The organism is Singulisphaera rosea, assembly GCF_054877945.1.
On sequence record NZ_JBTYIP020000004.1, the window covers coordinates 230,687 to 346,029 of the forward strand.

Below are 115,343 nucleotides of genomic sequence, written 5' to 3' on the forward strand. Positions count from 1 at the left end.
GCAGCCGACCGCGACCCCGTTCACGGCCCCGATGGCCCTCAACGGGGTGATCGGCAAGCCCGGGGATGTCGACAACTTCGTCTTCAAGGCGACCAAGGGGCAAACGTTCGACGTCAAGGTCTTCGCGAGGAGCCTGCGGTCGCCGCTCGACTCGGTCATGTATCTTGGGCCGAGGAATGGCGGAGCCCTGCTCGGGAGCGACGACAGCACCGGGCCCGACAGCTACTTCCGGTTCTCGGCGCCGAATGACGGCGAGTACGCGATCTGGATCGTCGACCAGCTCTCCAAAGGGGGGCCTGACTACGCCTATAGGATCGAGGTCAGCCCGGTCGAACCCCGACTGGCGTTGAGCGTCCCGCCGGAGTCGGTGGCCCGCGGGACGGGGATCATGGCCATCGCCGTTCCGAAGGGGAACCGCCAGGCGATCCTCGTGAACGCCAGCCGCGCCGACTTCGGCGGCGAGTTGAACTTCACCCCCTCGAATCTCCCCGCCGGGGTTACGATGGAGGCCGACACGATGTCGGCGAGCATCGCCACCTTCCCGGTCCTCTTCTCGGCAAAGGCCGACGCCCCCCTCGCCGGGACCCTGATGGGCCTCCAGGGAAAGCCGGTCGACCCGAACGTCAAGGTAACATCGGAATTCGCGAACAACATCGAATATGTGCTGAACCCGCAGAACGCCGGGCTTTCGCTCTGGACCCGGACCGTCGACACGCTCCCTGTCGTCGTGACCGACGAAGCCCCCTACTCCATCGAGATCGTCGAGCCCAAGGTTCCGATGGTCCGAGGCGGCTCGATGAACCTGAAGGTCGTCGCTACCCGCAAACCCGGGTTCACCGCGGCGATCTCGGTCTCCCTGCCCTGGAATCCTCCAGGCGTCGGCTCTTCGGGAAGCATCGCGATCCCTGAGAAGCAGAACGAGGCCCTGATCCCGATGAACGCGGACGGAGGCGCCGAGCTGCGGACCTGGAAGATCGTGGTCAACGGCTACTCGGGCGGACCGACGGGACCGATCATGGTCTCGTCCCAGCTCGCCAAGCTCACCATCGCCGCACCCTACGTCGGCTTCGCCTACCAGGCCGCGAGCGTCGAGCAAGGGAAAGAGGTCGACATGGCGGTCACGGTCGCCAAGGCCGTCGACTTCCCCGGTGAGGCGACCGTGACCTTGCTCGGCCTGCCCAACAAGGTCACGACCGACGTGCTGAAGATCACGAAGGACTCCACGAACCTCCTCTTCAAGATCAAGACCGACAAGGTCTCCCCCGCCGGCAACCACGCGAGCCTGTTCTGCCAGGTCATCGTGACCCAGAACGGCGAACCGATCGTCCACAACATCGGGACGGGCCAGTTGCGGATCGACGTGCCGCTCCCGCCCAAGGCCAACGCGCCCGCCCCTGCGCCGATGCCGGTGGCCGCCGCCGCACCTCCGCCGACCGCGGCCCCAGCCAAGCCGCTCAGCCGGCTTGAGAAGCTCCGGCTCGAGGCGAAAGAACGGGCCCAAGCCCAGGCTCAGGCCGGCAAATGAACCACATAGAGAAAACGTTTCGACCCCCAGCCCGCGTGCGTCCCACGCCCCTTGAAGGATCGAACTCGATGACCGCGAGACTCGTTCGATATTCCCTCGCCGTGGTCGCCCTGCTCGGCCTGGCGCAGTCCGGGAAGGCCGACGGGCCGGCTTTGGCGAAGGTCGAAGTCTTCCCCGCCGACATCAACTTGACCACGGCGGCCGATCGCCAGTCGGTGGTCGTCCAGGCCACTTACGCCGACGGCATCACTCGCGACGTGACCAAGGATGCGACGCTGACCGTCACCAACCCGGCGCTAGTCAAGCGCGAGGGTTCGACCTTCTACCCGGCCGCAGACGGTGAGTCGACGGTTGCGGTCGCCTTCGGCGGTCAGACACTGACCATGCCGTTGAAGGTCGCCCAGGCGACCGCCCGGCCTCCGTTCAGTTTCCGGCTCGACATCATGCCCGTCTTCATGAAGGCCGGCTGCAACACGGGGAGCTGCCACGGGGCCGCTCGAGGCAAGGACGGCTTCCGGCTCTCGCTCTTCGGCTTCGACCCCGACGGCGACCACTTCCGCCTCACCCGCGAGATGGTCGGCCGCCGAGTCAACCTCGCCGTGCCCGCCGACAGCACGCTCCTCGAGAAGTCGATCGGTGCGGTGCAGCACACGGGCGGCAAGCGGTTCGAGGCCGACAGCGAGATGTACAAGACGATCCAGACCTGGATCGAATCCGGCGCCCCGAACGACGACGCCAGCAAGCTCCCGAAGGTCGTCGGCGTCGACCTCTATCCGAAGCAAGGCGTGCTCGACGGCCAAGGGGCCACCCAGCAGATGACCGCCCGCGCCCGATACTCCGACGGTAGCGACCGCGACGTGACCCGGCTCTGCGTCTTCCTCACGAACAACGAAGGGTCGGCCGCGGTCAACTCCGATGGCCTCGTGACGGCCGGGAGCCGAGGCGAGGCCTTCGTCATGGCCCGCTTCGAGACGTTCACCGTCGGCTCGCAGATGATCGTGCTCCCCAAGGGCCTCAAATTCGAGTATCCGCAGGAGCCCGAGGCCAGCTTCGTCGACAAGCTCGTCGCGGATAAACTCCGCAAACTCCGAATCGGACCTTCCGGTATCTGCGACGACACGACGTTCCTCCGTCGCGCCTACTTCGACGTGATCGGCCTGCCACCGACCATCGAGGACTACCAACGCTTCATGTCGTCGACGGCCCCCGACAAGCGGGCGAAGCTGATCGACGAGTTGCTCGGCCGCAAGGAGTTCTCCGAGCTCTGGGTCAACAAGTGGGCCGAGCTGCTCCAGGTGCGGACCGACGCCACGAAGAACGTCAGCCAGAAGGCGATGTTCCTGTACTACAACTGGCTCGTCGAGAAGCTCTCTAAGAACACGCCGATGGACGAGATGGTCCAGGAGATCCTCGGCGCCAACGGCGGCTCGTTCAAGAACCCGGCGACCAACTTCTACCTCGGGGCCCCCGAGACCCTCGCCCTCTCCGAGAACGTCGCCCAGGTCTTCATGGGCATGCGGATCCAGTGCGCCCAGTGCCACAACCACCCATTCGACCGCTGGACCCAGAACGACTACTACGGGTTCGCGGCGTTCTTCTCGCAGATCGGCCGGAAGCAAGGGGAGGATTATCGCGAGATCATCTTCTTCAACTCGGGCGGCGGCGAGATGAACCACCCGGTTGGTGGCGCCGTGATGAAGCCCAAATTCCTGGGCGGTGACGCCCCCGACGTCGCGGGCAAGGACCGCCGCGTCGTCCTCGGCAAGTGGCTCGCCTCGCCGCAGAACCCCTGGTTCGCGACCTCGTTCGCCAACCGAGTCTGGGCCCACTTCATGGGCGCCGGGATCGTCGAGCCGATCGACGACTTCCGAGTCAGCAACCCCGCCTCGAACCCCGAGCTGCTCGAGGAGCTCGGCAAACGGTTCACGGCCTCGAAGTATGACCTGAAGGCCCTCGTCCGCGACATCTGCAACTCGAAGACCTACCAGCGATCGACGCAGCGGAACGAGAGTAACCAGGAAGACGAGCGGAACTTCGCCCACGCGAACCTGCGGCGGATCAAGGCCGAGAACCTCCTCGATGCCATCAGCACGGTGACCGACACCAAGGACAAGTTCCAGGGGCTCCCGCTCGGCGCCCGCGCGGTGCAGATCGCCGACGGGACGAGCTCGACCTACTTCCTCACGACCTTCGGTCGGGCGACTCGCGAGACCGTCTGCTCATGCGAGGTGAAGATGGAGCCGACCCTCTCCCAGGCCCTCCACCTGCTCAACGGCGACACCGTGAACGCCAAGATCCAGCAAGGGGGGCTGATCCCCAAGCTGATCGCGAACAAGAAGTTCCCCGAAGAACGGATCATCGAGCTTTACATTCGCACTCTCTCACGCGAACCGACCAAGTCGGAGATCGAGAAGCTCGCCCCGGCCCTCGCCGAAGGGTCGAACCAGAAGCAGGCCCTCGACGACATCTTCTGGGCCTTGCTCAATAGTCGTGAATTCCTGTTCAACCATTGATCTCCCCTCGGGGCTGCGTGACGACGACTGTCGCGCGGCCCCGCTCCACGGCCCTTCCTGAACCGCGTTCGACCAGACCACCCCGACACACCTGCCCGTCCGGACGGGGCTAACCGCCTCGGCCGCGATCCCTCGCGAGGCCTGCGTATATGCGTGCGAAACTGATCGGCGTGATCGCTTCGGGTATCCTGGCCTGGACCTTGGGCGTCGACCGCGCGTCCCTGGCCGCAGACGCCAAGGCGAAGGTCACGTTCCAGGACCAGGTCTCGGCGGTCTTCAAGAGCCGCTGCAACTCGTGCCACAACGCCGACAAGCAGAAGGGGGGCCTCAACCTCGAGACCTTCGGCGGCACGATGCAAGGCGGAGGCTCGGGCAAGGTCGTCGAGCCGGGCGACGTCGACGGGAGCACGCTCTTCAGCCTGATCACGCACAAAGAAGAGCCGAAGATGCCCCCGAACTCGCCGAGGATCCCCGACGCGGAGATCGAGGTCATCAAGCAGTGGATCGAAGGCGGAGCGCTCGAGGCGGCCGGCAGCCTGGCCATGGTCAAGGCGAAGCCGAAGTTCGAGTTCAAGCTGGACCCGAACGCCGCGGGCAAGCCGGTCGGCCCGCCCGCGATGCCCGAGAACCTCTCGACCGAGCCCGTCGTCGTCGCCCCCCGGCCGAACGCGGTGCTTGCGATCGCGAGCAGTCCCTGGGCTCCCCTCGTCGCGGTCGCCGGACATAAGCAGGTCCTGCTCTATAACACCACGAACAATCACCTGGCCGGCGTCTTGCCGTTCCCCGAGGGGACGATCAACGTCCTCAAGTTCAGCCGCAACGGCGGACTCCTCCTCGCGGGGGGCGGGCGAGGGGGCCAGTCGGGCCTCGCCGTCGTCTGGGACGTCAAAACGGGCAAGCGGGCCTTCGAGATCGGCAAGGAGTATGACGCGGTCCTCGCGGCCGACATCAGCCCCGACCACGGCCTCGTCGCCCTCGGCGGTCCGAGCAAGATCCTCCGCGTCTACAGCACGGCCGACGGCCAGCTCGTGTACGAGTCGAAGAAGCATACCGAGTGGGTCACGGCCATCGAGTTCAGCCCGGACGGCGTCCTCCTCGCGTCGGGCGACCGGAACAACGGCCTCGTCGTCTGGGAAGCCCACACGGGTCGCGAGTACTTCGACCTCCGCGGGCACACCCTGGCGATCACCGACCTCAGTTGGCGGCTCGACTCGAACGTCCTTGCCTCCTCGAGCGAAGACGGGACCGTCCGCCTCTGGGAGATGGAGAACGGCTCGCAGATCAAGAACTGGGGAGCCCACGGCGGCGGCACCGCCTCGGTCCGATTCGCGCAGGACGGCCGGCTCGTCACGACCGGTCGCGACCGCGTCGCCCGACTTTGGGACCAGAACGGCGGCAAGCAGCGCGATTTTGAGCCCTTCAACGACCTGGCCCTCGATGCCGTGTTCACCCACGACGCCGCCGAGGTGATCGCGGGCGACTGGTCGGGCGAAGTCCGGGCGTTCGGGCTCGCCCAGGGGAATCGGCTGGCGAACCTCTCCGCCAACCCCGCGCCGATCGCCACGAGGCTCGCGCAGACGACCCAGGCCCTGGCCGCCGCCGAGGCCGAGTCGACGAAGTTTGCCCCGCTGATCGCCGCGGGCGCCGAGAAAGCGGCCGCACTCGCCTCTGCCCAGGCGGCCCTGACCGCCGCCCAGGCCGCGGTCACTCAGCGGACGACGGAGAGCCAGAACGCCGCCGCGACCTTGAAGCGGATAGAGGCCGCCGAGCAGGCGGTCCCCCCGGCTATCGCCCAGGCAAACCAGGCCGCCGTGGCGAAGACCGCCGCCGAAACGGCCGCGATCGAGAAGACGTCCGCCGAGAAAGGTGCGGTCGACGCCACGACCGCCCTCAAGGCCAACCTGACCACGCTCCAGGCCGACAAGGCCTCCGAGGACAAGCTCGTCGTCGAGGCTTCGAATGCCGCCAAGTCGGCCGACAAGGCCACCGCAGAGAAGGGTGCCGCCGACCTCGCAGCCCACACAACTCGCGCGGCCGAGCTCAAGGGTCTGATCGAATCCGCGACCGCCTTGCAACTCGCCGCCCAGATGATCGTGGACAGGACGAAGGCCGAAAAGGGAGTGGCCCTCAAGGCCGTGGAGACCGCCCAAGCCCAGGTCGTCGCATCAACCACCGCCCTCGCTGCGGCCCAGGCCGCGGCCCAGAAAGCGGCCGCGGACAAGGGTGTTGCCACAAAGGCACTCAACGACCTCGACGCCGCGCTCAAGGCCGCGACGGCTCTGGCCACGACCCGCAAAACCGAGGCCGACCAGGCCACCGCGGCCAAGGCGGCCGCGGACAAGGCCCTCGCCGACAACAAGCCCGCCATCGACGCTGCCACCGCCAAGGTCCAGTCGTTGAAGGCCGAGGCCGACGCTCTCGCCCTCGAGAAAAAAGCGAACGACGCCGCCAAGACCGCCGCGACGACAACCGCCTCTCAAGGGGGTTGAGCGCGGGTTCCGAAACCCGGTGTTCAAGAAAACACCGGGTTTCTGGCCCACTCAACGCCGACAAGCGGAAGGGATCCCGAGGTCTCGCCGACAACCTTGCCCGGGGGTTGTCGTGGTCAACTGGCACAGGAACCCGGTTTTAAGAAAACACCGGGTTTCGAAACAGGCTCCAATCCTCCTCGTCGCCTGGCACTGTTCTTGGAATCCGGTTTGCCGACGCGGCCGGCCTGGCTGTCCAGCCCCTCAATCGAGGATCCGAAGGGACGGTGTCTCTCGATGGGACCTCGCCCTCGATCCTCTTCGTATCCGTCGCTACGACCCGAAGATCAGGACAGGCGGCAAGGCGCGGGCCATTGACCGTCCTGGTTTCGAGCATTAAACTTCGGTGAGGTTTGAGGTAACTAACCCGCCCCGCACCGAGGACCGAACGAGGCTCGTTTATGAGTTTTGGCGAGGCTGGTGGGAGCGAGGTCGACTTCGAAACGATGCACGGCCGCAACTGGCCGTCGATCGCCCAGTTCTCCGTGTTCCTGGAGAACCGGGTCGGTCAACTGCGCGAAGTCACTCGGGCCTTTCATGGATCGAAGGTCAAGATCGTCGGCTTGATGATCTCCGATTCCGCCGACTGCTCGATCATTCGCCTCATCCTAAGCCACCCCGAGCAGGGCCGGGAAATCCTCGCCCTCCACAAGCTCGCGTTCGCCGAGAACGAGCTCCTCGTCGCGGAGCTCGCCGCCGGACCGAACTCCCTGGCCGACCTCTGCACGGCCTTGCTCCAGGCCGAGATCAACATTTATTACGCCTACCCGCTCATCATCCATCCCCACGGCCGTTGCGCGGTCGCCATGCACGTCGACAACATCGAGCAGGCCGGCACGGCCCTCCACGCGATGGGCTTCGAGATCGTCTGCGAGGCCGACCTCTCAGCCTGATCCGCTGCTTTACAAGCCCGAAGCGCAAGCGAGTGAATTGTCTTACAGCGAATCAAAGAAGATTCACTCGTTTACGCTTCGGGCTTGTGATTGTTCGCTCGCAACGCCGCATTAGAGCGACGATAGCAGGGCGTGATCGGCTCGAGTTTCAGGAGAGTTTCGAGCGATAGCGTTTGCCATCCCCGGCATCGACGAGGATCTGCCCGGCCTTGAGACGCCGGTCTCGCCAGATGTAGGCGAGGCGGGTCGGCTTGCCCAGGCTCCGAAAGAGGCGTTTGACGTCCTCGTCGCCGAACTCGAGCGGGAGAAGCGCCAGGCCGATCGGCCCTTCCTCGACGGCCTTCGAAACCCACTCGAGCGCCTTGGCGAGGATCTCGTCGTGATCGAAGGCCAGGGGCGGGACTTCTTTGGGATCGATCCAGGAGGCATGAGAGGCGTCGTCGCCACCGAGCACGGAGGGTAAAGGGCCTCGAACGGCTGCGCCGAAGACGAAACTGATCGTGCGGCCCCTCGGGTCGCGGCCGGGAGTGCCGAAGACTCCGAGGAAGGTGATCGGACCCGAGGCGTCGAATCCGGTTTCTTCTCGGAGCTCGCGACGTGCCCCGTCTTCGATCGGCTCGTCGATCTCGAGGAACCCGCCGGGAAACGCCCAAAGCCCGGCGAACGGGTCGTGCTTGCGTTGGATCAGGAGGACGCGGAGTTGATCGTCCACCAGCGCGAAGACGGCGAGATCGACCGTCGCGGCCGGCCGGGGATAGTCGTAGCAGTACGGAGCGGGCATGCGGCGTGTACCTTCGCGTCGATCCTATTGCCGAGGTCCCGTGATTGAGTCAGACTACCATGATGAGCATGACTCCTCCGAGTTTTTTCCCGTGGCCCGCGACGGGGAGCGATGAGCGGTTGGCACGTCTGGTCGAGCGCCTGGCGGAGGCCGACGGGGCGGCCGACGAGGCTGGCGGTTGGCCGTCGGGACTCTGGTCGATCCTCGTCGAGGCCCGTGCGACCCACTGGGTGCTGCCTCGGGAACTCGGCGGCCTGGGACTCGCCCGGTCGGCCTTGCTCGAGTATTACGCCCGGGTGGCCTCGGGCAGCCTGACGGCCGCGTTCATCCTCTCCCAGCACGACGCTGGAGTCCGCCGTCTCCTCGTGAACGCCCCTCGCCCCTGCGCCGATCATTGGCTCGCCGAGATCACCGCCGGCCGAGCCTTCACCACGGTCGGGCTCTCCCAACTGACGACCTCGCGCCGGCATGGAGCCCAGGCCCTCCTCGCCGTCGAGGCCGGCCTGGGGCAGTACCGTCTCGACGGGGCCATCCCCTGGGTCACCGGCGCGATCAAGGCCGACGTCGTCGTGGTCGGGGCTGTCCTCGAGGATGGCCGGCAACTCCTGATCGCCTTGCCGAAGGACAGGCCGGGATTCTCCGTCCAGCCCCCTTTCGAGCTCGCCGCCCTCCAGGCCTCGTGTACGTCGGAGATCACCTGCGACGGTGTTTTGATCTCCGACACCGACCTCCTGGCCGGGCCGTCCGCCGACGTCCTCACGACCCCGGGCTCGGCCGGAACCGGGGGCCTCGAGACTTCGGCCCTGGCCCTCGGGCAGGCACGTGCCGCCCTCGACATGCTCACCGCGGAGCTCCCTCGCCGCGAGGACCTCGGAGAGCCGGTTGAAGCCATGACAGAGGCCTGGACCCAGCTCTGGCAGGATCTGACGGCCACCGCCGAAGGGCTCCCCGGCGCCCACTCGCCGGGCCACGTCCGAGGCCAGGCCAACGCCCTTGCCTTGCGGACCACTCAGGCCTACCTCACGGCTCGCAAAGGGAGTGGCTTCCTTCGCTCCGACCCTGCCCAGCGCTGGGCGAGACAGGCCCTCTTCTTCCTCGTCTGGTCCTGCCCGAGCCCCGTCGCCCAGGCCGCCATCCGCGACCTCGCCGGGCTCTGCTCCCTCTAACCCCATCGGTGGATCGACATCGGCCTCGGGGGCGTCGCGGATGAAAGACAACGCCCCTGGGGTGAGCTCCTTACTCACGGCTGTCCATGCGAACGGACATGCGCGGGCGATCGATATCGATCAACTGGCCGGGTCAATATCCGTGCAACGTTTCGAATCGACGGGGGCCCTCGCGAACGGTCTGCCACGGCCTGGCTTCGCTTCGGCCCTGGGGTTCTGGTTCACGACGGCTCATCCCCTCTCCCCAGAGCCCGTCGTGGCCTTCGCCATCGACTTTGCCCCGACCCAAGAATCGTTCAAGAACAGGTCGACCCCAGTTCTGGAGACGTTACTTCCCCAACGCCCCGAGCAAACCGTGAGGCTCAAGTCCCCCAGTCCCGAGGTCGGCGAGTTGCTCCTAAAGGTGAGTGCGGCCGGAGCGTTGATCTCTGCATCGGACTCGGCCTGGGCCGCGCAGGGCGAAGCCGTCCTCCTGGCACTCGGCGTCTACTGGAGGTTCCTCGCCATCGATCGAGAGCTCGACCGATTGACCGAACAAGCACGAGACGACCTTAGACACGCCGTGATGCCCGGCCTGAGAACGCTCCAGGTTCGCCGACAGCTCGTCGACAACGCGGCCGCGATCCGACGACTCCACCTCAACCTACCCCACTACGCCGGGCCGCTCACCGACAGCCTTTCCTTTAGTTCCACGGTCGGCTCCGCCCAGACCTTCGAAGTCCTGGCCGAGAAACTCCGTCTCGACGCCTGGTGCGAACGAATCGACGAACGTGCCGAGGCCGTCGAAGCGAGCTACGAATCGATGGTAGATCGGTTACTAGGATTTCAAAGCCTGGTGGGCGAAGTGCTGATCATCATTATCCTGCTGGGGGAGCTTGGATTAACGATTTGGGGATTGTTGGGGTAGCGGGAGAAGGAGGGATTCACCACAAAGGCACAAAGGACACAAAGTAGAAACAGCAAGCAAGTAATTTGAAACAATGTGCTCGAGTTAGCTTTTCTCAGAAAACCTAACATCATCAAATCAACAATCAAAGACAATTTGACACAAAGAAAGAAGAGCGAGTTGAACTTCAACCCGCTCACTTTCTTTGTGTCCTTTGTGGTGAATCCTCTTTATTCCACGATCCGAATCCGCAAATCTCGGAGTTGTCGGGCATCCACCGTCCCCGGCGCACCGGTCATCAGGTCACTGCCCTTGGCGGTCTTGGGGAAGGCGATGCAGTCGCGGATGTTGGTCAGGCCGGCGTAGAGCATGACCAGGCGGTCGACGCCGAGGGCGATTCCGCCGTGGGGCGGGGCACCGTTCTTGAGGGCACCGAGCAAGAACCCGAACTTTTCTTCGGCCTGCTCGGGGGACAGTCCGAGGAGCCCGAAGATCTCGGCCTGGACGATCGGGTCGTGGCACCGGATCGTCCCGCCGCCGCACTCTTCGCCGTTGACGACCAGGTCATAGGCCTGGGCGCGGACCTTGGCCGGGTCGGTCTTCAGCAGGTGGAGATCTTCGGGCAAAGGCATGGTGAAGGGGTGGTGTTCGGCGACGTAGCGCTGTTCCTCGGCGTCCCAGGCGAGGAGGGGGAAGCGGATCACCCAGGAGTAGTGATACGACTTCGGGTCGTAGAGCTTCAGCTCGGCCGCGAGCCGGGATCGGAGGTTCGTCAGGGCCTGGCTCGTCACCGCCTGGCTGTCGGCGACGACCAGGATCAGGTCTCCCGCGACGGCGGAGAACCGCTCGCGGAGGCTGGCCTGGACGGCCGGCGGGAAGAACTTGGCGGTCGGGCCGGTCATGGTGTCGGCCTCGACCTTGAGCCACACAAGGCCCTTGGCGCCGAAGGTCCCGGCGAACTCAGTCAGGCCGTCGAGGTCTTTCCGGCTGTACTTCAGCCCGCCGCCGGGGGCGCAGAGCCCTCGGATCCGAAGGCCGAGCTCCTTGGCCTGGTGGAAGACCTTGAACTCGGTCTCGGGGGCGAGGTCGGCGAGGTCCTTGAGCTCGACGCCGTACCGGAGGTCGGGCCGGTCGTTGCCGTACCGCTCCATCACGTCGTGGTAGTCGAGCCTGGGGAACGGCTGGGAGAGGGTCTCGCCCGTGAACTCCTTGGCCAGGGCGGCGACCAGGGGTTCCATGGTCGTCATCACGTCCTGATCCTCGACGAACGACATCTCGACGTCGAGCTGCGTGAACTCGGGCTGGCGGTTGGCGCGAAGGTCCTCGTCGCGGAAGCAGCGAGCGATCTGGTAGTACCGATCGAAGCCCGCAACCATAAGCACTTGCTTATAAAGCTGCGGCGACTGGGGCAAGGCGTAGAAGTGGCCGTCGTGGACGCGGCTCGGGACGAGGAAGTCGCGGGCCCCTTCGGGGGTGCTTCGTCCCAGGATCGGCGTCTCAACCTCGAGGAAACCCTGCCCCGACAGCGACATCCTCATCAATTGTGCCATGCGGTCGCGAAGGATGAAGATCGACTGCATCGCCGGCCGACGGAGGTCCAGGTAGCGATATTTGAGGCGGAGCTCTTCGTTGGCCTCGGCCCCCTGGATCTCGAACGGCGGCGTCGGGGTCGCGTTGAAGACCTCGAGCTCCTTGGCTCGGACCTCGATCGCGCCGGTCTTGAGCTTCGGGTTTTCCTTACCGGGGAGGCGCTTGGCCACCTCACCTCGAATGGCAACAACATACTCGCTGCGCAACTCGCGGGCCGCGGCCTGAAGGGCCTCGCCGACCTCAGGCTCGAAGACGCATTGCGTCAGGCCGTAGCGGTCGCGGATATCGATGAAGACGAGGCCGCCGAAGTCGCGCCAGGCGTCGACCCAGCCGTTCAAGGTGACGGTTTGCCCGACGTGGTCTTGAGTCAATACGCCGCAGGTATGTGTCCGTTTCAGCATGGTCGTCGCGTCTTCGGCCGCCGTCGGGGAAAGGGGTAAGAACGTATCTTGAAACCCGGTCTTCTCTTAAACACCAGGTTGGCTCATGTCGCGAGATCGTTGCCAGGTCATCAAGTAGGGTGGGCACCGCCCACCAGCCTTTCCTGATGACGGTGGGCGGTGCCCACACTAGGGAATACGACGGATCACACGTTGCTGGCTTTCCTGACCCTCCAACGTGAGCACCGATTTCGCGACATGAGCCACGAGGATCTTTGTTCGCGGGTTCACCTTAACGCCCCTCACGGGAAAGCGTCAAGGATCCGCAAGAGATGACCCGCAACCGGGCCGAAGAGTTCACTCCGACCTGGCGAGAGGTCGCCCGACAGGCCCTCGCGGCAAGGGGCATCAAGGGGCGAGCTTGCCGAGGTCGTCCCAGAATCCAGGGTAGGTCTTGGCCACGCAACCGGGGTCGAGGATGGTGACCCCTTCGGCCTTCACCCCGGCGAGGGCGAATGACATCGCCATGCGATGGTCGTCGTAGGTTGCGATGCGAGCGGGGGTGATCGTCCCGCTAGGGAAGATGATCAGGCCGTCGGGATGCTCCTCGACCGTCGCCCCGAACTTCCGGAGTTCCGTCGCCAGGGCGGCGATGCGGTCGGTCTCCTTGTGACGGATGTGGGCGACGTTGCGGATCCGGGTGATTCCCTGGGCGAAGAGGGCGACGACGGCCAGGGTCATGACCGTGTCACTGATCGCGTTCATGTCGACGTCCACGCCCCGGAGCGGGCCGCCGGTCACGGTCGTCGCGTTCCGCTCGCGGACGACCGTGCAGCCCATGTGCTCGAGGATGTCGACGAAGCCGACGTCCCCCTGCACGCTGTCGGTCCCGAGCCCTTCGACCGTGATCGTCCCCCCGGTGACGGCGGCGAGGGCGAACATGTAGCTCGCCGCCGAGGCATCCGGCTCGATCGCGTAGGGGCGACCGACGTAGCGGGCGGGCCGGATGTCGAACCGCCGATTCTTTCGGTTCGAGATCCGCACCCCGAACGCTTCCATAACCGCCGTCGTCATCGTGACATACGGGACTGAGACGAGGGTCCCTTGCACCTCGACCGTCGTCGTGTCGCGCGAGTAGGGCAACGCCATGAGCAGCCCGCTGAGGAACTGGCTCGAGACGTCCCCCTTGACGAACGCATAGCCGCCGTCGAGGTAGCTGGCCTTCACGGTCACCGGCGGACAGCCCGTCCCGAGGTCGCTCTTGGCTTCGGCCCCGAGCCCGTTGAGGGCCGAGAGGAGGTCCTGGACGGGCCGCTGCCGCATCCGAGCCGTGCCGTCGAGTCGGTAGGTCCCCTGCCCCGTCGCCACCATCGCCGTCAGGAATCGGAGGCTCGTGCCGGAATTGGCCACGAACAACTCGGCCTCTGGGGCTGGGACCTTCCCCGTACACCCCCGGATCCGGATCGTGGCCGACTCGACGTCGTGCTCGACCTCGATCCCCAGTCGCTTCAAGGAGTCGACCATGACGCGGGTGTCGTCGCTGTCGAGTGCCCCCGTGAGCGTACTCGAGCCTTCCGACATCGCGGCCACGATCAAGGCGCGGTTGGTCAGGCTCTTCGAGCCCGGGACCTTCACCCGAGACGAGGCGGGCGGGCCCGACCAGGGGACCATCGTCAACTCTTCTGGATAGTTCGCCATATCTCGATTTTCTTGACAAACCGCGATGAGGAGCCTGACCCGACGAAGGGGACACCCCGGAGCGGAGCCGCCGACCGGAGCCCGAACGGCTCCCCGGCTCGATTCTACCGTTTTTTCGACGCGGTGCCCTCGGGGCCTCGCGAGGAATCGCCCGAGGGATCGAGTCGTCGGCCGATCCGGGCCTGGAGCTCGTCGGCGGTCATCCCCGTGATCAGGAACCGTTTGTCGCGCGAGGTCTCCCCGCTGAGGAGCGTGATCTCCGACGACCGGCATCCCAGGACCTCGGCGAGCACTCCCTGGATCGCCGCATTCGCCTTGCCCTTCTCGGGGGCTGCCGAGACGGCGACTCGCAGCGCCCCGGCCCGTTCGCCGAGCACGGCGTCCCGCTTCGCGCCCGGTTGGGCGCGGACATTGAGGACGATCCCCCGAGCGTTGGGGGTCAGGACGATCACGGGGTAACCCCCTCGAACAGGGCCGAACCGATGCGGACCAGGGTCGCCCCCTCTTCGATCGCCGTCTCGTAGTCGTTCGACATCCCCATCGAGAGATGGTCGAGCGCGAGCCCCGTCCGGGCCCGGAGCTCGTCGCGAAGCGTGCGGAGCCGGGTGAACGACGGTCGGGCCGTCGTCGCGTCCGTATCGAAGGCCGCCATGGTCATGAGGCCGACGACGGGTAGACCCCGAACCTCGGCGATCGCCTCCGCTTCCTCCAGGACCGTCTCTGGTGACCAGCCGTGCTTGGCCGCCTCGCCCGAGGTGTTCACCTGGAGGCAGACCTCGGGGAGCTCCGCCCCTCCCATGTCCGCCGCCAGGCGTCCGAGCTCTCGAAGCAGCTTCAGGGAGTCGACCGAATGGATCATCCGGACCATCGGCAGGGTCTTCCTCGCCTTGTTGCCTTGGAGGTGGCCGATCAGGTGCCAGCGCACGGGGACATCCACCAGTTCGTCAACCTTCCTCCACAGTTCCTGCGGGTAGTTCTCCCCGAGTTCGACCACCCCGAGCGCGACGAGCGGGCGGATCATGGCGACGGGGTTCTTCTTCGTCACGGCGACGAGCGAGACCGCGCCAGGGTCGCGTCCCGAGCGTCGCGCCGACTCTTCGATCCGGGATCGGACGAGCTGAAGATTATCTCGAATGCGGTCGCTGTCGATTTCCATGGCTTGAGTGTGATATCCGTTGGGGCATCGCGACAAGCGTTTCGCCCGTCGCCTCGGTGACGATCGGAGGTCGATCGACTATCCTTGTCGGTGACTAGGGCCCGGCCGCATCGCGGCCGCTCGCGACGACATTCGAAAGCTCGAAGGAAGAATGCCCCGATGAGACCTTTCCTGGTGATTCTCGGATTCATCGCCGCCGCCCTGATCATCACCCAGCTCACGCTCGGAATGCTGATCACGGCCAGCCACGCCCCGAAGATCGTCACCGCCCACAAACATACCGGCTACCTGACCGTCGTCGTCTCCCTCGTGTACATCCTCGGCTCCCTCATGGCGATCGCCTCGATGCCGAGGCAGACCAAAAGCTGAGGACTTGCCCCGAAACTCGCCCTATCTACAGTAAAACGTTGGGGAAGATTCACCACATTAAGAACACAAAGGATACCAGAGAACAAATTATTAACTATTTAAAATTTTTCTTTGTGTCCTTTGTGACTTTGTGGCGAATCCTCCTCGTCTTGTGACAAATCCTGCACGCCCAAATCGGGCCCATTTCACTCATCGACGGTGAAGATCGGCGTAATGTCCCCGCGCTCATTGAAAAGGCCGACGAGCAGTCTCGCCGACGTCTGGTGCCCAAGGAACGCGCGGGAGGTCGGCGGGCCGAAGCTTCGATAGATGACCAGTGTCTCGTGACGTCCCCAGGTAATCCGCACGGCGACGGCCGTGTCCGACGAGCAGACCTTGGCCTTCTCGGTGACGGTGAGCATCCGCCAGGTCACCGACTTCCGGCCCCTGAGTGGATCCCAGGAGATCAGCAGGGGGAGCCAGACGCGCCTGCCTACGGCCTTCCTCCGAAGGATAAGCTCCCTCGACTCGACGTCGAAAGAACCCGGTTCGGTCGGATCCGAGAGTGAGGAAAGACACAGAGGAAACGCCTGGGCCGACGCCCTTCCCCTCGCGGCCGAGAGTCCCAGCCCTCGGTTGCCCTTGAGGGGATCGGCGTCCATTCCCAAAGGAAGCGCGACCCGCATCGCGGCGTCCGATCCCGCACCTTCCACGAGGTCGGAGATCAAGGCGATCCGTCGCCCTCGGAGCACGAGGGCCGAACGCTGGACCTTGGTCTCCCCCGCGCGGAAGCTCCATTCCGCCAGGTCGGCGGACGAATTCGACACCCATCGAGTCATCCGAGCTCGGTCTGCGCCGGAACTCGGCGTGGGGCCCGATCCCCAATCCGGCCCCAGCCAGGTTCGGCCGGCACCGAAGAGTTCCATGCTCGACGAGGGGCCGCCGGAGCGATGGTCGATCGCCAGGAAGTCGCCCTGGCTCGACCACCCCGCTCGGAGCATCGCAAGCGGCCGATCCGCCTGTGCGGCGGCCGGTAGAGGCGGCGGAGAATGTCGCTTCGTCCGGACCGGGAACCACCAGTCGACCACGGTCCCCAGGCCAGGGTCGGAAAGATGCTCCGCCCAGTAGCGGAACAGAGCCCGCACGTGCGCCTTCTCTCCACCGATTTCCGGGGCGAAGACGGTCGACCCGTCGGGCCGAGAGAACCGAAGCGTTTGGCGAAACCAACCCTCGATCCTCGCGTCGAACGGTTCCGGCCAATCGCCTTGCCGACGTCGACGGATCTCGGCAAGCAGGGAAAGCGCCGGCACCCATGCCTTGAGCGGTAGGGTCTGCGGCACCCCCTCGGCATCGAGTTCGCGATCGAGCCAACACGTCAAAGGGCCCTCCTGACCTTGTTCCTCCCAGGCGGAGGCCGCCGACTTCAACTCGAGATATCCCTGCAGACCAATCTCGCCGTCTTCACTCATGTTGCCGATTTTTCCAGGGATCTTGGGAAATGGAAAGAGCCTCAGCGTGTACTCCGCCTCAAAGGGAAATCCCGCGTCGTGAAGGACCAGGCTCCCATTTCCTTGAACCACAGCGTTATGCCCACAAAAGAGTCAGTAGAGCCCAATCCCCAGACAGCCCTCGGAGTCATGCGGATCGAACTCAATAACGTCAGTCCGGAAACGAAAAATCGAGCAGATCTCACAACCCTATTCCTACTAGTACCTTACAGAAATCACACCCGGACGAACGGGGAAGAAACCGACTTTTTTGGACGCCATTTTCCGTCTGGCACTCTCTTTGCACTTGTACCATTCGTCTGACACGAAAAGAAGCCTGAAACTGAGCTAAGTGCAAAGATTCTTCTAGTTTACGAAAAGTCCGACGGCCCCGATGGGCGTCGGCACAAAACACCCCAACTGGCGACGGTCGAAATGGCTTCCAGCCGGATCGACTTACCGCCAAAGGGGCGAGCGGGATGCCTCGCACGACCCCCCCGCTCGCCCTTTCTTACACAGACCATGCCCTCGCTCAAGAGCGTGGCATGGGCCCGACCAGCCGGCCAGACAGTGTCGTCCTAGTCGCCATGGGAGAGGTGGTGGACTAGGGTTGAGACTATCTGGCCGGCTTTATTTCATTCCCTCCGACTGATCCCGCACCCTCACAAACGACCCTGGCAGATAACTCTGGCGCCTTAGCCACTCGGTCTTACACACAGCCGCATCAGAGATTTAGGACTCAGCCGTGCTCTCCGATTTGCTTCGGGGAGTCTCGGATTGCGCCCCGACCCACAGGTCCTCGCCTTCGAATTCTTCCGCATCTCCAGGGCATGCCCATCTATCACTAGAATCGCTAATTTCCGCGGTGACATCATCCGATCTTAATCGCGAGTCGGAGTCAGTTTGCCGTTCTGGCGTCACCGCTGCGGGGATTCGACCCGGGGGACGAGCCATCGTTCTCTCGCTCATCGAAGCCCAATGCTCGCATCTCGATCGAAACGTTGCCTTCTCGGCTTCGTAACCTTGAATCGAACGCGGGTGAGCACGAAAGGAGCCAGGGCGACCGGCTGGTTCTCCGACATCGCGTTGGTGGAACTCCTTGAGGTGATCGGCTCTCCCGGGGATCCCGCAAGGGGTCTTTGCCCGATCTCGCCGTGTTGGAGCGACGGCCATCGCAGCAGGACTCACTCGACAGACGTTGCGAACCGTCGACGAGGAGCGAGGTCCATTCGGGCATTCCACTGGGATGCTGCCATGTGATCGGTCCACGAAAGGATTCGTGGACGACGTCATATCAGGAGGATGACCGTGAGAATACCGATCGTCAAAGGAGTCGGCGTCCTGGGTCTGCTCTGGGTGATTGGGGCTGGGGAGAGCCTCGCCCAGGTCGGCTCTTCTGGAGCCGGAAATGCCTATCCGCCGACCTCCATCCCCCTGCCCTACCAGACGCAGGCCCCTCGCCCCCAATATCGGGGCGCCGTGTCCGATCGGCCGGTCCTGACGTCGATGGTACAGGATCCGCCCAACCCCTCGCCGACGACCCCGGCCGCCGAAGGCCCCTCCGAGCTCTCCTCGCCGACGGGTTCGCCGGGACCGGACAATGAGACGGACGTCGCACTCCCCAGGGCGGAACGTGCCGGCGGCGGCGGCGAACCGACGACCGCCGAGGCGGGCGAGCTCGCCGCGGAAGAAGCCAAGGAAGAGGAGGGCTCGGGGAAGGACGAATCCAAGCTCCTGATGAACTTCTTCAACCGGGCCGACGCCCCGGTCAAGGTCTACGGCTGGATCGAGAACAGCTTCACCGGCAACACGCTGGGGACCCCGAAGAATGACGTCAACTTCGGCGTCAATCCGAACAGCCAGGCCAACCGCTGGATGGGGAACCAGTACTACCTCGTCATCGAGAACCCCCTCGAGCAGAACGACAAGATCAACTTCGGCTTCCGCGTCGACAACCTGTTCGGCAACGACTGGCAGTTCAACCATATGCGAGGGCTCAATGAGCACTCGTTCCGGCTGAACCACTTCCTCGGCTACGACCCCGCGCAGATCTACGGCGAGGTCCACCTGCCCTGGCTCACCAAGGGAGGCCTCGACGTCAAGGGCGGTCGCTTCTACACCATCCTCGGTTATGAAGTGGTGCCCGCCATCGGCCGACCGTTGCTCTCCGTCCCTTACATGTTCAACTACGGCCAACCGTTCACCCACCTCGGCATGATGTCGACTCTGCACCTCACCGATCGCATCAACATCTTGAACGGTACGGTCAACGGCTATGACCGCTGGTTCAACGCCAACTACAAGTGGAATTACATCGGCGGCATCACCTGGACGTCGAAGAGCGGAAAGTCGAACTTCGCCCTTTCTTACATCTTCGGGCCTAACCAGTATCCTCGCTTCCTCTCGGGGACCAACCAGCAGATCTTCCTCCTCGGCAACACGATCCCCCCGCACGAGGACGGCCGCCGCAACCTCGGCTACGGCAGCAACAACCGACTCTCGTTCACCGGAGTCTACTCCTACAAGTGGACCGACAAACTGACCCAAGTTGCCGAAGTCGACCTCTCGTATGAGAATAATATCCCCGGCAGCGGCGGCGTCACCTTGGCGAACGGCCTCTTCTCGGGCGGTGCCGACCGGAACGACAGTTGGCAAGGGTTCGGGAACTGGTTCCTCTACGCCTTCAACGAGAAGTTGACCGGCGTCTGGCGTTCGGAAGTCTTCCGCGACGACGGCGGACAGCGGACCGGCTATCGCGACACGTTCTACGAGCAGACCGTCGGCCTCGTGTACAAGCCGAAGCCCTGGCTCTGGGTCCGGCCCGAAGCGCGATACGACTGGTCGCAGTTCACCCACCCGTTCTTCGACGGCACGAAGAAGAGCCAGTTCACCATCGCTGCCGACGTCATCCTGCTCTTCTGAGCGACGAACCGGCCCGACCGACGACCTCCGTGCATGCCAAGGCCGGCTCGAAACCTAGTCTCGGAGATGTCTCGCCGATCTAACGCCCAGGCCCGACGCCGTACCCAACCGGCGTGGTGCCCGCTCAAGATGAACCCCCAAGTCCTCGGATGAGTTTCGATCTCGCGACCTTCCGCATCGCCGCCGTCGACGGAGGAGTGCCCCTCCCTCCGTCGTCGGCGTCGTCGTTTTGAGGCCATCCGGCCCAAGTCATCAGCCGAAACGACGGCCTGCCTACCACCACGGCTTGCTCGCTTTTCGAATTCCGCTCGGATTCCATGCACATCCGCAGTGAGCCGACGACCAGGGCCTCGTCCCCCATGCTTGAGAATCGCCGACCATTCCGGCATCCTGCACGTCTGCGATCGGCGGGCCGAACCGTCGACGTCCGCCTCCTTCATTCCGCCCCCCCGGCCCCCACCCTCCGAGGACGACGATGAGCCAAAGAGCCCGCGAAGAATACCGATATGAGAAGCTAACGTGGCCGGAGATCAACGACGCGATCGAGCTGGGCAAGGTCTGCATCGTCCCCTGCGGCGCCGTGGAGCAGCACGGCCACCACCTCCCGCTCGACGTCGACATCGTCTGCCCGGGCGGCATCGCATCCGGGGCGGGGAGGCAGATCCCCGAGTCGATCCTGGTCCTCCCGACCGTCGCCTACGGCTACACCGGCCACGTCATGGACTTCCCCGGCACCATCAACACCGACTTCGAGCACTTCATCCACCAGATCCTCGACATCACGAAGAGCCTGGCCTACCACGGGTTCAAGAAGATCATCCTTCTCAATGGGCATGGCTCGAACATGCCGAACCTCGACCTGGCCGCCCGCCGGACGAACCTCGAGACCGACGCGGAGTGCGTCGTCGCCGCCTGGTGGAACCTGCTGACCGTGGACAAGGAGTTCCTCCCGAACTGGCGGCAGAGCAAATTCCCCGGCGGTTGCGCCCACGCCTGCGAGCTCGAGACGTCGCTCTACCTCTACCTGGACGGCGACAACGTCCGCAAGGACAAGATCAAGAACGGGGTCATCAGCTTCAACGAGGAACACAACCCCTTCAACTGGGTCGACCTCTTCGCCGCGGGCCCGGCGACCCTCGTCTCCTGGACGAGCAGCTATTCCGAGACCGGCGTGCTCGGAGAACCCGAGCTGGCGACCGAGGAGAAAGGTCGCCAGGTCTACGAAGAAGCCGTCAAGCAGCTCGTCCGCTTCGTCACCTACTTCAAGGACCGGCCACTCGACCCTCGCCGAGACCGACACCGCAAAGCACCGACGATGCCGATCCCCTGGGGACAGCGGCCAATCTCCGGCGGCTCCGCCTGAGCCGATGGATCATCGAGCCGCTCAGGAAAAAGCGACGAAGACCCGACCTCGGCGATCGAACGAGTCTCGGGTCATCGATTTCGGGCTCACGGGCAAGAAAAAGTAATTCATCAACAGATTTCGCAGATTTTCACAGATCAAAAATTGATTTAAATAGATTTTCAATTCTATTCTTCAGATTATCCGTGTTTCATCCGTGGCTGAAAAGATTCGATTGACCCGACGAAAAGCAAAAGGGGGACGCCGGTCGCGCGCGTCCCCCGTTTCGTCTCGAATCGATGCCGACAGGCAGCGTCAGATGAATTCGTTGATCAGGTTCTCGAGCATTTCCTGACGCCCGCTCGCGTTCTTCGCCGCCTCGCCCTTGGGGAGGATGTAGCCTTCGAGGTCGGCGAAGCTGGCGTTTCCGGACTCGATCCGTCGGCCGAGCTCGCTGTCCCAGCTCCGGTAGCGTTCCTTGACGAAGGCGGAGAGCCGGCCGTCGCTGATGATGGCGTGGGCGATCTTCACGCCTCGGGCGAACGCGTCCATCCCGCCGATGTGCGCGTGGAAGAGGTCGACCGGCTCGAAGCTCTCTCTGCGGACCTTGGCGTCGAAGTTCACGCCGCCGGTGGTGAAGCCACCCATCCCGAGGATGCAGAGCATGCACTGGGCGGTCAGGTAGACGCTCGTCGGGAACTGGTCGGTGTCCCAGCCGAGCATGGGATCGCCGGTGTTCGCGTCGATCGAGCCGAGGGCCCCGGCGCCGATGGCGACTTCGAGCTCGTGCATCATCTCGTGACCGGCGAGGGTCGCGTGGTTGGTCTCGAGGTTGAGCTTGAAGTGGGGGAGGAGCTCGTACGTCCGCAGGAAGTTCAAGCAGGCGGCGGCGTCGGAGTCATATTGGTGCTTGGTCGGCTCCTTGGGCTTGGGCTCGATGTAGAACGTCCCGCCGAAGCCGATCTGCTTCTTGTAGTCGACCGCCAGGTGGAGGAACCGGGCCAGGTGGTCCAGCTCACGCTTCATGTCGGTGTTGAGGAGCGTCGAGTACCCTTCGCGGCCCCCCCAGAAGGTATAACCGAGGCCGCCCAGCTCGTGGGTCACTTCCATGGCCTTCTTGACCTGCGCCCCCGCGAATGCGAAGGCGTCGAGATTCGGGCTCGTCGCCGCGCCGTGCATGTAACGCGGGTTGGTGAAGAGGTTCGCCGTGCCCCAGAGGAGCTTGACCCCGGTCCTCGCCTGCTCCTCCTTGAAAACCTTGACGACGGCGTCGAGGTTGGCGTGGCTCTCCTTGAGCGTCTTGCCTTCCGGCGCCACGTCGCGGTCATGGAACGCGTAGAACGGGGCCCCGAGCTTTTCGAAGAACTCGAACGCGACGCGGGCCTTGAGGCACGCACTCTCGACGGAGTTGCTGCCGTCGTCCCAGGGGCGGAGCGCCGTCCCCGCGCCGAACGGGTCGGCCAGGGGATTGCTGAACGTATGCCAGTAGACGACCGAGAAGCGCAGATGCTCCTTGAGCGTCTTGTCCCCGACTACCTCGTCCGCGTTGTAGTGCTTGAACTCGAGCGGATTGCGAGACTTCGGTCCCCCATAGACGATCCGGGGGATTTCTGGAAAGAATTCGGACATCGGCGGGTCTCACCCAACGAGAAGATCGGAGATCCCGGGTTTCTTCGGGAAGAAGCCCACAATGTAAAGGGGTGTCCTCGACGAGACAAGCCCCTGTTTCAACGCGAGTGACGGCCGGTCCGTCCCTACCCGAGCCAAAGGATGAATCTCCACCCGACGGGCTCCGACCGATCAGGATACGCCGGACGCTTCGTCGCCATCAAACACATCGCAACGGATGTGAGGGCAAGGCCTTTTCCTCCACAGGAAAGAAACCTCCTGTCCTGCCATGTGTTAAACTAAAGCGATCGAGCCGAAGGCGGGGTTCGGGCAAGAATTCTGGGCCGGATGTCCTGAGAATTCGCGATCGGCTCGGAACTTCCGATTGGCGAGAGCGTCCAAGGAGATGTCACGAGGGCACGACGACAAGCCGGCTGAATCTCTTCCGCGACCCGGCCGTTGGGGCGTCCAACGTCTCCGAAAGCGGGGGCTCTCGCCGCGTTGACGATACGTCAACTCCTGTGCTAGCGTGATTCGATTTCCGGGGTCCGGCGGGCCTGGCGTCCTGCTTTGGCTGGCCTGACCTCGAGCGTTCTGCCGGTCGGTTTCGACCGCACTTCGTTCCACTCGACTTTTTGTAGTTCACCTGCGATGGGGCGCCACTCGGGGCGCGACAGGAGACTGACCGCATGGCGAAGATCCAGCCCGTCTGGGCACTCGACGTTGGCCAGGCCGCCCTCAAGGCCCTGAAGCTCGTCCCGGGCGAGACGCCCGAGCAGGTGACGGCCGAAGCCTTCGACTATGTGGAATATCCCAAGATCCTCAGCCAACCCGACGCCGATCCCGACCAACTGGTCCGGGAGGCGCTCGAAACCTTCCTCGAGCGGAATGATCTGAAGGGTTGCAAGGTGGCGATCGCCGTCCCCGGCCAGGCGGGGTTGGTCAAGTTCATCAAGCTCCCCCCGGTCGAGAAGAAGCGGATCCCGGACATCGTCAAGTTCGAGGCGAAGCAGCAGATCCCCTTCGCCCTCGAAGAGGTGGTCTGGTCCTATCAGCAGATCGGCGAGAGCGACGAAGACGGCGACGACGACTTCACGATGGCCGAGGTCGGGCTGTTCGCGATGAAGCGCGACCAGATCAACCGGGCTATCCTGCCGTTCCGCGTCGTCGGCATCGAAGTCGACATCGTCCAGATGGGGCCGATCGCCCTCTACAACTTCATCACGTTCGACCAGCTCAAGGAAGGCCCGCCCCCGCCCGCCGCGGAGGGTGTAAACGCCGAGGGCGAGAAGGCCCCGGCCTCGAAGGGTGAGAAGGGCTCGGTCGTCCTGATCGACATCGGGGCGGACAACACCGACCTGATCATCACCGACGGCGTGAGGATCTGGCAGCGCAACGTTCCCATCGGCGGCAACCACTTCACGCGGGCGCTCACCAAGGAGCTGAAGCTCACCTTCGCCAAGGCCGAGCACCTGAAGCGGAACGCCACCAAGGCCCCGGACCCCCGGTCGATCTTCACCGCGATGCGAGGCGTGTTCAACGACTTCGCCAGCGAGATCAACCGCTCGATCGGGTTCTACTCGAGCGTCAACCGCAACGCCAAGATCATCAAGATCATCGGCCTTGGCAACGGGTTCAAGCTCCCCGGCCTCCAGAAGTTCTTGCAACAGAACCTCAACCACGAGGTCGAGAAGCTCGAGACGTTCTTCCGGATCGTGGGCGACGACGTCAAGACGGCGCCCCAGTTCCAGGAGAACATCCCCTCCTTCGGCGTGGCCTATGGCCTCGGCGTCCAGGGGCTCCGCAAGAGCGGCATCCACACCAACCTCTTGCCCCCCGAGATCGAGCAGGTCCGGTTGATCCGTGCCAAGAAGCCGTGGGCCCTGGCGGCCTCGGCGCTCTTGATGCTCGGGTTCTCGGCCCTCTTCCTCGGCGATTACCGGGCCCTGGCCAAGGTGGACACGGCCCCGTTCAAGAGCGCCGTCGAACAGGCCAACGCCGTCTCCAAGCGGGGTGCCGACTACGCCTCGGCCTTCACCACCGCGAAGGACGAGTGGAAGAAGGTCTACGACGAGGGGAACTCGCTCGTCGCCGGCGCGACCGACCGGGGCAAGTGGCCGATCTTCCTGAAGGTCATCAACTCGCACTTCCCCGACCCGGTGAAGGAATACAAGCTCGACCCCGACAAGCCGGAGAACCAGGCGACCCTCGATCGGCTCCGCGTCCACATCGACGCGATCAAGCCCGTCTGGCGCGCCAACGTCGCCGACGAGTGGTTCACGCTCGAACCCCCGTCGGGCCCGAGCAAGGTTGCGAAGGATTTCTCGATGCACCCGTACGACCGCGCCGAGGTCCCGAGCGGGAGCGGCTGGATCGTGCAGATCATCGGGCACCACTACAACCCCGACCCGACGCCCGAAGAGCTCTCGAAGACTAAAGACGTGAAGAAGGAGTTCATGTTCGGACGCTACGGCTACCTCGTCAAGAAGATCCTGCCGGCCTTGATGACGCCGGAGATGAGGCTCGAAGGTTACCACCACGTGGTCGTCCCCTGGTTCACGACCGACAAGAACTGGACGAGCCTCAAGTCGAGCGAGACCAACGGCCTCGCGGGCAAGACGGTGCCGATCCTCGATCGGGCGATGCCCCCGGCAGACGCCGAAGGGGGTGGCGGCGAGGAAGGCGGCGGGGTCTCGGGGATGGCGAACTCGAGGATGATGCGAGAGGGAGGGATGATGGGCGGCCAAAGAGGCCGTCAGATGGGCGGCCCCGGGATGGGCGGCGGCGGAATGGGTGGCGGGATGGGAGGCCCCATGATGGGTATGCAAGGCCGCATGGGTCGCGAAGGGATGATGGGTCGACAGATGGGCGGTGGCATGGGCATGGGGCTGGGCCAAAGCGAGATGGACAAGAAAGTCGTCACGCTCACACGGACCGACTTCTTGATCCAACTCATCTGGCAGGCCCCCAAGCCCGAAGACATCCCGGCGACGCCCGAGGATCGGAAGGCCAAGCTCGTCGAGATCCGCACGAAGGTGAAGGAAGCCGAGAAGAATCAGCCGGTCGTCACCTTGAAGGAGAGCGACCTGGAGAACGTCTCCAACAAGCAGTCGGAAGAGGTGGCCAAGGCCTTGACCCAACCGGCCCCGGCCGCGGGCGCCCCCAATGCCGCGGGCCCTGCTGCCGCCAACACCAAGGCCGCCCCTGGGCAGCCGGCCGCGGCTCCGGCCGGCGACGCCTCGAAGTCGGCCGCGCCCGCCGCCCCGGCCAAGTAACCCAGGCCGAAGGCCGGGGGTCCACTCCCCGGCCTTCTCTACCGCCACGCTCCGCGACCGTGACGTCCACAGCCTGCCGCCCGGGCGTCTCGGTCGATTCCCATCCCCGACTCGTCGTACATCGAAGGCCACCGCGACCATGGACCAAGTCAAAGAAATCCTGAGACAGGCGATCAAGCATCGCTTCTGGATCGTCGTGGGTATCTCGGCCCTCCTGCCCATGATCGGCTACGCCCTCGGCTCGGGCCCGATCAAGGATAAGACCAAGAAAGAGACCGAGAAGATCAACTCCGCCAAGAAGGGCGTCCAGCAATACACCAGCGGCCAGATCCCCAACGAGCAATACAAGCCGCTGGTGGACGAGAAGAAGGACGTGCTCAGCAAGGACGTCAATGCGTCATGGAAGAAGCTCTACCAACGGCAAGAGCCGTTCCTGACCTGGCCCGAGAACGTCAAGGATAAGTTCCAGGCGTGGGGCCGAGCGTGGCCGAAGGACGTCGACCCCAGCGTGGTCCACCAGACGATCTTCGACTACGTGCTCGCCTACCGGAAATACGTCGAAGGCGTTTACAAAACTTGCCGACCTTTTGATCCGATCGAGGGGACCGGCGTCGTCTCCGCGCCCCCGGAAGAGGCCCTGCTCCGCCCCGCGCCGTTCACGATCGAGACCCCGCCCGGCCCGCCCACCCTGGGCAAGGTCTGGGCCGCCCAGGAGCGACTCTGGATCCAGAGGACCCTCCTCCAGGTCATCGAAGACGTGAACGCCAAGGCCAAGGACTGGGACTCGGCGATCATCAAGCAGATCGACATCCTCGAGGTCGGCAACATGGCGGCCCAGGACCAGGTCTCCATCGGCGAGGGGGAGACCCTCGAAGAGGCCCCCGAGCTCGACGCCCCGGCCGGGGAAGGAGAAGAAGCGGCCCCGGCCGAAGAGGAGGAGTCGGGCGCACCAATGCCCGGCCAGATGCGCGGCATGGACATGATGGGAGGCGGGATCGGACAGAATGCCGAGCAGGTCTACTATCTCAAGCCCAAGTCCGAGACCTCCCAGTTCAAGATCCTCCCCTTCCAGCTCTCCGTGTTGATCGATCAGGACCACATCCAGGACCTGTTCGTCGCCTTCGAGAACTCGCCGATGGGCATCCAGGCGGCGGAGATGGAACTCTCGAAGCCCCTCACGAGGGTCATCAAGCCCGAGAAAGGCCTGACCCAGGAATTCATGGGCGGCATGATGGGCATGGGCGGCGGGATGGGCATGAACGGCATGATGCAGCGCCAGATGATGGGAGGAATGCGAGGAGGGCGAGGGATGAGCCCAATGACGGGATTCGGCGGCCCGATGATGTCGCGGCAGATGATGGACGCGTATGGCGGCGGTGGAGGCCGAGGGATGATGGCCGCCGCGACGAAGAGCGGCGTCAACACCCGGAACGAGAACCGCGCCGAGAAGAAGAAGGCCGAACTCGAGCAGGTAACGAAGTCGGTCGTCCAATCGATGAACGACCCGTACTTCTACATCGTCAAGCTGACCGTCTACGGCCAGGCCCGGTTCTACAACCCGCCCCCCGTGGACCCGCCCGCCGAGCCCAGCCAGTCCGAGGAGGCACCCGCCGCCGACGGCGAGATGGCCGCCCCCAAGACGGAGCCCGCCAAGGCCGAAGGCGACGAGGCCACCGAGGCGCCCAAGGCCGAAGGGGCCGCTCCCGAGCCCAAGGCCGAAGCTCCGAAGGCCGAAACCGATGCCCCCAAGGCCGATGCCCCCAAGGCGGAGGCCAAGGGCGACGCGGAAACGCCCAAGGCCGACGCCCCCAAGGCGGAGACGGAAGCGCCCAAGGCCGACGCCCCCAAGGCCGAAGCGGCGGCCCCCGAAGCCGCGACTCCCAAGAAATGACCGTCTCATTCCGAGCCGAACGGATCTAGACCTCGAGTGCTGCGGCCCTGGAAACACGGGGCCGCGGCGCATCGCCCAGAATCGATCTCGAGAGGAGTTGCCACCATGGCCAACGCGTCGGTCGACAAGCTAAAGGAGCTAGGCCTCCGTCACGGCGAGAAGGTCGTGATGGGCCTGGCAACCGGGGTGTCCTTGCTGCTGTTATTCTCCGCGGCGACGGTGTCCACGATCGACACCACGCCCGACGCCGTGCGCAAGGCCGCCGATGCGGCCGACTCGAACCTCAAGGCTCGCCAGGAGCCTGATGATATTCTCAAACGACTCGAAGAAAGCGGCGACCTCAAGGACGCCGCGTTCGAGAAGCTCGTCGACGCACAGGCCAAGGACCGCCTCGACCCGGTCGTGTTCAAGGTCCGCAGCCCCTGGATCTCCAGCGAGCCGGGCGGCGGCCTGATCCGCGACACCCCCGTGCTGATCGCGGCGACCAACCTCTACGCCTTCCCCGGCCGGGGTAGCGCGTTGGTCTTCGAGCTCGACGAGAACGGGGAACGGATCCCCGATACCTCGAAGACCGAAGCCGACATCCCGCAGACCCCGCGTCGCCTCCGCTCGCGTCGCCGCCCCATGAATGCCCCGATGGCGGGGATGCAAGGCAAGCGCCGGAGGCGAGGCAAGAGCGCCGCCCAGATCGAGCAAGAGCAAAAGAAACAGTACGAATTCGAGAAGAAGAGGAAAGAAGGCCAGCTCGTCGGCAAGGATGCCCCGAAGAATGATTCGGAGAAGGATGCCGAGACGAACGGCGAGCCGGAAGCTCCTCCCAAGGAGATCACCAAGGGCCTGCGTTGGGTTGCCATCACCGGGGTCCTCGACCACAAGAAGCTCCGCGACAACTACCTCCAGGCGCTCAAGAACCCGGCGGTCGCGCAGCCGCACTTCAAGCAGCTCGACGTCGAACGGCAGGTCCTCCAGTCGGACGGCTCGTGGACCGAGTGGGAGGCCGTCGACTCCGAGAAGAACTGGGAGATCGTCGACAACCTCCCCGAGGAAGAGGAAGAGTTGACCCCGGAAACGGTCCGGCTCGACTCGCTCGTCGACCCGCTCCCGTTCCTCAAGTCGGGTTACTGGGAGCGTGTCCACGTCGCCAGCCTCGTCCCCAAGGAAAACAAGGAAGTCGCCCCGATGCCCGGAGCCTTCGGAGGAGCCGGCATGAGGGACGAGGGAGGCGGGCGATCCGCGATGATGGCCCGCGGAGGCGCCGGAATGGGCGGGGCCGGGATGATGGGCGGCCGCCGCGGAATGATGGGCGGAGCCGGTGGCGCCGGGATGTCCGCCTCCGCCATGATGGGCGGCGACGAGATGGGCGGGATGATGGGCCGAGGGGGCATGGGCATGGGCATGGGCGGCGGGGAGACCATCACCTTCCCGACGTCGGATGAAGATACGCTCATGATCCGATCTCTCGACTTCACCGTCGACCCCGACAAGACCTACAAGTTCCGGGTCCGGCTCGTCGTCTTCAACCCGAACCGGGGCCATGAGGATGTGAACGCCGGTGTCGACACCAAGTCGATCGAGCTCTTCGGCCCCTGGAGCGAGCCGACGGACGAGGTGACCATGCCCGCCGACGTCGCCGCGTACGCGATGCACACCGTCCCGAACCCCGCCAAGATGGGCGACGAGATCCAGTTCCAGGTGGCCCGCTGGACCCCCGACAGCGGCGTGACCGTCGTCAGGAACTTCCCCGCAAGCCCCGGCGGCATCATCGGCGACATGAGGTCCGTCGCGATCCCGACTACCGACGGGACGACCCAGAAGAAACGGGCCAACATCGACTTCGACACCCACCAGCTCGTGCTCGACACCAAGGGGGGTTCGCTGCCTTTCCCCAAGGGTCTCAACACACCGGGCCGACTCGAGATCCCCTCGCTCTCGCTCCTGGTGCGTAACGACGGGTCGGTGATCGTCCGCAACCAGGCGAACGACGTTCATGACGAGGTCCGCAAGACCATCGAGATCAACGCGAAACGCGAGCTCGACGAGTCGGGCAAGCAGCGAGAGAGCTCGATGGGGAGATTCGGAGGAGCGGCCATGATGGGACCGATGGGTTCCATGGGCCGGATGGGAGCCATGGGCGGGCGTCGTTGAGCCGACGAGGCGAACACGCCGACCGAATCGAAGATCATCACATCAAGGCCCCCGACGTCTCGTCGGGGGCCTCTTCATTTCGACGAACCGACATCGGGCGAAAACGAGCCGCCGAGGGACCGCCGACAGGAACAGGCGGATTCATCCACAGATGACGCCGATTGACACAGATGAAATCATAAAATGTTCCAATTTCATTTGTGTCCATCGGCGTCATCTGTGGATCGACTCGTGTTGCGTTATCCTGGCCCGATGTCGGGTCGTTGCTTCATTTCGAATGACGTTCTCTTCAATTCTTATGAAACGCCTCTTTGAGATCGCGAGGTGTGGTCGTCGATCACGAGATGCGAAGCATCGTGTCGACCGGGGAACACATTCGGCAATACTCGCGAGAATCGGCTGAAGACAGCGATGGGGATCGGTCGATAGGACCCGACGTACCCGGAGAATCGGCACAATCGGTCCATCCGAAAAATCTTTCGGAACCCGCTTGACTAGAAAAACGCATCGGGGTATTACACCGCCACGTCTTTTCTCCTTTCTCGGTTGCGTCGTCCTCGAATTCGCACCTCCGATTCCGAGAAGCCCTTAGGATAGCCGGATGCCTTCGCTGGCCACCGAGGCAGTGGCATAGTGGAGGCCCACCGGATTCACGTCTCCCGCCGCGGGGGCATGTCAGGAACCGTCGCCAGGGAAGTCGGCGGTTGTCTCCGCGAGTGGCGAAAGGAGGTCGCGTTGGGAAGGCTCAGAACGCTCGCAACCCTTTTGGTTCTTGGCGCTTGGGGAGCGGCCACGTATGCCGCCCCGCCCCAAGATGCAGCCAGTCCGGCATCGACGCCGAGACCGCCTGCGCCCGTACCGCCCGTCCGCTATCTCGAGGCGGGAGCCCGCCTTTTCAACAACGGGCAATTCGGGCTGGCATCGAAGTATTTAGCGGCGGCCAGCAGTTATCGCGACCAGCTCTCGGTCAGCGAACAAACCGTCCTCGACGCGTACATGAAGGAATTGGCGAAAGCCCCCGCGGATACCGCGGTGGCGCCCGCCAACGCGGTCCCGACGGCCACCTCGGCCGTGACGACCGCTTCGGCGACACCGGAGCCGGCCCCGGCCCCGGCGGCCGCAGCCCCGCTCTTCTCCGCCCCGCCGGGTGCGGCCGGAGCCGGGACTGCCCCCGAGGCGGCCCCGGCGATGACCCCGGTGCCGGCAGGACCGACCGCCGCGGGCGACCCGCGCGGCACCCCGGGCGATCCTAAGCAGACCGCCCGCTGGATGCTGCAATCGGCCCGCGAGCAGATCCGCCTGGGTAACTATGACGAGGCCGCGAAGCTCGTGGCCCAGACCCGGGAGATGGACGTCCGTTGGGGCCTCTTCGACGACACGCCGACCAAGGTCGCCGAGGCCTTGGAAAAGGCCCGCCCCAAGGTTGCGGCGGTCACGGCCGTCGACCAGCCCCGCGACCATCGCGCGGCGAAGGCCAAGCTGAAGGAAGCCCGGGCGCTGCTCGATAGCAAGCAGTTCGAGCAGGCCGAGGCCCTCGCCCTCGACGTCAAGTCGTGGAAGCTCGCCTACGGCTTGTTTGAGGACAGCCCCGAGAAGGTGGCCGCCGCAGCCCGCGCCCTGCGTCGCCGCGACGCCCTCCGCAATGGCGGGGCCAAGGAGCAGGCGAGCCAGGGGGTCTATGACATCCTTGTGCAGGAAGCCCGCCACCTGATGACGACCGGCCAGTACGGCAAGGCCGAGGCCAAGGCTCGTCAGGCCCAGCGGATGAACGTCGTCCCGTCGCTGACCGCGGACCGGGCCGAGTCCGTCCTCCACGACATCGAGATGGCCCGCGCCGGCCAGTCGCCCGGGATCCCCGGCCAGACTGCCGTCGCCGCCACCGAGGCGCCGAGCGTCGCGGTGGAGCGTGAGGCGAACGAACTGCTCGCCAAGGGTGACCCGGCCGCCGCCGCCAAGTTCGCCGAAGCCGAACAGCTTCGGGCGAAGGAAGCCGGTACCGGCCTCGCCGACCCGAAGGTCCAGCAGGTCGAGGGGACGGCCCCGAACATCCAGCCGCTCTCGGATCCGACCCTCGCCGGTGCCGGCGCCGGTGCTCCCGGCCTCGACAACCCGGCCGAGAAGCTGCTGAACGACGCCCGCGCCCTCTACACGGCCGGCAACTTCGCCGCCGCACGGCAGAAGGCCTTGGATGTCAAGCAGAATAACCCCGGGCTCGAGACCCAGGCCGACGACCTGGTCGCCCAGGTGGCCCTCGCCGAACAGGGCGGGGCGCTCAGCACGTATGAAGCGGCCCTCGACGCGGTCCGCAAGGGCGACCACGCCCACGCCCGCATGCTCCTGAATCAGGTGGCGTCCCTGAACGCCCCCCTCGACGAAGCCACGATGCAGAAGGTCCAGGACCTGCTGCTGAAGCTTCCGCAGGAAGAGGCGGGCAAGGCAACGGTCAACGTCGCCTCGCCGGCCGAGGACACCGAGGCCCTCGCGGCCCAGAAGCTCAATGCGGAAGTCGGCACCAAGATCGCCGAGGCCCGTCGTCTCCAGGATGTCGATCCCGACAAGGCGATCGCCATCTACGAGTCGACCCTCGAGGCGGTTAAGGTCAAGGCGGCCGAACTCCCCGAGACCGTCTCGAGGACGTTGATCCGTCGGCTGGAGGTCGCCATCGAGCTGGCCAAGAAGGATAAGCTCGTCTTCGACGTGAAGATGAAGGACAAGACCCTCAAGGCCGAGATCGAGGCCAAGAGGCTCCGGATCTTCGAGGCTGACAAGGCCAAGAAGGACCGGATGAAGGACCTGATGGACCGGTCCACCACGGCCATGGCCGAGGGCAAGTACCAGGACGCGGAGAAGTTCGCGAAGATGGCCCAGGAGGTCGACCCCAACGAGGTCGCCGCCACCATCCTGGCCTGGAAGGCCCGCGCCGAGCGTCACTACAAGGCCGACCTCGCGAACAAGTCGGCCAAGGAAGAAGGTGCGCTCACCGCGTTCCAGGAGGTCGATGTCGCCGCGATCGCCGATCCTGAGCTCCAGATCAACGGCATCGCGTTCGCCAAGAACTTCAAGGACCTGACCAAAGAACGCATGAAGATGAACCAGCGGCTCGAGTTCAAGAAGGACCCGAAGACGCTGGAGATCGAAGCCAAGCTGAAGGACCCGGTCTCGCTGAACATGGTCCAGCAGCCGCTGGCAGAGGCGGTCGCGTTCCTCTCGAACTACACCGGCCTCAACATCGTCCTCGACCCCAAGGCCCTCAGCGACGTCGACCTGACCACCGCGACGAAAGTCGACCTCGTGGTCACGAACGTCAGCCTGAAGTCCGCGCTGAAGCTCCTGCTGAAGCCGCTGGGGCTGAACTACAAGATCGAGGACGAGGTGCTCATGATCACGAGCCCCCAGGCCTCGCTCACCTCGACGTATCCCCACACCTACTACGTCGCGGACCTCATGCTCCCGCCGGCCCCGAACGGGATGCAGAGCAGCCTCCTGCCGTCGACGGCGGCGGCGAACGCGGCGGCGAACCCGCTCCAGCAGGCCCAGACGACGCCCCTGGCCAACGGTTCCTCGACGCTCTCCGCGGGCGTGAAGACGGCGAAGGGTGAGCGGCCCCAGGTCGACATGACCCCGCTGATCCAGCTCATCACGGCCTCGATCGCCCCGGGCACCTGGCAGGTGAACAACGGCTCGGGGATGGACGACTCGGCGTCGTACGGCCTCGGCAACAACGCGGGCGGCGACGCCGGCGGCATCGACACCACGCGGCCGATCGGCTCGATCACCCCGTTCTTCCTGACGATCAGCCTGATCATCCGACACACGGCGGAGATCCACGACCAGATCGCCGACCTGCTCCGCCAGCTCCGCCGGCTCCAGGACTTGCAGGTCTCGATCGAGGTCCGGTTCATCACCTTGAGCGACAGCTTCTTCGAGCAGATCGGTGTCGACTTCAACTTCGACATCCTCTCGAAGGCCGTGGGTAAGCACAGCACGATCGCCGTGCAGAATGCGTCGAACTCGATCTTCGCGACGACGAGCACCGGCACCACCACCGGCGGCACCACCACCGGCGGCACCACCACCGGCGGCAGCACGACGGGCGGCGGCTCCACCGGGTCGAGCGGCGGCGGCGGCCTCAGCGGCGGCGGCGGCGGCGGCTCGGGCGGCACCAGCACGACGGGCGGCCTCGGCGGCCAGAACGGCGGTGGCCTCGGCGGCCTCGGCGGCAGCAGCGGCGGCGGCGGCACCACGAGCGGCGGCAGCTCGGGAGGTTCTTCCTCCTCGACGGCCTACATCGTGAACCCCGTCCGCGACTACACCCAGGGGAGCACCGGACCGCTCGTCGTGGGTACCAGCAGCGGCGGGCTCAACGGGTTCTCCAACAACCTGTCGATCCCGTTCACGCAGGGTAGTGCCAACCTGATCGCCCCGACGAACTCGACCCCGGGCGCGGGTGCCACCTTCGGGCTCGCCTTCCTCAGCGACCTGGAAGTGTACCTGTTCCTGACGGCCGCCCAGGGCGACGTGCGGACGAACATCCTGCAGGCCCCGAAGGTCACGACCTTCAACGGTGCCCCGGCGTTCATCTCGAACACCGAGCAGATCTACTTCGTCGAGTCGCTCACCCCGATCGTTGGGCCTGGCTCGGTGGCGTTCCTGCCCACGGTCCAGTCGTTCCCGAACGGCGTGCAGTTGAACGTGACCCCGGTCGTCTCCGCCGACCGTCGCTACGTCCGAATGACCCTCTCCCCAACCTTCACCGTCCTGGAAAGCTTCAACACGATCCAGGTCCCGGCGGCGGTCGGCGGTAGCGGACTCGGCGGCGGCTCGGCGGCGATCAACGGCACGATCCAGTTGCCGCAGTTCACCTTCACCACGGTCCAGACCACCGTCACCGTCCCCGACGGCGGCACGGTCCTCCTGGGCGGCGTCAAGCGGCTCAACGAGGAGCGGAAAGAATACGGGGTGCCGGTCCTGTCGAAGACCCCGATGCTCAACCGCCTCTTCCGTAACATCGGGATCGGTCGCACTACTTCAAGCCTCATGCTGATGGTCACGCCTCGGATCATCATCCTCGAGGAAGAAGAAGAGCGGCTCGGCATCCCGTCCGTGACGCAGTAACGTTTCCCGTCTGTACCTCCCAACGCGCGCGGCCGCCGAGGAATCTTGTTTCCTCGGCGGCTGTTTTGCTTTCTACTGGGAGGTGGCCCCGCCATCCTCACGCTCGATACGGGGCCCCGCTCGGGTCAAATCCAGGCCCGTCGCCGTCCCCAATCGACGTCGCACCGAGGAGGCAAGGGACCGTGTTTTCCGTTCCGATCGCCTTGCTGACCGCCACGATCCTCTCGGCCGCCCCGCCCGATAAGCCGCCGGCGACCCCGCCCGACTCCTTCCGCCCCGACCCCGCCTGGAAATCCCTCGGCCACCATCTCTGGTTCGACGCCCGCGAGCGACAGCTCGTGGTCCGCGCCCGGGTGGCCCTCCGCGAGGGCCCGCTCGAACACTTGCTCTGCCTCAAGGGGACGAAAGAGCATGAAGCCGTCCTGGCCACCGAAGCCTCCCCGCGAGCGATCCACGCCGGGCTCCTCCTGACCGGAGCCGAGACCGGTCACCCCGTCCGCTTCGTTCCCAAGTTCGAACCCCCCACCGGCTCTCCGATCGCGATCACCCTGAAGTGGAAAGAGGGCGAGAAGGACCGAGAGATCGACGCCAGGCGCGTGATCCGTTCCGAGAAGTCGAAGACCCCTCTCGAGAAGGATTGGGTCTTCGCCGGGAGCGAGCTCTACGTCGATCCGGTCTCGAAGAAGCCCGGGTACGCCGCCGACGATGGAGACCTGATCACCGTCGCCAACTTCGCCAACTCCATCCTCGACCTCCCCTTCGCCAGTACCTCGAACGACGCCGACCGGACCTTCGTCGCCAACAGCGACCAGATCCCGCCACGCGACACGCTCGTCCTGATGTTCCTCCGCCCCCGCCCCGTGGCGCCGGCCCCGCCTCGCCGTTGAATCCGCGACGGAAATCCCCGTCCCATCAGCGTCCGCTCAAACACTCGCGTGTGACTAAGTTTCGGTCTTTACCGAAGCGGCCATACCCGCCACGGCTCTCGTCCGCAAAATTGACTTTGTTCACCAACTTCTGTAAGATAGGTGACATTCCAAATCGAAAGGGGCTGAGACCGCGCCATGGCTGCCGAGATGATGACTCGCGTCGACTGGACGGAAGCCAACTTGAGGCTGAAGGAAGCCACCCCCCAGGAGATCCTCTCCTGGACGGTCGAGCGATTCTTCCCCAAGCTCACCATGGCCACGGCGTTCGGTCCGGAAGGGTGTGCCATCATCCACATGCTGTCGGAGATCGAGCCGAGGGTCCGGATCTTCAACCTCGACACGGGCTATCAATTCGCCGAGACCTTGGAGTTGCGCGACCGGATCGCGTCCCGGTACGGGATGGAGGTCGAGCTCGTGCAACCCGACACCACGACCGCCGAATACGAGGCGAAGCACAACGGACCGCTTTATGTGAACCAGGCCGATCAATGCTGCTTCGACCGCAAGATCCTGCCGCTCCGGCGTGCCGTGTCGGGGTACGACGCCTGGGTTTCCTCGATCCGCTCCGATCAGTCCGCTCACCGGGCGCGAGCCGATGTGGTCGGTTGGGACGCGAAGTTTGGCCTGGTGAAGGTCAATCCCTTGCTATCCTGGACGCATCGGGACGTCTGGGCCTTCGTCTGGGCGAACAAGATCCCGTACAATCCACTCCACGACCAAGGGTATCCGTCCATCGGATGCTGGCCATGCACCCGCGCCGTGAAGCCTGGCGAGACGGACGAGCGGGCAGGCCGTTGGGCGGGACAGGCGAAGACCGAATGCGGGCTGCACTCCCTCGACAGCAGCCAACTGTGATCGTCACGTTCGCGACGGTTGCCGATCGACGCTCGGACGAATGCCGATCGAAGGGATCATAAAGATCGTCGTTCGAGACGGTCGTCAACCAGTTCGCCCCTTCACGCCGCGATTGATGACCGAACGCGCGGGGGGAGACCGATGAGGGTATCTGCAAAAGCCGAATATGCGTGTTTGGCCGTCCTGGCGCTGGCCAGACAACGCCCCGATGACCCTCCGATCCGGATTCGAGAGATCTCGGAGAGCCACGGCATCCCCGAACGCTATCTCGTGCAGATTCTGCTCCAGTTGAAGGGGGCCGGGCTCGTCTCGAGCACCCGAGGCGCCTCGGGCGGGTATCGCCTGGCCCGGCCGGCCACGTCGATCTCGGTCGGCGAAGTCTTGACCGCCATCGACGGTCCCGAGCCTCCGCCTCGCGAACCTCTCAAACCCGCCGCCCAGGTCCTCGCGCTGGTTTGGGAAAATGTCCGACGTGCGGAGCGGGCCGTGCTCGACAAGACCACGATCGCACACCTCGCCGAACGCTCGGCACCGCGGGAATGGGTTATCTAACCGCTCGGGCGATGCGGCTCCCGGAGACCCGTCGCGTTCCAAACCCGCAAGGGCGACCCTTGCCCTCACCAGGGCCTTGAGCTCGAAGGGAGTTCCACGATTTCTGCGCCGACCTCGTCTCCCCAGAATGGCTTGATCACACCTTATGGCGGAGCCCTCGTCGACCTTCTCACGGGCGAGTCGCGTGCCGCCGAGATGAAGGCGACCGCCAAGGACTTCGCAAGCTTGACCCTCGATGAGCGCGGGCTCTGCGACCTGGAGCTGTTGGCCACAGGTGCCTATTCCCCGCTCCGAGGCTTCCTGGGCAAGGCCGACTACGAACGAGTCGTCGCCGAGATGAAGCTGGCCGACGGGACGTTCTGGCCCCTGCCCATCACCCTCCCGGTCACGCCCGGACAGGGGACCGAAGTCGGCAAGCCCCTGGCCTTGCGCGACGTCTATGGGAATCTCCTGGCCTTTCTCCACATCGAAGAGATCTTCGAGTACGACAAGGGCGAGGAAGCCCGAGGCGTCTACGGGACCACGGACGCATCGCATCCCGCGGTCGGTCACCTCAGCCGCCAGCCCGGTCATTATGCGTCGGGACGTCTCGAGGTCCTCCGGACACCTCCCCACTTCGACTTCATCGAACTTCGCGCGACCCCGAAGGTACTCCGCGAACGGTTCGAGGCGCTCGGATGGTCGAGGGTCGTTGCATTCCAGACGCGCGAGCCGATCCACCGGGCGGAAGAGGAGTCGACGAAGCGTGTCGCCGAACAAATCGGCGGCGGCCTCCTGATCCATCCGGCCGTGGGTGTGACCAAACCGGGGGATGTCGATCACTTCACCCGAGTCCGCTGCTATCGAGCCCTCGTCGACAACCACTATGTCGCCGGGACCGCGATACTCAGCCTGCTCCCCTTGGCGATGCGCATGGCGGGCCCGCGCGAAACACTCTTGCACGCGATCATTCGACGCAATTTCGGTTGCTCGCACTTGCTCGTCGACCCCGACCATGCCAGCCCCGGCCTCGACGGGACGAGCAAACCGTCTCCTTCCCACTTCGCTGTGACGGCGTCGCAATACTCCGAGATCGGCGTGAACATCATCGACCACGAGCCGATGGTCTATCTGCCCGATGAGGAGCGATACTCGCCGGTCGACACGGTTCCCAAGGGCGCGAGGACGGCCATACTCACCGCGTCCCAAGTCCGCGACGAGTACCTCGCCAAGGGCTTGCCGCTTCCGGAGTGGTTCAGCCGGCCCGCGGTGGCGGAGATCCTCAACGAGACCCATCCCCCGAAGTTCCGCCAGGGGCTGACGATCTGGTTCACGGGCCTTTCCGGCTCGGGCAAGAGCACGGTCGCCCATGCCCTGGTCGAGCGGCTCGCCGAGTTCGGCAGGAATGTCTCACTGCTCGACGGCGACGAGATCCGCACCCACCTCTCCAGGGGTTTGAGCTTCAGCAAGGAAGACCGGGACGCGAACATCAATCGAGTCGGCTACGTCGCCGGGCTCGTCGCCCGACACGGCGGCACGACGCTCTGCGCGGTCATCAGCCCCTATCGCGCGACGCGCGACAATGCCCGTAAGGCCTCAAAGGGCAATTTCGTCGAGGTCTTCTGCGATACACCGATCGACGTCTGCGAGAACCGCGACGTCAAAGGCCTGTACGCCAAGGCCCGCGCGGGAGAAATCAAGGGCTTCACGGGCGTCGACGACCCTTATGAAGCGCCCCTCAACCCCGAGGTCACGATCGACACCAGCAAGCTCTCGATCCAGGCGTGTGCCGACGCGATCATCGAGGCGCTCATCGCCTCGGGATACATCCTACCGCATGGTCATATCGCCAGGTGATAGTCATTCAACTGACGACATCGCCTCGAACCCGGCTTTCTCCGCAAAGCCGGGTTTCCGAAGCGGTCGACGCCGATCCGTTCTCAAGAAGTCGCCGAGGCCCAATCCCCGGCGCAACCCCGCCTTAGGCGGATTCCACGGCCGAGTCGAAGACCCGGACCTTCGCCCAGGTCTCGCGATTCTCCTCGACGAACTTGAGGTGGAGCGGCGCGTCCTGATAGATGTCGTGGGACGCCTTCGAGTCGAAGACGACGTGGAGCGCGACGTCGAAATCGAGGTCGTTGACGGGGCGGGTCAGGTCCTTCTGGAGGGTCCCGCAGGCGAAGAAGAGGACGCCAGGATGCCCGACCAGGTATTTCTTGCAGGCCCCGACGAGCGCCTGGATGTTCCCTTCGGACCGGTCTTTCAGCGTGAAGTAGACGTTATGAGCCAGCATTGGAAGGATCTCGGGCCTCGCGAAAGGTTCGGAAAACGCGAGCCAGGATGCTAACAGACCGGTGCCTGCCGTTGTAGGTCCCGAAGGCCGGACTTCACCCGGCAGCCCCCACGTTGGGATCGCCGGCTTCGGTCGGACCGGGGAAGTTCACCTGACGGTCGATCACGTACAAGGGGTGGGATCGTACTTGCTCGTAGATCCGGATCACATATTCACCGAGCACCGCGATCCCCAGCGCGTTCATCGCGCCGAAGAAGCTGATGGCCATCGTGATCGACGTCCAGCCAAGGATCGCGAGGCCGGTAAAGAGCTTGTGATAGAGCGTGAACGCGGCCAGGCCGAGGAACACGGTCATGGAGAGCGAGCCGATCGCGTAGAAGACCGACAACGGGAATGACGAGAACGAGAAGATCGCGCTCTTCGCGAGGCGGACGAGCCCGAAGAGCGAGACGCGAGGCCGGCCGTCGTATCTCGGACCGCGCTCGACCTCGACGCCAACCTGTCGGAACCCGACCCAGGTCCGGAGCCCCGCGAAGTATCGGTCGCGGTCGAGAAGTCGGGCGATCTCGTCGGCCACCCGGCGATCGATCAGGCCGAAGTTGCCGGCGTCCGGCGGCATCGGGATCCTCGAGACCAAGTTAAGGACGCGGTAGAAGGCGAAGAATAGGAACCTCTTCGCCGCTCCTTCCTTGCGGGCCGTCCGGATCGCATAAACAACGTCGTACCCGTCTCGCCAACGCTCGAGGAAGAGGGCGATCGCCTCGGGATCATCCTGAAGATCCGCGTCCATCACGACGACGACATCGCCCCGGCTGTGGACGAGCCCAGCCTGGAGCGCCGCCTGATGGCCGAAGTTACGGGAGAAATGGAGGACTCGGATCCTGGGATGGCTCTCGGCGAGTCGGTCGAGGACCCGGGAGCTTCCGTCTCGCGACCCATCGTTGACGAAGACGACCTCGCCCGTGCCGCCGATCCGGTCGAGCACTCGGGAAACGCTCCCCGCGAGTGTTTCGAGGACGGCCGCTTCGTTGAAGACGGGGAGGACCACCGAGACGAAGACGGGTCCTTCGGATCTCCGAGCGAAGTCGGGTCCCTCGTTCATCGCCTCAGGACTCCGACCAGGGAGAGACCGGTCATCAGTCGCGTCGTCGCGATCACCCGCCTCTCGGCCCTGGCCATGTTGATGAGGAGGGAGTTGACCTGGGGAGAAACTCGCGGGAACTCCGCGGTCTGACCTTTCTTCCCGAGCTTTTCCAGGGTCCTAAGCGCGATCGCGGCGGGGAGTGTGAACGCGTTCCAGGAAGAGACCCATTCGACCCGGAGGCCGGCGTCTCGCGCATGCTCCTCGAGCATCCGACGAGAGTATCGGCGAAAGTGGCCGAGCATACGATCCCAGGGACCCATCAACGCGGGAATGGCCGGCACGGTCAGGACGATGCCCCCCCGATCGTCGAGGATCTCAGCTGCATTCCGCAGGACCTTGACCGGGTCGGGTACGTGCTCGATGACGTCGAGCATGACAACGACGCGGGCGGGGCCGTCTTGGATCTCCCAGGGCTGCTCGAGGTCGAAGGCCCGGACATCGTCGATGCCCAGCGCCTTGCAGTGTCTGACGGCCTCCGGCATGAGGTCGAACCCTGAGACCCGATAGCCCAGGTCCCGGAACGCCAGCAAGTTGGCACCTCCGCCGATCCCCCCCTCGACCAGTCGCGCGGGGGGCGGGAAATGCTTCCGGAGGATCTCGATGACGAGCTCACGCTTGGCGACGTGCCACCAGTAGCTCTGCTCGACCGCGATCAGTTCCTCGAGATGCTTCGGATCCATGGAGAACCCTGCCCATCATCGGGTCAAAGCCGGTCACGTCGAGCCGAGGACCTGGAGGATCGTCCGCGAGTCGACGGGCTGGACGACGCCACGCTCGGTGATGATCCCGGTGATCAGCTCGGCCGGAGTGACGTCGAAAGCCGGATTGTAGACGGCAACGCCTTCCGGGGCTGTGCGACGCCCCATCCCCTCGGTGATCTCGCTCGGATCCCGCTGTTCGATCGGGATCCCGGAGCCATCGGCGAGCGTCAGGTCGAACGTGCTCGAAGGCGCGGCCACATAGAAAGGAAGCCCGTGCGCCTTCGCGAGGAGCGCGACCCCATAGGTGCCGATCTTATTCGCCGTATCCCCGTTGGCCGCGATCCGGTCGGCGCCGACGATGACGACCTGGACCCTGCCTTCTTTCATCACCTGCGCCGCCATGTTGTCGCAGATGACGGTCACGGGAATACCGCGGCGTTGCAGCTCCCAGGCCGTGAGCCTGGCACCTTGGAGGAGCGGACGGGTCTCGTCGGCGACGACGTGGACCGCCTTCCCCTGTTCATGGGCCGTGAAGATGACGGCCAGGGCGGTGCCGTAGTCGGCAGTCGCCAGTCCTCCCGCATTGCAATGCGTGAGGACCCCCTGCCCGCTTGCCACCAGCTCGGCGCCGAGGCGTCCGATGGACCGGCACATCGCCCGATCTTCGTCAGCGATCGCGTGAGCCTCTTCGAGCAGGCGCGCGAGGAGTGCTTCGGGCCCGAGGGAGGACTCGAGCTCGATCGTCCGATCGATGCGATCCAGGGCCCAGAAGAGATTGACGGCCGTCGGACGACTCGTGCGGAGCATCGCCGTCGCTTCGCGGAGGGCACCGCGAAGCGACTCGATATCCCCGCCACGCGCGGCTTGCCCGCCGAGCACCGCGCCATAGGCGGCGGCGATCCCAATCGCCGGGGCGCCTCGGACGCGGAGCGATCGGATGGCTTCCCAGACGGTGGGCACGTCGCGGCAGTCGATCTCGAGGAACTCGGTCGGCAGGAGGGTCTGGTCGATCAGACGGACGAATCCATCGGACGCGTGTCCCACCCAGCCGACCGTGTCGACGATCCGCTCAGGGGAGCCGGAGCTCACAGGTCGTCATCCTCTTCGTCCTCGTCCTCATCGTCGTCCGACTCTTCGGGATCAACCCAGCCGTAGAACTCGGAGTACATGTCCCAAATGGTCTTGAGCGCGTTGCGGAGGTCGCCCGGTTTGAGGGGCGCGTGTGCGCCGGAGAAGCCGGCGACCTCGACGGCGATCTTCAGGAGGTCCACGTTCTGTCGGCGCATCTCCAGGAAGATCTGGCTCTGGGTATCGAGTTCGAGGGCCTCTTCGATCGCCTCCTCGACCTCGTGTTCGTGCTCATGGCCGTTGCCGTTTTCGTATTCGTTTTCGTTTTCACTCATCGCAAACGTCTCCCTTGGATTCGACAGAGTCGATTCGAAACATTGACTTATCAAAAGGAGCGGTCTCGAGTGGCCGATTACCCGCTCGCCGGGGCGCCTGCGAGCGGGTTCCAGGGCACATAGGGAAGGCCGAACGTCGTGGCGACCGCGTGGTTCGTCACGCGGCCCCGGTCGATGTTCACGCCTTCCGCGACCCCTTGGACCGCCGCCGCCACCTGTCTCCAGCCGTGACTCGCGAGTTGGAGCACGTACGGGAGCGTGACGTTGCAGAGGGCATACGTACTGGTCCTGCCGACCGCCCCCGGCATATTGGTGACGCAATAATGGACCACGCCGTCGACGACATACGTGGGTTGCCGATGGGTCGTCGGGCGGCTGGTCTCGATGCACCCACCCTGGTCGATGGCCACATCGACGATAACTGCCCCCGGCTTCATGCGGGAGAGGTCGTCGCGTCGGACAAGCCGAGGCGCTCGCGCCCCGGTGACCAGGACCGCCCCGACGACCAGGTCCGCCCGCTCGATCGACTCGAGAACCATATGCCGATCCGAGTAGAGCGTGGTAACATTGGGGGGCATGATGTCATCGAGGTAGCGGAGCCGATCGAGGTTGACGTCCAAAATCCGGACGTTCGCCCCGAGCCCCGCAGCGACCTTGGCCGCATTCGAGCCGACGATGCCGCCGCCGAGGATCGTGACGTCGGCCGGCGCCACGCCGGGCACCCCGGCGAGCAAGATCCCCCGCCCTTCCTGCGGGCGCTCGAGGAACTTGGCCCCCTCCTGGATGCTCATCCGGCCGGCCACTTCGCTCATCGGCGTCAGGAGCGGCAAGGTTCCCTTGGCGTCTCGAAGCGTCTCGTAAGCGATCGCCGTGATCCCGCTCTTGATGATCGCGTGGGTCAGGGCGGAGTCGGCGGCGAAGTGGAAATACGTGAAGACGACCTGGCCATCCCTGAGGAGCGGCCACTCCGAGGCTTGAGGCTCCTTGACCTTGACGATGAGATCGGCTCGGGACCAGACCTCGTCCGCCAGGGCCACGATCGTGGCCCCCGCCGACGAGTACAAGCTGTCGGCGATCCCGCTCCCCAGGCCAGCGCCTGATTCGACCAACACGGTATGCCCCGCGGCCGTGAGTTCTTCAACTCCGACGGGCAGCACGGCGACCCGATATTCGTCGACCTTGACCTCTTTGGGAACTCCGACGATCATCCCTCGCCCCCCTCAAGGAGCCCTCGAACTCGGATCGCTCCTCAATCAGACCAGACCATCGCCGAGGAATCAAGCCATGCCCTCATGAGGGCTTACGGCGAACGCCTCCGGCAATTGTCCGCCACGGTGCGTTCCGGGAACCACCGGCATTTCAGCCGGATCGTTCCTGATCGAGAACAGCTCGGACGCACGACGTCGCATTACCGACGACGCTCCTCCCCAAAACCGGGTCGGGTTGATGGTTGAGCCTTCACTACGATCTTCGGATTCGAATGAAACGACCCCGGTCACAACCTGACCGGGGCCAGAGGCGAATCCGCATCGTTGAGGATAGCCCGCCAATCGGAGCGTCGGCCAGCGGCCAACGACTCAGGCCTTGGGCAGACGGGGCGGCTTCTCGCGCGTCGCCCGCCAATCCGCGAGGAGAGTCTTGAGCTCGTCGAGCGTCACGTTGCCGTGATCGTCACCCGAGTTCCAGCGATCCATAATGGCCTTGTGGCGTGTGCGCAAGATACCTTTGGGCAAGAATTTGCCGTGAAACTTCTTGAGAACCTTGAGCCGGGGATCGGCCGGCTGCTTGGGTTCGGCGGCCACCGGAGCTTGCGTTGCTTCGGCCGCGTTTTCCGTCTTGGTGGCCGTAGCCGCGTCATTCGCCATCGAACTCTCCCTGACTATCCTCAACAAAGCCGCTCAGCTCAACGAGAACCGCGGATCAGGCCGGGGTCTCACAAAGATTGCGACAGTCTAATCGAACCAAGCCTTCCATGACAAGGACGGCTCCCCGAGACGAGACCGTCGGCCCGGTGGGGCCATCGCACCTCCTGACCGACGAAAGCCGGACCGCTTCTCGCGGTCACCGTCAACTCGGCCGATGGCTTTGGATCCGCGCGCAAGCAAAGGCCGTCGGCGCTGGCCGACGGCCTTGGTCGGAGAGGACTTCGCTCACCGGACGGCTTAACGCCCGGATTCGCTCAGGTCCATCTCGAAGTCGCTGAGGTTGATCTCCGAGTCTCGATCGGAGTCATCCATCGACTTGTCATAAATCTTGGCCCAGCGGTGATCGTCGGAGCCGACGCCGAAGGCCTGGCCATTCCGCTCGTTCTCGCGTTGGCAATCGATGCAGCTGTTCGTATAAGGCAGGGCGTTCAGCCGAGCCTCGGCGATCTTGCCGTTGCAGTATTCGCAACGGCCGTACGCGCCTTCCACGATCCGCTGCAGGGCGTGCTCGATCTGGCCGAGTTCGCGGCTCTCGATCTCCACGATCTGGGAAGAGATCTCGTCGTTCGCCGTATCGACGGCCGCGTCGACGTTGTCACCGACCACGTCGAGCTTGGCAAATTCTCGGAAGTTTTCGTCGTCGCCGTTCAAGGCCTTTCGGAGGGCATCGCGGCGAGCGACCAGCCGCGCGTGGAGACGAAGCAAAGCATCTTTGCGGGCCATTTTACACCTCCTGGTGTACGTCGAAGCGGATCAACGGTTTCCGAGATCGGACCGACGGACCCGCATATCCAACTAACCTGGCAGACCCGGCCTCGAGGATGACAATCTCGAAAGACGCTCGATCAATAAGGGATTGACCAGGTCGCCGTTAACCGCCACCATGGATCTCGGTCGCCTTTTCGCCACCGAGTGATAGATCGCCGCGTTCCGGGGTACTTCGTCAAGATCTCAGGCACATTATGCGCCATGGGGAAGAGACGCCTCGACTTTTCGACGATCTGCAGATTATTACGTCAAGACCGGACAAAGGTTTGCCAAAATTTTGGTTTTTCTTCCCAAATCCATCCCCTCCTCCATCACATCGCGAATGTCCTCGCTCAATTTGATACGAAGGCTCGAGGCAATTCCGGACGCGATTACTCAAGGCTGTCCGGGATCCATCCCCGGCGCAACATCGCGACTAGAACCCGATCCTCAAGTAGGATAAAGACTTAACAACTGCAAGGCTTGGGCCTAACGTCGCCCGGTTCCTGGTTGGGAAATCTTCCGCTTATAGCTGGGGAAATCCTCAAAGCGAGAATCAAGGACGATCGTTCCCGAACGACGCAGACACTGTCACCGTGTCTGCAAATTGGACAATCGTCCGTCCGAAAAGTTCCCAAAGCGTCCCTAGCATTTTGCGATTCGTTCGCGAGCGGCCGGGGCGGTCGGCTGTCGAGCTTTCAACGGCGGGTCAGGGTCGCAAGGATGTCGAGGCTCGGTGGGACAGCGAGTAGTGGGTTAGGACGGTCGGCAGCAGGTCGGTGGTGCCGTGCAGAAAATTTACATACTGATCCTGGGTGGGTGCAAGATAAATCCACTGCTCGATCAGTTGACCTTGCGAGGCTGAGAAGATCACCCGGTTGGGTTTGCCGAGCAGGTTGCGGACCTCTCGAGATGTCTTGCCCTTGAGAGGCTGCCGCTTCGAGCGTTCCGATTCGCCGGGAGAAGGGGTGGGGGTCGTGTCGGCGCTCGCGGAATTCCGAGGGTTCTCCATCCACTCCTCGTTCACCTTGCGGAAGCCACGCCGTCGCAGGGCATCCGAGACTTCGCTCGACTGCGGGTCGATCTTCCAGGCCTCCCGGAGGAGTGCGACGGCCGTCTCACGATCGCTCACCAAGGTCTCGTATTGGACCGCGAGGGCCACGCGTCCTTCCGCGTCGGTCGGGCTCAGGTGGCGAATCCTCTTCTCCTTCAACCAATCGCGAAGGAGCGAGACGGCTCGGTCGGGTTGGTTCAACCGTTCTCGGTAAGCCTTGGCCAAGGTCTGGACTTCTCCCAGGCGGAGCGAACCGAGTCCACGCGAGGCGACTTCGAGCCCTTGCTCGAGGAGCCTGCCGATCAGTTTCGGCCGATCCGGGAGCAAGGGGACGGCCTGGTCCGCGAGGGCGAGGGCTTGCTTGGGATCGTCGCCGGTGCGACGTTCGAAGGACTTCTCCATCGCGTCGGCCCAAAGCCGGCGATTCAAGGAGACTTGAACGGGCTTCGGGGCGGAGCGGTAGGCCGCTCCAGGTTCCTTGGCATACGAGGCTTCCCAACTCGAGAGGCCGTTGGGGTCCGACCCGACCGGCTTCGCGGACTCGGGGAAGAATCGAGCGATGTCCATGGCCAACGCCTCGAACTCGGCCCCGGTGCGAGCGTCTTCGAGTCGCCGACGAAAGGCCCGATGGGCGAGTGCGGACGGTTCCGGCTCCGGGATTTGGCGAGAACGGGCACGCTCCGCGAGGGCCAGCCAATGTTTCGCGGGGTCCGAGGTCACGCGTTCGGCTTCGCTCCGAAAGGCCTCGGCGTCGATCGCATGGGCACGTTGAAGGAGTTCGTTGTCCTTGAACTCGTTACCTCTCCGCTCCGCCCAGAGCGCCCAGGACGAGCGCCGCTCGAACTCGCCGGGTGGCAGGCCTTCGACCCCTCGGTTGAGCCGATCGAGGTCCCTGGGAAACAGCTCGACCCCGGTCACGTCACACACGAAGGTGTTCCCATCGCGTTTCAATAGCCCCTGGACACGGGCAGCCGGCGCACTGGGAGCCTGAGCGTACCGAAGCTTCGGGGGAAGCCGGAACACGACCGGCGTCCGCTTGAAATGGATCTCGTCAAATCCCCGGCCCGGGTGGACCTGGAAGAAGGCGACCCGGTCGTCGACCGAGATCTCCCGACCGATCAGATCATCACGTTTGATCAGTTCCGCGGGCTCGACCGCGACGACCGCAGCTTCGACGACCCCAACGACGGCGTGGAGGCTCAGAAACCCCGAGAGGATGAAGACGAACCGGATCATGGCTGGTCCTCGGGGGCAAGCTCGTCGACGCTCGGCCAGCCGAGGGCCTGGAGGGCCTTCGTATGGGTCATGAATACGCCGCTCTCGGGCTCCAGCCCGACTACCCACTCGTTGCTCTCGGTCTCCAGCGCGAACGTGGCGAGCCGGGCCCCGAAGACGACCCGATCGCCGAGCTTGCGCGGTGGATCTTCCAGGAGCTTCAGCCCGCTCAGGCTGATCCGGCCGACACGCTTCGAGCCTTCGGTCGCGGGAAAGATCCGGTAGTCGACCTCATAGCTCCCCGAGCCCGAGGAGTCGGGGACGGCCGTGATGTGTGCGTCGCAGATGATGGTCCGACCCTTGTACAGCGTCCCGAATCGTGAGCCCCATTCTTTCGGATCCGCCGAGGCGTTGGCGAGGATCGACTCGAGTGAGTCGGGGACCAGGCTGGTGATGATGGCCGCCTCCTTGGCCCCTTGACGGATCTCCGCCGCCCCTTCCACGGCATCGCCGAGGGCTTCGACCGCGCGATTGGCCTCGGACAGCAATTGCCCCGCGGCGTCGAACTTCCCGGAGTCGAGCGCGACCAATCCCTCAACCCGTCCGAGCTCGGCGATCCGGGGCAACTCCTGAAACCGGGAACGCCAGAGACGGTACCCGACCGTCCCGACGACGAGCATCCCCACCGCCAGGAAGATCAAAGGATGGCGCCGACGGACGGCCCACTGGGCAAGTCGCTCGCGCGTGGGTCGGACGTCCACCGGGACGGCTTGCTCGGGGATCGGCTTTCTCGGGGACGCTTCCGAGGCTTTGCCGCGAGGCCGAACGGACGCCGTGTCTTTGGGACGTTCGCCGAGTCCCGGCGTCGAGACGTCTTTCCTCGGTTTCTCCGTCGCCGAGGCCTTCGAACGAGCGGGAACGGCTTGGGTAGGGCGTTGGTCGCCACGCACCCCTACCCCACTTTTCGCGGACGATCCCCCAAGGCTCTCGTCGACCCACTCGATCTCGCCGTCAACGTCCAGGTCACTGCCGGAAGGCAGAACCGCGACGGGATCCGAGAGCGCCACGGGGGCGTCCTCTCGCTCCGGGGGAAGGGGACTGGAGACCTTGCGAGGTGCTCGGTTGGCCTCCTTGGAGACCGGTTCGGGAAGGGGACTTTTGGGGAGGACGAACATCCCCTCGCCGCAAGTCGGACAGCGTAACGCCTGATAGCCCTCGGTGCGCTCACCGCGGAGCCGATGCCCTTCGGGACAGGTGACGCTGTAATACTGGGCCTTCGCGGGGGCGGCCGCGGACAAGCCCTGCAGCAGCCTCCGCGTGCGTTTGAGGAGGTTCAACAGTCCCCACCCTTCCCTAACCCTCGAGAATCAATCCGCTCGCCAGTCGAGAGAAGAGGCCCGGCCATCATTCATTGGAGAGTTGAGGTGACAATCCTGGTAATTATCAAAAGATCCGCCCCGATGGTCAACCATATCGAACATCGATGCTGGGAACGGCCCCGTGCTGGTGCATCCCCGTGATTTAAGAGACACCCGACTCGGCGTCGCGTCGCCGCAAGTCCGGAATTTGTTCCGCATCAGGTGACGAGAGCTCGACACATGGGGATCCATCCCTACCGAAGGGTACAGGGAAACTTGACCACCTCGAGCGGGCGGCCCTATCATGATCGGGAATCTCGGGACGTCCGGAATTTCCGATCGTGATCGAATCTCGAAGCGTCGGGTTGTTTCCATGAAGGTCGCGGTCCAATTTCAGGAAGAGCAGCTCGAGGTCGAGATCCCCGAGGACCGGTTGGTCGGCGAGTGGCACGGCCCTCCCAGATCCCCAGCGTCCGAGGTGGAGCGCCTCGTCATCGACGCGTTGGAGAACCCTCGAGACTACCCGGCGCTCCGCCAGGCGGTCGTCCCGGGGGATCAGGTCGTCATCGCCTTCGACGCCGAGACTCCCGATGCGGCGGCGGTCCTCGATGCCACCAGTCGGATCCTACTCGATTCCGGAGTCGAAGCTTCTGGGATCACCGTCCTGGTGTCATCGGGCGCACGTTGCGACACGGCCCCGGCGATCCCCGCTGGTGCCACCCTGGCCATTCATGACCCCGACGATCGGGCGGGCCTCGCTTACCTGGCCACGACGAAGGGTGAGCGTCGTGTCTACCTGAACCGCCTGGCGACCGACGCCGACTTCGTCCTCCCGATCGGCCGGCTCGCCTACGACCGCATCCTCGGATATCGAGGACCCTGGAGCACTCTCTTTCCCGGCCTAAGCGACCTGCCGGCGATGCGGTCGCTAACGAAGCTCGCGAGCGACAGCCCCCCTCTGCGTGATCGCCCCTCGGCGGCACTGACTGAAGCGAGCGAGGTGAGCTGGTTGCTCGGCAGCCAGTTTCACATCGGCGTCGTTGCGGGGACCTCGGGGCCTTGCGAAGTCGTCGCTGGCCTCGAGTCGTCGGTCCGAGACGAAGGGATGGCCGCTGTCGACCGCGCCTGGTCGTTCCAGGCCGAGACTCGGGCCGACTTGGTCCTCGTCGGCATCGGACAGGCGGGGATGTCTACCGGGATAAGCGAGCTCGTCGACGGACTCGCCACCGCCACGCGCCTGGTGCGACGAGGGGGCAAGATCGTCGCCCTTTCCCGAGCCGGTGGGACGCTTGGGCCTGCCATGCAACGCCTGGTCGGACTCGACGACCCGCGAAACGGGAAATCCGCCCTCCGTGGACACGAAGACGACCCCGACTATTCCATCGCCAAACAACTCGCCCATAGCCTGGCCTGGGCCGACATCTACCTCCTGAGCACTCTCGAACGCGACGTCGCGGAGGAACTCGGCATGATCCCCCTCGATCGCGCCGAGGAGGCCCGACGTCTCGTCGCCTCGAGCGCCTCGTGTCTCGTCGTGAGCCACGCCGAGCTCACCCGCCCCGACTTGGCCGACGAATCCTGACGGCCTCTCGCTTCGCTTGGAACGAAGGAGTCGCCGCCATCGACTCCGCGAGGCCGGTCGGACCTTCGCCGTCAAAGGATGGGGTGAGACCTTGAACGAGCACAAAACGGATCTCACGTGAAGAGGACTCGACGGGCATGATCGAATCAGGTTCTGGTGCTGCGATCGCCGAGAATGCGCGATTCATCGACCGTACGGATCGGGAGCGGCTCGAGATCGGTGGACCCGACCGTGCCAAGTACCTCCACAACCTGTCGACCAACGACGTGAAAGCCCTCGGCGTCGGGAGAGGACAGGAGACGTTCGTCACCAGTCCCCAGGGCAAGACGCTCGGCTATGCCACGCTGCTCGCCCTGGAGGACCGGATTCTCTTCCGGACCGACCCGGGTGGCCTCGACGGTGTCCTCCCTCACCTGCGCAAGTACGGCGTCTTCGACGACGTCTCACTCGAAGACGTCCGCGCCCAAACGTTTGAGTTCCACGTCTCCGGACCGAAGGCCGACGACATCCTCATGCTCTCGGGCGCGCAGCTCCCCGAACCCGGCGACTTGAGACATCTAGCCACTCGAATCGCCGAACGTCCGGTCCGCTTGGTTCGCGAGTCGCCCTCGGGCTTCCCCGGACTGACGATCCTGGGCGCACTCGCCGACGGTCCGGCAGTGTCCGCCCGGATTCACGAGCAAGGCCAGGCGCTCGGGTTAACCGAGTTGACCGCGGAAACATTCGAGACCTTGCGCATCGAAGCGGGGACGCCCGTTTCCGGGAGAGATGTCACTGCCGAGAACCTCCCTCAAGAGGTCGGACGCGACGCGAGTGCAATCTCCTTCGTCAAAGGGTGCTACCTCGGCCAGGAGACGGTCGCTCGGCTCGACGCCCTCGGCCACGTCAACAAGTCTCTTCGTGGCCTGAGGATCGAAGCCAAGGTCCCGCCGATCCCGAGCGGATCCACGATCGAAGTCGGCGGGAAGAAGGTCGGCACGGTCACCTCGTCAGCCGTCTCCAGCGACTCGCAAGGGCGAGTCGCCCTCGCCTACGTCCGGGTCGCTCAGGCCGACGAGGGGACCGTTGTCGAGATCCACACGGGAGCCGAGGTTGTCTCCGCCGTGGTCACGGAGCTGCCTTTCCGCAAAGGCGGGGGGGAAAGGTAGTTCTTGGCCCACCGAACCTCGGCGGTTCTCGGAGCGTTTCCGGTCACGGTCGAACTTCGACGCATTTCACGACCCTACGTCGGATCGTCGGCGTACCGGCGTCCGCGCCGGGGCTCAATCGTCATCAAGCGGATGCAGGCCACCTTCGGGGATGTTGGCGATCTGGAGGATCGTCTCCGGAGCGCGACTCAGCCCGAGGTTTTCGAGCACGAGGACCCCGTAGGGGGAACTCGCATCGTGGGAATGATCCGGGTCGCTATCCGCTCGGGAGAGTCGGCCTCGAATCATCGTGCCGCCGTAGTCCACACGGACCAAGGGGCACCGAGTCCCCTGTTTCTGGCGAATGGCGGCGAGGGTCGATTGGCATTGGTCGAACGTCATCGGTATTCCTCCTGAAGACCGAAGCACACGAGATCACCCAATCGGGCCGGCGCGGTCGTCCTGACCACGGGGCGGCCGAGGGCGTGCGCTCAAAGGGTGCAAAACCGATCATGGCGTCGGATCGATGGACGGTCAAGTGGGATTGGATGACGGGCTGGACCATCGTGCCGCCCCGAGATCCTGATCCCCGCTCGTACGCGGACCGCCTGGTTTTCCAATTCCAATCCACCCAAAAGTTTACCTGATTCCCACCGGGTAACCCGAATTCTCTCGGACTCGAAGACTCCCCTCGACGAATTTCAGCCGAAGCCCACCTCGCAGGTTCGACTCATGCAGACCGCATCACATCGTCGGTACATAAGGCGATGATTTCATTCAGATTCTCCGACCTGCACCCGAGTCGGCCAGGATTTCGTCCATGGTGACGACCCGCCCCTCGTCCACGGCCTTGCGAACCAGGAGGCCCGTCAGGGTCGCGTCGCGGGCCTCGGCCAGTGTCACGGGGGGCGACGCGTCACTTTCCCGAGCGCGAACGGCGTCGAGGAAGCTTTGAAGGGCAAATCGGGTGTCGGGCTGGTTCCCGGGGTGGATCGCCTCGCGTGGTTTTCCCTTGTCCCGATAGGTGACGGTCCCCGTGCCGAGGTCGAGGCCGCCGGACGTCCCCATGACCTGGAGAGTTACGCCGGTGAAGCGATCGTCGGCCGGTGCGATCCAGCTATGAAAGAATGAAACGTGAAATCCATCGGCCCACTCGAGCTGGGCGGAATAGTGGTCGGTGACGTCCCTAGCGGGCTGGCGGTCGGCGAACACGTCGCGACGACCGCTCCCGAACGCCCGGACGGGGAGACCGCCCGCGAGCCAGTTGAAGACATCCCAGACGTGCACGGCCTGCTCGACCATCCAGTCGCCGGACCTCGCTCGTTGGGCAAGCCAGTCGCCGTGCCCGTTCATCGGGCCGTTACTGCTGACCCAGGCCGCACGACCTTCCAGGAGGGTCCCAAGATCCCCACGTCGAGCAAGATCGATTCCATCCTGATAGCGAGGATTGGACCGACGCTGGAACCCGACGTGGACGACGACATCAGGCCGAGCCGCCGAGGCCGACATCAGCGCATCGCATGCGTCCAGGGTCAGCGCGAGCGGCTTCTCGGCATAAAGATGCCGCCCGGAACGGATGGTCGACTCGTAAACCTCGGCGTGGAGATCACAGGGGAGCGCCGCGACGACCGCGTCCACGTCGGATCGTTCGAGTAGTTGAGCGGCCCGTTCGAGCCCGTCCGGCCGCTGTCCCTTGGCCTTCTCCACGATCCCCTGCCCGCGCATCCGATGCTTGGGATCCTGGTCGCAGAGGGCGACGACCTTCGCCCCGGGCAACTCGAGCAGGGTCCGCAGCAGGCTCGTTCCCCGCGTGCCCAGGCCGATCACGCCCACTCGGACCGGTTCGCCGTCCACCGCGGCCTCGCCGACCCTCCCCTGCGAGAGTGCCAGCCCCGCGGCGGCGGAACATCCAAGAAATCGCCGACGATTCAGAGTGATGGGCGGCATTCGGCCAGGCTCCCTCGGCGATTCGACGCGTGCACGACAAACTCCGAATATAAACCAACGCCCGGTCGACCGACAAGCGAACCGCGGACCGGCCTTGCTCGATGGGGAACCGATTCGGTCTTCGCGATTGTCGATCAAAGCCCATTGGGTCTCGTCGGCGGCGCGGCCGGGGCGATCGGAAGGCGCCCCACGTAGAGTTTTGGCCGGGCCGAACGGAGCTCGGCGATCGCGGCGTCGCTGAAATGCTCTCCACTCAAAAACACATATTCAAGCCGATCGAGCTTTTTCAGCAGACCCAGGCCGGCATCGGTGAGACTCGTTTCGAGAAGTCGGATGGACTGAAGACGAGGCAAGCCGACGAGTTGGGCGATCCCGGCGTCGGTGACCCGCGGACCTTCCAGATGGAGCCAGTTAAGGCTCGACATCGGTGGGAGTTCGGCGAGGATCTCATCGGAACTGCATTCGGGCCCCAGGATGAGTTGATCGAGATGTTTGCCCCGGATGATCGAACAAACGCCCCGGTCGGTCACCCGCGAATTGCGGATCGACAGGTTTTGCAGCGCCGAGCATCCCGCCACGCGCGAGAGGCCGGCATCGGTCACGGCCACTCCGTCCAAATGGAGCCCCCTCAGCTTCGGAAAGGTGGCGACGACGGAAAACCCTGCGTCGGTGATCGGGCATCGGTTGATGATCAAATGATTCAATGGCTTTCCTGAAAGCGAACCGATCCCGGCGTCGCCGCAACCGAGAGCCTCCAACCAGACGGTATCCAGCATCGGCAACGAGGCGAGATGCCGGATCCCCGCGTCGCCGACCTTCGCCCTGGTCAGCTTGAAGTAACGAAGCCTTGGGAAGTGAGTCAGATTCGCGAGACCGGCGTCGGTGATCGATGGGGCATCGTTCATAACGAGTTGTTTGAGGTGATCGAACGGCCGGAGGATGGCGAGATCCGCATCGGTGACGGTCGCTGGGCCCAGCCTCTTGATCCCTGTCCCCGATTCCGCGCCCCAGGCCACCCGAGCGACCTCGAGAAATGGGGTGGACGGCACATTCGTTCCGCGGAGCGAATAACGAGGAAGCCCCTGGTCGCCTGACGATCGAGACCACCAGGCATCATCGAACCAAACGGTCCCTCCCGATCGAGTCACGTCGGCGATGGCTCTGCGGATCACAGCATCGCGACGGGCGATCAGGACCACTCCCCCCAGCGCCACCGCCACCACAAACACGAGCGTCATCAGCCCCCGCGGGCTCGTCACAAGCCGCCAGCCTCGCTTCGGCACGGCTCCGATGGTCGGCATGCGAAGGGTATCCTTTTGGTCATACGCTGGACGCGATCACCAACGCGTTCAGGAGGGACCGAGGCCCTATTTCGTCGCCCTGGGGGAGTCCGGGCAGACGCCCGGGAGGGGCTTTGCGGACTTCGGGCTCGCGGCGACGAAGTCTTCGCCGAGGAACGCGGCGATCGTCGCCGCGACCTGGGATTGCGTTACCTCGACCCCGGCGCGGACACCGAGGGCGGGGGTCGCCGGGCCCATGACGGCGATCCAGATCGACTCCGCGCCCGCGATGTCTCGACCGTGGCTCGTCCAGTCGCTCTTCGATCCGCCCCGGCCATGGTCGGTCGTCACGAGCAGGGCTGTCTTGTCGCGATACTCGGGCATCTCCTGGATCATGGCCCAAAGCTCACGGAGATAGTCGTCGGCCTCGTGGGCAGATTGGAGGTAGAGGTCGTAGCGTCGGCCGTGGGCCCATTCGTCGGTCTCGCCCAGGCCGATGAACAGGACGTGCGGCCTGTGCTTGCGGAGATGCTCGCTCGCCGAGTCCATCGTTACGACGTCGAAGACATTGTCCGGCCAGTATCGGGGCAGCCTTCGCGTCAGTTCATTGGTCCGCCGCTGCCGATCGCTGAGTGGTTCGTCGACGATCGGCTCCCAGCCGGCGTGGACGAGCAGATGATTCTGGGCGGATCGGAAGATCGAGGGGAAGACGTTCCAGGTGCAGAAGGCCGCGACGCGCCCCTGATGGGACGGGCGAGCATTGAGGAATTCCAGGACCGACCCATTGGGATTGGGAAACTTGTTGTTCGAGTCGATCCGAGGGTCGCCAAAGCCGCAAAACATCTCGCTGTAGCCGGGGTACGAGAACTTCATGCCGTTGGTCGACGTCGCAGGGGCATTCTTCGTACGATCGCCGAAGATCTGTCCCTTCGTCGCGACGGTCTTCCACAAGAACGGCAACAAGGCCTCGCGACTGGCCTCGGGCGAGTCCCTCCAGAACCGTGACTTCAGTTCCTGGGTGTCGGGCACACCCCCGGCCTTGGGATCGATCAGGGTCTCATCCGCCCCACCGAAGAATTCCTGTGGCCGGAACCCGTCGAGGGTGACGACGATCACGTTCTCGGCGCGGCCCAAAGGGCTTTCGGCTCGACACACACTCGACGTCGTCAGGACCGCAAGAATCCAATGCGTAATCGACATACTCAGACGCATCGCTCGTCTCCGGTACCGAGGGTTTCGGCCCCAAATGGTACCGGGCCGACGAGAGCCGAGCCAGCTATTTAGGACGGCTCGACTTCGATCGCCTCGGGAGAGTCTGGCGACGGAGACGGCGGTGAAGATGTCGCCGGCCCGCCGGCGGCAGGCGGAGGGATCGTGCAGCGGACCGCGCCCATCAGGACCTGACCGCCACCGACTCCAGGGCTCGAGATCCCCAGCACATTCTTGGCCCAGACGAGCCATTCGGCCATGACGAGACCAGGACCGGAGGGGATGTCGGGAATTCGCGAGATCCGGTCGCTGTTGGAATACACCCACAAACTCGATCGGGCGACCGCGAAGGCCAACACCCCGGCCGTCGCGAGGCGCATGAGCCTTTGGCGAACGCGGGAACGCAACCCTACCGGGCAGTCGGCGGTCAGAACCGACCCGTCCGCTCGCCGGTAAAACCGGACGCAAAGACGGCCTTCGGCCGCCTCGACCAGCGAAAGCGCCTCGGCCCTCGTCATCCCCGAGAGGTTGTAGACGTGCTTCGAGCAGGACTCGCAGAACCGAGTGCGGTCGTCCCCCCGCATATCCGCCCAGGACGCCTGACACGGCGACGCGATTTGGAGGACGTTCAGGTTGAGCGAGGGTTCCATGGCCCAATCTCCGCGGCGTGGTGTTGTTCCGATCCTCCGGAAAAACGACGCCCGGCGCGAAATCTTAGACGGGCCTGTCCTGGCGTTCGTTCCACTCCAGGTTCCATTGACGTTCGTGTTATACTGAATCGTTTGGCAGGGGCAGGATGGGACGCTGCGGATGCGCGCGGGGAGCACGATGGCGAAGCATATTTTCGTGACCGGTGGAGTCGTCAGTTCGCTCGGGAAGGGGCTCACGTGCGCCTCGATCGGGATGCTCCTGGAACATCGGGGGTTGCGGGTCCGGCTCCAGAAGTTCGACCCGTACATCAATGTCGACCCCGGGACGATGAGCCCCTACCAGCACGGCGAGGTCTACGTCCTCGATGACGGCTCGGAGACGGACCTCGACCTCGGGCACTACGAGCGATTCACGGACGCCCCCCTCACGAAAGACTGCAACTACACGACGGGCAAGATCTACCTCTCGGTGATCCAGAAGGAACGCGAGGGGAAACATTACGAAGGGCGGACGGTCCAGGTCATTCCCCACGTCACCGACGAGATCAAGGCGGCCGTCCTCCGACTCGGGACCGACGACGTCGATGTGGTGATCACCGAGATCGGCGGCACGGTCGGCGACATCGAGAGCCTCCCGTTCCTGGAAGCGATCCGCCAGTTCGCGCTCGACGTCGGCCGCGAGAACTGCCTGTACATCCACCTGACCCTCGTCCCCTACCTGAAGGCGGCCGCCGAGCTCAAGACGAAGCCGACCCAGCACTCGGTCGGCGCCTTGCGTCAGATCGGGATCCAGCCCGACGTCCTGATCTGTCGGACCGAGCACCCGATCAGCGCCGACGACAAGGACAAGATCGCCCTCTTCTGCAATGTTGAACGCAAGGCGGTCATCGAGGAGCGCGACAAGGAATTCAGCATCTACGAGGTCCCGCTGAGCCTCGTCAACAACGGCCTCGACGAACTCCTGGTCAAGCGACTCGGCCTGAAGACTGCCCCGCTCGAGATCAACGACTGGCGTGACCTCGTCGACCGGGTCCGGCACCCGAACCACGAGGTTCGGATCGCCGTCGTCGGCAAGTACATGAAGCATCGCGACGCGTACAAGTCGGTGTACGAGTCGCTCGACCACGCCGGGATCGCGAACCGTACGCGAGTCATCGTGCAACGCGTCGAGGCCGAGGAGGTCAGCAACCAGGGGGCCGCCGCGATCTTGTCTGGCGTCGACGGGATCCTCGTCCCGGGCGGGTTCGGCATGCGAGGGATCGAGGGGAAGATCGAGGCGATCCGGTTCGCACGCACGAAGCGGATCCCGTTCTTCGGGATCTGCCTGGGGATGCAGTGCGCCGTCGTCGAATTCGCCCGGAGCGTCCTGGGGCTCGAGGACGCCAACAGCACCGAGTTCGACACTTCGACTCAGAACCCCGTGATCTCGCTGATGGAAGATCAGTCCTACGTCCGTCAGCGAGGCGGAACGATGCGTCTGGGCAAGTGGCCCTGCGCCCTCTCCCCCGGGAGCCTCGCGCGTCGGGCGTACGGCGATGATTCGATCCAGGAACGCCACCGACATCGCTACGAGTTCAACAACGGCTATCGCAAGCCGTTCGAGGAGAACGGGATTCGCCTCACCGGCCTGAGCCCGGACGGGTCGCTGGTCGAGATCATCGAATGGCCGGACCACCCCTGGTTCCTCGCCGTGCAGTTCCACCCCGAGTTCAAGTCGAAGCCGACGAAATCCCACCCCCTCTTCCACGACTTCATCGCCGCGGCCCTGTCGCATCGCGAAGTGAGCCGTGGTGAGCCGGATCCGCGCTGAGGCACCGTCGAGGCCGAATCAGTCGAAAGAAAGCTGGGGGCGGAGGAAGACGATGGAGATCACCGCTCGGCACTTCGAGACCGGGCGATGGACCCGCCTGACGATGGCAGGTGGGACCATCGAATCTTCGGTCCACGTCGAAGGCCCCGAGGACGTCCTCGCGCGCGACGAATGGGTTGCGCCGGCGTTCTGGGATATCCAAACGAATGGGCGTTGGGGGATCTCCTTCTCCGACCCGGCGCTCACCGTCGAGCAAGTCGTCGACGTGGTCCGGGCCCAGGCCGAGTTGGGGACGGCGCGGCTCTGCCCCACGCTGATTACGGCCCCGATCGAGGATATGAAGCACGGCGTCCGAACGATCGCCGCCGCGTGCGAAACGCACCCCGACGTCGACGCGTGCGTCACAGGTATCCACCTGGAAGGACCGTTCATCTCCGGGCTCGACGGCTATCGCGGGGCGCATCCCCTCAACGCCGTGCGCGACCCCGAGTGGGATCTCTTCCGGGAACTCCAGGATGCGTCGAACGGGCGCGTCGTCCTGATGACGCTCGCCCCCGAACGCGCGGGGGCCTTGGGGTTCATCGAGAAGGCGGTTGCGGAAGGGGTCGTGATCGCCCTCGGCCATACGGCCGCCGACGGGCCGACAATCCGCGATGCCGTCTCCGCGGGCGCACGGCTGAGTACCCACCTGGGGAACGGGATCGTCTCGAACCTTCCCAGGCATCCCAACCCGATCTGGGAACAGGCGGCGATCGACCGCCTGAGCGCCTCCTTGATCGCGGACGGTCATCACCTCGACCCCGCCACCCTCCGTGTGTTGATCCGCGCGAAAACACCACCGCGGGTGATCCTGGTAAGCGACGCCAGCCCCCTCGCCGGCCTCCCGCCGGGCCGCTACGGCGCCTGGGCGGTCGACCCCTCGGGCAAGATCGTCGTCGCGGACACGCCCTACCTCGCCGGCTCGAATCGAGGGATCGACGTCGGGCTGAACAACCTTTTCGCCGCCGTCGACCTGTCGCTCGCCCAGGGATTGGCGACGGTGACTCGCAACCCCGCGAGGCTGCTCGACCTCCCCGTGCCGACGCTCAACATCGGCCAACCCGCGAATCTCATCGTGTTTCGTTGCCAGAGCCACGACCCGGCGAATGGCTTCGAACTCTGCAGGACGTGTGTCGACGGGCGTTGGGCTGTTGCCGATCCGGACCGTCCCCGCGAGAGGCCTTCCGCCTGATCCGCGGTGGGGATCAAGCGTCGCGGATCGGTCGATTCGCCGGGTCGAACCGCTCGGTCCAGAGATCTTCGTAGACGTGGTAACTGCCAAGCATCCCGAGCGAACGGTAGACGGCCTGGGCCCGATGATTCTCGGGTTCGACGTAGAGTCGAAGGCCTATGACGTCGGGTGTGGAGAGGGCCTGGTCTCGGATGTGGTGATAGAGAGTCCGGAAGATCCCGCCCCCTCGATGTTCCTGCGCCACGTACACGCTCTGGAACCACCACAACCAGCCGTTCCGCCAATCGCTCCATTCGCGAGTGATGGCCGCCTGCCCGACGACCGATCCTCCTTCACGGTTCTCCGCCACCCAGTAGCGAAGCCTGTCCGGCTCGGCGAGAGCCGCCTTCACGCCAAGAGCCAATGTGGAGCGGTCGAGGTGCTTCCCCTCAGTCTCGTCGGCGAGACGGGCGTTGTATTCGACGATGACGTCGAGGTCTGCTGGACGAGCGTCGCGGACGTGGACGAGCGGCGAGGCATTCAAATCCGGTCGCTCCGGCGATTCCTGGCGCGTCGGCTCGCTTCCTGAAGGATCCGGTTTTCTTCGTCCGTCAAGGCCCCGCGACCGTCCCGGGCGATCTTCGCGAGAATCTCGTCGAGCCGAGCGTCGAGCGACTCCTCGGGCAAGATAGCCGTCACGGAGGGCTTGGGAGTGGCTGCGGCGTTCGGAGACCAGGTCGGGCCGGTCGATCGGGCCGGCTTGTCTCGGGAATCGGGCATGACCAGGCGAAGCTTCGGGCGACGGACACGATTCCAGGAGATCCGCGACCAACGGAGGTCAAAACGCTTGAACAGATACCCGAATGCCGCACCGGTGAGGTGCGAGACCAACGCGACTTTCGTGAATTGTTGCCCGTTGAGTAGGGCGAGGAAATCACGCCCCACATACATGAGCACGAGGAGCCAAGCCTGCACCGGGAGCACGAAGAAAAGCAGGAATTCCCGGTGGGGATAGTAGAGGACATAGAGGACGATCACGGCCATGACCGCGCCCGATGCACCAATCATCGGGCGAGGATCGCCCGTCTGCAGGCTGAAGATCGCCCATCCGAGCGTCGAGACGACGGCGGCACAGATGTAGAAAACGGCGAAATTCACCGTCCCGTACATCGACTCCATGTCGCGCCCGACGAACCAGAGGAAAAGCATATTCCACCCGACGTGGAAAATGTCGTCGGAATGGAGGAAGGTCGCTGTCAGAAGTTGCCAGACATGGCCCTGGTAGAAGATCGCGCGACTGTTGGCCTCGAGTTCGCCAAAGAGCCCATCACCTATGGCTCCAGTCTTCGTGAGCACGAAGAGGAAGACGTTGACGGCGATGATGACCTTGCACGCCGGGGCATCGCCGCTCAACCAGCCTGAGCCGCTCGTCTCGCCACGATAATACTCGCGATCATAGATACCCATGCTCGCTCCGGCGAACGTCGTCAACCGCAGGGCGACGGAGTCCGGACCCCTCGTGTTCCATCCCCTTCATCATCGGCCGCGTCTTCGAAACTGTCAACGGTTCGAGGGCCTACTTGATGCGGCGGCGGTCGGCAGGTTGATGCAAGGCCACGGCCTCACGTGGCGTGGCATTTCGCCAGGGCGAACGCAGAGAATCTCAAGGATCGCGTCAGTCAGCGAGGAGCGCGTCCATGGCTTCGCGTCGAGTCGCGTAGATCGGCCAGACGATATCCAAAGACGTGATCCGGAGTAGTTCTCGGGCGTGAGGGGAAACACCCGCGAGTGCCATCATCCCCCCGCGTGCCTGCACGAGTTTCCAGCAACGCAGCAGGAGCGCCAAGAACATCGACCCGAAATAGTTGACCCGGCTCAGGTCGAAGACGACGAGCGGGTTTTCCTGATGGCGGAGTGGCTCCACGATCATGGCGGCCGCCTGCTCCTCGAGCCCGAATTCCAGGGTTTCGAGGGCCGGTGTGGCCGAGATCAGTGTCAACTCCCCATGAATCTCGATGGAAAACGCATCTTGGGCGGGAGGGGTATTCATCGATGGACGTCCGACGGCCACTCGCCACGAATCGGGCGCGACGGATGTTGGCCTCGCTTAGGGTAGAACGCGCGAGGCTCCTGAACAAGGCCAATCTCGGCCGAACCCCTCGGCGGCCTCGCCAACGTCCGCCCTTCCCCGCGTTCAGGCGGAAGGGCGACAATTCGAGAACGAGCGGATCACTTCGTAGAGGTCCTGGCTGACGAGCAGCCGATCCTCTTCGAAATCGCGGAGCCACACGAAGTTGTCCTGGTAGGCCTGGGCCAGAAGGGGATAGAGGTCCACGAGCCGGATGGGGACGGAGGGAGAGTGGTCCTCTTCGTGGAGTTCTTCGTCGGGCTGAGGGAACACGCGCAGTCGTGCGGTGGCCATTTGGATTTCCTCCTCCGTGCAAACCTGAGCAAGAGAGATCGCGTCGTCCGGCCCGCCGTGGGGTCACCTTGGCGTCGGGGCGACCGAGGGCGGACGAGAGCGATGTGGGACCGCGTCGGCCTTTGCTCTCGTTCACCGAAACTAGGAATCGGCCGAAACGGGACCCGAGCATCAGCCAAACCCGTCGCGATTGCTGGGACCGTAGGGACGCATCCCACCGGTCCGGGCGTGCGATCGCTCGCGGATTGCAGAATCGTCGCGTTTGGGAAAGGCAGGCCGCGACCCTCCGGGGTCGAAAAAGCGTCGGGAAGCCCGATGGATTCCTGGCCCTCGGTCGGTCATAATCCAGAGTTGTCTCACGAAAAGGCAACGGCGCCCCCGGTTCGTGGCGAGGGGCCGAGGGTCGATGAGGATTCTCGAAGGCCCTCCCCGTGAAATCCAGGATCGTGCTCCGTACTCCCTCACGGCATCCCCGCCTCGGCATCCGCCTCGCCTCTCCCCGAACCCGATCGAAGTCGACACTCCGGAGTCCCCCGATGGACTTGCCTCGCCTCCACGGCATCGTCCCCCCCCTGCCCACCCCCCTCGGCCCCGACGAGGAGCTGGATGCAAAGGTCCTCGCCCGCCTGATCGAGTTCCAGCTCAAGGCCGGTGTCCACGGACTCTGGGTACTAGGCTCGACCGCCCGCTTCGAGATGATCCCCGACGCCAGACTGCGCCAGGCCGCCGAAGTCGCCGCCGAGGCTGCGGCAGGTCGCGTGCCGATGGTCGTCAATGTCTCCGACCAGGGGCTCACGCGCACCCTCGCCCGCGCCCAACTCTTCGACGACCTCCCTTACGACTACTATGCGGCCCTCCCCCCCTGGTACCTCCCGATGACGGTGCCCGAGCTCGTGGACTATTTCCACGCGCTCGCCGATCGCCTCCTGCGCCCGCTCGTCATCTACAACGCCCCCTGGGTCTGCAATCAGCTCGACTTCAAGACTCTCCGCGAGCTGGCCGAACACCCGAGGATCGTCGGCTGCAAGGACGTCCATCCTGGCATGAGCCGGGCCATCGACTGGACGGTGACCGAGCGTCGTCAGCTCGACTTCAGCTACCTCCAGGGGACCGACCTCGTCGCGCCGGTGACCGACCTCGGCTCCGACGGATTCGTCACCAGCCTGTCGAACGCATTCCCCGAGCTCGCGGTTGCGATCTGGGAGGCCACCCGGCAAGGCGTCGCCGATCGGGCGTTCCGGCTCCAGTCGCATTACTCCAAGCTCGCCCGTGCGACCGAATTCGGCCCGATGCTCGCCTGCCTCGAGGTCATGTGCCGACATCGCGGGCTTCTCGACCGAATGCTCCCCGCACCCCTGCGCTCGCTCGATGATGCGAACGCCCGGCGCGTCGTCGCGGTCCTCGATTCGGTCGGGGCCCTGCCCGCCGAGCCGGTCCCGGCGCTGGTCTGAGGCGATTCCTGATCGAGTCGCAGCATCTCGATACATGCCCGCGGTTTGACGGGGAACCCGACAAGATCCGTTTCCGATTGCCCTCGATCGAGTGTCGGAATCGCCGCCGATCGGGGGCGACATTCGTTTCCAATCTTGCTAAAGTTCACCGCCCTTTTCGCCGAGGCTCCGCGCCTCGTCACGATCTCGCACCCGAAGGAACGGCGGGATCGACCCGGGGTTTGCCACGACGGCGAGTCCCCGAATCGCCATCCACGGAGGATTCTGGAGCATGGAGGCTCGATCTGGTCGCCCCACGCCGAATCGGTGGGGCCTGGTGGGGATTGTGTTGACCGTGCTCCCGATCCTCGGGGGGGCATCGCATCGCACAAAGAATTTCGTGGTCGAGGCCCCGACAGCCGAGATCGCCCGATCGGTCGCGGAGCATGCCGAGACTTGCCGGGTCTCGATCGCCCGGGAGTGGTTGGGAAAAGATCTCCCCTCCTGGTCGAGCCCTTGCCCGATCCGCGTCAAGCTGACGAAGGGCGAGGCGGGCGGGGTCACCTCGTTCGGCTTCCACGCCGGCCGGGTCTCCGACCAGACGATGACCGTCGAGGGGCGGCTCGACCGGATCCTCGCCTCGGCCCTCCCCCACGAGGTGACGCACACGATCTTCGCCGCCTATTTCGGCGGCCCGATGCCCCGTTGGGCCGACGAAGGGGCCTCGCTCCTGAGCGAAGACCTCCGCGAGCGACAACGACACGACCAGATCACCGACGACCTCCTGGCCAGGCGCGGAGATATGCCGCTCGCCCGGCTCTTCCGCGTCGAGGAATACCCGCGTGACCTCATGGGCTTCTACGGCCAGGGATATTCCATTTCAAGGTTCCTGATCGAGATGGGGGGGCGTCCCCGATTCCTGAAATTCGTCCGTGACGGCGTGAAATCAAGCTGGGATCTCGCGACGCGCACCCACTATGGGCTGGCCGACGTCCGGGAACTCGACCGTGCCTGGCGATCGTGGCACCAGGTCGCTTCGCACTCGACACCGAGCCGAGACCTCGTCGTCATCCGTGCCCAATCGACGACAGCCCGCTGAGCCGCCGGTTTGGCAATGGGGTGACGTTGCGTCGGGACGGAATTGAGTCAAGCGACCTCGACCGACATCGAACCTGCTCCAAGGGCGGACACACTTTCCCCCCCGTTCCGGACTCCGTGTCCGACAATTCGAATGGCCAGTCGACCAGGTCTTGAGAGGTCCTCCGGGCTGGGCACATCTGGTTCTCAGCATCATCCCCTTCGCTCCCCAGGCATCAATCCGACCATGACGTCTCCGCCACGAGCAGGCCGTGCGAATCGTCGGGGCGATCCGCACGGGTCGTCGAGACCAGGGATGTTTCGTGCGCGAGGCGAAGGTGACTGGCCACGCTGCCGCTCATCCTCATCGGTATCCTCAGGGAGCTCTTGCGCTCGATCCGAGTGGCTGGCGTCAGCTGTTGAGTCATCGTCTCCGACTCCTCCGCTCGTGTCGCGATCGGGAATTCTCTGGCGGCTCGTCCACCGATAAAGGTACTCTGGACGCATCGAGGATCGCCTCGCCTGCCGATCCGGTCGACCCTTGCCCCGCCCCCGGGCCCGCGACGTGGGCCTCTCCGACTCGAGACGAGCCCGATGAGACAATCACTGGCCTGCCTCGTTGGTCTGTTGGCGACGTCTCCCGGCGTCCTCGCCGCCGAGCCGGTCGACTACCTCCGCGACGTCAAGCCGATCCTGGCGCGGCACTGCGTCTCCTGTCACGGCGAGACGAAGCCGAGGGCCGGCCTACGTCTCGACACCGCCCGGGCCGCCCTCGAGGGGGGGACCGCCGGGCCCGCAGTCGTCGCGGGCAAGAGCGACGACAGCCCGCTCATCGATTCCGTCCTGGGTTTGAACGGGGCCGAGCGCATGCCGCTCAAACGTCCGCCCCTCAAGGAACGAGAGATCGAGATCCTCAAGTCGTGGATCGACGGCGGGGCCAAGGCCCCGTCGGACGAGGTCGTCGATAAGAATGGGCAAGTCCATTGGTCCTTCCGCCCCGTCGTCCGTTTCGAGCCACCGGCCGAGTCGACCCCGACCTGGGGACGCAACCCGATCGATCGCTTCATCCTGGCCGGGCTCGAACGTGCGAAGCTCCAGCCCGCCGCCGAGGCCGACCGCAGGACGTTGATTCGACGGGTGACCTTGGACCTAATCGGGCTGCTGCCTTCGCCCGCAGAGGTTGACGGCTTCCTCGCCGACGACCGTCCCGACGCCTACGAACGCCTGGTCGACCGCCTCCTGGCGACTCCCCAGTTTGGAGAGCGTTGGGCCCGTCCCTGGCTCGACCTCGCGCGTTATGCGGACTCGAATGGGTACAGCATCGATGCACCCCGGTCCATCTGGAAGTACCGCGACTGGGTGATCGACGCGCTCAACCGAGATCTCCCCTTCGACGAGTTCACGATCGACCAGATCGCCGGCGACCTCCGCCCCGACGCGTCGTTTCCCCAGAGGATCGCCACCGGCTTCCACCGGAACACGCCGATCAATCAGGAGGGGGGGATCGACCTCGAGCAATTCCGGATCGAGTCGATCGTCGACCGCGTTGGGACGACGGCGACCGCATTCCTCGGCCTCACGATGGCCTGCGCCCAGTGTCACGACCACAAGTACGACCCGATCTCCCAGCGCGAGTATTACCAGTTCTTCGCCTTCTTCAACAACGCCGACGAACCGACCCTCGACCTCGCCACCCCCGAAACCCTTGCGAGGCAAGCGTCGGTACGTAATGAGATCGCCGCCTTCCACAAGGAGTTGGAGGCGAAGCACCCGGAACTCCAAGCCAAGGAAACCGCCTGGGAAGCGACCTTGAAGCTGGCCTTCAAGACCTCGCAATCCGAGGAGATCCGCCCTGCGTTCGACCTTCCGTTGGAGCGTCGATCGGAACGTCAACGACGCGGCCTGATGGAGCTATTCCTCGCCCAGGACGCGGGGTCGAAGGACCTGTATGCTCGGCTCACGTCCTTGAGGTCGAGCGAGCCGAAGTTCACCACGACCATGGTCGTCCGCGAGCGCACGTCCCCACGCTCGACGCACATCCACCTCGGCGGCGACTTCACCCGGAAAGGTGAGGCCGTCTCCCCCGAAGTTCCCGGCGTGCTCCCACCCCTTCCCAGTGAAGGGCCGCGGAATCGAATGACCCTGGCACGCTGGTTGGTCGATCCCAAGAACCCGCTCACACCTCGGGTCACGATGAACCGGGTCTGGCAGGCCTATTTCGGGAAGGGAATCGTCGAGACGGAGAACGACTTCGGCACCCAGGGGACGCCCCCGTCGCACCCCGAATTGCTCGACTGGCTCGCGAGCGAGTTCGTCGCCCGAGGGTGGAGCCAGAAAGCGATGCATCGGCTCATCGTCACCTCGATGACATACCGACAGGCCTCGCGCTCACGCCCGGACGCCGACGAGGTCGACCCCACGCACCGGCTCCTGGCCCGACAGACCCGCCTCCGACTGGATGCCGAGATCATCCGAGACGCCGCGCTCTCCGCCAGCGGGCTGCTCTCGAACAGGGTTGGCGGCCCCGGGGTCTTCCCACCACAACCCGATGGCGTCATGTCGCTCGGCCAGATGCGTCGAGAATGGAAGGCGGCGGACGGCCCCGATCGTTACCGGCGTGCCCTCTACACCTACTTCTGGAGGGCAACTCCCCACCCCTCGCTGCTGGTCTTCGACGCGCCGAATGCGATCCAGGCGTGTACCCGACGGATCCGGTCGAACACCCCGCTCCAGGCCTTGACGCTGCTGAACGACCAGGCGTTCTTCGAATTCGCCGAAGCCCTGGCTTCGCGCATCCTGAACGAAGGCCCGGCCGACGATGCCGGGAGGATCCGTTTTGGGTACCGACTCTGCCTCGGGCGCGAGCCGGCCTCGGGAGAGTTGGAGCGGCTCCGTGCGCTCCTCTCGGGCGAGCGGAGCGACCGGAGCGAATCGGAGCCTACCACCCGCGATTCGGGTCCTACTCCGACTCGCGAGCCGTGCACCGATCGTGCGACCTGGACGTCGGTCGCGCGGGTCCTACTCAACCTCGACGAATTCATTACCCGGGAGTGAGCTGTGGATCCTCGACACGCCTTGCTCCACGAAACGCGCCGGCATTTCTTCGCACGTTGCGGCCTCGGCATTGGCTCGATGGCACTGGCGGGCTTACTGGGCGAGGGCCAGAAGGCCTCGGCCGCACCAGCGAACGACGCCGAGCCGATGGCGCCGAGGCCGGGCCATTTTCCCGCCCGGGCCAAGAGCGTCATCTATCTGTTCATGGCCGGCGGGCCCAGCCAACTCGAGCTCTTCGACTACAAACCGAAGCTCCAGGACTACAACAACCAGCCGATCCCCGAGTCGTTCATCCAGGGGCGTCGGTTCGCGTTCATGGACACGTTCACGAAAGCTCCGCCGAAACTCCTGGGTACGAACCGCAAGTTCGCCAGGCACGGCGAGTCGGGGGCCTGGGTCTCGGAGTGCCTGCCCCACATCGCCGGGGTCGTGGACGACATCGCGATCATCCGCTCGGTCGCGACCGACGTGTTCAACCACGCCCCCGCGAAGCTCTTCGCGAATACCGGGACGACCCAGTTCGGTCGCCCGAGCATGGGGTCGTGGATTACTTATGGGATCGGGAGCGAGTCGCGCGACCTCCCCGGCTTCGTCGTCCTCCAGTCGGGCCCCCGAGGCCCCCGAGGCGGGCCGGTGAATTGGGGGAGCGGCTTCTTGCCGACGAGCTATCAGGGGGTGCCGCTCCGTTCGGGAGGCGAGCCGATCCTGAACCTGTCGAGGCCTCCCGGGATCTCCGACGGGCGGCAGCGCCGGACGATCGACGCGATCCGGGACTTAAACCTCGCCCGCCTCGAGGAGACCGGCGACGCCGAGATCGCCACCCGGGTCGCCTCGTATGAGATGGCGTATCGGATGCAGTCGAGCGCCCCGGAGCTCATCGACGTCGCGGGGGAGAGCGCCGAGACCCTCGCCCTCTACGGCGCCGAGCCGGGCAAGGCGTCGTTCGCGAATAACTGCCTCCTCGCCCGACGACTCGTCGAGCGGGGCGTCCGCTTCGTCCAGCTCTACCACACCGACTGGGACCACCACGGGACCACCGGCCAGACCCTCGGGAGCGACCTCGACCAAGTTGCCCGCGAGGTCGACCAGCCCTCCGCGGCGCTCGTGCTCGACCTGAAGCGACGCGGCCTCCTCGACGACACGCTCGTCGTCTGGGGCGGCGAGTTCGGCCGAACGCCGATGGGCGAGGTCCGCGACGCGGTCGGGCGGAACCACCACGTCGACTCGGCGACCGTCTGGATGGCCGGCGGTGGGACCCGGCCTGGACTCTCCCTGGGCGCCACCGACGAATTCGGCTTCGCCGCGGTCGAAGACCGCGTCCACGTTCACGACCTCCAGGCCACCATCCTCCACCTGATGGGCCTGGAGCACACCCGGCTCACCTACCGCTTCCAGGGCCGAGACTTCCGACTCACGGACGTCGAAGGCCAGGTCGTCAAGAAACTCCTCGCCTGATCTCGGCCCGGGCTCGCAGGTCGACCAGGCCCTGGGATTCGCCTCGAAGTCACGAAGATACCAGGAGTTCAGGTCGAAGCACGCCTAGGAACAGGCCGTCCGGCGAGTTCCCCTCCAAGTCGTCCGGCGAGGGGATCGCTCGACGAGAAGCTGGCGGAGAGCGGCGAAGAATGCCGGCAAGGCGGCCACACGAGCGGACTCCGGTTTGGTTTCGGCCGAAGCGCCGAACTTTGACTTGCCTCCCTTCGGAGGGGTATATTAAGTCGGTTCGAAAATCGCCGGATTCGACCCTCGCAAGGTTTCCTCAGCCGAGGCCCTTGGCCCGCCCTTCCTGTCCTGGCGTGGAGATCGGCCGCCCATGTCTCGCACCACCCCACCGCTCCTCCTGTTGGCGACCCTGACGCTGGGAATGGTCCTGGGGGTGTTGATCGATCGTCGGGCACCCTTCGTCTCCGCGCAGGCTACTCGCGGGGCCCGGACTGAACCTGTCGGCAATCCGACCGTGGTCGCTGTATCGCGAGAGCCTCAGACGAAGCCGAACAGCGAGGCCGAGCTCTACCAACGCCTCGACCGCCAATACAATCAATTTGAACATATCAACCGAACTTTCGAAATGGTGGCGGAGGTCGTCTCGCCGGCCGTCGTCCACATCGTCTCGCATAAAGTCGAGCGGAGTTCGGAACCGCCCTACAACCGCCACTACGAAGAGACGGGCTCGGGGGTCATCGTCCGCCCCGAGCACGGGCGACAGCTCTATGTCTTGACGAACAACCACGTCGTCGAGAAGGCCAAGCCTGAGAAGATCAACATTTTCCTCAGAGACGGGCGGTCGATCCAACCCGACGGGATCTGGCTCGATGCCAAGGCCGACATCGCCGTCCTGAGCCTGGGGAGAGACGACTTGCCGGCAGCCCGCCTCGGCGACAGTGACTCCACCGCGGTCGGTTCCTGGGTCCTCGCGCTCGGCAGCCCTTTCGGGCTGACCCACTCGGTCAGCCAGGGGATCATCAGCGCCCGAGGGCGTCACGTGGACGAGCTCCACGACGTCGAGAACCAGGACTTCCTCCAGACCGACGCCGCCATCAACCCCGGCAACTCGGGCGGTCCGCTCGTGAACATGAAAGGGGAGGTGATCGGGATCAATAACTCGATCGCCTCCAACGGCGGCGGGAATGAAGGGGTCGGGTTCAGCATCCCGATCAACCTCGCGCGCTGGATCATGAACCAACTGGTCGTCAACGGCCGGGTCAGCCGAGGAGCGCTCGGGATCAACCTCCACCCCGAGTTCCGGAACGAGGACGCCCTCGCCCGAGGCCTCGACCGCCCGCGAGGCGCCTGGATCGACATCGTCCACCCGACCTCCCCGGCCGCCGAGGCGGGCCTCCGCGACGGCGACGTGATCCTCCGTTTCCGAGGGGTCGAAATCCAGGATCTCAACCACCTGATCAACGTCGTCTCGATGGCCCCCATCGGGCAGCCGGCTGAAGTCCTCGTCCTCCGCGACCGGAAGCGAATCACCTTGAGCGTACGGGTCGGCGAGCGAGACCGCAGCGTCACCCAGGCGCCGGCCCCCGACGAGCGGGTCAACGTGAATGGACTCCTCCGTCGCCCCGACCGGCCCGGCATGACGTCGTCCTACGCGCTCGGGATGGAGCTCTACACGCTCGACGAAGCGACCGCACGTCGGTTCGGGCTCCCCGAAGCCAAGCGAGGTGCCTTGATCACCAAGGTCGAACCCGGCAGCCCGCTCGCGAGTCAATGCAAGCCGAACGACGTGATCGCTTCGGTCGGCGGTAGGGCCGTCACCACCGCCGAGGAGGCGGTCAAGGCCCTCAACCGCCCGGCCGAGGATACCCCGCTGGTCCTCGGGCTCGATCGTCTACTCGCCGGCGGGGCACTCGAGCATAGAACGGTCAATCTCCCGTGATTTCAGCACTCACCGAGGCGCTTGCGGCCCTCGCCAACGGCCGCGACCTGACCGTCGACGAAAGCGCCTCGGCCGTCTCGACGATCATCTCCGGCGAGGCCACCGAAACGACCATCGCCGCCTTCCTGACCGCGTTGCGGATAAAGGGCGAGATCGCCGACGAGCTCACGGGCGCCGTGCAGGCCGTCCGGGCCCGGGCCAACCCCTGGGATCCGGACGGGCTCCCCTCGCCGCTGCTCGACACCTGCGGCACCGGAGGTGACGGCGCGAATACGGTCAACGTATCCACGGCGACCGCTCTCGTCGTGGCCGCCTGCGGAGTCGCCGTCGCGAAGCACGGGAACCGCTCTGCGTCGGGGAACTCGGGGAGCGCCGAGGTCCTTGCGGAGCTCGGTGTCGCCGTCGAGGTCGACACCAGCGTCGTCCGACGTAGCCTCAACGAGATTGGCCTGACCTTCCTCTTCGCCCCGAGCTTCCACCCGGCCCTCCGGTTCGCCGCCCCCATTCGCCGACAGTTGCCCTTCCGCACCCTCTTCAACCTCGTCGGCCCCTTGGCGAATCCCGCCAGGCCCGAACTCCAGCTCGTCGGAGTCGCGGGCGACCGCCAAGCCGACCTTGTCGCCTCAGCCCTGACGCAGCTGGGAGTCCGACGCGCCGCGGTGGTCACAGGATCCGACGGACTCGACGAGGTCACGCTCGATGGCCCGACGCGCGTCCGTTGGGTTGAGGATGGCCAGATCACCGTCGTCCATTGGAACCACGAGGACTTCGGGCTCCCGCACACCTCGGCGAGCGAGCTCCGCATCTCCGGGCCTGCCGAGAGTGCCCAACGGATTCGGGGCCTCCTCGCCGGCGAGCCGGGACCGGTCCGTTCCTCCGTGCTCGCCAATAGCGCGGCGGCCCTCCTCGTCGCCGGCAAGGCCGACAGCCTGAGATCAGGCGTCACCCTGGCCCGGGACGCCATCGACTCCGGCAACGCCGCCCGACTCCTCGACCGCTGGGGTGAGATCAGCCGACAGTCGTCCTGACGACATTTCACATCAGCATAAAATCAGGCAATCATTTCCTGCCACGCGAGAGTGTTAGAGCGTGGCTTCGTCGGCCTCCCCTCCGTTCTCGAATCCTGCCGGTGTCGTGGCGGCGGAGGGCTTCGAAACGCGACATGGCCTGGCCACTCCCGAAGGAACGGCCAGGCCACGGTTTCAGCCTCATCTCGCGTCAGAGCGACGAGGCGATCAGACGTTCTCGGCCGGGTCGCGGCCGTCGATCCAGTCGCCTTCCAGCTTCATGTAAGCGGGGGGCTCGAGCAAGGAGCCTTCGGTGCCGGCCTTCCAGCCGATGACCTGGCTGGGCTTGCCACGAAGCTTGCTCCGCTCTTCCCAGCGAGCGGCCCACGACTTGTCGGCCTCGATGACGTTGCCGTTATCGAAGTAGAGGGCCTTGCCTTCGCGGTACGACTGGACGCCCATGTTGACCGTCGTGATCGCGGCGTAGCCGAGGTCGGCCGGGCAGAGGGTCTCGGGGTTCCGCGAGCGGACGCACTCGAGGTAGTGCTCCCAGAGGGCGCGGGTGTCGTCGCGAGGGGCGTCGACGACGACGTGCTCGACGCCTTCCTCGGCGTTCGTCTTGTTGGCACCCGGAGGGGCCGGACGATTGGAGAGCTTCTCCTGCTTGACGTCGAAGCCCTTCGGGTTGAAGAGGATCGAGGCCGTGTGGCCGTGGATGACTTCGGGGATGGCGTACTGCTCGCTGCACATCGACGCCGTGACGATGATCTGGCAGCCCTCGTCGTAGTCGGCAACCACGGTCGCCACGTCGGGCACGTCGCGGCCGTCGTACTCGAGGTAGAGACCGCCGCCACCGACGACGCGCTTGGGGAAGCGGACGCCGACCGCCTGGATCAGGTGGGTGAGCTGGTGGACGAAGAGGTCGGTGTACATACCGCCGCCGAACTCCCAGTAGCAGCGCCACTGGGCAAACTTGGCGCGGTTGAAGGGCATGTCCGGGGCGAGGCCGAATTCGGTCCCGAGGAACATCTTCCAGTCGACCGTCTTGGGGCTCATGTCCTTCGACAGGCCGTAATACCGCCACTGGCCGACCGAACCGTTGCGGTAGTATTGTGTCTGGGCCTGCATGACGTGGCCGATCTTCCCGGAGGTGATCAGCTCGTTGGCCTTCTTCCACTTGGGATCGGACGTCGACTGGACGCCGACCGTCATGATCTGCTTCGTCTTCTTGACCGTCTCGGCGACCCGACGCGCCTCGTCGATCGTGTGAGTCATCGGCTTTTCGCAGTAGACGTCCTTGCCCGCCTCCATGGCGTCGATGGACATCTTCGCGTGCCAGTGGTCGGGCGTGGCGATGACGACCGCATCCACGTCCTTGTTTTCAAGGACCTTGCGGTAGTCGATCTCGGCCTGCTTGCACTTGGTCTTGTTCTGGGCGTTGACCCGGTTCTTCTCGTAGACATCGGCGATGGCGACGATGTCGACCGGCTTGCCCTCTTCCTTCATCGACAGGAGCACGTTGATGTGCGCCTGGGCTCGCCCGCCAGGCCCGAGGATCGCGAAGTTGAGCCGGTCGTTGGCCCCCTTCACGTTGCCGACGGCAGGATGCGCGAAGGTCCCGGCGGCGACCACAGCACCGGTGGCCGCGCCTGCGCTCTCCAAGAAACCACGACGAGTCACCGTTTGCTTCTCTGTCATCGCTCGCTCCGGGCGGGGAGTGAAAGGGAGTGAAAGAGCGGATCCGGCCGCCTAAAACTTGACGCCAACTTAACCTTGTAGTCGCACCACGGTCAAGGAGATGGCGGACCCCATCGCGGATTCTCGAACGTCATCGGGGACGACCCCACTACCAAACCAGGCCGAGAACTTTGCAAGCAATCATGGATGTCTAGATCTCTTGACAAACGTCCGGGATCGCGGCAAACTAGTTGGCAAGTGGCGGATAACGCCGCCCAGGCGCGGGCCTGTGCGAGGGCGCACTGGCAATAATAGGCTGGAACTGGCCGTCGTCCCGATGGGGACGCGATGCGGCCGGTCGAGCGAGACGGAACGAAGCCGTCATATCGGGGTCTAATCTAAGAAGTTCGCGGTCCGTGCGTAATCCGACCAGAGTGCCGTCCGCCCCTCTTCGAGGATGCGGAGAATGTTCTCGGAAGTGAGCGGGGGAGGCCGATGCCGGACCTCCCTCGGGATTTCGGGCCAATGACTGGCCCGCGGGCGCTCACCCCGAATCGGGCAGGAAGACCGGTCGACGTGAATCCTTTGCGATCGGTCGTGTCGCCGACCCGATGGCCGGCGAACCTCGCGCTCCCGAGAATCGGGAGAGAACCGATTGGCCACCGCGTCGTCCAGGCCGGGCCTGGGTCAGATTCGAGGTACGCCGAAGAAGGCGGGAGCTCGAAAAACCGGAAAAGATCGATTCATTTCGCCAGGCCCGAAGGTTTATGCTGAAGTTATAAACGTCGACATTTACCCGAGATTCTGAGAATTCTCTCTCTCGGGACGCGAAGGACTCCCATCACGTCGGGACAACTCGACTGGTCATCTCCTTAAAGGATTTTAATAGTATGCCGCGAACCATTTCATGCACGCAATGTGGCGTTGTGCTCAACCTCCCCCCCCAGGCGGCAGGGAAGCGGTTGAAGTGCCCGAAGTGTGGCACGAAGTTTCAGATCGACCAGGATACGACGAAGTACCCGTCCACGGAGATAAGCACGCTGGACGCGGGGCCTGCGTCGTCCCACGAGCTCCCTCGAGGGCACGGCGACCTCACCCTGCCGACTTCCTCGGGCGACCTCCGCGAGACCTTCGACCTCCCGCTCATGTCCGAGGCGGCCCCATCGAGTGGCCTCCTCGTGCCCGGCGTGGAAGCGGCCCCCGCCCAGGCGGGCGACGCCCTCGCACTCTTCGAAGAGAAGAAGCCCGGGCCGCGCCGGGTGAACGCGGCCGAAGCACGGTCGAGCGTCCGGAGGTGCCCGACCTGCGGCGGATCCGTGCCCGTCGGAATGTCGCTCTGCTCGACCTGCGGGCTCGACCTCGAGACCGGGTCGCGTATCGACCTCGATGACGACCTGATGCCCGACGCTCCCGCAAGGCCATCGGGCCCCCCCCTACCCGTCTCGGTCATCGCCATCATCTCGCTGCTCGGCAGCCTGATCCTGGCCGTCTATTCGCTCGTCCAGTGGAACCACCAACAGGATGGCTGGCAGTACTTCATCCCGATCTGCCTCTTCGGCGCCTTCGCCGCCGTCAATTTGCTCAGGGGCCGGAGTGCCAAGCTCCTGATCATCGCGTTGACGCTGGGGGTGATGGTGGACGTGGTGAGCTTCATCGCGATGCCCATCTTCCAAGCCTATCAGGAACAAGTCATCGTCGAGCAAAAGCCGTCCTCCGACGACCCCGACGCCGCCGACGTCGCAATCCGACCGATTACCGAAGGTTTGTCCTATAATCGAATTAGTCTCGGGATTGCCGGACTCTTCGCCTACGCGATCGTTGCCGTCTACCTTTCGTCGCCCTCCGTTCGACGGCACTACGTGAAGCAATGAGGGCCGGCGGCCGAGGCCGCCAGACGACGTCCACCGAAACTCGCCCGGGACGGCCGATTGACCGTCCCTTCGACCGTCGGTGAGATTTCCGTTCTTGGCGATTCGGTGAAGACTTTCGCCGATCTCCGGATTGCTTTAAGCTCGAATCCTCGCGTCGAATTCTGACGTCACAGATGAATGGGCGACCAGGCTCGAGACGTCTATGAACAAACCACCCAAGAATCAGTTGCTCGGCTTCCTTCGCTCACGCCCCCGGGCGGTCGGGGAAGCCTTCCGGACCAACCCCCGGCATGAGTCGCACCGCCGGGCTCGCCTGTTCTGGACGGAGGGAGATCGCACTCGAGAGATCCCCATCCGGCTCATCGACATCAGTCGAGTCGGGGCCGCGGTCTCGGCCTCCACGCCCCCTCCGACCTCGGCACTCGTCAGGATCCGGCTCGTCGGACCGTCGGCAACCCCCTGGATCGAAGCCATCGTCATCGGCGTCGAGGCCAATGAAGGCACCTATCGGGTCCGGCTGAAATTCCGGGAACCCTGCCCGACCGTGATGCTCAAGGCCGCCGTCCTCGACCTCTCCACCCCCGAGGTCATCCTGGACTCTGAAGACTCCGAAGATTCCGACTGAGCGCCCGACTTACACGGGACGCAGGATGCCACTTCGGCTTCCCATCGAGGCAGCCTCGAAGGCCGACCACCCTCGTCCCTTCCCGAGCCGCCTGTCGACCTGCCACCGCGGCCGTCTCCAATTCAACAGAAGCTGCGGATTCTCATATCGGCAAGTGAAATAAATATCGCATCTTTCGGTCGGAGCTATTTTGCTCCGTTTAAGTCACACACCTACGACAATGGCCCGAGTCGGGCGTTTCAAAGGCAAACCCGCCCGAATCCCCGCGTCACCCACGAGGGGCGACGCAGGGCGGTTCGATCCGAGAGGATCACGGGCAAAGGCTTTCGCTCGTCGGGTTCAATCCCACTTGAGGATGGCACCGGTGTCCGCGCTGGTGGCCATGCTGGCGTACTTGGCCAGGTAACCGCGGGTGAACCGAGGCTTGGGGGCCTTCCAGGCGGCCCGGCGTTCGGCGAGGGCTTCGTCCGAGAGTCGGACGTTGAGCTTGCCGGAGAGGATGTCGATCTCGACGATGTCGCCGTCCTGGAGTAGCCCGATGGGGCCGCCCACGGCGGCTTCGGGGCTCACGTGGCCGATCGATGCGCCGGCCGTTCCGCCGGAGAAACGTCCGTCGGTGATCAGGGCGCAACGATCGCCGAGGCCGACCCCTTTGATGGCCGTGGTGGGGGCGAGCATCTCCTGCATGCCGGGGCCACCGCGAGGGCCTTCGTTGCGGATGACGACCACGTCACCGGCCTTGACCTTGCCGAAGACGATGCCGTTGTATGCGTCGACTTCGCTCTCGAAGATGACCGCGGGGCCCGAGTGCCGGAGCATCTTGGGGTCGACGCCGGCCGTCTTGACGACCGCCCCGTCGGGAGCGAGATTCCCGAACAGCATCGACAGGCCGCCCGTCTGTGAGTAGGCCTTCTCGACGGTCCGGATGACGTCCCAACCGTCGAACCCGTCCGACCCATCGCCTCCGGAGTTGCCCCCGGCGGGTGTCTCGGGCTCCAGGCTCTCTCCTTCGGACTCGAGCAAGGCCACACCGACGGCCTGCGAGCGGGCCTCGGTCACGACGCTCGGCACGGTCCACGCCTGGCTGGTCCGCTCGCCGCCGGGCCGGACGCGGGTCAGCGTGTGGGCACTGGCCACGGCGTTGTCGCCCCGGACGTCGTAGTCGGCGATGTTCTCGCCCAGGGTCTTCCCGGTCACCGTGTGGCAGGTCAGGTCGAGAAGACCGGGCTTGCCCCGGGCAACCTCGCCGAGGATCGTGTGGATCCCCCCGGCGCGGGCAACGTCTTCGATGTGGTACGAGCTCGAAGGGCTGACCTTGCAGATGTTCGGGGTCAACTCGGAGAGCTCGTTGATCCGCTTCATCGAGTACTCGACGCCCGCTTCATAAGCGATCGCGAGGATGTGCAAGACCGTATTCGTGCTCCCGCCCATCGCCATGTCGAGGATCATCGCGTTGTCGAACGCCGATCGGGTCGCGATTTCCTGGGGGAGCAGTCCATGCCCGGGTCCGACCCTGCCGAATTCCTTGGCCATCGCCACGATCCGCTGGGCGGCGCGCTCATACAGGGCCTTGCGGTCGGCCGAGGTCGCCAGGATCGTGCCGTTGCCCGGCAGAGCCATGCCGATCGCCTCGGCCAGGCAGTTCATGCTGTTGGCGGTGAACATGCCCGAACAACTGCCGCAGGTCGGGCACGCGGCCTTCTCGATTGATTCGAGCTCCTCGGCGGTGATCTTGCCGTTCTGGCGCTGGACGCCACCGACGAACGCGTCGATCAGGTCGACCGTCCGGCCGTCCTCGGTCTTCCCCGCCTCCATCGGGCCGCCGGAGACGAAGACGGTCGGCACGTTCACCCGCATCGCCCCCATGAACATGCCGGGGACGATCTTGTCGCAGTTCGGGATGCAGATCATCCCGTCGAAGCGGTGCGCCTCGATCATCGTCTCGACGGAGTCGGCGATCAACTCCCGCGAAGGGAGCGAGAACTTCATCCCGTTGTGGCCCATCGCGATGCCGTCGTCGACCCCGATGGTGTTGAACAGGAACGGGACGCCCCCCGCCGCCCGGACGCATTCCTTGACGAAGTTGCCGACCTCCTGGAGATGGACGTGCCCCGGGATGATGTCCACATGGCTGTTGCAGATCGCGATGAAGGGCTTGTCCCAGTCGTTCTCGCGGACACCCGTCGCCCGCAGGAGGCTCCGGTGCGCGGCGCGGGCGTCGCCCTTCTTGATGGTATCGGAACGCATGGCGAAGCCGGTCGGTTCTGTGGACATCGGATGGATTCTCGATCGGGGGATCGTCGCACGGAGATCAAGAGAAGCAGGCGAAGGGTTTATGAAACACCTTCGCGCCATGTCTTCATGTTATCCCAGGCCCACTCCCACTCCAAGACGGGCGCTCGAGTCATGCCCCAAAGCCATCATGGAAATTCCAATCCGCCCAGGGCGATCGCCGAAAGAGGCCTCTTCCCACGGGGCTTCAATGAACCTTCCAGAGGAAGTGGCCCGCGAGCAGGCCCGCCAGAAATGCAAGGCCCTGGGCAATGAGCACGAACAAGGACCACGCAGCGACCGCCGATCGCGGCAAGACGATGTCTCGCGAACGGGTCGATGAGACAGGCTCCAGGCGGCGGTTCGACCCGACCTGAAGTCCGGGGACGACGACTTCGGGCTCGGGCGCGGATGACGCCGGTTCTGCGGCCACTCCGGCCGCCAAGCTCTCGGCGATCGACGCACCGTTCGCGAGGCCGAACTCCGAGGCCTCGCGACGAGGCATGTGAGCCGACTCGTCGGGTGGCAGTCGGGTCTCAACCTCGGGAGTTGGCGACGGTTCTCGAGTCGGGAGCAGCCGGGCCGCCCCCGGCTCGACCCGGATGTCCTCGGGCCGGATGTCGATCAGGTCGGCAGGGATCCCCTGGTCGGCCGAATCCAGACCGGAGGGGGACACGGTTGTGACGCCCGCGTTCTCGGCAACGTCGTCAGGGTCGGGAACGATCAGATCGGCGTCACATTTCGGACAACGCAGCGTGGTCCCGATCTTCGATCGCGAAACCCCCAGGAGCTGGTTGCATTGATAGCACCGAAACCTCAGCGGAGCCGCCGCCATATCCCAACGCCCTCACCCGTTTGACCTCGACAAGTCCCTGCCCTCGACCACTCCAGCCTAAGCATTCGACCGCTTGTCGTGCCACAGGTGCCGATCGGGAAAGCGGCCGGTGGCCTCGGTATGGGAAACGATCGCGTCGCGAGCGTGCGGGTGCTTGACCGGGGCGGTCGGGGTGTCAGAATAGAGCACGATGGAGTCGGACCGTCGCATTCCGGCCTTCCCCCTTTCCCTCCTCGAACGGATTATCGTCGGCCTCTCGGCGTAGGGAGACCCAGGCATGTCAAAGGCTCGATTGTCGAGAGTGGTTGGCCCTTCGGCGCTGACGATGCTCCTCCTGGGGCTCGCCACCGTCGCCTTCGGCGACAAAGTCGTCCTGAAGAACGGGGTCATGTACCGAGGATCGGTCGACCGCGACAACACGATCGTGTGGGTCTTCGATGGACTCAAGCGCGTCGTCCTCCGCGACTCGAAGATCGCGAAATTCGATCCCGATTCCACGTTTGGGAACTGGGAGAACTTCAGGCTCCAACAACCGCTGGTCAAGCATGCCGGGATGATGCCGAAGGAAGCTTTCGACATCAAAATCTCCCCTTGGAACGACCGGGGCCGGCGCTCTTTCAGCTACGTCTCGGCCCGCTCGACCAAGCCCGTCAGCATGGAGCAGGCAATCTACGAGATGGGGCCGTACCTGGTGAAGCTACGGGGCGTCGACGGCTTCTGGCAGGAAGGGCGATTGAGCACGACCCAGGTCCCGCGCGAGGTCGTCGTCGGCCTGCTCGGGAAGGTCGAACGCACGAACCTCAACGAACGTCGACGCGTGGCCAGCTTCCTGATCCAGGCCGGTTGGTATGACGAGGCCAACGCCGAGCTCGACGCCCTCGGTCACGAATTCCCCGACGAGCCCGGCCTGAACGATACCTTAGCGAGCGCCCATGCGGTCGTCTCGCAGCTCTTCGCCACGCAACGGAAGGCCGAGATCGAGGTCAGACGCCAGGGGCAGCAGTACCGCGAGGTCGCGAAGCTCCTCAAGTCATTCCCGACCAAGGACGTCTCCGCCGATATCCTCGTCGACGTCCGCGACCAGATCCGCAAGGACGACGCCCAGGCCGCAACCGACAAGGCCTTGACCGACGACCTGCGGGCGCTGGCCGACCGCCTCCCGTCCGAAGCGAAGGCCGAGTGGAAGACCCCGATGCTCGAGGTCATCCGGGCCTTGACCGAGGTGCCCGACGTGGCCCGCGACCGATTCGTCGCCTGGCAGAAAGCGAAAGCTGAATCGAACGGAAAGGACGAGGCACTCTTCGCCCTGGCGATGTCGGGGTTCGTCGTCGGTCCCGACGCCGCCGTGCCGGACCTTTCGGCGGCCTCGACCATCTGGAAGATGCGGTCGATGCTCCAGGATTACCTCGCCGGCGACGCCACGACGCGAACGGAGGTCCTGGAGCAACTCCAGTCGCTCACCTTGCCGCCCGATTCCTCGCAGGCGGGCTCGGCCCAGCGCCTCGACCTGCTATCCAGGCTCGCGACTCGCATGCCGCCCCCGCTCGCGGATCCGAAGCCAAAGACCAAACCCGGCGAGAAGCCGACGGTGCACCGGGTCCCGGACGACGGCAACGAAGTGCCCACGGAATACGCCGTCTCCCTCCCTCCCGAGTACCATCCGCTCCGGAGCTACCCGACCGTAGTCGCGCTTCACGGGGGGGGGGGGCCGCAATCGGCGATCGACTGGTGGGCCGCCGAGGCTTCGCGACGCGGCTATATCGTGATCGCCCCCGAGTACAACCTGCCCGATCGGTCCAAGGAATACGGTTATTCCGGCAGCGAACACGCGGCCGTCGAGTTGGCCCTACGGGACGCACGTCGCCGGTACGCCATCGACAGCGACCGCGTCATCCTGGGCGGGGTGTTGAGCGGAGGCGACATGGCCTGGGATTTCGGTTCCGCCCACCCCGACCTGTTCGCGGGGATGGCGATCGTGTCGGGACGGCCGTTCAAGTATGCATTCCGTTATCTGTCCGACGGCGAAGGGCTGTCGCACGCCGAGCAGCTCCCGGTTTACGCCGTCATCGGCGACCTCGCCCCCGCCGGGACCGAGCTGGTCTTCGGGAGCCTGCTCAAGCCCCTGATCGCGAAGAACTTCGACACCACCTACGTCGAGTACTTCCGCCGAGGCCTGGAGGATTTCCCCGAGGAGGCCCCGGCCATCTTCGACTGGATGGACCGTCGACGTCGCGACCCGGCGCCCAAGAAGTTCGAGGTGAAGTCGGCCCGCGACTCGGATTCCCGATTCTACGGGGTCGTGATCCGGGAGTTCGAGGAGGGGAGGACCACCGCCCCCGAAGCCGTCGAGCCGCTCGGCAAGAACCTCAACCCCGCCACCATCCGGATGCGGACCAGCGCGATCAGCAACCTCCTCCAATTCCAGACCGCCGGCCTCCGCCGCCTCGACGTCTGGGTGAATCCCAAGCTCATCGACTTCAAGCGGAAGATGGAGGTGAGGGTGAACGGCAAAGTCTACTTCAAGGGGATGGCCAAGCCCATCGTCGAGCCCTTCCTCGAAGACCTTCGGATCCGAGGCGACCGTCAACAAATCTACTGGCTCAAGGTCCCCATCGGTTGACCCCGGTATGGAGAGACGAAAACCCAATCGATCAACAGATAACGCGCACGAACGCATCTTTAGAATAACCAGACTTAAAAATCCGCGTTCATCTGCGTCATCTGTCGATCGATTCTCCGTCCCCTTCTGATCCGTATTTCATCCGTGTTCGATCCGTGGCTAGAGAATCCCCCTACCGGATGGCCGCACGCAAAGCCCGGCCTGCAATCCCGTTAACATGGAGTGCCCCGTGAGCGAACCCCAGACTCCCGACTGGGTGCGTGACGCCGTCTTCTATCAGATTTTTCCCGACCGCTTCGCCAAGAGCGTAACCGTCCCCAAGCCGAGCAACCTCGACGAATGGGGAGCAACTCCGACGCCGCACGGCTATCAGGGGGGTGACCTCGTGGGCGTGGTCGAGCGTCTCGACTACCTCGCGGAACTGGGCATCAACGCCATCTACTTCACGCCGGTCTTCCAGTCGGCCTCGAACCACCGCTATCACACCCACGACTACGAAAAAGTCGACCCGATGCTCGGCGGCAACGCCGCGCTCCGTCGGCTCATCGACGAGTCGCACGCGAGGAGTATCCGAGTCGTCCTCGACGGCGTCTTCAATCACGCCAGCCGGGGCTTCTTCCAGTTCCACGACATCCTCGAGAACGGCGCCAACTCCGCCTATCTCGACTGGTTCTCGATCCGAAGCTTCCCGCTCTACGCCTACGAGTCCGACAAGGCCCCCGGCTATAACGCCTGGTGGAACCTGCCGGCCCTGCCCAAGTTCAACGTCGGCACCCCGGCCGTCCGCGAGTTCCTCTGGGGTGTCGCCTGCAAATGGGTCGACTTCGGCATCGACGGCTGGCGGCTCGACGTCCCCAACGAGATCGACGACGACGAATTCTGGCGAGAGTTTCGCCGCCGAGTCCGAGCGATCAATCCCGAGGCCTACATCGTCGGCGAAGTCTGGACCGACTCCCGCCACTGGCTCCAGGGGGACATGTGGGATGCTGTGATGAATTACATTTTCACACGCGCCTGCATCGGATACTTCATCGGCGAGGGGATCGATTACGAGGAGCTGAACAAGACGAGCTTGCGCCACCTCCCGTCGACCGACGCGGCGGGGTTCCGGAGGACGATCGAGGACCTCATCAACCTCTACCATCCCAACGTCACCTCGGTGCAACTGAACCTGCTCGACAGCCACGACATGGCCCGGTTCCTCTCGCTCGCCCGGGGCGACAAGTCCGCGCTCCGGCTCGCGACCCTCTTCCAGATGACCTATCCCGGCGCCCCGTCGATCTACTACGGCGACGAGATCGGGCTGGCCGGTGCACACGACCCCTTCAACCGGGCCGCGTTCCCCTGGTATAAGCCGGAGCAGTGGGACAAGGACCTGTTCCACGACTTCCAGCGCTACATCGCCCTCCGCCACGCCCGGCCCGCACTCCGCCGGGGCTCTTATCGTGTCGTGTTCGCGGAAGGCGACGTCTTCGCCCACGCCCGACAGTTCGGCGAGGAGACGGTGGTGGTGCTCTTCAACACCGGGAACGGGACGCGTCGCGTCGATGTCCCCTTGGGAGACCTCGTGCCGGATGGGACGGGCTTCGACGAAGCCTGGACCCACGACTCGGCCGTCGTCGAGGCGGGGTCGCTCCGCGGCCTGGAGCTCGCGCCTCGGTCCGGCCGCGTCTTCGCGACCAAGGCCTGAGCCCCGCGCTCCTCCACCTCCTCCTCGAGCGACCCCGAACGATGAGCATGTCCCCTGCCCCACCGTCCTGGCGACTCCCCGAGGGGGTGAATGCCTCGCTCTGGGAGTACACTCACAACCCTCGGCTCGCCACCGAAGAGGACGACTACTTCCGCGGCCATCCCCTGTTCCAGGCCGATGCCCAGGCCCTCGACGCCCGATTCGTCGAACCTGGACCGCTAATCGACCTGGGTTGCGGGACCGGCCGACACTCGTTGCAATTCGCCGGTCGCGGATTCCCCGTCGTGGCCGTCGACCTCTCGCGCGCCATGCTCGAACGACTCCGGGAGAAAGCCCTCCTGGCGTCGATCCCCCTCTCGTGCGTCGAGGCGAACCTCTGCCGACTCCAGGGCTTTCGGAGCGGGAGCTTCGCCTACGCCCTATCGATGTTCAGCACCCTGGGGATGATCCGAGGCGCAGATTCTCGACGACGGGCCTTGGAGGAAACCCACCGGCTCCTCAAGCCCGGTGGGCGTCTGGCCTTGCACGCCCACAACCTCTGGCTCAACCTCTTCGATCCCCAAGGGCGCCGCTGGCTCCTCTCCCAGGCCTTCGAGGCGCTTCGCGGCCATACCAATCTCGGAGACCGGACGATGACCTACCGGGGCGTCGCCGGTATGCAGGTCCACCTCTACCGTTGGCGGGAGCTCCGCCGAGACCTCACCGAGGCAGGCTTCCGGATCGACGAAGTCCTCCCGATCGACGCCATCCACGCCAGCCCCATCCGCGCCCCCTGGCTCGCTCCCTCACTCCGCGCCGGCGGCTGGCTCGTCTTCGCGAGTCGGGCAACCTGAGGCGTGCTCAGGGTTCGCCGCTCCGAGAAAGTCGATCGAATTATTCAAATTTGATAATCGAAGCCCGACATCTCGTGGGGAGTTGCATTGGCGCCCGGGGTTCCCCGGTAGCGGAGCATCGGGCTCTCGATGGTGACGGTCGTGTAAGGAGGGACGCTCCGGGTGATCCAGGCGGAGGAGCCGACGACGGAGTGGTGGCCGATGACCGTCCTGCCGCCGAGGATCGTGGCGTTGGCGTAGATCACGACGTCGTCTTCGATGGTCGGGTGGCGTTTGAGGTCGCGGAGGATGTGGCCATCCTCGTCCCTCGGGAAGCTGAGGGCCCCGAGGGTCACGCCCTGGTAGATCTTCACCCCGACGCCGATCTCGGTGGTCTCGCCGATCACGACGCCCGTGCCGTGGTCGATGAAGAATCCCCGGCCGATGGTGGCCCCCGGGTGGATGTCGATCCCGGTCTTGCCGTGGGCGTACTCGGTCATCATCCTCGGGATCAGCGGCACGCCGAGCTTGAAGAGCTCGTGCGCGATCCGGAAAACCGTGATCGCCGCCACGCCCGGGTAGCAGAAGATGATCTCGTCGTTGTTCTTGGCCGCGGGGTCGCCGTCGAACGCGGCGCGGACGTCATCGGCGAGGACCCGACGTAGCTCGGTCAAGGATTCGAGCAGGCGGATCGCGACGAGTTGGGCCTCGGCCTCGAAGTCGGTCTCGAGGTCTTTCGCCTTGCAGTCGTGGCGGAACGCCCGGGCGATCTGGATCGTCAGCCGGTCGTGAAGGCTGTCGATCAGGTCGCCGACGTGATATCCCACGTTCCCGGGGTGGAGGTTCTGACGTCGCCCGTAGCCTGGGTAGAGGATTTCGCGGAGGTCACCGAGGATCTCGACCACCTCGCGGTAGCTCGGCAAGGGCGAATGGCCCAGGTGGTTCAGCCCTCCACACTCCTCGTAGGAATCGACAATCCGCTCGGTCAGTGCCGGGAGCGATTCCTTGAGCCGAATGTCGGTGGCCATCCCCGTCTCCTCTGAGTCCAATCACGAAACCGGGCCGCGATGGCCGTATTTGCACCCGCCGAAAGCCAGCACTTCCGCCGAACCTCATCACGAAGGCCGACTTCGGACGTGCCTCGCCGTTCGAAAACTCCGACCCTACACGCTTTGGAATCCCTTATTCCTCAGAATGTTAGGCCATTGTAGGGGAAGCTCCGTCGAGAAATCAATCGATCCCCCGGCCTCCCATTTTATCGGTCGTCTCAATCGAGTCGATTGACTCGATTCTCCCGATCCTCAACGCGTACGATATCCACATCGAACCCTTGACCCGCATGGCGATGGGCGTTCGGATGAAAACCACGGCCCGATCCCCTGCCTCGTTTTTAAGAATGGGAGGATTCACCACGAAGGCACGAAGGACACAAAGAATTCAATTTTTTAAATTAATTACATTATTTCACTCATCTTCTCTTCTCCTTTGTGCCTTTGTGGTGAATCCTCCCCTCCCCTGCGGAGTCCACTGGATGAGTCCGTCTGCAATCGTTCCACCTCGCATCGACCCCTCTCCGATTTTCGAGCTCTTCCGGGGCAATCACGCCACGGAACTCCTTACCGCAGCGGTCGCGCACTTCGACCTCTTCGGTCGGGTCGCACGGGGTCCGATCGCGTTCGAGGAGCTCCGGCAGCACCTCGGGCTCGAGGAACGTCCGGCGAGCGTCCTGATCACCGCGCTCCGGGCGTTCGGCCTGCTCGCGAACGACGGCCAGGGACTGCTGACGTTGACCGAGTCGGCTCATGAGCATCTCGTGCCGGGCGGCGCCTTCGACGTGAGCGGCTACATCGGGCTGGCCGCCGAGAGCCCGGGCGTCGTCGAGATGGTGGAGCGGTTGCGGACGAACCGACCCGCCGGCGAGGGACCCGAGGAGTCGGGCGCGGCCTTCATCTTTCGGGAAGGGATCGACTCGGCGATGGAGGAAGAGGCGAGTGCCCGGCACCTGACCCTGGCCCTGGCCGGCCGGGCGAAAAACGTCGCGCCTGTGCTGGCCGAACGATTCCCACTGCCCGACGCAAGGCGACTGCTCGACGTCGGCGGCGGCACGGGGATCTACAGCATCGCCTGGCTCCAACACCACCCCGAGCTCCGCGCCATCGTCTGGGATCGCCCCGAGGTCCTCAAGGTCGCGAGCGAGATGGCCGCCGCATACGGTGTCGCCGACCGGCTCGAGGCCCGTGCGGGTGATATGTTTCATGACGCCATGCCCGAGGGCGTCGACGTCGTGCTCCTCTCCAACGTCCTGCACGACTGGGACGTGCCCGAATGCCGTTCGATCATCGCCCGGATCGCGGCCGCCTTGCCGCCCGGCGGCCGGCTCCTGATCCACGACGTCTTCCTCAACGACGCCCTCGACGGACCTCTCCCCATCGCCCTCTACTCGGCGGCGCTTTTCCGGCTCACCGAAGGACGAGCCTACAGCGCAGGTGAATATCGCGCCTGGCTCCAAGAGGCGGGCCTCGTCCCCGGCGAGGTGATCCCGACCCTCGTTCATTGCGGGGTCCTGGCCGGCACCAAGCCCGTTTGAGAGTCGCCAAGTGGTCTAGCCAGACGCCAAGGCATTGGTTACCCTCGACGGAATTCCAGGGTCGAGGCAGCGGGTTGCGCCCGCTCTGACTTCTTCCATCCAAAGACCGAGCCGATCGAGCTACGTATCCCGGGGGCAACGCGCAACAACATGATGATCAAGGCCACCGACATCCGACGCGGGATGGTCATCACGATGGAAGGGACCAACTTCGTCGTGGTCGACTTCGCTCACCACACACCCGGCAACCTCCGAGCCATGGTCCAGACCAAGCTCCGGAACATGAGCAGCGGCTCGCTGATCGACAAACGGCTTCGCTCCGTCGACCAGATCGAAGTGCCGTACGTCGAGACCAAGGAGTTCGAGTATCTCTACTCCTCCGGCGACGAGCATGTCTTCATGGACTCCGAGACCTTCGACCAGCTCAGCTTCCGCCCGGAAATCCTGGGCACGGCAATGCAGTACATCTTGCCGAATAGCAAGGTCAAGGTCATGTACGTCGACGACAAGCCCGTCTCGATCGACGTCCCGGCCACGATCGACCTGGTCGTGACCGACACCCCCCCTGCTCTCAAGGGGGCGACCGCGACCAACCAGTACAAAGAAGCCGTCCTCGAAAACGGCCTGAAAGTCCAGGTCCCCCCCTTCATCGGCCCCGGCGAGAAGGTCCGCGTCGACACCCGCACCGGCGAGTATATGGAACGAGTCAAGTAACCATCCGATCCCGAAAACCGTCTCGCCCATATTGCGAGATCAGTGCCGGGTCTCCGTAAGTAGGGTGGGCATCGCCCACCGGTATCTCGAAAGGCCCGGTGGGCGATGCCCACCCTACTTACTGCTCCGCCACGGTTGACGCCGACGACCTCTGAAATCTTGTTCATCGCGAATAATCAGGCTTCGATCCGACCTCTCTCTTCCCTTCAACCTCCCCCGGCTCATGCCTGGCTCCGGCGCTTCCGGCCGAGTGCCCCGGCGCAAACCCCGGTCAGCATCCTGGCCGCATTTCGCCCCAGCGAGCGGATGTTGTACCCCCCTTCCTGCACCAAAAGGGTCGGGAGCTTGAGTCCGCCGATGCGGTACCCGACTTCGAAGAGGCCATCGGGGGTCAGGCTCCAGGTCCCGGTCGGGTCGGCCTTGGCGATGTCGAGGCCGACGGGGACGACGAGGGCCTCGGGCTTGAATTTGCGGACGAGCCCGAGCGCGTCGTCGAGGGCTTCGAGGTAGCGGCCGTCGTGGACGTCCTCGGCCAGCGGCATGTTGCAGTTGAACCCCTCTCCTTCACCCTCGCCGATCTCGTCGGCGAATCCCGAGAAGTACGGGTAGGCGAAGTTGGGATGCCCGTGGATCGAGATCGTCAGGATGTCGGAGCGGTTATAGAAGATGTCCTGGGCGCCGTTGCCGTGGTGGTAGTCGACGTCGAGGATCGCGACGCGGCCGAAATGGCCGGCGAGATACTGGGCCGCGATCGCCCCGTTGCAGAAGTAGCAGAACCCGCCGTAGGTGTCGCGCTCGGCGTGATGGCCCGGGGGCCGACAGAGGCTATAGACCAACGGGTTGCCCGCCACGATCGCCTCGGCGCCGGAGAGGGCCACGTTCACCGCGGCACGGGCCGCCTTGTAGGCATCGCGGCTGAGCGGTGTAAACGTGTCGATACAATAATACCCGGCGCGTCGGCTCCGGTCGTACGGCGGTCGGTCGGTCCGGCGGATCGGGAACACGTAAGGATAGACCATCTCCCCCTTGGGAAGGTCCTGGCAGAAGTTCCGCAGGTAATTGACGAAGTCGGTGTCGTGGACCGCCCGGATCGGCTTCTCGCCGAAGTTGCGGACGGGCAGTTGCTCCACATCGGGGAGCGTGCTGATCGCCTTCAGGATCACGTCCACGCGCGCCGGACGCTCGACGTAGCCCCGCTCACGGACGTGGTGCAAGGCATGCCGCGACGAGCAGAAAACCTTAAGCGGATGGAGCCGCCTCGGGCGTTTCTCGCGACGGGACCCCGGCTCGGCGTAGCGCGGCGAGCGGATCCGGACCGGCGAGTCGCGCACCGAGTCGATCAACTGGCGGACGTAAGGGTCGTCGGTCGCGTAGTGATACCGCTGGGTCAGGATCATCTCCATGACCTCGCGCAGGTCACCGGCCTCGAGCGGCTTCGTATTCTGGAGCGGGTCGTAGAGGAGTCGGGGCTCGGAGGGATTGTCGGGACGAATCGGCTGGTCGTACAAGGTCCCGACGATCGGGAGCGCTCCGTAACGCTCATAGAATTTCAAACGGGACTTGTTGGCCTTCAGATACGCGGGGTTGGTGACCTGGGTCGGGTCGTCGGTCGGGACCTCGAAGAAGAGCCCCTTGGCACCTCGGGCCACGAGGTCTTCGCGCAAGGCCTCATAAAGCGCCCCCCCGAGGCCCCGGCCCCGCCGTTCGGCCTGCGCCACGATGAAGTCGAGGTAGGCGTACCCGATCGAATCGAAATGGTCGGCCAGAGCAAACCCCGTGACGCGATCCCCCGGGCCGTGGGCGGCGAGGAGGATCGAGGGATAGCCTCGCGTCGTCTGCTCGCCGATCTTCTTGGCGATGTAGTCCTCACCCAGGCCGATGCCCGGGAAGGCGGCGTCGAGCATCGCCTGGACCTCGGCGATGCAGCGCCGGTCGTACTCGCGGTGGGCACCCAGGACGTGGCTGATCCGAAACATGGAGGCTCTCGCCGGGCTTGGGACTGGGTCGAGATTCTTTCGGCCACGGATGGAACACGGATCAGAGAAGGCATTTTTCCACGGATGACGCAGGAAGAAAACCATGAACACCAAACATTCAAACGTCATTAAAACATTGAGTTGATTTTGATTGATCTGTATTTCATCCCTGTCCGATCCGAGGCTAAAAACTCTTCGGCATCGAATGCGTCACGCCCCAATGAGGTCGATCACCCGAGTCCCGCGGCTCGTCCCAGGGCCTGACGGGCGATGGCGACGATTGTGGCCGCGTACTCTCGTCGGGAAGTCCGCAAGGCCCGTGCCCATCCGGCCGAGGGCCCGATGTCGGGGTTCGGATTCACTTCGAGGATCATGGGGTCACCCCGGTCGTCGAGCCGGAAGTCGACCCGGGCGTAGTCGCGGCAGCGGGTGGCCTGGAAGGCGGCCACCGCGAGTCGGCCGAGGTGATCGGCCAGGTCCGCCTCGATAACGGCCGGGCATCGGACCTGGCTGGCGAGGTCCTCGGCCGAGCCCGGGGCCCACTTCGCCTCGTAGGTCAGGATCGGCCAGCCGCCCGGGGCCGGCGTGAAGAGGACCTCGGCGATCGGCAAAGCCGAAGGCTCGGGTAGGGCGATCACACCGACGTTGAACTCAGGCCCGGGCAAGTACGGCTCGATCAGGGCCGCCCCTCGATACGCGTCGTGGATCCGACCGACGCGTTCCCGCGCCGAGGAGACGTCGAGGACGACGCTCGACTGGTCGATCCCGAGGCTCCCGTCCTCGGCGTCCGGCTTCACCAGGGCAGGGCCGTCCCAGGGCCAGGGCGAGACGGTTTGACCAGGGACAATCACGAGCGAAGGAGTCGTCGGGAGCCCGAACCCTCGGAGCAGGGCCTTGGCACGACTCTTCTCCTGGCAGAACGCCAGAGATTCGACGGAGGAGCCGGTGTAGGGAACGCCCGAGAGTTCCAGGACCCCGGTCGCGTAGGTTGCGCCTGCGCTCAGGCCACCGAACCCTTCGATGAGGTTGAAGGCGACCGATGGCCGGGAGTTCGGCGTAGGTCCGCCTTCGAGGAACGCGGCCAGCCTCGAGACCGGCGGCCCGACGGCGAAGGTCTCGGCCTGGAAGCCGGCGGCTTCGAGGATCGAGGCGATGGTCCGGGCCACGTCGACCACATCCGACTCGGAGGCCGAGTCAGGATGGCCAGCCGGCAGCACCGGGGCGTTGTAGAGGACAGCGACACTCGGACGCGCCCCGATCAACGGGGACCTCCGGCCGGTCCGGCCGTCGCAAGTCCCACCCGAGCGAGGGCAGAATCAAGGATCCGACGGATTAGCTCAGGATAGCCCAGTCCCACACCCCGAGCGAGGATGACGAGGTCGCTCCAGTCGGGGGCCAGGCCGGGCAGAGGGTTGGCCTCGATGAAATAGGGAATCCCGGCGCGGATCCGATAGTCGATCCTCGCCACGTCGCGGCACCCCAATGCCACGTACGCCGAACGGGCCGAGTGCAGCAGACGTCGCTGGACGTCGTCTTCCAACCGAGCCGGTGTCTCGTACGCGACCCGTTCGTCCCAATCCCGCTTCACTTCGAGCGAATAGATGAAACGGTCGTCCCGGACCTTGGGACGGATCCGCATCGCGCCGAGCACCTGGAGGCTATCACCGTTCCCGGTCAGGCCGACGGTAACCTCGTCGCCGGCGATGAACTCTTCGATGAGGATCGGTTGCCGATAGTCGTGCGCCAGGGTCTTGAACAGTTCGACGGCCTCTTCGGGGGTTTCGGCTAGGCAACGGGCGCGGATCCCCTTGCTCGACCCTTCGAAGGCGGGCTTGAGGATCAACGTGGCCACGCCGCCCAGGCCGGAATCTGCGAGGATCGAGGGGATATCGGAAGCCGAACGTTCGGAAGGGATCGAGAGGCCCCGGGGGATCTCCACGTCCGCGCCACGAACCAGACGTTTGGCCGCATCCTTGTCGAGCGAGACGGCCAGGGTGAACGGGTCCGAGCCGCTATAAGGGATGCCGAGCATCTCGAGGACGGCGGGGACCCGGGCTTCCCGACTCCGGCCGATCCCCTCCCCTTCGGCGAGGTTCCAGACGAAGTCGGGGGGTGCGGCGAGGACCTGTTCGAGGAACGCACGACCGTCACCGAGCAGGGCAACCTCGTGGCCCTCGGCCGACAGAACGTCGGCCAGGGCCCGGATCGTCTCCGGCTTGTCGAACTCCTCATAGCGGTCGTCGGGGGCGTCGCGGTCGCGATCGCCGACGGCCGGGGCGAGGTCGAACGCAATCCCGATCCTCAAAGGGAGGTCCCTCGCGTCCCGTGGCCCTTGCCGTTCTTGTGACCGTTCGCATGCCCGTCTGAAGGCGTCGAGCCGCCTAGCTCGAGTGGCGAATGGCCATTCGTTCGCGCCTTCGCCTTGCGGCGGAGCATCCGAGGGTTCCCCTCGGGGATCAAGACGTCGGCCTGACCCGAGAGCAGTCCGCTCACTCCTTGGGTCTCGACCTCGGGGGGCGCCGACGAGGGCTCCCCGGTCGGGCGATAATGGATGAGCATGCCCTCGTAATTTCGGAGGACGACCGAATCCTGCCCGGCCGAGACGAGATAGTTCGGCATCAGCGGGATCTTCCCGCCCCCTCGAGGCGCATCGACAACATACGTCGGTACACCCAGTCCCGAGATATGCCCACGCAGGCCTTCGATGATCTCGATTCCTTTCCACACCGGGGTGCGGAAGTGCCCTGCCCCGGTCACCGGGTCGCAGTGGAACAGGTAGTAGGGCCGGACCTTGATCCTGAGGAGGGCTCGGCAGAGGTCACGTTGCACGGCCAGGCTGTCGTTGACCCCTTTCAGCAGGACGGCATGATTATTCACCGGCATGCCGAGGAGCCGGAGCCGGTCGCAAGCCCGACGCGATTCGGGGGTCACTTCCCGGGGGTGGTTGAAATGGGTCTGGATCCAGATCTTCCCCGAAGCCCCGAGGACGTCGAGCAGTTCGTTGTCGTCGAGTCGCTGCGGGAGGGTGACGGGGACGCGGGTCCCGATACGGATGACGTCGAGGTGGGGGATCGCCGTCAGGTTCTCCACGAAGAACGCGAGTTTCTCGATCGGGAGCGTGAGGGGGTCGCCGCCGGAGACGATCACGTCGTGGATCTCGGGATGCTCGCGGACGTATTCGACCATACGCCGGTCGTCCCGAGAGACGGCATCCCACCCACCTCGTTTCATCGTCGCGCGTTTGCGGGTGCAGAATCGGCAATACATCGTGCAGACGTGGGTCGTGACTAGAAGCGCACGATCGGGATAGCGATGGGTGAGCCCGGGGACGGGAGAATCTTTTTCCTCGTCGAGCGGGTCGTCCTCGCCGTCAGTCCCGCTGGCTCCGGCAAGCTCCAGGGGGGATGGGATCGACTGGAGTCGGATCGGGTCGAGGGGATCGAGCCGGTCGATCAAGGAGAAATAATATGGCGGAATGGCGAGCTTGTACTGCGCCTGCAATGTCTCGATGGCGCGGCGTTCGGGATCGCTGAAGGAGATGAGGTCGAGGAGTTGCTTCGGGTGGCGGACCGCGTTCTGAGACTGCCAGCGCCAGTCGTTCCAGTCGCAATCGGGAACGTCGGCCCAGGCGGGGTGGCGGAAGCTCGAGTCCCGCCCCAGACTGGGAGGCTCGTCGCCATCGGCAAACTCGAGAGCGTTTGCGATGGAGACGCCTGGACCCGGCGAGCTTGGAGAATCACCCATCGTCGTCCTGCCCCTCGCATCGAGGAGATGTGGGGACTCGAACGATCGCCCGGGTCCCGAGAGATTTGTGGGATTCTAAGCGAACCGTCAAACCGGACAAGGGGAATCGCGTCGGCAAACGTCCCGGCCCGACGGAGCGCGTACAACCCACGTTGAGCGATCGGCGTGCCAACCGGGCGAACATGAGGAGAATGCCTCAAAATCGCGGAATCCCGAGCCATCGGCCGGACCTCTCCCTAATAAGGAAAGCGAGCCGACATGGCCGAGGCCGCGAGGTCTCGAGGCAACGTCGGACGACGCACCAAGGGGAGGACCGAAGTGATGCCTCCCGCGACCAAATTTAACGAATATTTCTAAACATGTCGACAATATCAATCCAAAAAGGTCATAGCCTCGGGATGCTGAGGACGCTCGCGGGGTGACTCGGGCATCCGGAGCGGGTAAGATCGGCGGGGTCCAGTCTGGAGGGACAACCGTCGCCGGTCGTCCCTGCGGCGTCGAGGGGCATCGGGGAATACACACCTTCAGGTCCGGAGTCGAATTCGTGGATGCCGTGACTCGCCTGCTGTCCGACCTCGTCGCGATCCCGAGCGTCAATCCGATGGGTCGGGCGCTCGCCGGTCCCGGCGTCCTCGAGGAGGGGATGTCGACCTACCTCGAGAACTGGTTCCGGGAACTCGGCGTCCCTTGCGAACGCCAGACGATCGCGCCGGGGAGGGACAACCTCCTCGCCCGCTACGAGGCGAAGGGGGGTCGCAAGACGGTACTCTTCGACGCGCACCAGGACACCGTGCCGGCCGACGGCATGACGATCCCACCGTTCGTCCCCGAGGTCCGCGACGGTCGGCTTTACGGGCGAGGGTCGTGCGACGTGAAGGGGAGCATGGCCGCGATGCTCATGGCCTTCGCCCGATTGGTGAAGGAAGGGCCCCCCGGTTCGGCCTCGGTGATCATGGCCTGCACGGTGGACGAGGAGTTCACGCACAAAGGGTCGTCCCGGCTGGCGGCCTCGGCGCTCGGGGCGGACTTCGGCATCGTCGCCGAGCCGACGAACCTCAACATCGTCGACCGCCACAAGGGCGCGGTGCGTTGGAAGATCCGGGCCAAAGGGGTAGCCTGCCACAGCTCAAGCCCCCACCTGGGGGTGAACGCCATCTACCGGATGGGCGGAATCATCTCGGCGCTCGCCGACTACGCGGCCGAGTTGGGCCGATCCACGCCCGACCCGGTGCTCGGGCCGCCCAGCCTCTCCGTAGGCCGTATCGAAGGGGGCGTGAGCGTCAACGTGGTCCCGGACTGGTGCGAGATCGAGATCGACCGCCGCTTGATCCCCGGCGAGGTCCCGGGCGAGGGGATCCGACTCGTCAAGGAATTCCTCAGCGAGCGGATCGGCGACCTCTCCGGCCTCGAGTTCCTCCCCCCCTGGGTCGGGATGCCCGCGTTGGCACCGGCCCCCGACCGCTCGCGCGAGTGGGTCGACCGCGTCCGAAGCGCCGTGGAGACCGCAACGGGGCGAATGCCCAGCCTGGGAGGGGTTCCTTTCGGGACCGACGCCGGGCCTCTCGGCGAATCCGGCCTCCCCTGCGTCGTCTTCGGGCCGGGCGACATCGCGCAGGCCCACACAAAGGACGAGTGGATCGAACTCGATCAGGTCCGGACCGCCGCCGAGGCCTATTTCGAGATCGCCCGCGCCCTCGGCGACTGAACGCTCAGGATCTCCCGAAACACGGAGGCCCCGGCGATCTCGATCGAGAACGCCGGGGCCTTCGTTATTACTCTTGCTCTCGAGCGAACTTCGAGGAGCTAGGCTCGCCCCGAAGGTCGCAAGGCTTTCGTCCCGGGCGCTTCGGACACGTGAATCGGGAGACGTTCGTCTCGCACTCACGCCAACTTGGCGAGAGTCTCATAAGACCGCGCGCCCGGTCCTAAACAATTCGAGAGGGCGGTTCAGAAGACGTCGAGGGTGAAGTGGTAGCCCGAGTAGAACTTCTTCTTGGTCCACTCGTGCCAGCCGTTCGGGTGCCGGATCCCGAGATGCCGCTTGCCGCCGTAGAAATTACGGTAGTAAGGCCCTTGGATCTGCGGCACAATCCGCTGCTCACGCGGGTAGACGTAGAAATTGTCGTAGAGCGAGCGGTATTCGAACCCGTTGCCGGGCGTTTGGGGCGGCTTGTAGGGCCAGTGCAGGTAATCGGTCCAATCCTGAGCCTGCGACGTCCCGACACCACCGCCACCGATCAGCGCCGCCGCAAGGGCAAACGCCTTGAGCCATGAGGCACGCGTCACCATCCACCTCCGTGTAGAGAATGCGTTCCCGTACGAAGCCGAGTATGCACGACGATTTCGCGGCAAGGCGGCCCACCTCGGATTTTTTTTCCGGGATCGGGTAGGATCCCTCGGGTCGCGTTGTCACGGGCCATTCCCGCAGTTCTGACGACAAGGAGGATCGCAATGCTCGCACGGATGACCCTGGCGCCGACGAAGGCCCGACTCGCCTTTGTCGCCCTCGCCCTCGTCTTCAACATCGACGGGGCCTCGACACGCGGCGAATCCCCGGAGCCCGACGTGAGTCGGCTCCGCCCCGAGGTCGAGCTCCTGGCCTCCCCCGCGTATCAAGGACGCCGAGACGAAGGAGGGCGGAAGACCGCCGCCCACCTGATCAAGGCATTCCGGGAACTCGGGCTGGAGCCCCTCTTCGACGGCAAGTACACCCAGGTGATCCCCTCGAATCCGCCGAAGGAGATGCTGGGCCAGAACGTCGGGGCCCGGATCATCGGATCCGACCCGGCGCTTCGGGACGAGTGGATCATCGTCTCGGCGCACTACGACCATCTCGGGACCCGGGGCGGGGTCCTCTTCCCGGGTGCGGACGACAACGCCTCGGGCGTCGCCATGATGCTCGAAGTGGCGAGGTCGATCGTCAAAGGGCCCCAGGCCCCCAAGCGAAGCCTCATGTTCATCGGCTTCGACCTCGAAGAGATCGGCCTGTTCGGCTCACGCTACTTCGTGGAGCATCCGCCCGTCCCGCTCAAGCAGGTGGCTCTCTTCATCACGGCCGACATGATCGGGCGGTCACTCGGAGGTGTCTGCGACCCCTATGTCTTCGTCATGGGGACCGAGCACGTCCCCGGCCTCAGGCCCTGGATCACTGACGCTTCGAAGGACCGCGCCGTGACGGTCGGGCTCCTCGGCTCGGACCTCCTCGTGCTGGACCGGAGCGACTACGGCCCGTTCCGGTCGCGGAGCATCCCGTACCTCTTCTTCAGCACCGGCGAGAACCCGAAGTATCACACACCTCAGGATACGGCGGAGACGCTCGACTATCCCAAGCTCGAAGCCATCAGCCGGGTCATCTTCGGCGTCGTGCGGATCGCGGCCTCCGCCCCGATCCTGCCCAAGTGGAACCCCGTCCCCGATCACCCGCTCTCCGAGGCCGCTACCATCCGAGACATCCTCAAAACTCTCCTCGAGAACCGGGAACGGCTGAAGATCGGATCGACCCAGGCAACCATGATGACCAACACGACGCGAAGGCTCGAAGCGATCCTGGCCCGAGGCTCGATGACCCCTGGGGAGCGTGTGGGGATGGTCAACCTCGCCCGCATCGTCCTCTTTTCGATCCTCTGACCGCTCGCCGACGCTCGTAACCGCGGCATGTGGTCGCGAGGTTCCGGGCTCAACGCAGGGGAGCGTCTTGCAAGCGATCCGGACGTTTGGCCGAGTCGAAGGCGGCCCGAGGGGGTTGCGGGGCAGGAGCGGGAGGGAGCACTCGAGGCGGGGCCCTCCTCGGGAGTCGAGGCGCCGGCGCGATCCGCTCGATGGCCCCTCTCGGTCTCCCTCGAACCGGGACATCGACGAAGTTCGGCGGGGCGAACGGCAACATCGGGCCGTCCGGTTCGGCGTCGGGTCCGAGGTTCTCGCCCAGCTCGTCAGCCACCCCACCTGACTCGCGGAGTTGCTTCGCCCTCTCGGCGAGATACGTGGACCACCCTCGGGTCGAGCGGCTCTCCTCGGTCAATACAAGGCCTGCGGGCGTCTCTTCGACTCGCCTCGGAGAGTGCGGCTCGATCGACTGGAGATAGGCGATCGTATCCCCGGCCCGCTCGGCCTGATTCTGCCCCAGGAAGACCTGGGCACGGACGCTAAGGAGGCGAAGCCTCGACTCCGGCGATGTCGTCCGATATTCCAGTCGATCGAGTGAGTCGAGCGATGCGTCGTAATCCCCGCGTAGGTAGTCGAAAAACAAACGGGCCTCATCGAGCAAGGCGCCGACCTCGGGTTCGACGGGAGGGGACGAGGCGGGGCGATCGCACAAGGGTCGACCAATCCTTGCGAGACGCTGGAGTCGCGTCAGGACCTCAGGAGTCGAGGAGATCTCGCCAGGGATCGGGAGCACCGAGGGACGCTCGATCGTCCGACCCGGCCCGTTGACCGTCGCGGGGAGGTAGTCTCCGAGCAAGGATTTCGCCCCCGCGACCAGGGTCAAGACCCACTCGACTCGGGCTGAGTCGTCGGCGACCATCGGCGAGAGGCGATGGCTGACGGGGTCCCACAGGCCAGGCGGGAGGTAGTCGTCGGGATGGCCCGCGCGAAGGGCGACGGTTTTTCCGTTGGGTGCGACGGCGAAGGCTCCGACCCTGACCTTGAAATCGATCGGGTTGTCCCGCTTGTAAGTTTCTTTGGTCCGAGGGAGATACCAGGTTACGACCGACGGCTCCCCGAGGATGTCGACGGCGTAGAAGAGATTATCCCCCTCGCGGTCGAAGCCGAAGGACGCCCCGAGGAATTGCTTGTCGCGATCCGCCGTGTCGACCAATGGGATCGCCTCGACCTTGCTGCCGTCGATCGGGACCCGCAGCAACTCCGAACGTCGCATCAGGGCATTCCCCTTCGCCCCTCCTCCGCGCCTGGCAACCACCAGGATCGATTGCTTGAACCAGACGGGGGCCTGATTCGTCTTGCCGATGTCTGCCAGGACTCGAGGTGCCCCGAAGTTGGTATCCAGGAAGAGGAGCGTGGCGGGGTCGGTCCCCCGGACAAAGGCCAGCTTCGTACCGTCGGGCGACCACGCGGGAAAGTAAGCATCCTCCACCATCTTGAGGATCCGCCCATTGTCAGCCCGGATGATCGCCACCGCCAACGTCTGCTGAAGCAGCGGGACCGCGAGGTAACGACCGTCGGGGCTCCATACCACCGCCAGACTCGGGAGCTCCGACGCCCGGACCGGGTACGTCTCGAGCGCGTGTTTCAGGAGGATCCGCTTTCGTTCGGGAGACTCCTGGACCACGACCTCGAATCGGGCGTGCCCCTCGTCCTCGGCCACCAGCCTGCCGAAGGCCAGGGTCTTGCCGTCGGGGCTCCAGCAGGGGGCCGTCAATGGCCCCGGGGAATCCTCGAGCAGGACGGAGACGCCCGAGTCCGGGCGTGTGGCCCACATGCGGTACGAGGTCGCAGCCGGTCGTCGGGGGAGTTCCGCGGGTTGCGGGCGCTTCACGCCGCTCCGTCCCACCTCGAATAGCCAGCCGGGCGAGGGCAAGGAACTGGTCGGGCGGACGGCGACCGTGTACGCCAACCAACGCCCGTCAGGGGACCAGGCGAGGGGAGACTGGATACATCCCAGGACGAATGCCGACGACAATCCCAGGAGATAGATCGCTCGCCGTGACATCACGAGGCCTCACTCAACCAGAAGAGAATCCTGCGGCGGGAGCTGCCGGGACGTAACGGGGAGGATCGTCCTCACAACCGAGACTAAGGACGCCGATCCCGGCCCCGACACAAGTATATAGGCGGCGCCCCTCCGGTGATACCGCGTGTTTCCGACACGACAATCGACCCGCCCCTCCCGCGAAAGAGCAAAAATAGTCAATTTAGGTTATTGAGGAAGAATAATTTGACGACGAAAGAGTCGGTTGTAGACTTAGGTCGTCAGGGCGAGCAGGACGAACGTACTCCGGCGGGGCGTCGCGGGCCGAAGGGAGTCTTGTCTCGGATAGGGCCATTCATTAAAATGATTGGCTTGATACTAGGATTGCGTGGAACCCTCCACACCACTCCGACCACGATCGCCGCCCCTGATCGGGACCCTCGTCATCCTCGGGGAAATCCATGCGTTTTGTCTTGATCGACCGGATCGTCGAACTCCACCCTGGTCAATCGCTGATCGCCGTCAAGAACCTCTCGCTGGCCGAGGAGTATCTCGCCGACCATTTTCCCGGCTTCCCCGTGATGCCCGGGGTCCTGATGCTCGAGGCGTTGACCCAGGCCGGGGCGTGGCTGATCCGCGATCACGAAGATTTTGCTCATAGCATCATCCTGCTCAAGCAGGCCAAGACGATCAAATACGGGAGCTTCGTGGAACCCGGCCGTCAGCTCCAGCTCCGCGTGGAGTTGATCGCGAACGGGGAACGCGAAAGCACATTCAAAGGTGTAGGGTCGATCGACGGCCAGGAGATGGTCAAGGGTCGATTCACCCTGATGCGATACAACTTGCGAGACCGCAACCCGGACCTCCACACGACGGATGCCTCGATCGTCGCCGGCCTCCGCGACCTGTACGCGACCCTGCGAAAGGGGTCGGTGGGTGCCCGGGCGATGATCAAAATGGCCCCCACGGCGGACACCAAGTCGCCGGTCGCGGTACCGGGTGCCGAGGCCTGATCGGGGCGACAGTCGCCCGATCGCCCGCCTCCGGAGCTCGATCTTACGGTTGCGAACGATTCGTCGACGGCGTCGCGACCGGCCCGACGGCTGAGGTTGCAAGGAATCCCGAAAATCAGCAAGATAAGCAACAACCGCGGGGATCGCTCTTTGCGGAGTTTTCCTCACGATCGTTCCACGGTTCGCGGATGGATCTGGCGCGGCTGAAGTTGCACCGAGAGTTTCGCCGACGATTACTTGAGTCAATCCGATTCATCGGCGACTTCTGGCGATTGTCCCCTCGTGGGATTGGGTAGTCGATCCCATTTTTTGTTGAGGATGTTATGCCGACACACGATGAGATTTTCCAGAAGGTCCAAGCCACGCTGGTCGATGCCTTGGGCGTGGATGAAGAGGACGTGACCAGCGATGCCACCCTCCAGGGCAACTTGGGCGCCGAGTCGATCGACTTCCTGGACATCGTGTTCCGGCTCGAGCGGAACTTCGGCATCAAGATCCCCCGTGGCGAACTCTTCCCCGAGAACGTCGTCGCCGACCCGGAGATGATCCGCGACGGCAAGCTGACGGACAAGGGCATCGAGGAGCTGAAGGCCCGGATGCCGTACGCCGACCTCTCGAGCTTCGCGGAAGACCCGGACGTCGAGAAGATCGGCGACCTGTACACGGTCGAGATGCTCGTACAGTACGTCCAGAGCAAGCTGGCGGCTTGAGTCGTTCCCCGCAGGGGATTCGTCGGTTGCGACCCGACCGCGCGGCCGCACCTCGGCGGCCTGTTGCAGTCCGAGCGTTGCGGGGGGAGATGGATCGTCCCGGCGGCAGGGCCGCGGGTCCCCCCGAAACCTGGCAGCGACCCTTGTTCGAGATGGGCGGGTGTTCCCGATGAGATGGATCTGGATCGACAAATTCCTGGAGTTCCGCAGCGGACAGTTCGCCCGCGCCATCAAGAACCTGACGCTCGCCGAAGAGCATCTTCACGACCACTTCCCGGGCTACCCGGTCATGCCGGCCTCGCTGATCATCGAGGGGCTCGCCCAGACGGGCGGGATCCTCGTCGGGGAAGCGGGTGGATTCGCCGAGAAGGTCGTCCTGGCCAAGATCCCCCGAGCCGAGTTCTTCGGGGTCGCCTGCGCCGGGGACCAATTGATCTATGAGGTCACGTTGACCGACCTCCGGAGCGAGGGGGCGGTCGTCGATGCCAAGGCGTTCCTCGACGGCGAGTTGCTCGCCGACGTCGAGATCGTCTTCGCCCACCTGGACAACTCGCGGGCGAATCAGATCTTCGGGCCGAAGAACTTCGTGTTCACCCAGCAGCTCCTGGGTGTCCTCGACCTGGCCAAGGCCCAGAATCGCGCCCGAGAGCTCGCCGGCCAGCCGGCCTCGAACGGGCAGGCGATCGAGTCGACATCCAAAAATGCCGACTGACCGACCAATAAACGTCTCAATGTGTTGCTTGCTCGTGGACTTTCGATCCCCTACGCAGGTTTAAAGACGGTTCGACGCCGCACCGGCGGGCCGGCCCCCTGTGGAGACCGACGAGTTTCTCATGCTTGGTTCCGAACGCCGCGTGGTTATCACCGGACTGGGTCTCGTCAGCCCGCTTGGGGTTGGCGTCGAGACCAATTGGGCAGCCCTGGCCGAGAGGCGTGGGGCGGTCCAGAAGATCGGCGCCTTCCCGGTCGAAAGCCTCCCCAACGATCTGGGCGGAGAAGTCCCCGACTTCTCGCCCAAGACCTGGCCGAAAAAGTACGCCCTCCCCGACCCCGAGCACCGCAAGGCCCTGACAAAGAGCCTTAAGTACATGGCTCGGGACATCCAACTCGCCGTCGCCGCGGCCGAGTTGGCCTTCGTCGATGCCGGGCTCGTCAACGGCGGCGTCGACCCGACCCGGATCGGGGTCGACCTCGGGGCCGGGCTGATCTCGACAGAGCTCGACGAGCTGGCCGCCGCGATCAACCTCGCCTCCGAGACCGGCGAGTTTGACTATCGTGTTTGGGGTAAGGATAGCATCGGCCAGATCCCCCCGATCTGGCTGCTGAAATACCTCCCGAACATGCTCGCGTGCCACATCTCGATCCTCCTGGATTGCCAGGGGCCGAGCAACACGATCACCGAGGCCGAGGCCGCCTCGAATCTCGCGATCGGCGAGGCCACCCGCATCATCGCCAGGGGCCGCGCGGACGTGATGATCACCGGGGGGGCCGACTCGAAGATCCACCCCCTGAGCCTCGTCCGCATGAGCCTGCTCGAGCAGATGTCGCATTGGCAAGGGGACCCCGCCGGGGCCTGCCGGCCGTTCGACGTCAGGCGCGACGGCTGGGTCCCGGGCGAAGGGGCCGGCATCCTCGTCCTCGAGGAGCGTGAACACGCCATCGAGCGAGGCGCCAGGATCCTCGGCGAGGTTCTCGGCTTCGGGTCGGGATGCGACGCGACGCCGGGCGGGGGCCTGGATCCGAACGGGATCGGCACCGAGATCGCCATGAAGGCCGCCCTCAGGGACGCCGGCATCGACGCGGGTTCGCTCGGTCATGTCAACGCCCATGGCGCCGCGACCCAGGTTTCCGACCTCGCCGAGGCCCGGGCCTTCCGCCGCGTGTTCGGCCCGGATGTCTCCGTCCCCGTCACGGCTCTCAAAGGCTACATGGGCAACCTCGTGTCGGGCTGCGGTGCCGTCGAATTGATCTCCAGCCTCATCGGGGTCAACCAGGGGATGATCCCCTCGACTCTGAACTGCGACGATGTCGACCCTGCCGTCGAAATCGACCTGGTGCGGGGCGAGTCGCGGCCGACCGAAAACCCAACGTTCCTGAAGACCAACTTGACCCGCCACGGCCAGGCGGCCGCCCTCGTGATCAAAGGTCACTCGGCCCGGGCCTGAACCTTCAGCCACGCGCTTTGCTTGCCGGAGAGGATCCGCGTCATGCGTCGTATCGTCGTCACGGGGATGGGAATGGTCACTCCGCTCGGGCGTGACCTCGAGTCGACCTGGTCCGCCCTCCAGGAAGGGCGGAGCGGCGTCGGCCGGATCTCCCTCTTCGATGCCGAGACTTTCCCCACCAAGATCGCCGCCGAGGCGAACGGGTTTCGTCTCGACGACTACATCAAGGACGCGGGCCGCTGGGAAGAGTATTGCCGAAATACGAAGTTCGCCATCGCGGCGGCCCAGATGGCGATCGACCACTCGGGAATCGAGACCTTCAAAGACTTGGACCGTTCTCGGTTCGGCGTCTACCTGGGCTCGGGCGAAGGCCAGCAGGACTTCCCCCGGTTCGTTGACCTCGTGCACAAGTCGTCCAAGAACGGGAAGGTCGACACCTCCGCGTTCACCCGCCAGGGGCTCCTCTCCCTGCACCCGATCCACGAGGCCGAGCAAGAGCCCGGGACGCCCGCCGGTCACCTCGCGAGCCTGTTCGGGGCACGCGGACCTAACGCCAACTGTTTGACCGCCTGTGCGGCGAGTTCCCAGGCCATCGGCGAGGCGGTCGAAATCCTCCGCCGAGGCGACGCCGATGTGATGCTCTCCGGCGGCACTCATAGTATGATCCATCCGTTCGGGGTCACGGGATTCAACCTGTTGACCGCCCTCTCGACCCGGAACGACGACCCGACCCGCGCCAGCCGACCCTTCGATCGCGACCGTGACGGCTTCATCCTTGGCGAAGGGTCGGGGATGCTCGTGCTCGAAGAACTCGAACACGCGAAGCGTCGAGGGGCGACGATCCACGGCGAAATCGTCGGCTACGGCTCTACGGCCGACGCGTTCCGGATCACGGATAGTCACGACGAGGGACGAGGAGCGATCGCCTGCATCCGAGAAGCCCTGGCCGACGCGAAGATTAATCCCGAGGACGTCGACTACATCAACGCTCACGGCACCAGCACCTCCGTCAACGACTCGATCGAGACGCTTGCAATCAAGAAAGCGTTCGGGGAGACCGCCTACAAAGTCCCGATCTCCAGCACCAAGAGCATGATGGGCCATTTGATCGCCGCGGCAGGGAGCGTCGAGGCGATCGTTTGCCTCCTCACGATCCGCGACGGCGTCCAGCCCCCGACGATTAACCTCGACAATCCGGGCGCGGACTGCGACCTCGACTACGTCCCCCACGTCGCCCGGAGCGAGTCGGTCAACGTGGCGCTCACGAACAGCTTCGGTTTTGGCGGGCAGAACATCGCGCTGATCCTCCGGCGCTTCACGGGCTGAATGGGACCGTGGGAGTCGATCCACGGCCTAGTTCCCCTCCCTTCCAAACCGACTCCACGGCCTCGCCGTGGGGCTGCGAGACAATTCCTACAACGATCCGACTTCGGCGATGATCACGGAGTTCACTCGTGCCCAGTGCCCCGGCCTTGATTCTCCTGGCCTCCCTCCTCCTCCCCCTGCTCGCCCTCGGCGCCTTCCTCATCTACGTCTACATCCGTTACGCGCCGATCGTCGGCCGAATTTTCGAAGAGAAGCCCCTCTTCCTGCCGCTTCGCGTGCGACCGCTGGAGAATGACGGCGAGGACGTCCGATTCCGGACGGTGGACGGGCTCGAACTGGGCGGGACCTACCTTCACGCTCGAACCGAGACTCGGATCGGAGTCCTCGTCTTCTGTCACGAGTACCTCAGCGATCGGTGGAGCTTCCAACCGTACGCCGACCACCTCCGCGACCAGGGGTTCGACGTCTTCAGCTTCGATTACCGAAATCACGGGACGAGCGACCAGGACGCGTCTTATCAACCCCTCCAGTGGGTCACCGACCACGAAAAGAATGACCTTCGTGCGGCCCTCGCCTACCTGCGGACCCGGCCCGACCGCGACCCGGCGGGGTTCGGCCTCTTCGGGATCAGCCGAGGGGGTGGGAGTGCGTTGGTCGTCGCGTCGAAGGACCCGGGCGTCTGGGGCGTCATCACCGACGGTGCCTTCCCCACTCGTGGGACGATGCTCGCGTACATCCTTCGCTGGGCGGAGATTTACGTCGGCAGTCCGTTCTTCTGGAAGCGGATGCCGATTGCCCTCTTCGCGTATGTCGGCTGGTGCGGCCGGATGTACTCGCAAAAGCGGCTGGCATGCCACTTCCCCGACGTCGAGCGGGCCGTGGCTCGGATCGCCCCCCGCCCCTGGCTCATGATCCACGGCGCAAAGGACGCTTACATCGGGCCCGACATCGCCCGTCAACTCTTCGCACGGGCCGGCGACCCGAAGGATCATTGGATCGTGCCGGGTGCCAAGCACAACCGTTGCCGAGAAGTGCAGCCCGTGGCGTATGCTGAACGGATCTCGAACTTCCTCAAGCTGTATGCTCCGCGGCGGCCGATTCCTTTAGAGCCTCGATTCCCCGATCGTGATGAGGCGAGGGGTAAGGCCCTCTCCTCGTCCGGGGTCTTCTGAACGAGGTGGCGGACCGGCTCGCGGATCAATGCGGGAGCCTTGCCCTTTCCAACTCGGGCCCGGTCGGCGGGACTCGTTGAGGGACTAACGTGGTCTGATGTTTGACCTCATCCGAAAATACGCGGGTCTCCCCCTGATCCTTCGGGCCCGTCGCCTGGCCCGTCAGTTCTTGTCGGAGACCGCCCGGGCCGACCAGGTTCAACGCGACCTGCTGCTCGCGCGGGTCGCCCGCCACGCCGACAGCCAGTTCGGACGCGACCACCACTTCTCCGAAATCCGCACCCTCGCCGACTTCCGCAAACGGGTGCCCATTCGAGGCTACGACGGGCACGAGCCGTATATCGACCGTGTCCGTCAGGGGGATGTCGGGGCCCTCTTCGGCCAAGGGACCGAAGTCCTGATGTTCGCGATGACCTCCGGCACGACCAATCGTCCCAAGACGATCCCGGTCACCCGCGAGGCCCTCCGCGACTATCGCGAGGGGTGGACGACCTGGGGGATCATGGCCTTCGACGCCCACCCCCGGATGATCGAGCGCGGGATGCTGCCGATCCTCCAACTCGCGAGCGACTGGCGCGAGAGCCAGACCCCGTCCGGCATCCCCTGCGGCGCCATCACGGGGTTGACGGCGCACATGCAAAATCCGCTGATCCGAATCACCTATTGCATGCCCCCGATCGCCTCGCAGATCAAGGACATCGAGGCGAAGTATTACATCGCCCTCCGGCGCTCGATCTACCGCAACCTGGGGACGATCATCGCCGCGAACCCGAGCACGATCCTGGCCATCGCCAGGCTCGGCGATCGCGAGAAAGAGACCCTGATCCGCGACATCGCCGACGGGACGATCGACCCCAAGTGGAAGATCCCGCCGGACGTCCGGGCGAGGCTCGCCCACCAAGCGAGTTGGAAGCGGAAGAAGGCCGCCCGACGGCTCGAAGCACTCGCCGAGAAGAACGGCCGACTGCTCCCCAAGGACTACTGGCCCGACCTTTGTTTCCTGGCCAACTGGACGGGGGGCACGATGGGGTCGTACCTCCGAGGATATCCCGAGTTCTTCGGCGACCGACCGGTACGAGACGTGGGACTGATCGCGTCCGAAGGGCGGATGACGATCCCGATCGAGGATAACACCCCCGCCGGGATCCTCGACATCCGCCACTCCTTCTTCGAGTTCATCCCCGAAGACCAGATCGACCGCGACGATCCCGAGGTCGTCGAAGGCGCCGAGTTGATCGAGGGGAAGAACTACTTCATCCTCCCGACGACGGCGGGTGGACTGTACCGCTACCAAATCCACGACCTCGTCCGTTGCGTGGGCTTCCACGGCAAGGCTCCCCTGCTCGTCTTCCTGAACAAAGGGGCCCACTTCTCGAGCATGACGGGGGAGAAGCTCTCGGAATTCCAGGTCGTGGCGGCTGTGGCCGAGGCGCAGAGGGCCCTGGGGGTCCGGATCGGCTCGTTCCTCCTGCTCCCTTCCTGGGGCGAGCCCCCTCATTACAACCTCCTCCTCGAAGAAGGGGACGTTCCCGACGGCGCCGCCGCGGCGAGGCTGGGCGAGGCCGTCGAAACGGCACTCCGTCAGATCAATCTCGAGTACGAGAATAAGCGCGAGACCCTCCGACTCGGCGCAATTCGTACACGCCGACTCTCCGCGGGTTCGTGGGCCGATTTCCAGAAGCGGAGGTTGGCGCGCAGCGGCGGAACCGTCGAACAATATAAGCAGCCGCACTTGATGGCAGACCCGGATGCGTTGGAGACGTTCCGGTTCTGCGACGCCGTCGCGTCGTCACGCTCGGACTGAGCGGAGGACGTCCGGACATCGAGCTCGGCTTGTCAGGGATCTCGGGATGTGGTATCCGAAGTCCTTCAAGCGTACTCGCGCCGATCGCCCACAGGAGGAATCGGACGGCGTTTCGGCAGCCATGATGGCCCCGGCCCCGATGCGTGACTCGCGATCGAGGATCGGGTTGACCCCATTGAGGGGGAGCGCAACGCTATGCTCGCGGCGATGGAATCCGCCTTGAAACGGCCGGCGTTGGGGACATGGGCCTGGATTGGCCTCGTCCTCTGTACAACGGACTCCGGCTGTGCCCGACTTCGATCCTTCGGGCAGAACCCACCGATGCTCGGGGCAGCGGCCCCGTTCGACAAGAACCTCCCCAGCGGCCCTGGCAGCGGCGACCTCTACGCCCAGCAGGTCGGCAAGGGAATGGATCGGTCACGCGCCTTGCTCGCCCAGGAGCGTGGGAAGGCCAAGGGCCGCGCCCGGGGCGAAGAGCCTGGCGACTCCGGCTCTGAAACGCTCGTCCGATCGACGAATCATCCGACGACGAACGAGGACGGCAGGCCTCGAAGCCGTGAAGACGCCCCGCTGGACGTCGCCCTCCAACCGCCCATCACAATCCCGATGGTGCCCGTGATCTCCCCAGGGCCCGGACCGATCGAAACCCCGGTCGTTTCGCTGCCGAAGGTGGACACGATCATCGCGTCCTCCGCGAACCCGCAACCGGCCGAGGCCGAGGCCGGGGTCGAGGTCAAGCTCGAGGATATCCTCAAGGAATCGAGGGAGAAGCTCGAGACCCTCGCAACCTATCAGGTGTCGATCAAGCGGCAGGAGCGCGTCGGCAACACCCTCCAGCCTGAAGAAGAGGCCGTGCTGAGCATCCGGAGACAGCCGATGGCCGTGCGGCTCGAGTGGCCGACGGGCTCGAACAAGGGCCGTGAGGTCATCTACGCCTCCGGCGACGGCGATGGCCTGCTCCACGTCAAGGTGGCCAACTCGATCATCCCGGTTCCTCCCATGGCCCTCGCGCCCGACAACCCGCTCGTGATGAGCAGCAGCCGCCATCCGATCACCGAAGCGGGGTTCGACAACATCCTCGTGAATGTCGAGAAGACCTTCAAACCTTCGCCCGACGAAGCTCCTCGCGGCACGCTCACCTATGAAGGGGTGGAGAAGCCCGAATTCCTCGCCCACCCCGGCTACAAGCTCCGGCGGATTACACCGACGGGCGAGAACTGGCTCGTCTACATCGATACCGAGACGAAGCTCCCGACGCTGGTCGAGGCGACCGATCCCGGCGGACAGCTCCTCGAGCGTTATGTCTTCGACACTCCGAAGGCCAACCTGCCGGATCTCGCCTCGGCCGACGCCTTCGATGCGAACAAACGCTGGGGCCAGGGCAAGGGTGGCTTTCTCCAACGACTGGCCCGCGCCGGAGGAAACAAGGACGAGGCCAGCTCACCGCCTCGCTGACTGCCAAACTGATCATCAGCGTCGCGGATTTGTCAGGCCCGCGGAAACCGGGCCTGACAATCCGCGAAAATTGTAAACCTTGACTCGACCGTCATTTGGACTATAGAATCCCTTTCGGATTCGGGCCCTCTCGGCCATTGGTCCATGAATTGCAGAGCAAGGTTTGCGTCTGTTTCATGGATCCCCGACCGGCCTCCCTCCTCCGCGAGAGCGGGCGTCATGACATTGGATCGACCTTTCTCCATCCTCGTCACGGACGATGACCCCGCCGTGCGGGAGGCCTTTCGCGATATATTCGAACCGGTAGGGTTCCGAACCCTCCTGGCCGAGAGTGGCGAAGAGGCCCTCGATATCGTCAAGGACGAGGAAATCCACATCGCCTTGATGGACATGCATCTCCCCAAGCTTTCGGGCCTGGAGACGATGACGCTCGTCCGGCAGATCAAGGGGGTCCTCCCCATGATCCTCGTCTCGGCCGAGAGCGACGATAACCTCCTGCGCAAGGCCCTCTCGGCCCACGCCTTCTGCGTCCTCGCCAAGCCGGTCAGCCGGCACGTGGTCATCTACGTCGTGACCAAGGCGCTCGAGAAGTTCTATTGAGCCTCTCGGATGCGTTCCACGTGGCGGATCGTCGGTTTGGTCGCCTTTCTCTCGGCGACGGCCCACGCGCATAACATCCCGAACGCCCGCGTCGATCGGTCGATCCAGGTCACCGTGCGGCCCGAACGACTCGAGGTCGACTACGAGGTCAGCCTTTCGGAGCTGACCGTCGCGCGTGACCTCCGCGACCTTGTCGGCACCCTCGTCGAGACCGAGCCCAAGGCGTTGTACGAACGCTACGGTCAGGAGACGGGCCCCCTGAACGCCAAGGGGATCCTCGCTTCGGTCGACGGGCGGCCGCTGGACTTGCTCTTCCAGGGTCTCGACATCGTCGTCGAGGAACATCCACGCTACACGTTCCACTTCGACGCGAAGCTCCCAACGCAAGGGCGGTTGGTTGTCCAGGACACCAACTACGTCACCAGCGAAGGGACGAGCCGACTGGCCGTCCGCGGCCTCGAGGGTGTCGCGATCCGGGGCGACGACTTGCCCCCCGAGGTCGGACAAATCGCCATCCGACCCGTCTGGCAGTTGACCGACCTCGAGGAGCGGCGGACCAAGCTTGTTGAGGTCGACTTCGTCCGACCTCGGACGTCCGTGCCGACAACGATCGAGGCCGATGCACCACCCCACATGTCGAAGCCCGCTTCGCCCGTAAAGACACCGCCGGACCGCCTCTCAAAGCTCCTCGATCGGGCCTCGCGCGTCTCGCTCCTCGGGCTCCTCTTGGTGGCCTTCGGCCTGGGCATGGCCCATGCGATTCAGCCGGGGCATGGTAAATCACTGGTCGCCGCCGCCGTCGTCGGTCGTCGAGGGCGTTGGTACCGAGGCACCTTACTCGCGCTCGTCGCCACGTCGACTCACACCAGCAGCGTGCTCCTGGTGGCCGCCGGCTTGTGGCTGACCCGATCCTCGCGTTACGGCGCCATCGATCACGCCCTCGCCCAGGTCGCCGGCTTCGCGATCGCCGCCATCGGGCTCTGGCGACTCGGCCGCCACCTCGGCGGATACGGTGAGCACGAGCCCGGCGAACACGCCGACTCCGAACCTTCACTCCGAGGGCTCATCGGCCTGGGCATGGCCGCCGGCCTGGTCCCTTGCTGGGACGCCGTCGCATTGATCGTCCTGTCCGAGGCGGTGGGGCGCCTCGCGCTCGGCCTGGCCTTGCTCGTCGCGTTCAGCCTGGGAATGGCTGTCATCCTCGTCGTCGTCGGCCTCCTGGCCGCTCAGTTCCGTCGAATCCTTCAGGAGCGTCGCGGGGTCGACTGGGAACGAGTCGTCGGGATCGGCAGCAGTGTGCTCCTCGCTTTGATCGGCATCACGCTCCTGGCCCTGACCTGACATCCTTGCTACGAGCAATAACGTCGCAAGAAGTCCGTTCCGGCCGTTCGCCATCGGGCACACTTCGGGAGGGCCGAACCTCTATCTGGAGTGATCCTCCGGCCTCCGCCAGATCGTCGCCTTCGAGAAGAGCTAATGACCGTCCAGTCGATCGACCTCTACCACATCGCCGTCCCCCTCAAGAAGCCGATCCGGCACGCCTCGCACGAACGGACGTCGAGTGACAACCTGGTCGTCCGCGTCACGCTCGACGACGGCCAGGTGGGATACGGCGAGGGGATCCCTCGGCCCTACGTGACCGGTGAAACGATCGAGTCGACCTTCGACGTCCTCGCCTCATCCGACTGGTCCCGGGCCATCGGGAATCCCACGAGCCTCGAGGACGTGCTCCGTCGCCTCGAGTCCCTGAAACTCGCCGAGAACGAGTCCGACCCTCGGGGGATGGCCGGGAACTCGGCCCGATGCGCCCTGGAAGTGGCCCTCCTCGACGCCTACGGGCACCGGTTCGGCCAATCTGTCGGGCAGGCGATTCGGAAGCTCGATATCCCCGAGATCCCCTGGAACGATCGCCCCCAACGAGTCCGCTACAGCGGTGCGATCACCGCCGAGTCGTCGCGAGGGGAATGGATCTCCGCCTGGAAGATGAGGCTCAACCGATTCGCCCACGTGAAGCTCAAGGTCGGAGTCCCCGGCCAGGACGACCCGGCGCGGCTCGCCCGGGTCCGGCGAATCCTCGGGTCGAACGTCGATATCCGTCTCGACGCCAACGAGGCCTGGGAATCCTCGACGCTCTACGACCGCATCCGTCCACTTCTCGCGAACCGACCCTCCTTGATCGAGCAGCCGGTCCCACACGCGGAGGTGGACGCCCTCGCCGAGCTTCGCCCCCGACTCGGCCTGCCCGTCATGCTCGACGAGTCGCTCTGCGGCATCCCCGACGCGACGGCCGCGATCGCGAAGAGGACGTGCGACGTCTTCAACGTCCGCCTCTCGAAGTGCGGAGGGTTCGTCTCCAGTCTGAGGATCATGGCCCTGGCATACCGCAATGGGCTGGGGGTCCAGCTCGGCTGCCACCCCGGAGAGACGGGCCTGCTTTCCGCGGCCGGGCGGCACGTCGCCTCCAACGTGAAAGGGATCCTTTACGTTGAAGGTTCTTATGACCGACACATCCTGGCCTCGAACGTGACGATCGAGGATATTACGTTCCGATACCGAGGGTGGGCCCCCCCGCTCGAGGGTCCGGGCCTGGGGGTCCGGGTCGACCCCGAGACGCTCGAGCGGTTGACGGTCAAACATAAGGAATTGAGTTATGACTGAGCCTCGGCCGGAGACTCAGGTAACGTCCGACGGCTACCGGATCCACGTCGTCGTCTGGCCGGCGACCGGCCCGGTCCGTGGCCGGGTCGTCGTTCTCCACGGCGTCCAGAGCCACGAAGGTTGGTATCACCGCCTGGGTCAGACACTTGCCGAGGCCGGCTACGAAGCCCACTTCCCGGACCGTCGGGGATCCGGAGCGAACCAGGTCGACCGCGGCCACACCCCCTCGGCGCGGCGGCTGGTCCGCGACATCGCCGAGCGACTCGCCACGATCCGAGGACGCGACGGGACGGGGCCGATCGCCCTGGTCGGCATCAGTTGGGGGGGGAAGCTCGCCGTCATCACGGCGGCGGACCACCCCGAGCACGTCGACGCCCTCGCCCTGATCGCCCCCGGCCTCCGCCCTCGCGTGGGGGTGACCCCGCTCGAACGGTTGCGGATCGCCCTGGCCTACTTCGTCAATCGCCGCAAGCGGTTCCCGATCCCCCTGAGCGACCCGGCTTTATTCACCGCCAACCCCGAAGGCCAGGCGTTCATCGCGTCGGACGCGTTCGGGCTCCGCGACGCGACCGCGGGTCTCCTCGCCGCCAGCACCTTCATCGACCGCATGCTCCGCAAGAGGCTCCGCAAGGTCCACCAACCCTCCCTGCTGATGCTCGCCGGCCACGACCGCATCGTCGACAACGACGCGACCCGGACCGACTTCGAGAAGTTCTCCAGCAAGGACCGCGAGGTCGTCCTCTACCTCGAGGCCCACCACACCCTGGAATTCGAGCCCGACCCGACACGATACGCTCTCGACCTGGTGGGCTGGTTGAATCAACGATTCCCCGCGAACGCCCCGACGGTCGAACGTGTCAACTCGTGACCGGGACCTTCGAAAGGCCAAAGGAATCATGCATGGATCCCTCCAAACGCGAGATACGCCAGCAAAAACGTGAGGTCAAGCGGGCCGGCGGTAAGCGGTTGCGGCGGCTCTTGAAGCAGGATCTCGCGGAAAACCCGGACGAGGCCCGGCACACCGAAATCGACTTCGGCCGCAGCAGCTCCGCCGCGATGAACGGACTCGACCGCGACTCCACCCGCCGCCGTGATTCGCGCGACTCCGATCCCACAAAGCCGGCTTGACGTGAACATCGGGACGGATACGCTGTTCGCCGGGCGTCTCTCGTTCTCCCATGGCGGGGATGTTCGGCCCGGAGGGCCCGATCGCGCGAGCGGTCATCGAGGGAGGTCAGGAGGACCTTTGGCATGGCATTCGACTTGATCCGGCGCGTCGAGACGCTGGGACATCCGCGTATCCTCGTCGTCGGCGACCTGATCCTCGACCGCTACATCTGGGGCGATGCCGAGCGAATCAGCCAGGAAGCCCCGGTCCCCCTCCTCCGTGCCGACCACCGCGAACACCGCCTCGGCGGCGCGGCGAGCGTCGCTACCATGCTCGCCGCCCTCGGCGCCGAGGTCTGCCTCGTCGGCGGAGTCGGCCGCGACCATGAAGCCTCCCTCGTCCGCTCCTTGCTCGCGGACCGCGGGATCGACGACCGGTTCGTTCTCGCGCTCGACGATCGCCCGACGACGCTCAAGGAACGGTACATCGGCCGCGCCCAGGATCGTCACCCGCAGCAGATGATCCGGATCGACTACGAGACCCGCGACCCGATCCCCAGCTCGGTCGAAGCCACGCTCGGCGAGACTCTCGCCGGCGCCTTGGGCGGATTCGACATCGTGCTGATCTCCGACTACGACAAGGGCGTCTGCACGCCGAAGCTTCTTCGAGGCCTCATCGACGCGTGCCACGACGCCGGGGTCCGGGTGATCGCCGACCCGATCCGCTCGTCGAACTATTCGAAGTACCGAGGCGTCCACTGCATGACGCCGAACCGTCTCGAAGCCCAGCTCGCCACCGGGATGACGATCACGTCTCCCGAAGATGCCATCGACGTCGGTCGACACCTGGTCGAGACGCTCGAGCTCGAGTCGATCCTCGTGACCCTCGACCGCGACGGGATGGCCCTCGTGCGCCGGGATGGTCGCTCCGAGCTGGTCCCGACCCGCCCCCGACAGGTTTACGACATCACCGGGGCCGGCGACATGGTCCTCTCGGTCGTGGGACTCTGCCTGGCCGACGGCGCCGACTACGCCGAGGCCGCCGCGTTGGGCAACGTCGCGGGGGGGCTCGAGGTCGAGAAGATCGGCGTCGCCCTGCTCTCTCGCGAGGAGATCCTCGGCGACCTCATCGACCACCACCGCGCCGAGGGGGGCAAACGCCTCGACCGCGAGTCGGTCGCCGCCGAGGCTCGTCGGCGCCGGCAGGTTGGCCAAAAAATCGTTTTCACCAACGGATGTTTCGACATCTTGCATGTCGGGCATGTCCGCCTGTTGAGGCAGGCCGCTGCGCTCGGTGACTTCCTCATCCTCGGTATCAACTCCGACGACAGCGTCCGGCGGCTCAAGGGGCCCGATCGCCCGATCAACGGCCAGGACGACCGGGCCGAGCTCCTCGAGGCGCTCGAGTGCATCGGCGCCGTCACCATCTTCGACGAAGACACCCCGCTCGCCCTCATCGAGGCCGTGCAGCCGGACGTCTTGGTCAAGGGAGGAGACTACCGCCCCGACCAGGTCGTCGGCCGCGAGGAGGTCGAGGCGGCCGGCGGTCGCCTCGTCCTGATCCCGCTCGTTGACGGGCACTCGACCACGAATCTCGTGCGCCGAGTCGCCGAACGGACCGTCACCGCCCATCCCCCCGAGCGGAACATCGCCGGCCCGGTCCCCCGGCCGAC

At 64.9% G+C, this 115,343-nt stretch carries 88 protein-coding genes (2 of these 88 running past the window's edge); 50 read left to right on the plus strand and 38 right to left on the minus strand.

All coding sequences use genetic code 11. The features are described from left to right. The 4 genes from ACYOEI_RS09995 to ACYOEI_RS10010 form a co-directional block, all read left to right on the plus strand. On the plus strand, positions 1 to 1,525 hold the 3' portion of the coding sequence (locus tag ACYOEI_RS09995) for a PPC domain-containing protein (protein ID WP_462849297.1). 962 nt of this gene lie to the left of the window's left edge; 1,525 of the gene's 2,487 nt are visible here — the last part of the coding sequence; its start codon lies off the left edge, out of view; the stop codon is at positions 1,523 to 1,525. Between the two features lie 68 nt (positions 1,526 to 1,593). Continuing rightward, positions 1,594 to 4,038: a DUF1549 domain-containing protein gene (locus ACYOEI_RS10000; protein ID WP_462849298.1), complete on the plus strand. Its 2,445-nt coding sequence runs from the start codon at positions 1,594 to 1,596 to the stop codon at positions 4,036 to 4,038. A gap of 149 nt (positions 4,039 to 4,187) precedes the next feature. Beyond that, positions 4,188 to 6,527 carry a c-type cytochrome domain-containing protein gene (locus ACYOEI_RS10005; RefSeq protein WP_462849299.1) on the plus strand — a complete coding sequence of 780 codons (2,340 nt, stop codon included), beginning with the start codon at positions 4,188 to 4,190 and terminating at the stop codon, positions 6,525 to 6,527. A 440-nt stretch (positions 6,528 to 6,967) separates the two neighbouring features. Then, positions 6,968 to 7,459 (plus strand): acetolactate synthase, encoded by a 492-nt coding sequence (locus tag ACYOEI_RS10010; RefSeq protein WP_462849300.1) that lies wholly within the window; start codon positions 6,968 to 6,970, stop codon positions 7,457 to 7,459. A 148-nt stretch (positions 7,460 to 7,607) separates the two neighbouring features. Here ACYOEI_RS10010 and ACYOEI_RS10015 read toward each other — a convergent pair whose 3' ends face one another. After that, positions 7,608 to 8,240, minus strand: a complete 633-nt coding sequence (locus ACYOEI_RS10015; protein ID WP_462849301.1) for an NUDIX domain-containing protein — start codon at positions 8,238 to 8,240, stop codon at positions 7,608 to 7,610. Between the two features lie 119 nt (positions 8,241 to 8,359). Here ACYOEI_RS10015 and ACYOEI_RS10020 point away from each other — a divergent pair, with 119 nt between their 5' ends. Beyond that, positions 8,360 to 9,406, plus strand: a complete 1,047-nt coding sequence (locus ACYOEI_RS10020) for an acyl-CoA dehydrogenase (protein WP_462849302.1) — start codon at positions 8,360 to 8,362, stop codon at positions 9,404 to 9,406. A gap of 142 nt (positions 9,407 to 9,548) precedes the next feature. After that, the gene (locus tag ACYOEI_RS10025) at positions 9,549 to 10,313 is read left to right on the plus strand and encodes a hypothetical protein (RefSeq protein ID WP_462849303.1); all 765 of its coding nucleotides are present in this window, start codon (positions 9,549 to 9,551) and stop codon (positions 10,311 to 10,313) included. Between the two features lie 209 nt (positions 10,314 to 10,522). On the opposite strand, the gene aspS is transcribed toward ACYOEI_RS10025, so the two are convergent. From aspS to ACYOEI_RS10045, 4 genes are all read right to left on the minus strand, one after another. After that, positions 10,523 to 12,283: an aspartate--tRNA ligase gene (gene aspS, locus ACYOEI_RS10030; RefSeq protein WP_462849304.1), complete on the minus strand. Its 1,761-nt coding sequence runs from the start codon at positions 12,281 to 12,283 to the stop codon at positions 10,523 to 10,525. 387 nt (positions 12,284 to 12,670) lie between these two features. Further along, positions 12,671 to 13,960, minus strand: coding sequence for a 3-phosphoshikimate 1-carboxyvinyltransferase (gene aroA, locus ACYOEI_RS10035; RefSeq protein WP_462849305.1), 1,290 nt, complete (start codon positions 13,958 to 13,960; stop codon positions 12,671 to 12,673). A 104-nt stretch (positions 13,961 to 14,064) separates the two neighbouring features. Further along, complete coding sequence (locus ACYOEI_RS10040; protein ID WP_462849306.1) at positions 14,065 to 14,412, minus strand: DUF167 domain-containing protein; 348 nt, start codon at positions 14,410 to 14,412, stop codon at positions 14,065 to 14,067. Continuing rightward, a complete protein-coding gene (locus tag ACYOEI_RS10045; RefSeq protein WP_462849308.1) occupies positions 14,409 to 15,116 on the minus strand; it encodes a YggS family pyridoxal phosphate-dependent enzyme in 708 nt (235 codons plus the stop codon). Before ACYOEI_RS10045 ends, ACYOEI_RS10040 begins: the two co-directional genes overlap by 4 nt. 159 nt (positions 15,117 to 15,275) lie before the next feature. On the opposite strand from ACYOEI_RS10045, the gene ACYOEI_RS10050 reads away from it, so the two are divergent. Then, positions 15,276 to 15,485 (plus strand): hypothetical protein, encoded by a 210-nt coding sequence (locus ACYOEI_RS10050; protein ID WP_462849309.1) that lies wholly within the window; start codon positions 15,276 to 15,278, stop codon positions 15,483 to 15,485. A gap of 185 nt (positions 15,486 to 15,670) precedes the next feature. On the opposite strand, the gene ACYOEI_RS10055 is transcribed toward ACYOEI_RS10050, so the two are convergent. Continuing rightward, positions 15,671 to 16,933 (minus strand): hypothetical protein, encoded by a 1,263-nt coding sequence (locus tag ACYOEI_RS10055; RefSeq protein WP_462849310.1) that lies wholly within the window; start codon positions 16,931 to 16,933, stop codon positions 15,671 to 15,673. Between the two features lie 1,320 nt (positions 16,934 to 18,253). On the opposite strand from ACYOEI_RS10055, the gene ACYOEI_RS10060 reads away from it, so the two are divergent. Together ACYOEI_RS10060 and ACYOEI_RS10065 are read left to right on the plus strand one after the other, a co-directional pair. Continuing rightward, complete coding sequence (locus ACYOEI_RS10060; protein WP_462849311.1) at positions 18,254 to 19,873, plus strand: outer membrane beta-barrel protein; 1,620 nt, start codon at positions 18,254 to 18,256, stop codon at positions 19,871 to 19,873. Between the two features lie 475 nt (positions 19,874 to 20,348). Then, positions 20,349 to 21,236, plus strand: a complete 888-nt coding sequence (locus ACYOEI_RS10065) for a creatininase family protein (RefSeq protein WP_462849312.1) — start codon at positions 20,349 to 20,351, stop codon at positions 21,234 to 21,236. A 294-nt stretch (positions 21,237 to 21,530) separates the two neighbouring features. Here the strand turns inward: ACYOEI_RS10065 and xylA are convergent, their stop codons facing one another. Continuing rightward, a complete protein-coding gene (gene xylA, locus ACYOEI_RS10070) occupies positions 21,531 to 22,844 on the minus strand; it encodes a xylose isomerase (protein WP_462849313.1) in 1,314 nt (437 codons plus the stop codon). 668 nt (positions 22,845 to 23,512) lie between these two features. Here xylA and pilM point away from each other — a divergent pair. The 8 genes from pilM (at position 23,513) to ACYOEI_RS10110 (ending at position 39,421) form a co-directional block, all read left to right on the plus strand. Continuing rightward, the gene (gene pilM, locus ACYOEI_RS10075) at positions 23,513 to 26,098 is read left to right on the plus strand and encodes a type IV pilus assembly protein PilM (RefSeq protein WP_462849314.1); all 2,586 of its coding nucleotides are present in this window, start codon (positions 23,513 to 23,515) and stop codon (positions 26,096 to 26,098) included. Between the two features lie 139 nt (positions 26,099 to 26,237). Then, positions 26,238 to 27,989: a hypothetical protein gene (locus tag ACYOEI_RS10080; RefSeq protein WP_462849315.1), complete on the plus strand. Its 1,752-nt coding sequence runs from the start codon at positions 26,238 to 26,240 to the stop codon at positions 27,987 to 27,989. A 105-nt stretch (positions 27,990 to 28,094) separates the two neighbouring features. Beyond that, on the plus strand, positions 28,095 to 30,134 hold the full coding sequence (locus ACYOEI_RS10085) for a hypothetical protein (RefSeq protein ID WP_462849316.1): 2,040 nt from the start codon (positions 28,095 to 28,097) through the stop codon (positions 30,132 to 30,134). A gap of 735 nt (positions 30,135 to 30,869) precedes the next feature. Further along, entirely contained in the window at positions 30,870 to 35,249 is a 4,380-nt protein-coding gene (locus ACYOEI_RS10090) for a type II secretory pathway, component PulD (RefSeq protein ID WP_462849317.1), read from the plus strand. Positions 35,250 to 35,431: 182 nt separating this feature from the next. Then, positions 35,432 to 36,136, plus strand: coding sequence for a YdjY domain-containing protein (locus ACYOEI_RS10095; RefSeq protein WP_462849318.1), 705 nt, complete (start codon positions 35,432 to 35,434; stop codon positions 36,134 to 36,136). A gap of 177 nt (positions 36,137 to 36,313) precedes the next feature. Beyond that, a complete protein-coding gene (locus tag ACYOEI_RS10100; RefSeq protein ID WP_462849319.1) occupies positions 36,314 to 37,033 on the plus strand; it encodes a phosphoadenylyl-sulfate reductase in 720 nt (239 codons plus the stop codon). Positions 37,034 to 37,174: 141 nt separating this feature from the next. After that, on the plus strand, positions 37,175 to 37,585 hold the full coding sequence (locus tag ACYOEI_RS10105; protein WP_462849320.1) for an RrF2 family transcriptional regulator: 411 nt from the start codon (positions 37,175 to 37,177) through the stop codon (positions 37,583 to 37,585). Between the two features lie 132 nt (positions 37,586 to 37,717). Beyond that, entirely contained in the window at positions 37,718 to 39,421 is a 1,704-nt protein-coding gene (locus ACYOEI_RS10110; RefSeq protein ID WP_462849321.1) for a bifunctional sulfate adenylyltransferase/adenylylsulfate kinase, read from the plus strand. A 124-nt stretch (positions 39,422 to 39,545) separates the two neighbouring features. Here the strand turns inward: ACYOEI_RS10110 and ACYOEI_RS10115 are convergent, their stop codons facing one another. The 10 genes from ACYOEI_RS10115 to ACYOEI_RS10160 form a co-directional block, all read right to left on the minus strand. Next, the gene (locus ACYOEI_RS10115) at positions 39,546 to 39,857 is read right to left on the minus strand and encodes a Dabb family protein (RefSeq protein WP_462849322.1); all 312 of its coding nucleotides are present in this window, start codon (positions 39,855 to 39,857) and stop codon (positions 39,546 to 39,548) included. A gap of 94 nt (positions 39,858 to 39,951) precedes the next feature. Further along, positions 39,952 to 40,959, minus strand: coding sequence for a glycosyltransferase family 2 protein (locus ACYOEI_RS10120; RefSeq protein WP_462849323.1), 1,008 nt, complete (start codon positions 40,957 to 40,959; stop codon positions 39,952 to 39,954). Then, a complete protein-coding gene (locus tag ACYOEI_RS10125; RefSeq protein WP_462849324.1) occupies positions 40,956 to 41,681 on the minus strand; it encodes a class I SAM-dependent methyltransferase in 726 nt (241 codons plus the stop codon). The genes ACYOEI_RS10120 and ACYOEI_RS10125 overlap by 4 nt, the downstream gene beginning before the upstream one ends. Positions 41,682 to 41,714: 33 nt before the next feature. Further along, positions 41,715 to 42,791 carry an S-methyl-5-thioribose-1-phosphate isomerase gene (gene mtnA / locus ACYOEI_RS10130; protein ID WP_462849325.1) on the minus strand — a complete coding sequence of 359 codons (1,077 nt, stop codon included), beginning with the start codon at positions 42,789 to 42,791 and terminating at the stop codon, positions 41,715 to 41,717. Beyond that, positions 42,788 to 43,105, minus strand: a complete 318-nt coding sequence (locus ACYOEI_RS10135; protein ID WP_462849326.1) for a hypothetical protein — start codon at positions 43,103 to 43,105, stop codon at positions 42,788 to 42,790. Before ACYOEI_RS10135 ends, mtnA begins: the two co-directional genes overlap by 4 nt. Positions 43,106 to 43,182: 77 nt before the next feature. Beyond that, positions 43,183 to 44,313, minus strand: a complete 1,131-nt coding sequence (ald, locus tag ACYOEI_RS10140; protein ID WP_462849327.1) for an alanine dehydrogenase — start codon at positions 44,311 to 44,313, stop codon at positions 43,183 to 43,185. Positions 44,314 to 44,682: 369 nt separating this feature from the next. Beyond that, on the minus strand, positions 44,683 to 44,970 hold the full coding sequence (locus ACYOEI_RS10145; RefSeq protein ID WP_462849328.1) for a hypothetical protein: 288 nt from the start codon (positions 44,968 to 44,970) through the stop codon (positions 44,683 to 44,685). 297 nt (positions 44,971 to 45,267) lie between these two features. Then, on the minus strand, positions 45,268 to 45,753 hold the full coding sequence (locus ACYOEI_RS10150) for a TraR/DksA family transcriptional regulator (protein WP_462849329.1): 486 nt from the start codon (positions 45,751 to 45,753) through the stop codon (positions 45,268 to 45,270). Between the two features lie 733 nt (positions 45,754 to 46,486). After that, on the minus strand, positions 46,487 to 48,067 hold the full coding sequence (locus ACYOEI_RS10155; RefSeq protein WP_462849330.1) for a tetratricopeptide repeat protein: 1,581 nt from the start codon (positions 48,065 to 48,067) through the stop codon (positions 46,487 to 46,489). Then, the gene (locus ACYOEI_RS10160) at positions 48,064 to 49,383 is read right to left on the minus strand and encodes a hypothetical protein (RefSeq protein WP_462849331.1); all 1,320 of its coding nucleotides are present in this window, start codon (positions 49,381 to 49,383) and stop codon (positions 48,064 to 48,066) included. Before ACYOEI_RS10160 ends, ACYOEI_RS10155 begins: the two co-directional genes overlap by 4 nt. A 394-nt stretch (positions 49,384 to 49,777) precedes the next feature. On the opposite strand from ACYOEI_RS10160, the gene ACYOEI_RS10165 reads away from it, so the two are divergent. After that, complete coding sequence (locus ACYOEI_RS10165; protein ID WP_462849332.1) at positions 49,778 to 50,986, plus strand: lactate racemase domain-containing protein; 1,209 nt, start codon at positions 49,778 to 49,780, stop codon at positions 50,984 to 50,986. A gap of 137 nt (positions 50,987 to 51,123) precedes the next feature. Beyond that, positions 51,124 to 52,134, plus strand: coding sequence for a CAF17-like 4Fe-4S cluster assembly/insertion protein YgfZ (gene ygfZ, locus ACYOEI_RS10170; protein WP_462849333.1), 1,011 nt, complete (start codon positions 51,124 to 51,126; stop codon positions 52,132 to 52,134). Positions 52,135 to 52,248: 114 nt separating this feature from the next. On the opposite strand, the gene ACYOEI_RS10175 is transcribed toward ygfZ, so the two are convergent. The 5 genes from ACYOEI_RS10175 to ACYOEI_RS10195 all read right to left on the minus strand — a co-directional run bounded on the left by ACYOEI_RS10175 (position 52,249) and on the right by ACYOEI_RS10195 (position 57,199). Then, positions 52,249 to 52,515 carry a hypothetical protein gene (locus ACYOEI_RS10175; protein WP_462849335.1) on the minus strand — a complete coding sequence of 89 codons (267 nt, stop codon included), beginning with the start codon at positions 52,513 to 52,515 and terminating at the stop codon, positions 52,249 to 52,251. Between the two features lie 375 nt (positions 52,516 to 52,890). After that, the gene (locus tag ACYOEI_RS10180) at positions 52,891 to 54,060 is read right to left on the minus strand and encodes a Gfo/Idh/MocA family protein (RefSeq protein WP_462849336.1); all 1,170 of its coding nucleotides are present in this window, start codon (positions 54,058 to 54,060) and stop codon (positions 52,891 to 52,893) included. A 134-nt stretch (positions 54,061 to 54,194) separates the two neighbouring features. Continuing rightward, positions 54,195 to 55,361: a leucine-rich repeat domain-containing protein gene (locus ACYOEI_RS10185; protein WP_462849338.1), complete on the minus strand. Its 1,167-nt coding sequence runs from the start codon at positions 55,359 to 55,361 to the stop codon at positions 54,195 to 54,197. A 66-nt stretch (positions 55,362 to 55,427) separates the two neighbouring features. Then, complete coding sequence (locus tag ACYOEI_RS10190; protein ID WP_462849339.1) at positions 55,428 to 56,552, minus strand: alkaline phosphatase family protein; 1,125 nt, start codon at positions 56,550 to 56,552, stop codon at positions 55,428 to 55,430. A gap of 68 nt (positions 56,553 to 56,620) precedes the next feature. Further along, positions 56,621 to 57,199: a hypothetical protein gene (locus tag ACYOEI_RS10195; RefSeq protein WP_462849340.1), complete on the minus strand. Its 579-nt coding sequence runs from the start codon at positions 57,197 to 57,199 to the stop codon at positions 56,621 to 56,623. 178 nt (positions 57,200 to 57,377) lie between these two features. Here ACYOEI_RS10195 and pyrG point away from each other — a divergent pair, with 178 nt between their 5' ends. Then, positions 57,378 to 59,009, plus strand: coding sequence for a CTP synthase (pyrG, locus tag ACYOEI_RS10200; protein WP_462849341.1), 1,632 nt, complete (start codon positions 57,378 to 57,380; stop codon positions 59,007 to 59,009). Positions 59,010 to 59,061: 52 nt separating this feature from the next. After that, positions 59,062 to 60,240 (plus strand): N-acetylglucosamine-6-phosphate deacetylase, encoded by a 1,179-nt coding sequence (locus ACYOEI_RS10205; RefSeq protein ID WP_462849342.1) that lies wholly within the window; start codon positions 59,062 to 59,064, stop codon positions 60,238 to 60,240. Between the two features lie 13 nt (positions 60,241 to 60,253). Here ACYOEI_RS10205 and ACYOEI_RS10210 read toward each other — a convergent pair whose 3' ends face one another. The 4 genes from ACYOEI_RS10210 to ACYOEI_RS10225 all read right to left on the minus strand — a co-directional run bounded on the left by ACYOEI_RS10210 (position 60,254) and on the right by ACYOEI_RS10225 (position 62,641). Beyond that, a complete protein-coding gene (locus ACYOEI_RS10210) occupies positions 60,254 to 60,763 on the minus strand; it encodes a GNAT family N-acetyltransferase (RefSeq protein WP_462849343.1) in 510 nt (169 codons plus the stop codon). Next, positions 60,760 to 61,686 carry a rhomboid family intramembrane serine protease gene (locus ACYOEI_RS10215; protein WP_462849344.1) on the minus strand — a complete coding sequence of 309 codons (927 nt, stop codon included), beginning with the start codon at positions 61,684 to 61,686 and terminating at the stop codon, positions 60,760 to 60,762. Before ACYOEI_RS10215 ends, ACYOEI_RS10210 begins: the two co-directional genes overlap by 4 nt. A gap of 208 nt (positions 61,687 to 61,894) precedes the next feature. Beyond that, a complete protein-coding gene (locus ACYOEI_RS10220; RefSeq protein WP_462849345.1) occupies positions 61,895 to 62,269 on the minus strand; it encodes an STAS domain-containing protein in 375 nt (124 codons plus the stop codon). Between the two features lie 144 nt (positions 62,270 to 62,413). Further along, positions 62,414 to 62,641, minus strand: coding sequence for a hypothetical protein (locus ACYOEI_RS10225; protein ID WP_462849346.1), 228 nt, complete (start codon positions 62,639 to 62,641; stop codon positions 62,414 to 62,416). Between the two features lie 536 nt (positions 62,642 to 63,177). On the opposite strand from ACYOEI_RS10225, the gene ACYOEI_RS10230 reads away from it, so the two are divergent. Together ACYOEI_RS10230 and ACYOEI_RS10235 are read left to right on the plus strand one after the other, a co-directional pair. Beyond that, positions 63,178 to 64,092, plus strand: a complete 915-nt coding sequence (locus ACYOEI_RS10230) for a dihydrodipicolinate synthase family protein (RefSeq protein ID WP_462849347.1) — start codon at positions 63,178 to 63,180, stop codon at positions 64,090 to 64,092. A gap of 271 nt (positions 64,093 to 64,363) precedes the next feature. Next, complete coding sequence (locus ACYOEI_RS10235; RefSeq protein ID WP_462849348.1) at positions 64,364 to 65,170, plus strand: hypothetical protein; 807 nt, start codon at positions 64,364 to 64,366, stop codon at positions 65,168 to 65,170. A 214-nt stretch (positions 65,171 to 65,384) separates the two neighbouring features. Here the strand turns inward: ACYOEI_RS10235 and ACYOEI_RS10240 are convergent, their stop codons facing one another. Continuing rightward, on the minus strand, positions 65,385 to 65,576 hold the full coding sequence (locus ACYOEI_RS10240; protein ID WP_462849349.1) for a hypothetical protein: 192 nt from the start codon (positions 65,574 to 65,576) through the stop codon (positions 65,385 to 65,387). Between the two features lie 166 nt (positions 65,577 to 65,742). Here ACYOEI_RS10240 and ACYOEI_RS10245 point away from each other — a divergent pair, with 166 nt between their 5' ends. From ACYOEI_RS10245 to trpD, 4 genes are all read left to right on the plus strand, one after another. Then, complete coding sequence (locus ACYOEI_RS10245) at positions 65,743 to 68,202, plus strand: PSD1 and planctomycete cytochrome C domain-containing protein (protein WP_462849351.1); 2,460 nt, start codon at positions 65,743 to 65,745, stop codon at positions 68,200 to 68,202. Between the two features lie 3 nt (positions 68,203 to 68,205). Continuing rightward, positions 68,206 to 69,657, plus strand: a complete 1,452-nt coding sequence (locus tag ACYOEI_RS10250; RefSeq protein WP_462849352.1) for a DUF1501 domain-containing protein — start codon at positions 68,206 to 68,208, stop codon at positions 69,655 to 69,657. Positions 69,658 to 70,015: 358 nt separating this feature from the next. Beyond that, complete coding sequence (locus ACYOEI_RS10255; RefSeq protein WP_462849353.1) at positions 70,016 to 71,584, plus strand: trypsin-like peptidase domain-containing protein; 1,569 nt, start codon at positions 70,016 to 70,018, stop codon at positions 71,582 to 71,584. Beyond that, on the plus strand, positions 71,581 to 72,612 hold the full coding sequence (trpD, locus tag ACYOEI_RS10260) for an anthranilate phosphoribosyltransferase (protein WP_462849354.1): 1,032 nt from the start codon (positions 71,581 to 71,583) through the stop codon (positions 72,610 to 72,612). Before ACYOEI_RS10255 ends, trpD begins: the two co-directional genes overlap by 4 nt. Before the next feature lie 207 nt (positions 72,613 to 72,819). Here the strand turns inward: trpD and ACYOEI_RS10265 are convergent, their stop codons facing one another. Then, entirely contained in the window at positions 72,820 to 74,289 is a 1,470-nt protein-coding gene (locus ACYOEI_RS10265; protein WP_462849355.1) for a Gfo/Idh/MocA family protein, read from the minus strand. A gap of 869 nt (positions 74,290 to 75,158) precedes the next feature. On the opposite strand from ACYOEI_RS10265, the gene ACYOEI_RS10270 reads away from it, so the two are divergent. Further along, positions 75,159 to 76,139 (plus strand): zinc ribbon domain-containing protein, encoded by a 981-nt coding sequence (locus tag ACYOEI_RS10270; protein WP_462849356.1) that lies wholly within the window; start codon positions 75,159 to 75,161, stop codon positions 76,137 to 76,139. A 202-nt stretch (positions 76,140 to 76,341) separates the two neighbouring features. Then, a complete protein-coding gene (locus ACYOEI_RS10275) occupies positions 76,342 to 76,764 on the plus strand; it encodes a PilZ domain-containing protein (RefSeq protein WP_462849358.1) in 423 nt (140 codons plus the stop codon). A gap of 339 nt (positions 76,765 to 77,103) precedes the next feature. On the opposite strand, the gene ilvD is transcribed toward ACYOEI_RS10275, so the two are convergent. From ilvD to ACYOEI_RS10290, 3 genes are all read right to left on the minus strand, one after another. Beyond that, positions 77,104 to 79,038: a dihydroxy-acid dehydratase gene (ilvD, locus tag ACYOEI_RS10280; protein WP_462849359.1), complete on the minus strand. Its 1,935-nt coding sequence runs from the start codon at positions 79,036 to 79,038 to the stop codon at positions 77,104 to 77,106. 205 nt (positions 79,039 to 79,243) lie between these two features. Further along, a complete protein-coding gene (locus ACYOEI_RS10285) occupies positions 79,244 to 79,870 on the minus strand; it encodes a hypothetical protein (protein ID WP_462849360.1) in 627 nt (208 codons plus the stop codon). Between the two features lie 57 nt (positions 79,871 to 79,927). Continuing rightward, positions 79,928 to 80,080: a hypothetical protein gene (locus ACYOEI_RS10290; RefSeq protein ID WP_462849361.1), complete on the minus strand. Its 153-nt coding sequence runs from the start codon at positions 80,078 to 80,080 to the stop codon at positions 79,928 to 79,930. A gap of 67 nt (positions 80,081 to 80,147) precedes the next feature. Here ACYOEI_RS10290 and ACYOEI_RS10295 point away from each other — a divergent pair, with 67 nt between their 5' ends. From ACYOEI_RS10295 to ACYOEI_RS10305, 3 genes are all read left to right on the plus strand, one after another. Continuing rightward, the gene (locus ACYOEI_RS10295) at positions 80,148 to 82,490 is read left to right on the plus strand and encodes a carboxylesterase family protein (protein WP_462849362.1); all 2,343 of its coding nucleotides are present in this window, start codon (positions 80,148 to 80,150) and stop codon (positions 82,488 to 82,490) included. 217 nt (positions 82,491 to 82,707) lie between these two features. Next, complete coding sequence (locus ACYOEI_RS10300; RefSeq protein ID WP_462849363.1) at positions 82,708 to 84,180, plus strand: glycoside hydrolase family 13 protein; 1,473 nt, start codon at positions 82,708 to 82,710, stop codon at positions 84,178 to 84,180. Positions 84,181 to 84,221: 41 nt separating this feature from the next. Continuing rightward, positions 84,222 to 85,013, plus strand: a complete 792-nt coding sequence (locus tag ACYOEI_RS10305; RefSeq protein WP_462849364.1) for a class I SAM-dependent methyltransferase — start codon at positions 84,222 to 84,224, stop codon at positions 85,011 to 85,013. Positions 85,014 to 85,057: 44 nt separating this feature from the next. Here ACYOEI_RS10305 and epsC read toward each other — a convergent pair whose 3' ends face one another. Then, positions 85,058 to 86,020 (minus strand): serine O-acetyltransferase EpsC, encoded by a 963-nt coding sequence (gene epsC, locus ACYOEI_RS10310; protein ID WP_462849365.1) that lies wholly within the window; start codon positions 86,018 to 86,020, stop codon positions 85,058 to 85,060. 503 nt (positions 86,021 to 86,523) lie between these two features. Here epsC and ACYOEI_RS10315 point away from each other — a divergent pair. Further along, positions 86,524 to 87,579 carry a methyltransferase gene (locus ACYOEI_RS10315; RefSeq protein ID WP_462849366.1) on the plus strand — a complete coding sequence of 352 codons (1,056 nt, stop codon included), beginning with the start codon at positions 86,524 to 86,526 and terminating at the stop codon, positions 87,577 to 87,579. 150 nt (positions 87,580 to 87,729) lie between these two features. Continuing rightward, positions 87,730 to 88,293, plus strand: coding sequence for an elongation factor P (gene efp / locus ACYOEI_RS10320; protein ID WP_462849367.1), 564 nt, complete (start codon positions 87,730 to 87,732; stop codon positions 88,291 to 88,293). Between the two features lie 221 nt (positions 88,294 to 88,514). On the opposite strand, the gene ACYOEI_RS10325 is transcribed toward efp, so the two are convergent. The 4 genes from ACYOEI_RS10325 to ACYOEI_RS10340 form a co-directional block, all read right to left on the minus strand. Continuing rightward, positions 88,515 to 90,269 carry a GNAT family N-acetyltransferase gene (locus ACYOEI_RS10325; RefSeq protein WP_462849368.1) on the minus strand — a complete coding sequence of 585 codons (1,755 nt, stop codon included), beginning with the start codon at positions 90,267 to 90,269 and terminating at the stop codon, positions 88,515 to 88,517. A 230-nt stretch (positions 90,270 to 90,499) separates the two neighbouring features. After that, complete coding sequence (locus tag ACYOEI_RS10330) at positions 90,500 to 91,531, minus strand: D-alanine--D-alanine ligase family protein (protein WP_462849369.1); 1,032 nt, start codon at positions 91,529 to 91,531, stop codon at positions 90,500 to 90,502. Next, positions 91,528 to 92,574, minus strand: coding sequence for a D-alanine--D-alanine ligase family protein (locus ACYOEI_RS10335; RefSeq protein ID WP_462849370.1), 1,047 nt, complete (start codon positions 92,572 to 92,574; stop codon positions 91,528 to 91,530). Before ACYOEI_RS10335 ends, ACYOEI_RS10330 begins: the two co-directional genes overlap by 4 nt. Continuing rightward, on the minus strand, positions 92,571 to 94,013 hold the full coding sequence (locus tag ACYOEI_RS10340) for a KamA family radical SAM protein (protein WP_462849371.1): 1,443 nt from the start codon (positions 94,011 to 94,013) through the stop codon (positions 92,571 to 92,573). Before ACYOEI_RS10340 ends, ACYOEI_RS10335 begins: the two co-directional genes overlap by 4 nt. Before the next feature lie 544 nt (positions 94,014 to 94,557). Here ACYOEI_RS10340 and ACYOEI_RS10345 point away from each other — a divergent pair. Further along, positions 94,558 to 95,718: a M20 family metallopeptidase gene (locus ACYOEI_RS10345; RefSeq protein ID WP_462849373.1), complete on the plus strand. Its 1,161-nt coding sequence runs from the start codon at positions 94,558 to 94,560 to the stop codon at positions 95,716 to 95,718. 242 nt (positions 95,719 to 95,960) lie between these two features. Here the strand turns inward: ACYOEI_RS10345 and ACYOEI_RS10350 are convergent, their stop codons facing one another. Beyond that, positions 95,961 to 96,302 (minus strand): hypothetical protein, encoded by a 342-nt coding sequence (locus ACYOEI_RS10350; RefSeq protein WP_462849374.1) that lies wholly within the window; start codon positions 96,300 to 96,302, stop codon positions 95,961 to 95,963. A 162-nt stretch (positions 96,303 to 96,464) separates the two neighbouring features. On the opposite strand from ACYOEI_RS10350, the gene ACYOEI_RS10355 reads away from it, so the two are divergent. Further along, positions 96,465 to 97,640, plus strand: a complete 1,176-nt coding sequence (locus tag ACYOEI_RS10355) for a M28 family peptidase (protein WP_462849375.1) — start codon at positions 96,465 to 96,467, stop codon at positions 97,638 to 97,640. 49 nt (positions 97,641 to 97,689) lie between these two features. Here the strand turns inward: ACYOEI_RS10355 and ACYOEI_RS10360 are convergent, their stop codons facing one another. Continuing rightward, positions 97,690 to 99,681 (minus strand): TolB family protein, encoded by a 1,992-nt coding sequence (locus ACYOEI_RS10360; RefSeq protein ID WP_462849376.1) that lies wholly within the window; start codon positions 99,679 to 99,681, stop codon positions 97,690 to 97,692. Between the two features lie 440 nt (positions 99,682 to 100,121). Here ACYOEI_RS10360 and ACYOEI_RS10365 point away from each other — a divergent pair, with 440 nt between their 5' ends. The 14 genes from ACYOEI_RS10365 to rfaE2 all read left to right on the plus strand — a co-directional run. Then, entirely contained in the window at positions 100,122 to 100,673 is a 552-nt protein-coding gene (locus ACYOEI_RS10365; protein WP_462849378.1) for a 3-hydroxyacyl-ACP dehydratase FabZ family protein, read from the plus strand. Between the two features lie 323 nt (positions 100,674 to 100,996). Next, positions 100,997 to 101,383, plus strand: a complete 387-nt coding sequence (locus ACYOEI_RS10370) for an acyl carrier protein (RefSeq protein WP_462849379.1) — start codon at positions 100,997 to 100,999, stop codon at positions 101,381 to 101,383. Between the two features lie 169 nt (positions 101,384 to 101,552). Continuing rightward, complete coding sequence (locus ACYOEI_RS10375) at positions 101,553 to 102,095, plus strand: 3-hydroxyacyl-ACP dehydratase FabZ family protein (protein ID WP_462849381.1); 543 nt, start codon at positions 101,553 to 101,555, stop codon at positions 102,093 to 102,095. A 121-nt stretch (positions 102,096 to 102,216) separates the two neighbouring features. Continuing rightward, positions 102,217 to 103,548, plus strand: coding sequence for a beta-ketoacyl-[acyl-carrier-protein] synthase family protein (locus ACYOEI_RS10380; RefSeq protein ID WP_462849382.1), 1,332 nt, complete (start codon positions 102,217 to 102,219; stop codon positions 103,546 to 103,548). 42 nt (positions 103,549 to 103,590) lie between these two features. Further along, complete coding sequence (gene fabF, locus ACYOEI_RS10385; RefSeq protein WP_462849383.1) at positions 103,591 to 104,874, plus strand: beta-ketoacyl-ACP synthase II; 1,284 nt, start codon at positions 103,591 to 103,593, stop codon at positions 104,872 to 104,874. A 128-nt stretch (positions 104,875 to 105,002) separates the two neighbouring features. Further along, a complete protein-coding gene (locus ACYOEI_RS10390; RefSeq protein ID WP_462849384.1) occupies positions 105,003 to 106,046 on the plus strand; it encodes an alpha/beta hydrolase in 1,044 nt (347 codons plus the stop codon). A 97-nt stretch (positions 106,047 to 106,143) separates the two neighbouring features. Further along, a complete protein-coding gene (locus ACYOEI_RS10395) occupies positions 106,144 to 107,850 on the plus strand; it encodes a GH3 auxin-responsive promoter family protein (protein WP_462849385.1) in 1,707 nt (568 codons plus the stop codon). A 195-nt stretch (positions 107,851 to 108,045) separates the two neighbouring features. Beyond that, positions 108,046 to 109,305, plus strand: a complete 1,260-nt coding sequence (locus ACYOEI_RS10400; RefSeq protein WP_462849387.1) for a DUF1571 domain-containing protein — start codon at positions 108,046 to 108,048, stop codon at positions 109,303 to 109,305. Between the two features lie 219 nt (positions 109,306 to 109,524). After that, positions 109,525 to 109,905 (plus strand): response regulator, encoded by a 381-nt coding sequence (locus tag ACYOEI_RS10405; RefSeq protein ID WP_462849388.1) that lies wholly within the window; start codon positions 109,525 to 109,527, stop codon positions 109,903 to 109,905. Positions 109,906 to 109,914: 9 nt separating this feature from the next. Beyond that, on the plus strand, positions 109,915 to 111,246 hold the full coding sequence (locus tag ACYOEI_RS10410; RefSeq protein WP_462849390.1) for a nickel/cobalt transporter: 1,332 nt from the start codon (positions 109,915 to 109,917) through the stop codon (positions 111,244 to 111,246). A 135-nt stretch (positions 111,247 to 111,381) separates the two neighbouring features. Beyond that, positions 111,382 to 112,563, plus strand: coding sequence for a dipeptide epimerase (locus tag ACYOEI_RS10415; protein WP_462849392.1), 1,182 nt, complete (start codon positions 111,382 to 111,384; stop codon positions 112,561 to 112,563). After that, complete coding sequence (locus tag ACYOEI_RS10420) at positions 112,556 to 113,431, plus strand: alpha/beta fold hydrolase (protein WP_462849393.1); 876 nt, start codon at positions 112,556 to 112,558, stop codon at positions 113,429 to 113,431. Before ACYOEI_RS10415 ends, ACYOEI_RS10420 begins: the two co-directional genes overlap by 8 nt. Before the next feature lie 32 nt (positions 113,432 to 113,463). After that, a complete protein-coding gene (locus ACYOEI_RS10425) occupies positions 113,464 to 113,691 on the plus strand; it encodes a hypothetical protein (RefSeq protein WP_462849394.1) in 228 nt (75 codons plus the stop codon). Between the two features lie 123 nt (positions 113,692 to 113,814). Then, a protein-coding gene (gene rfaE2, locus ACYOEI_RS10430) for a D-glycero-beta-D-manno-heptose 1-phosphate adenylyltransferase (protein WP_462849396.1) crosses the window boundary here: on the plus strand, positions 113,815 to 115,343 show its 5' portion. It continues 28 nt past the right edge of the window; 1,529 of the gene's 1,557 nt are visible here — the first part of the coding sequence; it begins with the start codon at positions 113,815 to 113,817; the stop codon falls past the right edge of the window.

What these genes read in the sequence shown, in the direction of transcription:
- ACYOEI_RS10000 (WP_462849298.1), top strand. Translation starts at nt 1,594, where the DNA reads ATGACCGCGAGACTCGTTCGATATTCCCTCGCCGTGGTCGCCCTGCTC.
- ACYOEI_RS10005 (WP_462849299.1), top strand. Translation starts at nt 4,188, where the DNA reads ATGCGTGCGAAACTGATCGGCGTGATCGCTTCGGGTATCCTGGCCTGG.
- ACYOEI_RS10010 (WP_462849300.1), top strand. Translation starts at nt 6,968, where the DNA reads ATGAGTTTTGGCGAGGCTGGTGGGAGCGAGGTCGACTTCGAAACGATG.
- ACYOEI_RS10015 (WP_462849301.1), bottom strand. Translation starts at nt 8,240, where the DNA reads ATGCCCGCTCCGTACTGCTACGACTATCCCCGGCCGGCCGCGACGGTC.
- aspS (WP_462849304.1), bottom strand. Translation starts at nt 12,283, where the DNA reads ATGCTGAAACGGACACATACCTGCGGCGTATTGACTCAAGACCACGTC.
- aroA (WP_462849305.1), bottom strand. Translation starts at nt 13,960, where the DNA reads ATGGCGAACTATCCAGAAGAGTTGACGATGGTCCCCTGGTCGGGCCCG.
- ACYOEI_RS10045 (WP_462849308.1), bottom strand. Translation starts at nt 15,116, where the DNA reads ATGGAAATCGACAGCGACCGCATTCGAGATAATCTTCAGCTCGTCCGA.
- ACYOEI_RS10050 (WP_462849309.1), top strand. Translation starts at nt 15,276, where the DNA reads ATGAGACCTTTCCTGGTGATTCTCGGATTCATCGCCGCCGCCCTGATC.
- ACYOEI_RS10055 (WP_462849310.1), bottom strand. Translation starts at nt 16,933, where the DNA reads ATGAGTGAAGACGGCGAGATTGGTCTGCAGGGATATCTCGAGTTGAAG.
- ACYOEI_RS10060 (WP_462849311.1), top strand. Translation starts at nt 18,254, where the DNA reads ATGACCGTGAGAATACCGATCGTCAAAGGAGTCGGCGTCCTGGGTCTG.
- ACYOEI_RS10065 (WP_462849312.1), top strand. Translation starts at nt 20,349, where the DNA reads ATGAGCCAAAGAGCCCGCGAAGAATACCGATATGAGAAGCTAACGTGG.
- xylA (WP_462849313.1), bottom strand. Translation starts at nt 22,844, where the DNA reads ATGTCCGAATTCTTTCCAGAAATCCCCCGGATCGTCTATGGGGGACCG.
- pilM (WP_462849314.1), top strand. Translation starts at nt 23,513, where the DNA reads ATGGCGAAGATCCAGCCCGTCTGGGCACTCGACGTTGGCCAGGCCGCC.
- ACYOEI_RS10080 (WP_462849315.1), top strand. Translation starts at nt 26,238, where the DNA reads ATGGACCAAGTCAAAGAAATCCTGAGACAGGCGATCAAGCATCGCTTC.
- ACYOEI_RS10085 (WP_462849316.1), top strand. Translation starts at nt 28,095, where the DNA reads ATGGCCAACGCGTCGGTCGACAAGCTAAAGGAGCTAGGCCTCCGTCAC.
- ACYOEI_RS10100 (WP_462849319.1), top strand. Translation starts at nt 36,314, where the DNA reads ATGGCTGCCGAGATGATGACTCGCGTCGACTGGACGGAAGCCAACTTG.
- ACYOEI_RS10105 (WP_462849320.1), top strand. Translation starts at nt 37,175, where the DNA reads ATGAGGGTATCTGCAAAAGCCGAATATGCGTGTTTGGCCGTCCTGGCG.
- ACYOEI_RS10115 (WP_462849322.1), bottom strand. Translation starts at nt 39,857, where the DNA reads ATGCTGGCTCATAACGTCTACTTCACGCTGAAAGACCGGTCCGAAGGG.
- ACYOEI_RS10120 (WP_462849323.1), bottom strand. Translation starts at nt 40,959, where the DNA reads ATGAACGAGGGACCCGACTTCGCTCGGAGATCCGAAGGACCCGTCTTC.
- ACYOEI_RS10125 (WP_462849324.1), bottom strand. Translation starts at nt 41,681, where the DNA reads ATGGATCCGAAGCATCTCGAGGAACTGATCGCGGTCGAGCAGAGCTAC.
- ACYOEI_RS10135 (WP_462849326.1), bottom strand. Translation starts at nt 43,105, where the DNA reads ATGAGTGAAAACGAAAACGAATACGAAAACGGCAACGGCCATGAGCAC.
- ald (WP_462849327.1), bottom strand. Translation starts at nt 44,313, where the DNA reads ATGATCGTCGGAGTTCCCAAAGAGGTCAAGGTCGACGAATATCGGGTC.
- ACYOEI_RS10145 (WP_462849328.1), bottom strand. Translation starts at nt 44,970, where the DNA reads ATGGCGAATGACGCGGCTACGGCCACCAAGACGGAAAACGCGGCCGAA.
- ACYOEI_RS10150 (WP_462849329.1), bottom strand. Translation starts at nt 45,753, where the DNA reads ATGGCCCGCAAAGATGCTTTGCTTCGTCTCCACGCGCGGCTGGTCGCT.
- ACYOEI_RS10155 (WP_462849330.1), bottom strand. Translation starts at nt 48,067, where the DNA reads ATGATCCGGTTCGTCTTCATCCTCTCGGGGTTTCTGAGCCTCCACGCC.
- ACYOEI_RS10165 (WP_462849332.1), top strand. Translation starts at nt 49,778, where the DNA reads ATGAAGGTCGCGGTCCAATTTCAGGAAGAGCAGCTCGAGGTCGAGATC.
- ygfZ (WP_462849333.1), top strand. Translation starts at nt 51,124, where the DNA reads ATGATCGAATCAGGTTCTGGTGCTGCGATCGCCGAGAATGCGCGATTC.
- ACYOEI_RS10175 (WP_462849335.1), bottom strand. Translation starts at nt 52,515, where the DNA reads ATGACGTTCGACCAATGCCAATCGACCCTCGCCGCCATTCGCCAGAAA.
- ACYOEI_RS10180 (WP_462849336.1), bottom strand. Translation starts at nt 54,060, where the DNA reads ATGCCGCCCATCACTCTGAATCGTCGGCGATTTCTTGGATGTTCCGCC.
- ACYOEI_RS10185 (WP_462849338.1), bottom strand. Translation starts at nt 55,361, where the DNA reads ATGCCGACCATCGGAGCCGTGCCGAAGCGAGGCTGGCGGCTTGTGACG.
- ACYOEI_RS10190 (WP_462849339.1), bottom strand. Translation starts at nt 56,552, where the DNA reads ATGCGTCTGAGTATGTCGATTACGCATTGGATTCTTGCGGTCCTGACG.
- ACYOEI_RS10195 (WP_462849340.1), bottom strand. Translation starts at nt 57,199, where the DNA reads ATGGAACCCTCGCTCAACCTGAACGTCCTCCAAATCGCGTCGCCGTGT.
- pyrG (WP_462849341.1), top strand. Translation starts at nt 57,378, where the DNA reads ATGGCGAAGCATATTTTCGTGACCGGTGGAGTCGTCAGTTCGCTCGGG.
- ACYOEI_RS10205 (WP_462849342.1), top strand. Translation starts at nt 59,062, where the DNA reads ATGGAGATCACCGCTCGGCACTTCGAGACCGGGCGATGGACCCGCCTG.
- ACYOEI_RS10215 (WP_462849344.1), bottom strand. Translation starts at nt 61,686, where the DNA reads ATGGGTATCTATGATCGCGAGTATTATCGTGGCGAGACGAGCGGCTCA.
- ACYOEI_RS10220 (WP_462849345.1), bottom strand. Translation starts at nt 62,269, where the DNA reads ATGAATACCCCTCCCGCCCAAGATGCGTTTTCCATCGAGATTCATGGG.
- ACYOEI_RS10225 (WP_462849346.1), bottom strand. Translation starts at nt 62,641, where the DNA reads ATGGCCACCGCACGACTGCGCGTGTTCCCTCAGCCCGACGAAGAACTC.
- ACYOEI_RS10230 (WP_462849347.1), top strand. Translation starts at nt 63,178, where the DNA reads ATGGACTTGCCTCGCCTCCACGGCATCGTCCCCCCCCTGCCCACCCCC.
- ACYOEI_RS10235 (WP_462849348.1), top strand. Translation starts at nt 64,364, where the DNA reads ATGGAGGCTCGATCTGGTCGCCCCACGCCGAATCGGTGGGGCCTGGTG.
- ACYOEI_RS10240 (WP_462849349.1), bottom strand. Translation starts at nt 65,576, where the DNA reads ATGACTCAACAGCTGACGCCAGCCACTCGGATCGAGCGCAAGAGCTCC.
- ACYOEI_RS10245 (WP_462849351.1), top strand. Translation starts at nt 65,743, where the DNA reads ATGAGACAATCACTGGCCTGCCTCGTTGGTCTGTTGGCGACGTCTCCC.
- ACYOEI_RS10255 (WP_462849353.1), top strand. Translation starts at nt 70,016, where the DNA reads ATGTCTCGCACCACCCCACCGCTCCTCCTGTTGGCGACCCTGACGCTG.
- ACYOEI_RS10265 (WP_462849355.1), bottom strand. Translation starts at nt 74,289, where the DNA reads ATGACAGAGAAGCAAACGGTGACTCGTCGTGGTTTCTTGGAGAGCGCA.
- ACYOEI_RS10270 (WP_462849356.1), top strand. Translation starts at nt 75,159, where the DNA reads ATGCCGCGAACCATTTCATGCACGCAATGTGGCGTTGTGCTCAACCTC.
- ACYOEI_RS10275 (WP_462849358.1), top strand. Translation starts at nt 76,342, where the DNA reads ATGAACAAACCACCCAAGAATCAGTTGCTCGGCTTCCTTCGCTCACGC.
- ilvD (WP_462849359.1), bottom strand. Translation starts at nt 79,038, where the DNA reads ATGTCCACAGAACCGACCGGCTTCGCCATGCGTTCCGATACCATCAAG.
- ACYOEI_RS10285 (WP_462849360.1), bottom strand. Translation starts at nt 79,870, where the DNA reads ATGGCGGCGGCTCCGCTGAGGTTTCGGTGCTATCAATGCAACCAGCTC.
- ACYOEI_RS10290 (WP_462849361.1), bottom strand. Translation starts at nt 80,080, where the DNA reads ATGCGACGGTCCGACTCCATCGTGCTCTATTCTGACACCCCGACCGCC.
- ACYOEI_RS10295 (WP_462849362.1), top strand. Translation starts at nt 80,148, where the DNA reads ATGTCAAAGGCTCGATTGTCGAGAGTGGTTGGCCCTTCGGCGCTGACG.
- ACYOEI_RS10300 (WP_462849363.1), top strand. Translation starts at nt 82,708, where the DNA reads ATGGAGTGCCCCGTGAGCGAACCCCAGACTCCCGACTGGGTGCGTGAC.
- ACYOEI_RS10305 (WP_462849364.1), top strand. Translation starts at nt 84,222, where the DNA reads ATGAGCATGTCCCCTGCCCCACCGTCCTGGCGACTCCCCGAGGGGGTG.
- epsC (WP_462849365.1), bottom strand. Translation starts at nt 86,020, where the DNA reads ATGGCCACCGACATTCGGCTCAAGGAATCGCTCCCGGCACTGACCGAG.
- ACYOEI_RS10315 (WP_462849366.1), top strand. Translation starts at nt 86,524, where the DNA reads ATGAGTCCGTCTGCAATCGTTCCACCTCGCATCGACCCCTCTCCGATT.
- efp (WP_462849367.1), top strand. Translation starts at nt 87,730, where the DNA reads ATGATGATCAAGGCCACCGACATCCGACGCGGGATGGTCATCACGATG.
- ACYOEI_RS10325 (WP_462849368.1), bottom strand. Translation starts at nt 90,269, where the DNA reads ATGTTTCGGATCAGCCACGTCCTGGGTGCCCACCGCGAGTACGACCGG.
- ACYOEI_RS10340 (WP_462849371.1), bottom strand. Translation starts at nt 94,013, where the DNA reads ATGGGTGATTCTCCAAGCTCGCCGGGTCCAGGCGTCTCCATCGCAAAC.
- ACYOEI_RS10350 (WP_462849374.1), bottom strand. Translation starts at nt 96,302, where the DNA reads ATGGTGACGCGTGCCTCATGGCTCAAGGCGTTTGCCCTTGCGGCGGCG.
- ACYOEI_RS10355 (WP_462849375.1), top strand. Translation starts at nt 96,465, where the DNA reads ATGCTCGCACGGATGACCCTGGCGCCGACGAAGGCCCGACTCGCCTTT.
- ACYOEI_RS10360 (WP_462849376.1), bottom strand. Translation starts at nt 99,681, where the DNA reads ATGTCACGGCGAGCGATCTATCTCCTGGGATTGTCGTCGGCATTCGTC.
- ACYOEI_RS10365 (WP_462849378.1), top strand. Translation starts at nt 100,122, where the DNA reads ATGCGTTTTGTCTTGATCGACCGGATCGTCGAACTCCACCCTGGTCAA.
- ACYOEI_RS10370 (WP_462849379.1), top strand. Translation starts at nt 100,997, where the DNA reads ATGCCGACACACGATGAGATTTTCCAGAAGGTCCAAGCCACGCTGGTC.
- ACYOEI_RS10375 (WP_462849381.1), top strand. Translation starts at nt 101,553, where the DNA reads ATGAGATGGATCTGGATCGACAAATTCCTGGAGTTCCGCAGCGGACAG.
- ACYOEI_RS10380 (WP_462849382.1), top strand. Translation starts at nt 102,217, where the DNA reads ATGCTTGGTTCCGAACGCCGCGTGGTTATCACCGGACTGGGTCTCGTC.
- fabF (WP_462849383.1), top strand. Translation starts at nt 103,591, where the DNA reads ATGCGTCGTATCGTCGTCACGGGGATGGGAATGGTCACTCCGCTCGGG.
- ACYOEI_RS10395 (WP_462849385.1), top strand. Translation starts at nt 106,144, where the DNA reads ATGTTTGACCTCATCCGAAAATACGCGGGTCTCCCCCTGATCCTTCGG.
- ACYOEI_RS10400 (WP_462849387.1), top strand. Translation starts at nt 108,046, where the DNA reads ATGCTCGCGGCGATGGAATCCGCCTTGAAACGGCCGGCGTTGGGGACA.
- ACYOEI_RS10405 (WP_462849388.1), top strand. Translation starts at nt 109,525, where the DNA reads ATGACATTGGATCGACCTTTCTCCATCCTCGTCACGGACGATGACCCC.
- ACYOEI_RS10410 (WP_462849390.1), top strand. Translation starts at nt 109,915, where the DNA reads ATGCGTTCCACGTGGCGGATCGTCGGTTTGGTCGCCTTTCTCTCGGCG.
- ACYOEI_RS10415 (WP_462849392.1), top strand. Translation starts at nt 111,382, where the DNA reads ATGACCGTCCAGTCGATCGACCTCTACCACATCGCCGTCCCCCTCAAG.
- ACYOEI_RS10420 (WP_462849393.1), top strand. Translation starts at nt 112,556, where the DNA reads ATGACTGAGCCTCGGCCGGAGACTCAGGTAACGTCCGACGGCTACCGG.
- ACYOEI_RS10425 (WP_462849394.1), top strand. Translation starts at nt 113,464, where the DNA reads ATGGATCCCTCCAAACGCGAGATACGCCAGCAAAAACGTGAGGTCAAG.